Genomic DNA, 88,369 nt, shown 5'->3' with positions numbered 1-88,369 from the left:
GTGTCCCTGATCAACCCGATCGCGATGGAAGACGGGCTGCGCTTTGCGATCCGCGAAGGTGGCCGCACCGTCGGCGCCGGCGTCGTCTCCAAGATTATTGAGTGAACGAGATGGCTAACCAGCGCATTCGAATTCGTCTGAAGGCCTTTGATCATCGACTGATCGACCGCTCCGCGGCCGAGATTGTCGAGACCGCGAAGCGGACCGGCGCCCGGGTCAAAGGGCCGATTCCGCTGCCGACCAAGCGCGAGGCGTACACGGTCCTGGTCTCCCCGCACGTCAACAAGGACGCGCGTGACCAGTACGAGCTGCGTACGCACAAGCGCCTGATGGATATCCTCGATCCGACCGACAAGACCGTGGATGCCCTGATGAAGCTGGATCTGGCCGCGGGCGTCAATGTTCAGATCAGGCTTAACTAACGTTAAATTTTCTGCCATACTATTGGGCTTTCCGTGGCCCGGCGGAATTTTCGCCGGGCCACGGCTTTAGGGCGCTTGATAGCGCCGTCTGATACGGAAGGGGTTTTGTAATGGCTCTTGGACTCATCGGTCGCAAGCTCGGCATGTCGCGCGTCTTTACGGACGACGGCGTCTCCGTGCCGGTCACGGTGCTGCAGGTGGACAACAATCGCGTGGTCCAGATCAAGCGCACTGAAGGCGACGGCTACAACGCGGTCCAGGTGACGGCGGGCTCGCGCAAGCCGTCTCGGGTAAGCAAGCCGGAGGCCGGTCACTTTGCTGCGGCGTCGGTGGAACCGGGTCGTGGTCTGTGGGAATTCCGCGTGGACGAGGCCGATCTGGAAGGCCTGGCCGCCGGTGATGCGATCACCGTTGACCGGTTCGAGGAAGGTCAGATCGTCGACGTGACCGCGCAGAGCAAGGGCAAGGGCTTCCAGGGTGCGGTAAAGCGTCACAACTTCCGCACCCAGGACGCGACCCATGGCAACTCGCTGGCGCACCGTGCCCCGGGTTCCATTGGGCAGAACCAGAGCCCCGGCCGCGTGTTCAAGGGCAAGAAGATGGCCGGCCACATGGGCGCGGAGCGCAAGACCATCCAGAACCTCAAGGTGGTGCGTGTCGACGCCGATCGCAGTCTGGTCCTGGTTCAGGGTGCCGTGCCGGGCGCGCCGAGTTCCGACGTGATGATTCGTCCGGCCGTGAAGGCGAAGGGTTAAGACAATGCAAGTAACGACTGCCGATACCGGGGCCAGCGTCGAGCTGTCCGCCGTCTGCTTCGAGCGGGAATTCAACGTATCCCTGGTGCATCAGAGCGTGGTCGCGCAGCTCGCCGGAGCCCGCAGCGGCACCCGTGCGCAGAAGACGCGCGCCCAGGTGAGCGGCGGCGGCATCAAGCCGTTCCGTCAGAAGGGCACCGGCCGTGCGCGTGCCGGCACCATCCGCAGCCCGCTGTGGACCGGGGGCGGCAAGGTATTCGCGGCGCGCACCCAGGATTTCTCGCAGAAGCTCAACAAGAAGATGTATCGCGCCGCGATGGCGTCGATCCTCTCCGAGCTGCTGCGCCAGGATCGCCTGAAGGTGGTTGCGGGCTTTGCCGTTGAATCCGGCAAGACCCGCGACGGCGTCGCGAAGCTGAAGGAACTGGGCCTGGAGAAGGGTCTGGTGGTCCTGGCCGAAGAGGACGCGATGACCGCCCGCGCCCTCGGCAACGTGCCGCACGTGGACGTGATCGACGTCAACGGCGTCAATCCTGCCAACCTGGTCGGGGCCGAGACGGTCGTGATCACGGAAGGCGCCATCCGCAAGCTCGAGGAGTGGCTGGCATGAATTCGCGTCTGATGCAGATTATTCAGGGTCCGGTGGTGTCCGAGAAATCGACCAACGCCGGGGAAGTCGGGCAGTACGTGTTTCGCGTGCTGCCGGATGCCGACAAGGCCGAGATCAAGGCCGCGATCGAGAAGCTGTTCGAGGTTCGTGTCCAGCAGGTCCGCACGCTGAACCAGCAGGGCAAGAACAAGCGCTTCGGTCGCCAGTTCGGTCGTCGTAACCACTGGAAGAAGGCCTATGTCGCGCTCGCCGAGGGCGAGAGCATCGACATGGGTGAAGGAGAACAGGTCTAGTCATGGCGATTATCAAGACCAATCCGACGTCGGCCGGACGCCGTCACGCGGTTCAGATCCGCGGTGACGGTCTGCACAAGGGCGCCCCGCATGCGGCGCTGGTGGAGAAGCAGACGCGCACGGGCGGCCGAAACAATTCCGGGCGCATCACCACCCGTCACGTGGGTGGTGGGCACAAGCAGCGCTATCGCATCGTCGACTTCAAGCGGAACAAGGACAACGTCCCGGGCAAGGTCGAGCGCCTGGAATATGATCCGAACCGGAGCGCCCATTTGGCACTGGTACTGTACGCGGACGGCGAACGTCGGTACATTATCGCGCCTCGCGGCCTGAAGCAGGGGGACGCGGTGCACAGCGGCTCCCAGGCCCCCATCCGGGTGGGCAACGCGATGCCTCTGCGCTCGATTCCGGTCGGTACGGTGATTCACTGCATCGAGATGAAGCCGGGCAAGGGCGCCCAGATCGCCCGTTCCGCCGGTGCCTCGGCCCAGGTCGTGGCCCGCGAAGGCGCCCACGCCACCATCCGGCTGCGCTCCGGCGAGATGCGTCGCATCCCGTCCGAATGCCGCGCCACGGTGGGCGAGGTCGGGCATACGGAGCACAGCCTGAAGAAGTTCGGGAAGGCCGGTGCCAAGCGCTGGACGGGCGTGCGCCCGACCGTGCGCGGCACCGCGATGAACCCGGTCGACCATCCGCATGGTGGTGGTGAAGGGCGCAACTTCGGGCGTCACCCGGTGACCCCGTGGGGCCGTCCGACCAAGGGTTACAAGACCCGCAACAACAAACGTACCGACGGCATGATCGTGCGTCGGCGCAAGAAGTAACGGAGTGCCAGCATGCCGCGTTCACTGAAAAAAGGCCCGTTCGTCGACCACCACCTGCGCAAGAAGGTGGAAGAGGCGCGCGAGAAGAACGATCGCCGGCCGATCAAGACCTGGTCGCGTCGCTCGATGATTATCCCGCAGATGGTGGGTCTCACCCTCGCGGTTCACAACGGGCGTCAGCATGTTCCGGTGCTGGTCAACGAAAACATGGTCGGCCACAAGCTGGGCGAGTTTGCGTTGACGCGGACCTTCAAGGGTCACATCGCCAACAAGAAGTCGCGCTGAGGACGAACGATGGAGACGATTGCAAAACTGCGCTACGCGCGCATCTCGCCGCAGAAAACGCGGCTGGTCGCCGACCAGGTTCGTGGTATGCGCGTGGAAGAGGCCCTGAACGAGCTGACCTTCAGCCCGAAGAAGCCGGCCGCCATCGTGAAAAAGGTGCTGGAATCCGCGATCGCCAATGCGGAGAACAACGACGGCGCCGACATCGACGAGCTGCGCATCTCGCGCATCCAGGTCGACGAGGGCCCCGTGCTCAAGCGCATGCAGGCGCGTGCCAAGGGCCGCGGCAACCGCATCATGAAGCGCACCAGTCACATCGTGATTGGCGTTAGCGAGAAGGGAGCGAACTAACCATGGGTCAGAAAGTACATCCAACCGGCATCCGGCTGGGCATTTCTCGCCCGTGGTCGGCGACCTGGTACGCCGACGGTCGTGAATTTGGCGAGACGCTGAACAACGACATCAAGCTGCGCGAATTCCTGCAGAAGAAACTCGCGCACGCGTCGGTGAGCCGCATTACTATCGAGCGTCCGGCCAAGGCCGCGCACATCACGATCCATACGGCGCGTCCGGGGATCGTGATCGGCAAGAAGGGCGAGGACATCGAGAAGCTGCGTCGTGAAGTCGCGGCGGAGACGGGCCTGGACCAGGGCAACGTCAAGATCAATATCGAGGAAGTGCGCAAGCCCGAGATCGAGGCCCAGCTGGTGGCGGAAGGGATTGCCCAGCAGCTCGAGCGCCGCATCATGTTCCGCCGTGCGATGAAGCGCGCCGTCGGCAATGCCATGCGCCTGGGTGCCCAGGGGATCAAGGTGCACGTCTCCGGCCGTCTGAACGGCGCCGAGATCGCGCGTTCCGAGTGGTACCGGGAAGGGCGTGTGCCGCTGCACACCCTGCGTGCCGATATCGACTACGGCTTCGCCGAGGCCCGTACGACCTACGGGATCATCGGTGTGAAGGTGTGGATCTTCAAGGGCGAAGTCTTCGGTCTCGAGCCGGTCGAAGGGACGCGCGCTGCGGCCAACGCGAGCTAGGACATAGACCATGTTGCAGCCAAAAAGAACCAAATTCCGCAAGCAGTTCAAGGGCCGGAACCGGGGCATGGCCTCGACCGGTGCCAAGGTCAGCTTCGGCGAGTACGGCCTGCAGGCCGTTGAACGCGGTCGCATTACCGCGCGCCAGATCGAGGCCGCGCGGCGTGCGATGGTGCGTCACATCAAGCGTGGCGGGAAGATCTGGATCCGGGTGTTCCCGGACGTGCCGGTGACCAAGAAGCCGCTTGAAGTGCGTATGGGCAAGGGCAAGGGTGGCGTGGAGTACTGGGTTTGCAAGATCCAGCCCGGCCGCGTGCTCTACGAGATGGAAGGCGTTCACGAGGACGTGGCCCGCGAGGCCATGCGCCTGGCCGCCGCCAAGCTCCCGGTCAAGACGGTCTTCACCCGTCGGCAGGTGATGTAATGAAAGCAGAAGAACTCAGAAAGAAGTCGGATGACGATCTGAACCAGGAGCTGGAAGCGCTCTACAAGGAGCAGTTCGGCCTCCGTATGCAGAAGGCGATCGGACAGCTCGCGCGCCCGGATCGCGTCGGCAAGGTGCGGCGCGAGATCGCGCAGATCAAGACGCTGATGAATGAACGCAGAAGGGCAGGCTAAGAAGATGACCGAAGAAGGTTCCAAGACTCAGCGTTCCGTCGTGGGGCGGGTGATCAGCGACAAGATGGACAAGACCCGGACGGTCCTGGTCGAGCGTCGCGTGCGTCATCCGCTGTACGGCAAGTTCATCCGCCGCAGCACGAAACTGCACGTCCACGACGAGGAGAACGTTTCCCGCATGGGCGATCGGGTTCGTATCCGTGAATGCCGGCCGGTTTCCAAGCAGAAGCGCTTTGCCCTGATCGAAGTGGTCGGGCAGGACGCGCTCTGAATCGGCTGCCAGGAGATAAGTCATGATTCAAATGCAGACCGTGCTCGAGGCCGCCGATAACAGCGGCGCCCGACGCATCCAGTGCATCAAGGTGCTGGGCGGCTCGCACCGCCGGTACGCCCGTGTGGGCGATGTCATCAAGGTGAGCGTCAAGGACGCGATCCCGCGTGGCAAGGTCAAGAAGGGCGATGTGTACGACGCCGTCGTGGTGCGTACCGCCTCCGGCGTGCGGCGCCCGGATGGTTCGATCATCCGCTTCGACCGCAACGCCGCGGTCCTGCTGAACAACCAGCACCAGCCGATCGGCACCCGTATCTTCGGGCCGGTGACGCGTGAACTGCGAGGGGAGAAGTACATGAAGATTATCTCCCTCGCCCCGGAAGTGCTGTGAGGACGTGATGAACAAGATTCGCAAGGGCGACGATGTCGTCGTGATCGCGGGCAAGGACAAGGGTCGCCGCGGGACCATCATCAAGGTCCTGGACGGCAAGGTCCTGGTCCAGAACATCAACATGGTGAAGAAGCATCAGAAGCCGAACCCGCAGCAGGGTGTCGGTGGCGGGATCATCGAGAAGGAAATGCCGATCGATGTCTCGAACGTGATGCTCTTCAACCCGGCAACCGACAAGGGTGATCGCGTGTCGTTCAAGACCCTGGAAGACGGCCGCAAGGTGCGGGTCTTTCGCTCGAACGGCGAGGTCGTGGACGCATAACGCGGGACGGACGGTTTATGGAACGCTTGAGAGAAGAATACGAATCCAACGTGAAGCAGGCCCTGCGCGAGCAGTTCGGCTATGCCAACGTGATGGAGATTCCGCGCATCACCAAAGTGACCCTCAATATGGGTCTCGGCGATGCGGTCGCGGACAAGAAGGTGATCGAACACGCGGTCGGTGATATGACTGCGATCGCCGGGCAGAAGCCGGTGGTCACCAAGGCACGCAAGTCGATTGCGGGCTTCAAGATCCGTGATGATTATCCCATCGGCTGCAAGGTGACCCTGCGGCGCCGGCAGATGTACGAATTCCTGGATCGCCTGATCAATGTGGCGCTGCCCCGGGTACGCGACTTCCGCGGTTTTTCCGCGAAGGCGTTCGACGGCCGCGGCAACTACAGCCTGGGCATCAAGGAACAGATCATCTTTCCGGAGATTGACTACGACCGTGTCGACAAGCTGCGCGGCATGGACATCACCATCACAACCAGCGCAAAGACGGACGCGGAAGCCAAGGCCCTTCTGGAGGCCTTCCGATTCCCGTTCCGGCAGTAAACGAGGTAGGCGCACATGGCGAAGGTATCGATGGTCGAGCGCGAGAAAAAGCGCGAACGACTGGTAAAGAAGTACGCGGCCAAGCGGGCCGAACTCAAGGCAATCCTGGTGGACGACACCAAGTCCTCCGAGGAACGTCTGGCGGCCATGCATGCGCTGCAGAAACTGCCGCGTGATTCGTCGCGCGTGCGTCAGAAGAACCGCTGTGGCGTGACCGGCCGGCCGAAGGGCTATTACCGCCGGTTTGGCCTGGGGCGCAACAAGCTGCGGGAATACGCCATGAAGGGCGAGATTCCGGGCCTGCGCAAGGCGAGCTGGTAAGGAGATTTGAAGCGATGATGACCGATCCGATTTCCGACATGCTCACCCGCGTGCGCAATGCGCAGCGCGCGAACAAGGAGCAGGTCGCCATTCCCTACAGCAAGGCCAAGGAGCGCATCCTGAAGGTCTTCGCGGAAGAGGGTTTCGTGGGCGACATGCAGGTCGAGGGCGAAGCCGCACAGAAGAAGCTTGTGGTGAAGCTGAAGTATTTCGAGGGACGGCCGGTCATCGAGACCGTCGAACGGATTTCCCGCCCGGGTCTGCGGATCTATCGCGGCAAGGACGAACTGCCGCGGATCAACGCGGGCCTTGGTGTCGCGGTGATCTCCACGCCGCAGGGTGTCATGAGTGACCGCGCAGCCCGGGCCGCTGGCCAGGGTGGCGAGGTCCTCTGCAAGATCTACTGAGGAATCAGCCATGTCGCGCATTGCAAATCTGCCGATCCAGCTGCCGAGCGGTGTGTCCGTGGAGCAGACGGACAGCGAGATCAAGATCAAGGGCCCGAAGGGCGAGCTTCAGCTCACCTGCCCCGAGGCGGTGACGGTTACCGTCGAGGACGGCGTGGTGCGTGTGAAGGCCGCCGAGAATGCGAAAAACGTCGCGCTCGCCGGTACCATCCGTGCGCTGCTCGGGAATCATGTCCACGGTGTCAGCCAGGGGTTCGAACGGGCCCTGGAGCTGGTGGGTGTCGGCTACCGCGCGCAGATGCAGGGCGCGAAGCTGAACCTGACCCTCGGGTATTCGCATCCGATCGACTTCGAGATCCCCGAGGGTGTGACGGTGGAAACGCCGACCCCGACCGAGGTCGTGGTCAAGGGGACCGATCGCCAGAAGGTGGGCCAGGTGGCCGCGAATATTCGCGCCTTCCGCCCGCCGGAGCCCTACAAGGGCAAGGGCGTGAAGTACAAAGACGAGCGCATTGTGCGCAAAGAAGCCAAGAAGAAGTAGGTAGGCACCAGTGGACAAGAAAGAGGCCAGAATTAAGAGGGCGCGTCGCGCACGGTTCAAGATCCGTGAGCTGGGGGTGCATCGTCTCTGTATCCACCGGACGCCCCGCCACATGTACGCGCAGATCATCGCCCCGTCCGGCGACGCGGTACTCGCCGCGGCGTCAACGGTGGAGAAGGATCTGAAGAATGCCGGTGGTTCGACCGGGAACGCCGAGGCGGCGGCCCGTGTGGGGCAGGCGATTGCCGAGCGCGCGCGCAAGGCCGGTATTGAACAGGTCGCGTTTGACCGCGCGGGTTTCCGTTATCACGGACGGGTGAAGGCTCTGGCCGACGCCGCACGTGAAAACGGCCTGCAGTTCTAGTCAAACGGGATCGAGCGGAGAGAGATATGGCACGTAACGATGTAAGCGAAGCGCAAGACGGCCTGCAGGAAAAGCTGATTGGCGTGAACCGCGTGGCCAAGGTGGTCAAGGGCGGTCGCCAGTTCCGGTTTGCCGCACTGACGGTGGTGGGCGACGGAGAAGGTCGCGTGGGCTATGGCTATGCCAAGGCGCGCGAGGTTCCGGCCGCGATCCAGAAGGCAATGCAGCAGGCGCGGATGGAGATGCGCAACGTGGCCCTGCACGAAGGGACCCTGCACTACGCGGTCAATGGCCGCCACGGTGCCGCGAACGTCTACATGCAGCCCGCCTCGGAAGGTACCGGGATCATCGCCGGCGGGGCCATGCGGGCCGTGCTGGAAGTGGCCGGGGTGCGTAACGTGCTTGCCAAATGCGTGGGATCGCGCAATCCGATTAACGTCGTGCAGGCCACGATCGACGGGCTCACCACGGTGAGCTCGCCGGAGCGTGTGGCGGCCAAGCGCGGCAAGACCGTTGACGAAGTGACGAGCTAAGCCATGAGCAAGCTGAAACTGACCCTGGTACGCAGCACCGCCGGCCGCATCGCATCGCACAAGGCGTGCGTCCGCGGCTTGGGGCTGCGCAAGACCCACAGCACCTCGACGGTCGAGGCCACCCCGGAAAATCTGGGCATGGTCAAGAAGGTGTCGTACCTGCTGAAGGTAGAGGAAGTCTAACGATGCGACTGAATGAGATTGCAAGCCCCGACGGCGCCCGCAAGCCGGGCAAGCGCGTCGGTCGTGGCATTGGTTCCGGTCTGGGCAAGACTGGCGGCCGTGGCCACAAGGGCCAGAAGTCCCGCTCCGGCGGCTTCACCAAGGTCGGCTTCGAAGGCGGCCAGATGCCGTTGCAGCGGCGCCTGCCGAAGGTGGGCTTCCGCTCCCGCAAGCAGCAGTACGCGGCCGAAGTGCGCCTGAGCGAGCTGGCCAAGGTGGACGGTGACGTGACCCTGGAAAGCCTCAAGGCCGCCGGTGTCGTGCGCAGCGACGCCCAGAGCGCGAAGATCTTCGCCTCCGGTGAAGTCTCCCGTGCCTGCGCCGTGAAGGGCGTGGGTGTGACCAAGGGTGCGCGGGCCGCGATCGAAGCGGCCGGCGGGAGCGTCGAGGCCTAAATAATGGCGCGTGGAGCGACAGCACGTTCCGGTGGCGGACTCACCGGCTTTACTGAGTTACGCCAACGCTTGCTGTTCGTGCTGGGCGCCCTGGTGGTGTACCGCATCGGGACGTTCATCCCCGTGCCGGGCATCAACCCGGTCGCGGTGTCGCAGTTCTTCGAGCAACAAAGCGGCACGATCCTGGACATGTTCAACATGTTCTCGGGCGGGGCGCTGGAACGGCTGTCGATCTTTGCCCTCGGGGTGATGCCCTATATCTCCGCCGCGATCATCATGCAGCTGCTCGCGGCCACCGTGCCGGCCCTGCAGCAGCTGAAGAAGGAAGGCGAGCAGGGGCGGCGCAAGATCACGCAGTACACGCGCTACGGGACCGTGGCGCTGGCGCTGTTTCAGAGTATCGGGATCGGGATTGCGCTGAATGGACAGACCATTCAGGGCATGCCGATGGCGCTGAACCCGGGGCCGATCTTTATCTTTACGGTGGTCGTCTCGCTGGTGACCGGTACCCTGTTCCTGATGTGGCTGGGCGAGCAGATCACCGAGCGCGGCATCGGGAACGGGATCTCGATCATCATTTTCGCGGGGATCGTGGCGGGGCTGCCGGGGGCCATTGGCGGCACCCTGGAGCTGGCGCGTACCGGCGAACTGGCGGCGGCGTTCGTGGTGATCCTGATCGTGCTGGCGCTGGCGGTGACGGCCTTCGTGGTGTTCGTCGAGCGCGGTCAGCGACGCGTGACGATCAATTACGCGAAACGCCAGGTCGGGCGGAAGATGGTGGGCGGGCAGTCCTCCCACCTGCCGCTGAAGCTGAACATGGCCGGGGTGATTCCGCCGATCTTCGCCTCCAGTATCATCCTGTTCCCATCGACGCTGGGGCAGTGGTTCGGGCAGGCCGAAGGGATGGACTGGCTGCGCGAGATCTCGACGACGCTGGCGCCGGGGCAGCCGCTGTACGTGATGTTCTATGCGGCCGCGATTATTTTCTTCTGCTTCTTCTACACCGCGCTGGTGTTCAACTCCCGGGATACCGCGGAGAACCTGAAGAAGCAGGGCGCCTTCATCCCGGGGATTCGTCCCGGGGTGCAGACGGAACGGTTTATTGACGGGGTCATGACCCGGCTGACGGCGGTGGGCGCGGTCTATATCACCGCGGTCTGCCTGCTGCCCGAGTTCCTGATCCTGTACTGGAACGTGCCGTTCTACTTCGGTGGGACGTCGCTGCTGATCATCGTGATCGTGGTGATGGATTTCATGGCCCAGCTGCAGTCGCATCTGGTGTCCCACCAGTACGAAGGGTTGATGAAGAAAGCGAATCTGAAGGGTTTCGGCGGTACCGGGATCCGCTAGACCAGGAGAAAGACCATGAAGGTACGTGCATCTGTAAAGCCGATCTGCCGAAACTGCAAGGTCATTCGGCGTAACGGTGTGGTGCGGGTGATCTGTTCGGATGCCCGCCACAAGCAGCGCCAGGGCTAACGCTTGGCGTAACGGATATTCATTGCTACTATAGCCGGCTTTGCCGGATTTAGATGGAGAGGTTGGATGGCTCGCGTCGCTGGAATCAATATTCCTGACCAGAAGCACACGGTAATCGCGCTGACCGCGATCTATGGCATTGGCCCCACCCGGGCCGGCCTGATCTGCGATGCCGCGGGTGTGCGTCGGGACATCAAGGTGCGGGATCTGACCGATGCCGAAGTCGATGCCCTGCGCGCGCAGATCGACAAGATCCCCGTGGAAGGGGATCTGCGCCGGGAAGTCAGCATGAACATCAAGCGGCTCATGGACCTGGGCTGCTACCGGGGCGTGCGTCACCGCCGCGGCCTCCCGCTGCGGGGTCAGCAGACGCAGACGAATGCACGCACCCGTAAGGGCCCGCGTCGCCCGATTCGCAAGTAATCAGACTGGGATCTCAGGTACATGGCACAAGCGCAGACTCGGACCAAGAAGAAGGTCCGCAAGAATATCGCCGAGGGCGTGGCTCACGTATATGCCACGTTCAATAATACGATCATCACGATCACGGACCGGCAGGGCAATACGATCAGCTGGGCCACCTCCGGTGGCTCCGGTTTCCGTGGTTCCCGCAAATCCACGCCGTTCGCCGCGCAGATCGCGGCCGAACGGGCCGGGACGACCGCGGCCGAGCACGGCGTGAAGAATCTCGACGTGATGGTGCGGGGCCCGGGTCCGGGTCGCGAATCGGCGGTGCGTGCGCTGAACAATGCCGGGTTCAAGATCACGAACATCAGTGATGTGACCCCGATCCCTCACAACGGCTGCCGGCCGCCCAAGAAACGCCGCGTTTAAGGCTGGAGTTCGAGAATGGCTCGTTACATTGGACCGAAGTGCAAGCTCAGCCGCCGCGAAGGCGTGGATCTGGGCCTGAAGAGCGGCGCCCGCGCGCTGGAAACCAAGTGCAAGCTGGACAAGCCGCCGGGTCAGCACGGTGAACGCCGTACCCGCCTGTCCGACTATGCCGTGCAGCTGCGCGAGAAGCAGAAGCTGCGCCGGATCTACGGCGTGCTGGAGAAGCAGTTCCGCAACTATTACAAGAAGGCCGCCCAGCGCAAGGGCTCGACCGGCGAGAACCTGCTGAAGCTGCTAGAAGGTCGTCTGGACAACGTCGTGTACCGCATGGGCTTCGGCGCCACCCGCTCGGAAGCGCGGCAGCTGGTGGCGCATCGCGCGATCATGGTGAATGGCCAGGTGGTGAACATCGCCGCCTATCAGGTTCAGCCGTCGGATGTGGTCACGGTCCGCGAGAAGGCCCGCAAGCAGGTCCGCATCCAGGATGCGATGACCCTGGCCGAGCAGACCGGTTTCCCGAGCTGGGTCGAAGTCGACACCAGCAAGTTCGAAGGGACCTTCAAGGCGATCCCGGACCGTTCGGATCTGCCCGCGGACATCAACGAGTCGCTCGTCGTCGAGCTGTACTCGAAGTAATCGTTTTTCGGCCTGGCGCCAGGAGTCACAATGCAGTCGAACGAACTGGTCAAGAAACAGCAGATCGAGGTCGAGGCCGAGAACCGGAATCAGGCCAAGGTCGCGCTCGAGCCGCTGGAACGCGGTTTCGGGCATACCCTGGGCAATGCCCTGCGGCGTGTGCTGCTGTCGTCCATCCCCGGTGCCGCGATCGTCGAGGCCCGGATCGAGGGCGTGCTGCACGAATACACCACGATCGAAGGGGTGCAGGAGGACGTCGTTGACATCCTGCTGAACCTCAAGGGCGTGGCGCTGCGCATGCACAGCCGTGACGAATCCACCCTGACCCTGAAGAAGAAGGGTCCGTGCGTGGTGACGGCGGGTGACATCCAGGTGGACCATGACGTGGAGGTCGTGAATCCTGAACACGTGATCGCGACCATCACCAAGAACGTCGACCTGGACGTGACGCTGACCGCGCGGGCCGGCCGTGGCTATGAGCCCGTGAGCGCCCGACGCCAGTCCGAGGCGGGCGACGATACGGGCATCGGCCGACTGCTGCTGGATGCCAGCTTCAGCCCGATCCGCCGCGTGTCCTACCGCGTCGAGAGCGCGCGTCTGGCGCAGCGTACCGACATGGACCGCCTGGTGCTGGAACTGGAGACCAACGGTGCGATCGCGCCGGATGACGCGGTGCGTCAGGCAGCGACGATCCTGCAGGGCCAGCTGGCCCCGTTCGTCGACCTCCAGGAAGAGGCCGGCGAGGTGGTCGGGACCGCCGGTGGTGCGATCGACCCGGTCCTGCTGCGTCCGGTGGACGAACTGGAGCTCACGGTGCGTTCGGCGAACTGCCTGAAGGCGGAGAACCTGTACTACATCGGGGACCTGGTTCAGCGCACCGAGGTCGAGCTGCTGCGCGCGCCGAACCTCGGCAAGAAGTCGCTCACCGAGATCAAGGACACGCTGGCGACCCATGGGCTGTCGCTGGGCATGCGTCTCGAGAACTGGCCGCCGCCGGGTCTGCGCGACGACAACGAGTAATCACGGCGCCCTGCGCCCATCGTTTTTCTAGAGGAAGCCTCTCATGCGTCATCGTCATTCCGGCCGTCAGCTGGGCCGTAACAGCTCGCACCGCAAGGCCACGTTTCAGGCCCTGTCCGTGGCCCTGTTCCGGCACGAACTGATCAAGACCACGCTGCCCAAGGCGAAGGAACTGCGCCGGGTCGCCGAGCCGCTGATCACCATGGCCAAGGAAGACAGCGTGCATGGCCGTCGCACGGCCTTTGCGCGTCTGCGCGACAAGGAGATCGTGGGCAAGCTGTTCAGTGAGCTGGGTCCGCGCTATCAGCAGCGCCCGGGTGGCTATCTGCGTATCCTCAAGTGCGGCAATCGTCCGGGTGACAACGCCCCGATGGCCTACGTGGAGCTGGTGGATCGCCCCGAGGGCGATTCCGGGGACGGCGAAGCCGCCTGAGATTTCGCAGTGCAATGAACCGCACCCTCTCGGGGGTGGCGGTCCCAAGAAAGCCGGCCTCGTGCCGGCTTTCTTGCGTCCGGGGCGGGGTGTTTGCGAGCCGGTCGCGGGATGCGCGGCTTCAGTTGGAGACGGCCCGAGGGCGGGCGGCCGGGGCCAGGAGCGGCGCGAGGAACTGGCCGGTGTGGCTGTTGGGGGTGGCGGCGACGGTCTCCGGGGTGCCGGCGACCAGCAGTTCGCCGCCGCCGCTGCCGCCTTCGGGCCCGATGTCGATCAGCCAGTCAGCGGTCTTGATCACGTCGAGGTTGTGCTCGATCACGACGATGGTGTTGCCGTGGTCGCGCAGGCGGTGGAGCACGCGCAGGAGCTGGGCGATGTCTTCGAAATGGAGCCCGGTGGTGGGTTCGTCGAGGATATAGAGGGTGCGTCCGGTGTCGCGCTTGGAGAGCTCGCGCGCCAGCTTGATGCGCTGGGCCTCGCCGCCGGAGAGGGTGGTCGCGTTCTGGCCGAGCTGGATGTAGGACAGCCCGACCTCCATCAGCATCTCCAGCTTGCGGTGGATGACCGGCACGGGCTGGAAGAAGTCGAGGGCCTCTTCCACCGTCATCTCGAGGACCTCGTGGATGTTCTTGCCCTTGTAGCGCACCTCCAGCGTCTCGCGGTTGTAGCGGTGGCCCTTGCAGACGTCACAGGGCACGAAGACATCCGGGAGGAAGTGCATCTCGACCTTGATCACGCCATCCCCCTGGCAGGCCTCGCAGCGCCCGCCACGGACGTTGAAAGAGAAGCGCCCCGGCTTGTAGCCGCGCGAGCGGGCCTCGGCGGTGGCGGCGAACAGCTCGCGGATGGGGGTGAACAGTCCGGTGTAGGTCGCCGGGTTCGAGCGCGGTGTGCGCCCGATCGGGCTCTGGTCGATGTCGACGACCTTGTCGATGCGTTCCAGGCCGTCGATGCGCTCGTGGGCCTCGATGTGGTGGCGGCCCCCATGCAGGGCGGTCGCGACGGCCGGATAAAGGGTGTTGTTGACCAGGGTCGACTTGCCGGATCCGGACACGCCGGTGACGCAGGTGAACAGGCCCGTAGGGAAGGCGAAATCGCCGCCCTTGAGATTGTTGCCGCGCGCGCCGATCACCCGTATTTCGGCTTCCGGATCGGCAGCGTGGCGCTGTTCCGGGACCGGGATAGATCGTGTGCCCCGCAGGTAGGCACCGGTGAGCGATTCAGGATGCGCGGCGACGGCCTCGGGGGTCCCGGAGGCGACGATCTGGCCCCCGTGGCGGCCGGCGCCCGGTCCGATGTCCACTACGTGATCGGCCTGTCGGATGGCGTCTTCGTCATGCTCGACGACAATCACAGTGTTGCCGAGGTCGCGCAGGTGGCTGAGGGTGTTGAGCAGCCGCGCATTGTCGCGCTGGTGCAGGCCGATGGAGGGTTCGTCGAGGATGTACATGACGCCGACCAGGGCCGAGCCGATCTGCGACGCCAGCCGGATGCGCTGGGCTTCCCCGCCGGACAGGGTGTCGGCGGAGCGGTCCAGCGTCAGGTAGTCGAGCCCGACATCGTTGAGGAAGCCGAGGCGCGCGGAGATCTCGCGCACGATCTTCTCCGCGATCTGGGCGAAACGCCCGGGCAGGCGCAGGTCGCTGAAGAAGGTCTGGGCATTGGCCACGCTCATGTGCGTGACCTCCGGCAAGGTCAAGTCATTGACGAACACATGGCGCGCGGCGGAATTCAGGCGCGTGCCGTGGCAGTCGGGGCAGGGCTGCTCCGCCAGGTAGCGGCCCAGCTCCTCGCGCACGGCAGAGGAGTCGGTCTCGCGGTAGCGCCGTTCGAGGTTCGGGATCACGCCCTCGAACACGCGTTCGTCGGTGCGCAGGCGGCCGTTGGCGGCGGGCGTGGCGAGCTTGACCTTCTCCTTGCCGGAGCCGTGCAGGACCACCGCGCGCACCTCCGCGGGCAGCTCCTGCCACGGGGTCTCTACGTCGAAGCCGTAGTGCCGGGCCAGGCTGGTCAGCAGGCTGAAGTACCAGGCGTTGCGTCGGTCCCAGCCGCGCACGGCCCCGCCGGCCAGGCTCAGCTCCGGCTGCGAGACCACGCGCTCGGGATCGAAGAACTGGTGTACGCCCAGGCCGTCGCAGGTGGGGCAGGCCCCGGCCGGGTTGTTGAACGAGAACAGGCGCGGCTCCAGCTCGCGCAGCGCATATCCGCAGACCGGGCAGGCGAAGCGGGCGGAGAAGATCATCGGTTCGCGTTCCGGCTCGTCCATCCAGGCGATCAGGGCCAGGCCGTCGGCGAGCTCGGTGGCCGTCTCGAAGGACTCGGCCAGACGCTGGCGCAGGTCCTCGCGCACGCGGAAGCGGTCGATCACGATCTCGATGTTGTGCTTGCGCTTCGGGTCCAGCGCCGGCAGGGCATCGAGGTCGTGAATCCCGCCATTGATGCGCGCGCGCAGGTACCCCTGGGAACGCATCGCCTCCAGCATCTTGTGATGCTCGCCCTTGCGTCCGCGCACCACGGGCGCGAGCAGCATGACCTTGTCGCCCTCCGGCAGCTCCAGCACCTGGTCCACCATCTGCGAGATGGTCTGTGCGGCCAGGGTCTCGCCATGTTCCGGGCAGCGCGGTTCGCCGGCGCGGGCGAACAGCAGGCGCAGGTAGTCGTAGATCTCGGTAATGGTGCCGACGGTGGAGCGCGGGTTGTGCGAGGTGCTCTTCTGTTCGATGGAGATCGCCGGCGACAGGCCCTCGATCTGGTCGACGTCGGGTTTCTCCATCATCGACAGGAACTGCCGGGCATAGGTGGACAGGCTCTCCACGTAGCGGCGCTGGCCCTCGGCAAACAGGGTGTCGAAGGCCAGCGACGACTTGCCCGAGCCGGAGACGCCGGTGATCACGATCAGCCGCTCGCGTGGCAGATCGAGGTCCACGTTCTTCAGGTTATGGGTGCGGGCGCCGCGAATGCTGATGCTGTCCATGGGGCTGGGTCGACTCCACCGGGTTGCGTCGCGCGGTGTGCCCGGTCATCCGGGGTACCGCAAACCGGCCATCTTAACACCCGGGCGTGCGGCGCCATGGTTTCCGCGCCGGGGTTGCCGGTAAACTCCGCTGCCATGAACACCCCTCCGTCCATGCGCCGGTTCCGGACGCCATGAGCCCGCGGGAGTTGCGCGCCACCACCGGGCTCGCGGCGATCTATGGCGTGCGCATGGCGGGCCTGTTCATGGTCCTGCCCGTCTTCATGCTGCATGCCGACCGTATCCCCGGCGCGACCCCGCTGCTGATGGGGCTGGCGCTGGGGATCTACGGCCTCACCCAGGCGATTCTGCAGATCCCGTTCGGGCTGCTGTCCGACCGCGTGGGGCGCAAGCCGCTGATCCTGGTCGGCCTGCTGCTGTTCGTTGCCGGCAGCCTGGTGGCCGCGCTGGCGGAGACCATCCACGGCATCATCCTCGGGCGTGCCCTGCAGGGGGCCGGCGCGGTGGCCGCGGTGATCCTGGCCCTGACGGCGGACCTGGTCGGCGAGGAGCGTCGGATGCGGGCGCTGGCTGCCATCGGCTTGACCATCGGTCTGACCTTTACCGCCGCGATGGCCCTGGGCCCCTTGGTGGACCGTGCGGCGGGGCTGGAGGGGGTCTTCGGCCTCTCTGCGCTGCTCGGGTTGGTCGCGATCGTGATCCTGTTCCTGTGGGTGCCGAGCCCGGATCGGGTGCGCAGGCATCCGGACATGGTGCCGGTGTGGTCCGCGTTGCCGCGGGTCCTGCGCGCCCCCGACCTGCTGCGCCTGAATCTCGGCATCTTTGTGCTGCACCTGGTGCTGGCCGCGAACTTCCTGGTGATCCCGGTCCTGCTGCTGGAGACCCTGGCGCTGCCCGGGGCGAGTCACTGGAAGTTCTATGTGCCGGTCCTGCTGGCGGGGTTCGTGCTGATGCTGCCGGGGATCATCTTCGGCGAGCGGCGGCGGCGCGTGCACGCCGTGCTGCGCGCGGCGATCCTCCTGCTGGCCGGGGTGCAGGTCCTGCTGGCCCTGCTGGTGCTGGACGGTGGCGGCCTGTGGACGCTGGGCGCCTTGATGATCCTGTTCTTCGCCGCGTTCAATCTGCTGGAGGCCGGATTGCCGTCCCTGGTGGCACGCGTGGCGCCGGTGGCCCACAAGGGCACCGCGATGGGCGGCTTCGCCACCGCGCAGTTCCTCGGGATCTTCGCCGGCGGGATGCTGGGGGGCGCCTTGCTGACGGTCGCCGGGCCGGTCGGCGTGTTCCTCGCCGGGGTGCCTTTGCTGCTGCTGTGGTGGTGGGGGGCGCGCGGGATGCAGCCGCGCTACCGCTCCAACCGCGTGCTGGCGCTGCCCGCCCACTGGTCCGGTCGCGAGGCCGAGCTGCTGCGCCTGATCGCGCACTGGCCGGGGGTGCACGAGGCCGAGCTGTCGCCGGACGCCGGGTCCCTCTACCTGAAGGTGGAGCCCGGCGGTCCGGATACCCCCGAGCTGGCGGCCTGGCTGGCGCGCCCGCCCTCCCGGTAGCGCCGGCAGGACGTGCCCGCTCCGCGTCGTGGACCGGTGCACTGTCGCGGCGGGGGCGGGCTGCTACACTATCGGGTCTGTCTCTCCATGCCCGACTGAAGGAGGCCCCATGGCCCGCGGCGTCAACAAAGTCATCCTGCTCGGCAACCTCGGGGCCGACCCGGAAAAGCGCGAGACCCCCAACGGGGTTACCGTCACCAACCTGCGTCTGGCAACGTCGGAACAGTGGACCGACAAGAATTCCGGCGAGAAGCGCGAGAACACCGAATGGCACCGGGTGGTGATGTTCGGGCGCCTGGCGGATATCGCCGCGCAGTATCTGTCCAAGGGCTCGCAGGTCTATATCGAAGGCAAGATCCAGACGCGCAAGTGGCAGGACCAGTCCGGCAACGACCGCTACAGCACCGAGGTGGTCGCCAACGACATGCAGCTGATCGGCGGTCGCGGGGGCGGCGGCGGTGGCGGGTTCGATCAGGACCCGGGTTATGGCGGCGGCAATGCCTATGGCGGTGGCGGCCAGCAGAGCGGCAATCGCAGCAGTGCACCGGTCTCCGGTGGCGGCTTCGACGATGACGACGTCCCGTTCTAGCCACCGCGATCCCTGAACTCCCCAACCAGCGAAGTACCGAGAGCATGATCCGCAAGGTCTACATCCAGACGCACGGCTGCCAGATGAACGAGTACGACTCCGATCGCATGCTCGACGCGCTGCGCGAGCTGCACGGGGCCGAGCGTACCGACGATCCGGAGCAGGCCGATGTCCTGTTGATGAACACCTGCTCCATCCGCGAGAAGGCGCAGGAGAAGGTCTTCTCGCTGCTGGGGCGCTGGCGCCAGATCAAGGAGCGCCGGCCGGAGGTAATCATCGGCGTGGGGGGCTGTGTCGCCAGCCAGGAGGGTGATGCCCTGCGCGAACGCGCTCCGTACGTGGACCTGGTGTTCGGCCCGCAGACCCTGCACCGGCTGCCGGCCATGATCCAGTCGGTGCGCCGCGAGCGCGCGCCGGTGGTGGATATCTCCTTCCCCGAGATCGAGAAGTTCGACCGCTTGCCGGAGCCGAAGGCCGATGGCCCGACCGCGTTCGTCTCGGTGATGGAGGGCTGTTCCAAGTACTGCAGCTTCTGCGTGGTGCCCTATACCCGCGGTGACGAGATCAGCCGGCCGTTCGACGACGTGATCGCCGAGGTGGTCGCGCTGGCCGCGCAGGGGGTCCGGGAGATCAACCTGCTGGGACAAAACGTGAATGCCTATCAGGGGCCGATGGAGGACGGTGATACCGCCGACCTCGCGCTGCTGATTCACTACGTCGCCGCGGTGGACGGGATCGAACGCATCCGCTTCACCACCTCGCACCCGGTGGAGTTCTCCGATTCGCTGATCCAGGCCTTTGCCGACGAGCCCAAGCTGGTCAGTCACCTGCACCTGCCGGTACAGAGCGGCTCCGACCGCATCCTGGCGCAGATGAAACGCGGCCACACGATTCTGGAATACAAGTCCAAGATCCGCCGCCTGCGCGAGGCGCGCCCGGACCTGGACCTGTCCTCCGACTTCATCGTCGGCTTCCCCGGCGAGACGGATGCCGACCACGCGGCGACCATGAAGCTGATCGAGGAGCTGCACTTCGACTTCTCCTTCAGCTTCATCTACAGCGCCCGTCCGGGCACACCGGCGGCCTCGCTGCCGGACGACGTGCCGCTGGCCACCAAGAAGGCCCGCCTGGCCGAGCTGCAGGCCCTGATCGAGCAGCACGGGCGCGAACGCAACCAGGCCATGGTCGGCAACATCGAGCCCGTACTGGTCGAGGGCCCGGCCAAGCGCAATCCCGGCGAACTGGCCGGACGCACGGCGAACAACCGCATCGTGAACTTCGCCGGCGACCCCGGCCTGATCGGGCAGATGATCCCGGTCGAGATCACCGATGCCCTGGCGCATTCCCTGCGCGGCCGAACCGTGGAGCGGGCCATGTCTGCGGCCGTCGGCGCCTAGGGAAACACTGAACAATGTGCATGTTCGCGTTGGCACCCCATGTTTTCCGAGTCAAGGCGCGGTCCGCAGGCGGTAGTGGTTCTACCGGCAAGGGCCGCAACGCAGGATCGGGGAACATGGGGTGTCAACCCCACAAATCATTTGAAGCCGGGGCTCGGCCGCTTTTGCCCGCGGACGGCGTTGCGGCTCGTTCATGTAGCCAGGCTACACTTCACTCACCGCGCCTGGTCAGCGAGCAAAAGCGACTCGAGCGCGAACATGCACATTGTTCAGTGGTTCCCTAGCGCATGGCCAATCGTCTGGATTTCACCCTGGAACCCGGTGACCAGGAGACGCTCGCGCGGATCTCCGGGCCGCTGGATGCCCATCTGCGCCTGATCGAGTCGCGCCTGGGCGTGGCCGTGCACAACCGCGGCCCGCGCTTTAATCTGACCGGTCCGAAGACCGCGGTGCAGGCCGCCGGGGCGCTGATCCACGACCTCCATCGCATGGCGCAGGAGGAGCCGGTCAGCCTGGAACAGGTGCATACGGCGCTGCAGACGGCGCATGTCGAAGGCCTGGCCGAGCCCGACGGCAATGCGGGCGATCCGTCGCTGCGTCTCAAGCGCGCGGTGATCCGCGGGCGCGGCCCGCGCCAGGCGAAATACCTGGCGGCGATTGCGCAGCACGACCTCAGTTTCGGCATCGGGCCGGCCGGTACCGGCAAGACCTTCCTCGCGGTCGCCGCCGCCGTCGCGGCGCTGGAACAGGACCGCGTGCAGCGCCTGGTGCTGGTGCGCCCGGCGGTGGAGGCCGGCGAGCGTCTGGGTTTCCTGCCCGGCGACCTGGCGCAGAAGATCGACCCCTACCTGCGCCCGATGTACGACGCGCTGTACGAACTGATGGGCTTCGACCAGACCGCGCGCCTGATGGAGCGTCAGGTGATCGAGGTGGCCCCGCTGGCCTACATGCGCGGGCGCACCCTGAATGAGGCCTTCATCATCCTCGACGAGGCGCAGAACACCACGGTTGAGCAGATGAAGATGTTCCTGACCCGCATCGGCTTTGGTTCCACGGCGGTCGTCAACGGCGACATCACCCAGGTCGACCTGCCGCGCGGCCAGCGCTCCGGGCTCAAGCACGCGATGCAGATCCTGAACGACGTGGAGGGTGTACATATCACCCGCTTCCAGGCGGGTGACGTGGTGCGCCATCCGCTGGTGCAGCGCATTGTGGAGGCCTACGACGCCCACGACAGCGCCTCCGGCAAACCGGATGCGGCGCCCGAGTCCGGTGCCGGCGCCGCTGTGGACGGGCAGGACGCCGATGGGGCTTGAGGTTGCGGTGCAGTACGCCGTGCCGCGCGCCGGCCTGCCGGCTGCCACCACCCTGCACCGCGCGGCCCGCGCGGCCTGGCACGGCGCCGGCGAGGCCGCGGTGACGCTGCGCCTGGTGGATGTCGACGAGGGGCGCACCCTGAACCATGCCTTCCGCGGCCGCGACTACGCGACCAATGTACTGTCCTTCCCCGCACCGGAGCTGCCACCCGGTCTGCCGCCCGAGGCGAACGCCTATCTCGGCGACGTCATCCTGTGCGCGCCGGTGCTGGCGCGCGAGGCGGTGGAGCAGGGCAAGCCCCTGGCCGCCCACTACCACCACATGGTGGTGCACGGGATGCTGCACCTGCAGGGGATGGATCACCAGACGCCGGACGAGGCCGCGCGGATGGAGGCCGTTGAGCGCTCCATCCTGGCCGGGTTAGGCTATCCCGACCCCTACGCCGAGCATCCGGTCCGTGCCCTGACGCCGCACCCAGCCGGAAACGCCCCCGATGCCTGAACCCGAACCCGACGAGCAACCGATCTGGCGGCGCTGGCTGGCCCGCGTCGCCGAGACCCTGCGTCCGCGCCGCGAGCCGGCCACCCGCCGCGAGCTGATCGAGACCCTGCGGGGCGCCCACGCCCGCGAACTGGTCGACCCCGAGGCCCTGACCATGTTGGAGGGCGTGCTCAACGTCGCCGACATGCAGGTGCGCGACATCATGATCCCGCGCGCGCAGATGGAAGTGGTCCGCCGGGATGCGGGGCTCTCCGAGTTTCTCCCCGACGTGGTGGCCTCCGCGCACTCGCGGCTGCCGGTGGTCGGGGATCACCGTGACGAGGTCGTTGGCGTCCTGCTGGCCAAGGACCTGCTGCGCTTCTTCGGCGAGCCCGACGATGCTGCCTTCGACATGCAGGAGATCCTGCGCCCGGCGGTGTTCGTGCCGGAGAGCAAGCGTCTGAACGTGCTGCTGAAGGAGTTCCGCCTGAGCCGTAACCACATGGCGATCGTGGTGGACGAGTACGGGGGCGTGGCCGGCCTGGTGACCATCGAGGACGTGCTGGAGCAGATCGTCGGCGAGATCGAGGACGAGCACGATGTCGAGGACTACCTGACCCAGATCATGCAGCACCCCGGCGGGCGCTACACCATCAAGGCGCTGACGCCGATGGAGGAGTTCAACGCCTACTTCCAGACCGCCTACAGCGAGGCCGACTTCGACACCATCGGAGGCCTGGTGCTGTCGCACTTCGGGCATGTGCCGCGGCGCGGCGAACAGATCGTGGTGGATGGCATGCAGTTTCGCGTATTGCGGGCCGACAACCGGCGTCTGCATCTGCTGGAGATGCGCCTGCCCGAGCCGGATGGCCGCGTGACCACCGGCGAGGGGGCGCAGCCATTCGATGGCCCGGCCCCGGAGCCGGGCGACCACCGCGCCCCCTGACGGTCATGCCGATCCGTGTCGCGGACTTGCCGCCCTGGGCCGCGGGGCTGGTGGCCCTGCTGGCCGGGGCGGGGGCGACCCTGGCCTTCGCCCCGGTGGGCTGGTTCCTGGCGGCCCCGCTGGCCCTGGCCGCCTGGTTTGCCCTGCTGCCCGGGGTGACCCCGCGCCGGGCCGCCGGGATCGGCTATGCCTTTGGTCTCGGATTCTTCGGCGTCGGGGTGACCTGGATCTTCAACAGCCTGCTGGTGTTCGGCCAGGCCCCGCTGGTCGTGGCCTCGCTGATTACCGTGCTGTTCGTGCTGGCCATGGCGGTCTATCCGGCGCTGCTGGCCGCGCTGGCGGCGCGCTTCCTGCCGCTGGGGCGTCCGGCCGGGATGCTGGCGCTGGCCGGTGGCCTGGTGCTGATGGAGCTGGCGCGCTCCTGGCTGTTCTCCGGCTTTCCCTGGCTCCTGTTCGGGCACACCGTGCTGGACACACCGCTGCAGCCCTGGCTGCCGCTGGCCGGCGAGCTGGGGGCGGGGCTGGTCGTGGCACTGCTGGCGGTGGCCGTGGTCAGCGTGTTCCGGGCCGGGCAGCGCGGGGCGGGCGCGGGGCTGGTCGGGGTGCTGGTGCTGGCCTCGCTCGTGCTGGGGCTCGCGCGCTGGGCGGAGCCGGGCGGCGAGGCGATCTCGGTGGCCATGGTGCAGGGCAATATCGATCAGGCACGCAAGTGGGATGCCGACGGCATCGAGTATTCGCTGGGGATCTACCAGGAACTGACCCGCGAGGCAGGGGACGTGGATCTGGTGGTCTGGCCGGAGACCGCGATCCCGGCGTTCTATGTGGAAGTGCAGCGCCCGCTGGGGCAGCTCGCGCAGTCGCTGGCGGAGCACGATGCCGAGCTGCTGGTCGGGGTGTTCGACCATGCTTCGGCCGGCCGTCACGTCTACAACTCGGTGATCAACGTGACCACCGGCGCGGGGTACAACAAGCGCCAGCTGGTCCCGTTCGGCGAATATATCCCGCTGCGCGGCCAGCTCGACTGGCTGGACCGGCTGCTGGCGATCCCGATGTCCGACCTGTCCCCGGGGACCGGTGACGGGCGCATGCGGGTGGCCGGCCAGACGGCCGGGGTCAGCATCTGTTACGAGTCTGCGTATTCGCGCCACATCCGGGCCGCGCTGCCGGAGGCGGGATTCCTGGTCAATGTCTCCAACGACGCCTGGTTCGGCGACAGCCTGGCGCCGGCCCAGCATCTGCAGATCGCCCGGGTGCGGGCGGTGGAGACCGGGCGCCCGATGATCCGCGCGACCAATACCGGGATCTCGGCCCTGATCGATGCCGATGGCCGCATTCTGGAGCGTTCGGGCTCCTTTACCCGCGAGGTGGTCACCGGCACCCTGCAGCCGCGTCAGGGCGTGACGCCGGCGACGGCCACCGGGGCGGGCCCGGCCGTGCTTGCCGCGCTGGTGCTGGTGATTGCCGGTGCCGCCGTCGGGCGCCGGCGCGGCGCCCGCGGGGCCGACTGAACCCGTCTACCGGGCGGGTTATTCCGCCTCGGTCCCTCCGGGGCCGCGGCGGAAGGTGGTGTTGTGGCAGTTGGAGCACGGGGGGATGCGGCCGACCCGGGTCATGTGCAGCGGATGGCCGCACTTCTTGCACAGCAGCTCGCCCGGGCCGGTGATCTCGCCGGTGTGCCACTCGCCCATCACCTGGGCGCGCGCGGTCAGTTCGGTGATCTCGATCCGGGTGCGGTCGGCGATCCGCTCCAGGGCGTTCTTGATGCCGGCCTCGATCAGGCCCAGATCGATCTGCAGCCAGCCGCGCCAGTCAGAGCTGCGACTGTCCAGGTAGGCGCCGAGGTCCTGCAGGTCGCGGCGCAGGTAGTCCATCACCTCGTGGGCCTCTTCGCGGGTCAGGTCGCTGGCCTTCTGCACACGGTCGCGGGCGTTCTCCAGGGCCTCGGTGATGGCCTTGCTGGTCTTGTCTTCCAGCTTCTCGAGGTCCTCGGTGACCTCGTTCAGCATGCGGTGATAGGCATCGCTCAGGCGCGATTCGCGCTCCTGATCCTTCTGTTCTTCGCTCATTGGCCTCTCCTTTGCGAGCGTAGATGGTGGCGTGTCCCTAACGTTAGCACGAGCGCGGGCCCCCGGAGCCCGCGCCCCGGGGACGACCGCGCTTGCCTGTCGGAGCTCAGCTTGCCTCGACCATATCCCGGTAGCCATGCCACATGGCGAAGCCCAGCCACGGGAAGATCACGATCAGGGCCAGCAGGGCGGTTGCGATCGACACCATGAACAGGGCCGTGATGATCAGGGCCCACAGAATCAGGGTGCCCGGGTTGTGGTTGAAGGCCTTCAGGCTGACACCAATGGACTCGATCAGGCTCTTTTGCGGGGCATCGGCGCGCACCCGGTGATCCAGGAGGGCCGGGATGGTCGCCAGGCTCAGGGCGAAGACCACCAGCCCGAACACGATGGCGGCCAGCACGACCCCCACCAGCGAGATGATCCCGGCGCCGCTGCCGAGCATCGCACCCACCAGATGGTGCAACTGCCCCATCATGGCGAGTTCGCCGATGTTGAGGACCGCGATCCACATCCACACGAAACTGGCCCAGATCACGAACAGCACGGCCAGGAGCGCGGCAAAGCCCCAGATCGATCCGCCCAGGGTGCCCAGCCAGCCGAGTCCGGCACCGCCCGGCTCGCCGCGTTCCTTCTGCAGCGCCAGGTAGTTCACCCCCACCGCGAGTACAGGGCCGAGCAGCAGGATGCCGGCGAGGAAGGAAAAGGCCATCCACGGCTGGTTCCACGACAGGCCCAACAGGACCAGGCTGGCCAGCGCAATCACCAGGCCGTGTACGAGGGCCACCGGCGTCTTCCAGAGGTCGCGCCAGCCCTTGCCGAGCCAGGTGCCGAGGTCCTCGGGCGCGACTTCACGGATCGCGGGCGAGTCGGTCTCGGGCGTGTGTTCGGGATGGGTCTCGCCCAGATCCTCCGGGTAGGCCCGCTGCACAACGGGGATTTCGTCCTTCTCGTGCATGTCCTTCCTCCTTGGAACGTCAGGTTCAACGTTTCCGGTTGCTTTACCCAGTGAGGCAGTCCGGGCCGGGGGCATGTTCCTGAATTGACGTGACGCGGTTCACAGGCCGCCGGTGATCCGGGTGTCCCTCCGGATCTCTGCCCTGCGCCGCGCGAGGCTGCGGGGCGCTGTTTCCCTTGGAGGGGGTGGGGGGCGCTGGTATTCTGCGCAGTTCTTTGTTTTCGGCGATCAGGACAGGTGAGGCGCATGCAGGAGCACTATTCCCCCGAGGCGGTCGAGGCGCAGGCACAGCGCCAGTGGGAGGAGGCCGACTGCTTCCGCGCGCGCGAGGATGCCCCCGGCGAGCCGTTCTACTGCCTGTCCATGTTCCCCTACCCCTCGGGCAAGCTGCACATGGGGCATGTGCGCAACTACACCATCGGTGACGTGATCGCCCGTTTCCAGCGCATGCAGGGCAAGAGCGTGCTGCAGCCGATGGGCTGGGACGCCTTCGGCCTGCCCGCGGAGAACGCGGCGATGCAGAACCATGTCCCGCCGGCCGCCTGGACGCGCCAGAACATCGAGCAGATGCGCACCCAGCTCAAGCGCCTGGGCTTTGCCTACGACTGGTCGCGCGAGTTCGCGACCTGCGATGCCGACTACTACCGCTGGGAACAGTGGCTGTTCGTGCGCCTGCTGAAGAAGGGCCTGGTCTATCGCAAGAAGGCGACCGTGAACTGGGACCCGGTGGACCAGACCGTACTCGCCAACGAGCAGGTGATCGAGGGCCGTGGCTGGCGTTCCGGCGCGCTGGTCGAACGCCGCGAGATGCCGCAGTGGTTCCTGCGCATCACCGACTACGCCGACGAATTGCTGGAGGCCCTGGACGGGCTGGACGGCTGGCCGGACCAGGTGCGCACCATGCAGCACAACTGGATCGGGCGTTCCGAGGGCGTGGAGCTGGAGTTCGCGGTGGATGGCGGCGAGCCGCTGACCGTCTACACCACGCGCCCGGACACCCTGTTCGGCGTCTCCTACATGGCGCTGGCCCCGGAGCACCCGCGGGTGCAGGCGCTGGCGGAGAACGACGCCGAACTGGCCGCGTTCATCGCCGACTGCGCGCAGGGTGGGGTGGCCGAGGCCGATCTGGCGACCATGGAGAAGAAGGGCCGGTCGCTGGGCTTTACCGCCCGCCATCCGCTGACCGGAGCGGAGGTCCCGGTGTGGGTCGCCAACTTCGTGCTGATGGAATACGGGACCGGCGCGGTGATGGCCGTGCCGGCACACGACGAACGCGACCACGAATTCGCGACGAAATACGACCTGCCGATCCGGCAGGTGATTGCCCCGGCCGACGGTGCCGAGTGCGATGTACAGGCTGCGGCCTTCACCGATCCCGGTGTGCTCGTGAACTCGGGCGACTTCGACGGGCAGGCCTCCGAGGCGGCCAAGGCCGCGATCGCCGAGCACCTCGAACAGGCCGGGCTGGGCCGACGCCGGCGCAACTACCGCCTGCGCGACTGGGGCATCTCGCGCCAGCGCTACTGGGGCTGCCCGATCCCGGTGATCCACTGCGACAACTGCGGGGCGGTGCCGGTGCCGGAAGGCGACCTGCCGGTGCGCCTGCCGGAGGACGTGATCCCGGACGGCGCCGGCTCCCCGCTGGCGCGCATGCCGGAGTTCTTCGAGGCGACCTGCCCGGAATGTGGCAAGCCAGCACGGCGCGAGACCGACACCTTCGACACCTTCTTCGAATCCAGCTGGTACTTTGCCCGCTATGCCTGCGCGGACAACGACACCGCGATGCTGGACACGCGCGCCGACCACTGGCTGCCGGTGGACCAGTACGTGGGCGGCATCGAGCATGCGGTGCTGCATCTGCTGTATGCGCGCTTCTTCCACAAGCTGCTGCGTGACGAGGGCCTGGTGGCCTCCGACGAGCCGTTCACCCGGCTGCTGACCCAGGGGATGGTGATCGCGCCGACCTTCTACCGCGAGCGCGGTGACGGCGGGAAGGACTGGATCAACCCGGCCGATGTCGAGCTGGAACGCGCCGAGGACGGCTCGGTGAAGGCCGCACGCCACCGCGAAGACGGCCAGCCGGTGGTCGTGGGCGGCATGGAGAAGATGTCCAAGTCGAAGAACAACGGCGTGGACCCTCAGGCGCTGATCGAGCGCTTCGGCGCCGACACCGCGCGGCTGTTCACCATGTTCGCCGCGCCGCCGGACCTGTCGCTGGAGTGGTCCGACTCCGGCGTCGAGGGCGCGCAGCGCTTCATCAAGCGCCTGTGGCGGGCGGTGCACGAGCACGTGAATGGTGATGCCCCGGGTGCGCTGGATGTGGACGCGCTGGACGACGCTGGGCGCGAGCTGCGGCGCAAGCTGCACGACACCATCGCCAAGGTCACCGACGACATCGGCCGGCGCCAGACCTTCAACACGGCGGTGGCCGCGAACATGGAGCTGCTGAACGACCTCGGCAAATTCCCGAAGGATGGTGCGCAGGCCGCGGCCGTGCGCCAGGAGGCCCTGGAAGGCATCGTGCGCATGCTGGCGCCGATCATCCCGCACGTGACCGAGACCCTGTGGCGCGCGCTGGGCCATGACGAGCTGGTCGCGACCACCGCCTGGCCGACGGTCGACGAGGCCGCGCGCCAGGCCGCACAGGAGACCCTGGCGGTGCAGGTGAACGGCAAGCGCCGCGCCGAGATCGCGGTCCCGGCCGGCGCTGACAAGGACGCCATCGAGAGTGTTGCCCGCAACGACGAGAACGTACAGCGCCATCTCGAGGGCCACCATGTGGTCAAGGTGATCGTGGTCCCGGGCCGGCTGGTCAACTTCGTGGTGAAGCCGCAATGACCGGCCTGCTGCGTGCGGGGCTGGTGCTGGTGCTGGTGGCCGCGCTGGCTGCCTGTGGATTCCAGCTGCGGGGCAGTGGCGAGTGGCCGGAGGCGCTGCAGCCGGTGCAGATCACCGGCATCAATACGCGTGACTCGCTGTACCGCGAGCTGGCCGTGACCCTGGGCGCCTCCGGCGTGGAGATCGTCCATCAGCGGCCGGAGGGGCAGGGTGCGATCCTCGAGATCCGCTCGGTCAACGATCAGCGGCGCACGCTGTCGGTGACCGAGGCCGCCCGGGTCTCGGAGTACGAACTGGTCCGCACGGTCAACGCCCGCCTGCGCCCGGTGGATGGCGAGGCGGTGGAACTGGGCCCGCTGCGCGCCTCGCGCATCTACCTGTTCGACGGGACGTCGGTGCTCAGCCGCGGCGAGCGCGAGGCGACCCTGCGCGAGGCGATGGACCGTGACATTGTCGGCCAGCTGCAGCGCCGCATTGCGGCGCTGACCGAGACGGACGGTACGCTGCGCGAGGCGGTGGAGGAGCCGGCCCCGTAATGGCGCTGGATGTCGCCCGCCTGGAGCAGGATCTGGCGCGCGGCCTCGCGCCGATCTACCTGCTGCTGGCCGAGGAGCCGCTGCAGGCGATCGAGGCGGCCGACGCGATCCGCGCGGCCGCCCGCGAGCAGGGCTTCCTCGAGCGCACGGTGCTGGACCTGACCGCGCAGTCCGACTGGGGGCCGTTCGAGGCCGCGATCCGCGACCGCTCGCTGTTCGCCGAGCGCACGGTGCTGGACCTGCGCCTGGCCACCGGCAAACCGGGCAAGACCGGTGGCGACCACCTGAAGGCCTATGCCGGCGATCCGCAGGACGACCTGGTGCTGTTGCTCCAGTTGCCGCGTCCGGACCGCGATATGCGCCGGGCGGCCTGGTTCAAGGCCTTGGAAAACCGTGCGGTGGTGATCCATGCGCGGCCGGTGCCGCCGGCCCAGCTGGGCAGCTGGATCCGAGCGCGCCTGCAGAAGAACGGGCTGCGCATCACCGACCCGGCGCTGGCGCTGCTGGTCGCGCGGGTGGAGGGCAACCTGCTGGCCGCGCGCCAGGAGATCGAGAAGCTGGCGCTGGCCGGCGTGACCGAGATCGACGAGACGGTGCTGGCGGAGGCCACCACCGACGCCGCGCGTTTCGAGTTGTTCGCCCTGGCCCCGACCGCGCTGCGCGGCGATGTCCGCCACGCGTTGCGCATGCTGGAGGGCTTGCTGGAGGAGGGCCAGGCGGAGCCGCTGATCCTGTGGGCGCTGGCGCGCGAATGCCGGCTGCTGGTGCAGGCGATGGAGCGCAAGGCCGCCGGCGCGCCCGACAAGGAGGCCTTCCAGGGCAGCTTCGGCGACAGCCAGAAGGCCCTGCGCCAGGCGATGGCGCGACTGAGCCTGACGCAGGCGCGGGGCCTGCTGGCCGAGGCCGCGCGCGTGGATCGCGTGATCAAGGGTCAGGAAAACGGCAATGCCCGGCAGGGGTTGCTAGACTTGGTGGCCCGTATGGCGGGGCGCCCGCTGACCGTGGCCGCACCCGCCCTGAACCCGGAACGAGTCTGACCGCATGAACGCTGCCGTGAACCCCACCGAATCCGTAGCCGACGATGTGATCGCCCAGGTCGAGGCGCTGGGCCGTGCCGCGCGCGTGGCCTCGCGGCGCATGGCCGAGGCCGAGCCGGGCGCGAAGAACGCGGCCCTGCACGCGATCGCCGAGGGCATCGCCGCGCGCCGTGCCGAACTGGCGGAGGCCAACAGCCGCGACCTGGAGGCGGGACGCGAGCGCGGCCTGGACGCCGCGATGCTGGACCGCCTGGCGCTGACCGATGCCCGCATCGACACCATGATCGAGGGCTGCCGCCAGGTGGCGGGCCTGCCCGATCCGGTGGGCACCATCTCCGACATGGCCTATCAGCCAAGCGGCATTCAGGTCGGCCAGATGCGCGTGCCGCTGGGCGTGATCGGCATCATCTACGAGTCGCGCCCGAACGTGACCATCGACGCCGCCGCGCTGTGCCTGAAGTCCGGCAACGCCGCGATCCTGCGCGGCGGCTCCGAGGCCCTGCACTCCAACCAGGCGCTGGCCGCGATCATCCAGGCCGGGCTGGAGCAGGCCGGGCTGCCGCGCGAGGCGGTGCAGGTGGTGCCGACCACCGACCGCGCGGCGGTGGGCGCGCTGCTGCGCATGCCGCAGTACGTGGACGTGATCGTCCCGCGCGGTGGCAAGGGCCTGATCGAACGCGTCAGCAACGAGTCGCAGATCCCGGTGATCAAGCACCTGGACGGCGTCTGCCACGTGTACGTGGACGGCGGGGCCGATCTCGACAAGGCGCTGGCGGTCGCGGTGAACGCCAAGACCCAGCGCTATGGCACCTGCAACACCATGGAGACGCTGCTGGTGCACGCGGATCAGGCCGAGGCCTTCCTGCCGCGCCTGGCGACGGCCCTGGCGGAACATCAGGTGAGCCTGCGAGGCTGCGCGCGCACCCGGGCCATCCTCGCGCACACCGGGACGGACATCGCCGAGGCCACCGAGGACGACTGGGTGGCCGAATACCTGGGGCCGATCCTCGCGATCCGCGTGGTCGACGACCTCGATATGGCGATGGACCACATCAATACCTATGGCTCGCACCATACCGACAGCATCGTGACCGAGGACTACACCCGGGCCCGGCGCTTCCTGCGCGCGGTGGACTCCAGCTCGGTGATGGTGAATGCCTCCACCCGCTTCGCCGACGGCTTCGAGTACGGCCTGGGTGCGGAGATCGGCATCTCCACCGACAAGCTGCACGCGCGCGGCCCGGTGGGCCTGCACGGGCTGACGACCCTCAAGTACGTGGTGTTCGGCGACGGTCATGTGCGTGGCTGAGAAAGACGCGCGATTGGATCAGCGTCTCCCTGGGGCACGCCCGGCGTGATCGGGATCCTCGGCGGCACCTTCGATCCGATCCACTTCGGGCATCTGCGTCCGGCGCTGGAGATCCAGCAGCATCTGGGTCTGGAACGGGTACACTTCATCCCCTGCCACGTGCCGCCGCATCGCGCGAGCCCGGGCACCGGCAGCGACGACCGGCTGGCGATGGTGGAGAGTGCCATCGCGGACGTGCCGGGGTTTGTGGCCGATCGCCGTGAACTGGATCGCGAAGGGCCGTCCTACACCGTCGACACCCTGCTCAGCTTCCGCGAGGAGCTGGGGCCGGAGGCACCGCTGGTGCTGATCATGGGCATGGACGCCTTCGCCGGCCTGCCGTCGTGGAACCGCTGGAAGCAGATCTTCGATCTGGCGCATATCGTGGTCTCGCATCGTCCCGGCAGCCCGGCCTCGCAGGATCTGGGGGGCTGGCTGGGTAATGCCGCAACCCGCGACCCGGCGGTGCTGCGCAATGCCCCGGGCGGGCGGGTCTATTTCCAGCCGGTGACCCAGCTCGATATCTCCGCCACCGCGATCCGGGATGAACTGCAGGCCGGGCGCAGCCCGCGCTTCCTGCTCCCCGGCGCCGTCAATCGCTACATCCACGACCGCGGCCTGTACCGGGCCGTGTCGAACCGCAATCACGGGATATGACCGACAGCATGAACAGTGAACAACTCCTGGAGCTGGTGACTACCGCTCTGGACGACATGAAGGCCCAGAACATCCGCAGCATCGACGTGCGCGGCAAGACCACGCTGGCGGACTACATAGTGATCGCCTCCGGGACCTCCGGGCGTCACGTGCAGTCCACCGCGGAGTCGGTGGCAATGAAGGCCAAGGAGGCCGGCATCCAGCCGCTGGGGGTCGAGGGCCAGGAGAGCCAGGAGTGGGTGCTGGTGGACCTGAACGACGTGATCGTCCACGTGATGCTCCCGGAGACCCGCGACTTCTACAACCTGGAAAAGCTCTGGCTGGCCGAGGAGGCCGCGGATACCGAAAAGGCCGCGCCCGAGGACCCCAGCCTGGAGCGCGTCCGCCGCCTGCGCGGCTGACCGGGGCGCGCCGCCATGCGCCTGGACCTGATTGCGATCGGCAAGCGCATGCCCGACTGGGTGGCGGCCGGGTTCGACGAGTACGCCGGTCGTCTGCCGCGCGAGCTGAACCTGAACCTGCAGGCCCTGGCCGGTCCCTCCGGGGCCAAGTCCATGGATACGGCCACGCTGCTGCGGCGCGAGGGCGAGATCCTGCTGAAGGCCATACCCGAGGGCGCCCGCGTGATCCTGCTGGACGAGCGCGGCAAGGGCGTGGACACCAGGGGCGTCGCGCGGCGCCTGGCGGACTGGCAGCAGGACGGGCGCGATGTCGCGCTGGTGATCGGCGGGGCCGCGGGGCTGGATGAGGCCGTGCGCACCCGTGCGGAATGGGCCTGGTCGCTGTCGCCGCTGACCTTCCCGCACATGCTGGTGCGGGTGCTGGTCGCCGAGCAGCTCTACCGCGCCTGGTCGCTGCTGAACAACCACCCCTACCACCGCGCGTGACGCCCGTGGCTCATCCGCTGCTGCTGGCCTCCGCATCCCCGCGCCGCCGCGAACTGCTGGAGCAGATCCAGCTCGCCTACGAGGTGGCCCCGATGGACGTGGACGAGACCCCGTTACCGGGCGAGTCCCCAGAGGCGCTGGTCGAACGCCTCGCCATCGCCAAGGCCAAGGCGGCCATCGCGTGCGGCATCCCGGGGCAGTGGGTGCTGGCCGCGGATACCGTCGTCGCGGTGGGCGACGAGGCCCTGGGAAAGCCCGCGGATTGCGCCGATGCCGATGCCATGCTGCAACGCCTTTCCGGCGGGGAGCACCGGGTGGTATCCGGCATGGCGCTGGGCCGGCCCGCTGCATCCATGCGGGCGCGTACCGTGACGACCCGCGTGCGCATGCGGCCGCTGACGTCATCCGACATCGCGGCCTACTGGGCGACCGGCGAGCCGCGTGGCAAGGCCGGCGCCTATGCCATCCAGGGACGCGGTGCCGCCTTTGTCGAATGGATCGAGGGGTCCTACACCAATGTGGTCGGTCTGCCCCTGTTCGAGCTGGAGGCCTGGCTGCGCGAGATCCCCGACCCGCCGCCGCGTGTCTGAACCGCCCCCGTCAGCGCCCCTTTACTGGATGTTGTGGTGCTCCAGCGGGTAGCCGCGTTCCTTGAAGTAGCGGTAGCGGGCGCGGCCCGCCTCGCGTTCCGATTCCTCGCCGCCGACGATATCGGCGACGCGCTCGAAGCGCCCGCAGTACTCCGGCACCTCCGGCGCCAGGTTGATCAGCACGTCGCAGCGATCCGACGGGGCATGGGCCTCGTGCAGCGAGACCGAAACGTCCGCATCGCGCACGTCGGTGCTGTGCGGCAGGAACGCGGTGTCCTCGAAGGTCCACAGCCACTCGTCCAGCGTGCGCGTCAGCTCCGGCGAGCCGGTGTGGATGTGCACGCGATGGCCCTGGCCGCTGGCCTTTTTCGCCAGGCGGCAGGTGAAGCGCAGGCGCGCCTCCGGGGCGGGGTCCTGCAGCAGGTAGAAGCTGACGTGGGTCATCCGCGCCCGACCCGGATCAGGCCTGGTCGAGCAGGTAGCGCATCAGCATCGGCACTGGGCGGCCGGTCGCGCCTTTCTCCTTGCCGCTCTTCCAGGCCACGCCGGCGATGTCGACATGCGCCCAGGTGTAGTCCTCGGTATAGCGCGACAGGAAGCATGCGGCGGTGATGGTGCCGGCCGGGCGCCCGCCGATATTGGCCATGTCGGCGAAATTGCTCTTCAGCTGTTCCTGGTACTCCGGCCACAACGGGAGCTGCCAGCCGCGATCGCCGGTCTCCTCGCCGGCGGCCAGAAGACCCTTCGCCAGGCGCTCGTTGTTGCCCAGGATTGCCGCGCCCTGATGGCCCAGCGCGATGATGCAGGCCCCGGTCAGGGTGGCGATGTCGATCACCGCCTTCGGCTTGTAGCGCTCGACCCAGGTCAGCGCATCGGCCAGCACCAGGCGGCCCTCGGCGTCGGTATTCAGGATCTCGACGGTCTGCCCGGACAGGGTGGTGACGATGTCGCCGGGGCGGGTCGCGCGGCCGTCGGGCATGTTCTCGGCACTGGTAACCACGCCGACCACGTTGACCGGCAGCCCCAGCTCGCAGCAGGCCTCGATCACGCCGAACACGCTGGCGGCGCCGCACATGTCGTACTTCATCTCGTCCATCTCGGCGCCGGGCTTCAGCGAGATGCCGCCGGTGTCGAAGGTGATGCCCTTGCCCACCAGCACCACCGGGGCGTCGCCCTTCTTGCCGCCGGAGTACTCCATCGCGATCAGGCGCGGCGGGCGTTCGGAACCCTTGCCTACCGCCAGGATCGCCCCGGCGCCGAGCTTCTCCAGGTCCTTCTCGTCCAGGACCGTGGCCTTCAGCTGCTTGTATTGCTTCGCCATCTCGCGGGCGGTGTCGGCCAGGCTCTCCGGGTAGCAGACATTCGGCGGGGTGTTGCCCAGGTCCTTCGCGCGGTTCACGCCGGTGGCGATCGCCGCGGCCTCGGTGCAGGCCTGCTTCGCGGCCTCGGCGTCCTTGCGCTCCACGCACAGCTGGATCTTGTCCAGCTTAACCGGGGTGGTCTTCTCCTTGCCCTTGAACGGGGTGAAGCGATAGGCGGCCTCCGAGATCGCCGCGACCAGGGTGTGCACCACCCAGGCGATGTCCTTGCCGCGCGGCTGGAAGTCCGCGACCGCGATCGCGGCGCTGGTGGCCGGGCGCTCGACCAGCGCGCCGGCCAGGGCCTGAGCCGCCTTGCGCGCGGCGCGGGCGTCGAAGTCCTTCTTCGCCCCCAGGCCGATCAGGAGTGCGCTACCCTTCCCCTGATTGCCTGGGCTGCCACCGCCGGGCAGCAACAACTGGCTGCCGGCCTCGCCATCCATCTCGCCGGCCTTCAGCAGGGCCGCGATCTCGCCGTCGCGCGCGGCATCCAGGGCGCTGGCGCCCGCGGCCGGCTTGCGCTTGTGATTGATGCCGGCGGCGCGGATGCCGGCGCGGGGTTTGTCGAGGGTCGAGGTGGTGACGGAGAATTGCATGAATGCCTCCCGAAAATGAGTTCCATCATGGTACCAGCGCCACGCGGCGACCGACCACGCGCCGCGCGGGCCGCGGGGTAATGCGCGCATGATTCTGCGCCGTGCCGAACGCTTCATCGCCCGCGAGCTGCTGGTCACCCAGACCGCGGTCACCATCGTCCTGCTGCTGGTCATCATCGGCGGCGTGCTGGCGCGGGTGCTGCGGGACGTCGCCGAGGGCACGATCCCGGTCGATTTTCTGCCGCCGCTGGTGGCCTTCGGTGCCTTCAAGGGCATTGTCTTCCTCTGGCCGGTGGCGCTGTTTCTGGCCTTCATGCTGGTGCTGGGCCGGTTGCAGCGCGACAGCGAACTGGTCGCGTTGCAGGCCAGCGGCATGTCCTTCGCCGCGCTTTATCGCGCGCTTTTGTGGGTGGCCGTGCCCGCGACGCTGCTGCTGCTGGTGCTGATGATGCTGGTGGTGCCGCGTACCGAGGCCCAGATCGATCAGTTCCGCGACCTGGCCGAGCAGCGCTCCGACCTGGTCGGGATTACCCCCGGGCGTTTCCTGCGCTCGCGGGTGGGCGAGCAGGTCTTCTTCGCCGAGCGCCTGAGCGAAGACCGCGAGGCGCTGCTGGAGGTGTTCATCTACCGGGAGGTGGAGGGCGAGGCGCAGGTGACCGTGGCCGAGCGCGCGATCCCCGATCCCGGGGCGGAGGGCAGCGGCTTCCTGATCCTCGAGAACGGCTACCGCCACGTCGGCGTTCCGGGCGAAAGCAGCTTCCGCATGCTCGAGTTCGAGCGCCTGCGGACCCAGATCACCGAACCGGACGCCGGGGCGGGGCGCCGCTCGCTGAACGCGATGTCGACGCTGGATCTCTGGGAGGAGCGGCATCGCCCCGACCACCGCGCGGAGCTGGAATGGCGCCTCGCCATGCCGCTGTCGATCCTGGTGCTGAGCCTGATCGCGCTGCCGCTGGCGCAGGTGCCGCCGCGCACCGGCCGTTATGCGCGTATCCCGGCGGCGATCGGCGTCTACGTGCTGTATGCCAACCTGTTGATCCTGGGGCAGGGCCAGCTGGCGGACGGGCGCACGCCGCTGGCCCTGGGCCTGTGGTGGACGCACGGCTCGATGCTGGTGCTTTGGCTGGTGCTCGCCTGGCGCAAGGGCATGCTGGGCCTCGGCCGGGCCATGGAGCGTGACGAGGTGACGCCATGACGACGGTGCTGGGGCGCTACATCATGCGCCAGGTCCTGATCGGGACCGCGCTGGCCGTGGTCCTGCTGGTGGCGCTGGATGCGGTGTTCGCGCTGATCGACGAGCTGCGCGACACCGGGCGAGGCAACTACGGGCTGACCGAGGCGCTTTTGTACGTGGCGCTGACCCTGCCGCGGCGGATGTACGACATGCTGCCGTCGGCGGCGTTGCTGGGTGGTCTGTTGTGGCTGGGCAATCTGGCCGCGAACAGCGAGCTGACCGCGATGCGCGCGGCCGGGATGACACTGGGCCGCTTTATCGGCTGGGTGATGCAGGCCGGCCTGGTCGTCGTGGTGGCGATGGTGGTGGTGGGCGAGTTCTTCGCCCCGGCCGCCGAGAGCCGGGCGCAGAACCTGAAGGCGACGGCCTTCGACGAACAGCTGAGCGTGAGCCCGATCGGGCTGTGGGCACGCGATGGCCGGCGCATGGTGCAGGCGGATACCGTGTTGCCGGGCAATCGGCTGATCGGGGTGCGCATCATCGAGGTGGACGCGAATCGCGAGCCGCGCGAGATCACGCGCGCCCAGAGCGCACAGTACGAGGGCGGGGCCTGGCGGCTGCAGGACGTAAAACGCTCAAGGCTGTCGCTGGAACGTGTCGAGTCGGAGCGTCTGGAGACCGAAACCATCGAGCGGCTGATCGCGCCGGAATACTTCGACGTGCTGGTGGTCGAGCCGGGCCAGATGGCGGCGCAGAACCTGGCGCGCTATATCGGCTACCTGCAGGAGAATCGCCTGGACTCGGCCCCCTATGAGGTCGCGTTCTGGCAACGCCTGACCCTGCCGGCCAGCACCTTCGTGATGCTGCTGCTGGCCATCCCGTTCCTGTTCGGTTCCCAGCGCGAGGGCGGGGCCGGCCGGCGGTTGTTCATCGGCATTGCGATCGGCGTGTCCTTCGCAATCGTGATGCGCGCGATGACCCACCTGGGGCTGGTCTACAACCTGCCGCCCTTCGTCGCCGCCAGCCTGCCGGTCGTGCTGTTCCTGATCCTGGCACTGGTGGCGCTGTATCGCATGGGGCGCCAGACATGATGGCCTGGCTGCGCGCGGGCTTCCTGCTGGGGCTGGTCGCCATGCTGGTGGCCTGCGGGAGCGGCGTCCCGGGCGACTTCGATCCGCTCCCGCGCCAGGCGACCGTACTGGCCTTCGGCGACAGTGTGACCCACGGGACCGGGGCCGGAGCGGGCGAGGACTACCCGGCGCGCCTGGCGGCGATCACCGGCTGGACGATCGTCAACGACGGGGTGCCCGGGGATCGCGCCAGCAGCGCCCGCGAGCGTCTCGCCCCGAGCCTGCGCGCGCACGAGCCCGATCTGGTGCTGATCTGGCTGGGTGGCAACGATTTCCTGCGCCAGCGCGACCCGGCCGCGGTGCGCGAGGATCTGCGTGTACTGGTGGGGACCGTTCGCGACCATGGGGCCCAGCCCCTGCTGCTGGGGGTGCCGCGGGCCTCGGCCCTGGGCGCGGCCACCGGCCGCCTGCGGGACGACCCGATCTACCGCGAGCTGGCGCACGAGGAACAGGTGCCCCTGATCGAGGGGGTGCTCTCCGGGGTGCTGTCCGAGAGCGATCTGCGCGCGGACCCGGTCCATCCCAATGCCCGCGGCTACCGCCGCATCGCCACCGAGATCGCCGAGGCCCTGGACGACCTCGGCCTCTGGCTCGCCCCCTGATGGTTGTGCACCACGAAGCGCACGAAGAAGGGCCAGGTCAAAAGCGATTGAACCACAGAGAGCACGGAGGACACGGAGAAAATCGGTGTTTGTTTGGCGGCGGGCAGGGTGCCGACGTGCGCAACAGATCGCATCAAGCCTGCGGACCGACCACCCCCGGTAGATTTCGCGTGGCTCGACCCGTCCCGGCGAGGTTCGATCCGAAAGCCTTTCGGTTTTCTCCGTGTCCTCTGTGCTCTCCGTGGTGAATCCGCCCTTTGCCCTTCTTCGTGCCTTCGTGTGCTTCGTGGTGAAACAAACAACCGGATCGAGGTCAGGTCTTGCGGTTCTGTTTCCAGCGGGGTTTGGCGAGGCCGGGGATGCGCACCAGTTCGGTGCCGGTGAGCCAGTCGTGCAGCATCCAGCGCCGCGGATGGAACTGCGACAGGCCGATCGCGAACAGCGCCGCCGCGGTAACCACGGTAACGGCGACCGCGCCGTATTCGCGCACCGCCCAGATGGCCATCAGGATCACCAGCCACTGGGCGACCGCAACCAGATAGCGCAGCGTCGCCTGCCAGGCATTGACGGCGTGCCCGCCCTCGGTGCGCAGCTGGATGTTCCAGGCCTGCATGCCGAGCGTCTGCCCGGTGCGCGTCCAGAACCAGTAGAAGAACCCCCAGGCCACGATCAGGTTGAGCACGAAATGGGCGCGGGGCGAGTACAGCCCGGTGGTGTTGCCGAGGATGACCACCAGCAGGCCGAGGACCATCCAGATCGCCACCAGCAGCAGGGCGTCGTAGACGATGGCGGCCAGGCGGCGCAGCAGGCTGGAGGGCTGGCCGTCGATGGACGAGGCGGCGGTTTCGGTCATGGGCGTTCCGGGTGGTTCTGGATTTGGCCGCGGGTGCGGAGTGGGCGTAGTCTTGCCGCATGGAGCGACGCTTTCAACGTATCCCCCTGGAATTTCCGGCTACCCTGCTCACCGATGGCGGGGGCGGTCCGGTTCGGGTGGAGGATATCTCCCTGAAGGGTGTGCTGCTGGAGGGCGCGGATCTTCCCGGGATAGCCGATGGCGACGAGGTCAGTGTCGACATCCCGCTCAGCGAGGAGGCGCGGATCACCTTCGAGGGCCGGGTGCGCTGGCACGAGGGCCTGTGGCTGGGCGTGGAGATCGAGGCCATGCCGCTGGAATCCGCCTCCCACCTGCGCCGTCTGGTCGAGCTCAACCTCGGTGACGAGGCCCTGCTGGAGCGCGAATTCGCCGCGCTGATCCAGGCCGACTGACTCGGCCTCAGGGGGTCGGAAAGATCTCCCGGAACGGCAGGACCTCCACCCAGTCACCCGCACGGGCCCCGGCGGATTCGCGTGGCAGGACGACGTAGGCGTTGGCCTCGCTCATCGCGCGCAACTGATGTGAACCCTGGCCGCCGGCGGCGCGCACCACCCAGCCGCGTTCGTCGGTCTCCAGCACCGCGCGCTGGAAATCCTTGCGTCCCGGGGTCTTGTGGAGGTCTTCCAGCAGGCGTGCGTTCAGGGTCTGCGGTGCGGTCGCTGCGCGCCCGGCCAGCTGCTGCAGGGCCGGGCGCACCAGCAGGGCGAAGGTGGTCATTACGGCCACCGGGTTGCCCGGCAGACCGAAGAAGTGGGCCTGGCCGAAATGCCCGAAGGCCAGGGGGCGCCCGGGCTTGATGGCCAGCTTCCAGAAGCCGACCTGGCCGGAGGCCTGCAGCACGCGGGTCACATGGTCGGCATCGCCGACCGAGACCCCCCCGGTGGTGATGATCACGTCGGCCGTTGCCCCGGCACGCGTCAGGGCCTCGCGCACCGCATCCTCGGTGTCGCGGATTACGCCGTAGTCCTGCACCTCGACCGGGTAGGCCGCGAGCAGCGCCCACAGGGTGTGGCGGTTGCTGTCATGGATCTGCCCCGGGCCCAGTGGCTGATCCACGGGCACCAGTTCGTCCCCGGTCGAGAAGAAGGCCACGCGCGGCCGGCGCAGTACCTTCACCCGGGCAATGCCCTGGCTCGCCAGCACCCCGATCTCGGCGGCGCCCAGGGTTGTCCCGGCGGCATACAGCGGGGTCCCGGCGGCGGTGTCGCCACCCGGGCCGCGGATGTTGTGGCCCGTGGCGAGGTCACCGTTTTGCAGAAGGATGGTGGCGTCGTCCCGTTCCACCTGCTCCTGCATCACGACCAGTTCGGCCCCTTCCGGTACCACCGCGCCAGTCAGGATGCGCACGCACTGGCCCGGTTGCAGTTCGCCATCCCAGGGGTGCCCGGCCGCCGAGGTGCCCACCAGCGCCAGGCGCGCACCCTTGGCGGCGTCCGTCGCGCGCAGGGCGTAGCCATCCATCGCGGAGACCGCGGCGGGTGGTACGTCGATGCGCGCGGCCAGGGGTTCCGCCAGGGTCCGCCCGAGGGCCTGCTCCAGCGCCACTGTCTCCTGTTCCTCGAGGCTCTGGCAGGCTTCCAGGATCGCGGTACGGGCCTGTTCCAGGGTCTTGGCGTTGGGATCGAACTCGTCGCAGCCGGGGGCAGCCTCGGGCATGGGGGTCTCCGGGTCAGGGGTGGATGTCCAGGTAGTCGATGACGAAGGCCGCCACTGCGTCGGGGTCATTCACCGGCAGCAGCGGGCCGTCGAAGTCCAGTGTGGCGGCATCGGTGGCGACCGCGACCACGCCGGGGATCTCGCGGTACAGCGGGGCCTTGCCCACCGACGGTCGATGCACCTCGATCTTGGGCAGGTCCCATTGCTTGAAACCCTCGACCAGGATCAGGTCGGAGCGGCGCGGGTCCAGGCGCGCGCAGAGCATGTCCAGGTCCGGCACGCGGCCATCGTCGGTCTCCGGGGTCTCCACCATCAGGGCGTAGCGCCGACCGGAGGCCACCAGCATCTGGTCGGCGCCGGCATGGCGCAGCTCATGACTGTCCTTGCCCGGCTTGTCCACGTCGAACTCGTGGTGGGCATGCTTGATCATCGCCGGACGCAGGCCGCGGGCTCGCAGGGCCGGGATCACGCCCTTCAGCAGGGTGGTCTTGCCGCTGCCGCTCCAGGCGGCGAAGCCGATGCGCGGGAGCTTGGAGGTGGACTGGATCATGGTGGCCTGCCTGCGTTAAGCGCGTCCGAGTATAGCGAGATCCGGCCGGGTCGCGAGGGGCGTTCAGCCCATCAGGTCCCCGGGGGTGTTGATGTTGGCGAATGCCTCCGGCTGATCGGAGAAGTCCACCGTGATCGCGCCGATCTCGTGAAACCAGCGTCCCACCGCCAGCGAACCATGCGCGAGATCGCTCTGCAGGCGCGTCGCCACCGCGGGCTCGAGCAGGCCGAACAGGGGCTGCAGGCGGTGGCCGTCGTGGGCAATGGCGGCCGGCGCCGGGTGGGCCTCCAGGGCCTGGCGCAGGCGGTACTCCAGGTCCAGGGGCAGCGCGGGTGCGTCCACCGGCGCGCACAGGATCGCGTGGTCGGGGAAGGCCGCGAAGGCCGCGGCGATCCCGGCCAGCGGGCCGCGATAATCGGCGTGGGAATCGGTCAGGACGGGAAACCCCAGCGCTTGATAACGGTCGATATCGGTATTGCTGCTGATGGCCAGGCGCGGCGCCTGGGGGCGCAGGCGCGCGATGGCGTGTTCGATCAGGGGGCGGCCCCGATACTCGACCCAGCCCTTGTTGCGCCCGCCCATGCGCAGGCCCTGACCGCCGGCCAGTATCACGGCGGCGAGATTCTCGGGCGGGGTCTGCTTTGCCTGCGGGTCCATGCGGGTCTGCGGGTTCGGCGCGGGTCCGGCCTTTGGTTTATCGTGGTGGGCGAGTCGGCTGTCGCGTGTGCGCACGCAGTGTACGACGAATCCACCCTGACGGGAGAGGAAGCCCATGCGGGTTTCATTTGGACGCAAGGCAGGAGCGGGCGGAGGGCGCCGCTGGCGCCACCTGCTGTGGCTGACCCTCCTGGTGCTCGGGGCCGGCTGGCTGGCCGCCTCGAGCCTGGCCCAGACCGCGGATCGCCACGGCCTGTTGCTGACGGTGAATGACGCGATCGGCCCGGCCACCGGCGACTACATCCGCCGGGGGATCGAGCGGGCCGAGGCCGAGGACGCCGAGATCCTGGTCCTGATGCTGGATACCCCGGGCGGTCTGGATTCCAGCATGCGCAGCATCATCAAGAACATCCTGCAATCGGATGTGCCGGTGGTCACGTATGTCCACCCGGCGGGTTCCCGCGCGGCCAGCGCCGGCACCTACATGCTTTACGGGTCGCATGTCTCGGCCATGACCCCGGCCACCAATCTGGGATCGGCCACCCCGGTGCAGATGGGCGGCGGCGGGCTCCCGGGCATGGACCCGCCGGAGCCGGACGAGGACGCGCGCGACGATACGGAAACCGACGAGGCCAATGGCGAGGCGCGCGACGACGAAACCGACGCGGCGGATGAGCCTGCGGATGAGAATGGAGCCGCCAACGGCGAGGTCGAACCCGCCAGCGAGGAGGAACTGCTGGAGGACGACCCGGCCCCGCGCCGCGGCGGCGACGCGATGGAGCGCAAGGTGCTGGAGGACGCGGTGTCCTATATCCGCGGCCTGGCGGAACGCTATGGGCGTAATGCCGACTGGGCGGAGGAGACCGTACGTGACGGCTCCAACCTGACGGCGACCGCCGCGCTGGAGCAAAACGTCATCGACTTTGTGGCGGACAACCTGGACGACCTGCTTGCCCAGATCGACGGGCATACCGTGCGCATGCACGACGGCGAACGCACGCTGGCCACCGAAGGGCTGGAGATCGTGCGGATGGATCCGGACTGGCGCACCCAGTTGCTGTCGGTGATCACCAACCCGAACATCGCCTATATCCTGATGCTGCTGGGGATCTACGGCATCATTTTCGAACTGGCCAACCCGGGCGCGGTCTACCCCGGCGTGATCGGTTCGATCGCGCTGATCCTCGCGTTCTTCGCGCTGCAGGTGATGCCGGTGAACTATGCGGGCCTGGCACTGATGCTGCTGGGCATGATCTTCATGATTGCGGAGGCCTTTGTGCCCAGTTTCGGGGCGCTGGGCATAGGAGGCATCGTGGCATTCACGACCGGTTCCATCATCTTGTGGGACGACCCGCAGCTGAATGTGGCAATTCCGCTGGTGATCGGCACCGCCATTGCCATCGGCATCCTGTCGGTCTGGGTGCTGGGCCGGCTGTTCAGTCTGCGCGGCAAGAAGCCCGCCACTGGCTATGAAGAGATGATCGGGATGATCGGCGAGGCGCGTGAGGACTTCGATCGCAGCGGACGGGTCTGGGTCCACAGCGAGCAATGGAACGCCGAGACCTCGGCGCCGGTACGCGAGGGACAGAAGGTCCGCGTGACCGCCATCGACGGCCTGAAGCTGCGGGTCGAACCCGTGACTGAAGAAGACACCCCGGGCACTGCCACGACCGGCTGACCGGTCGCCGCCGAGCCCATAACGCAGAAGGAGCAGGACATGAACGATCTCGGTTTCTTTGTCGTCCCGCTAGTCATCCTGGTCGCCATCATCGTGATGTCGATCAAGGTGCTGCGCGAGTACGAGCGCGGCGTCATCTTCTTCCTCGGCCGTTTTCAGTCGGTGAAGGGTCCGGGTCTGATCATCGTGATCCCGGGCATCCAGCAGATGGTGCGGATCGACCTGCGCATCATCACGCTCGACGTGCCCAGCCAGGACGTGATCTCGCAGGACAACGTGACGGTACGCGTGAACGCGGTGCTGTACTTCCGCGTGGTGGATTCCGCCAAGTCGGTGATCCAGGTCGAGGACTACTACGCCGCCACCAGCCAGCTCGCGCAGACCACGCTGCGCTCGGTGCTCGGCAAGCATGATCTGGACGAGATGCTCTCCGAGCGCGACAAGCTGAACAACGACATCCAGGAGATCCTCGATGCCCAGACCGACGCCTGGGGCATCAAGGTCACCAATGTCGAGATCAAGCATGTCGACCTGGACGACTCCATGATCCGCGCGATCGCGCGCCAGGCCGAGGCCGAGCGCGAACGCCGCGCCAAGGTCATCCACGCCGAGGGCGAACTGCAGGCGGCCGAAAAGCTGGTGCAGGCGGCGCAGCAGATGGAGGCCAGCCCCTCTTCGCTGCAACTGCGCTACATGCAGACGATGTCCGACATGTCGACCAACGGCAACGCCAACACCATCTTCTTCCCGCTGCCGCTGGAACTGACCAAGGTCTTCGAGAACCTGGCCGGCAAGTTCCGCGCGGAGAACCCGGACGCCCCGGGCAATGCCGGGAAACCTGGTGGCCAGTAACGCGTGAGCGTCGCCACGGCGGCATCTCCGGCCCTCGACCGTTTCCTGGACGAGCTCTGGGCGGTCGAGGGTCTGTCCGACCACACCCTGTCGGCCTACCGGCGCGACCTGGAGGGTCTGGCGCACTGGCTGGAACCCAGGGGGGCAAGCCTGGAATCCGCCCGTGCGGCCGATCTCCTGGGCTATGTCAGCGCCCGCATGCAGGCCGGGGCACGGCCGAAGTCCATCACCCGGGCACTGTCCAGCATCCGGCGTTTTTATCGCTATCTGGTCCACCAGGGCGAGCGCGAGGATGATCCGAGCGCCGGGATCGAGTCCCCCCGGGCCGGGCGCCCGTTGCCGGACAGCCTGTCCGAGGCCCAGGTGGAGGCCCTGCTGCGGGCCCCCGATATCGACGATGCGGTCGGGTTGCGGGATCGCGCGATGCTGGAACTAATGTATGCCACCGGACTGCGGGTCTCCGAACTGGTGGGGCTGGAGCAGTCGGAGGTGAACAGTCGGCAGGGCGTGGTGCGCATTACCGGCAAGGGCGACAAGGAACGCCTGATCCCGCTGGGCGAGGAGGCGGCCCACTGGCTGGCCCGCTATCAGCGCGAGGCACGGCCGGACCTGATGGACGGTCACCCGCCCTGCGAGGCGGTGTTCGTCACCCGGCGTGGCGGCGGGCTCACGCGTCAGGCCTTCTGGTACCGCATCAAGGCTCACGCGCGCCGTGCCGGCATCGAGTCGCCACTGTCGCCGCACACCCTGCGCCATGCATTTGCCACGCATCTGCTGGACCACGGGGCGGACCTGCGCGTGGTGCAGATGCTGCTGGGCCACAGCAGTCTGTCGACCACACAAATCTATACCCACGTCGCACGCGCCCGCCTGCAGAGCCTGCATGCGGAACATCATCCCCGCGGCTGACGTCTATTACCGGACTCCGCCAGATGGCCCGGGGATACCCCCGCGAGGCTGGTAAACTGGCGCCGCTTTTTTGTACCGACACGAGAGAATCCATGTCCCTGAAACGCGCTCTTCCCCTTGCCGCGGCCCTGGCCGTCATCAGTACCCCGCTCATGGCCACCGAGGCCATCGAGGAATACATGGCCCGGGTCATCCCGGATACCGAGATCGACAGCATCCGTGAGACGCCGATGGAAGGTGTCTTTGAGGTCCGTTACGGCACCGATATCCTCTATGTCTCCGAGGACGGGCGCTATCTGATCCAGGGCAACATGGTCGACCTGGAGACCCGCGAAAACCTGACCCAGTCCGCGCTCAGCGGCGTGCGCGCGGACATGTTCGCCGCCATCGACGACAGCGAGCTGGTGACCTACTCGCCGAACGGAGAGACCCGGGGCGTGCTGAACATCTTCACCGATCCGAACTGCCCCTACTGCCGCGAGATCCATCAGGACCTGCCGGAATATCTGTCCGCCGGGATCAAGGTGCGTTACCTGATGTTCCCGGTGCTGGGACGTGATTCCCCGGAGATCATGGACCGTATCTGGTGCGCGGAGGATCGCGAAGAGGCGATGGACCGGGCCAAGGAAGGCGACAAGCTGAACGATATCGACGGCAGCTGCGCCACGCCGCAGGATCAGCACATGGCCATGGGGCAGCAGCTCGGCCTGCGCGGCACCCCGGCGCTGATCACCGAGGGTGGCCAGCAGCTCTCCGGTTACCAGGAACCGCAGGCCGTGATCGAGCGCATCCTCGGCAGCAACTGATCCGGACGTCGACCGGGCCGCAGCCAGCGGCCCGGCTCGACCCACCCGGGAAGGGCCCCTTTGTGGGAGCGAGCCTGCTCGCGAATCCCCGCCCGCGCTTGCCCTGCACACCGTGGTTCCCGTCGCGGGTGCAGCTCGGATCGATGGTGGTTGATCAACGCCAATCGCCGAGGGGGCTCGGCTCCTACGGGGGGCTTGCCGCGTGCTGCAGGAGGCCAGCCCTCTGGCCGACGGGGCGACTTCGAAGTCGTAGCCGTCTGCAAGGATGCTGTGACGGCAACCGGAGCCCGGTCAGTACAGCAGCGAGGCCATCTGCCGGCGGAACTGACCGACCAGCGGGTGATCGTTGCCGAGGACCTCGAACGCGGCCAGCAGGCCCTTCTGGCCGGCCCCGTCGTTGTAGGAGCGGTGCTGTTTCATCAGTTGCAGGTACAGCCCCAGCGCCTCCTCGGCACGGCCGGACAGCATCGCGTAGGCGGCCATCTGCTCCAGTGCCTCGGGGCGCGGATCGCCTTCCTGCAGCTCCTTTGCCAGCGCCTGCGGGTCGATGCCGGCGGCCGTCTTGGCGAATACCAGGCGGGCACGCAGGGCCTTCGCCTCTTCCTTTTCGCTCTGGTCCAGCGGGAGCTTGCCGAGCTCGGCCTCGGCGGCTTCCGGGTCGCCGGCCTGGGCGAGCGCGCGGGCCAGCTCGATGCGCAGGTCGCCGTTGTCCGGGTCCTCTTCCAGCGCCGCGCGCAGCGTGGCGAGGGCGGCGTCTGTGTCTCCGGCCTGGGCCTGTTCGCGGGCCTTCTCGATCAGCTTGTCGGAGGGCTTCTCCAGGTACTGGTCGATCATCGCGCGGATGTTCGGCTCCGGCTGCACGCCCATGAACTGGTCCACCGGCTTGCCGTGACGGAAGATCATCACCGTGGGCAGGCTGCGCACACCGTACTGCTGCGCCAGGGCCTGCTGCTCGTCGCTGTTGACCTTGGCCAGGCGGAACTTGCCGGCGTACTGCGCGGCCAGTTGCTGCAGCAGCGGCATCAGCTGCTGGCAGGGCCCGCACCAGGCGGCCCAGAAATCCACCACGACCGGGCGCTTGTGGGATTCGTCCAGCACGGCCTGCTGGAAATCCTCCTGGGTCACGTCGAGGATGTCGTTGCCAGTGATGCTCGCGGCTTCTTCCATCGGAAACCTCCTGTGAAGACGGGGATACGGAATCTGTCCTGCATTGTTGGGATCGGCCCCGGGATTGCAAGCAGCCTTTCCCCCGCGGGCTTTGGTACGCTGCGCACAGTCCGGGACGAGGGGGCACGCCGGTAACGAAACCCGCCACCCTCGTCATCGCGAGGCGCGCAGCGCTGTGGCGATCCATGCGTGTGGCCCCGGCGCCGGCAGGCGCGGACGTCGGGGCTTGCGTTGAGGGGTTCCTTCGTCGCCTTTGGTTCCTCGCAAGGACGAGGTAAAGGCACCGTCATCGCGAGCGCCGCAGGCGCCTGGCGATCTCCGTGGACGGTCCCGGCGCTGGCCCGGACCAACGCCGGGGGGTTCGTTGGGAGGTTGCTTCGTCGCTTCGCTCCTCGCAATGACGGTGCATGATGGCCGAGGCGGTGCCCGGCGCGGGGCACGGTCCATATCAATAAAGGGGTTCCTGTGTGAGCTATTCCGCATCCGATATCGAGGTCCTCGAGGGGCTGGACCCGGTGCGCAAGCGCCCGGGCATGTATACCGACACCACTCGCCCGAACCACCTCGCCCAGGAGGTGATCGATAACTCGGTGGACGAGGCGATCAGCGGCCACGCGAAGCGGATCGACGTGGTCCTGCACAAGGACGACTCGGTCTCCGTGTCGGATGACGGCCGCGGCATGCCGGTGGATCTGCACCCGCGCGAGAACCGCCCGGGGGTCGAGGTGATCCTCTCCACGCTGCATGCGGGCGGGAAGTTTTCCGACAAGAACTACCAGTTCTCCGGGGGTCTGCACGGGGTGGGCGTCTCGGTGGTCAATGCGCTGTCGCAGCAGCTCGAGGTGCAGATCAAGCGCGACGGGCGCGAGTACCGTATGGCCTTCGCCGGCGGCCACAAGACCCAGGACCTGGAGGCGGTGGGGGAGGTCGGCAAGCGCAATACCGGCACCACACTGCATTTCTGGCCGGACCCGCAGTACTTCGATTCGGCGAAGTTCTCGGTGCCGAAGCTCAAGCACATCCTGCGCGCCAAGGCCGTGCTTTGCCCGGGCCTGACGGTCACGTTCCGCGACGAGACCACCGGCGAGGCCTGCGAGTGGTGCTATCAGGCGGGGCTGCGCGACTATCTGGTGGAGGCCCTGGATGGCCTCGATCGTGTGCCGGAGGAGCCATTCATGGGCTCGGTCTCCGGGGCCACCGAGGCTGCCGACTGGGCCGTCACCTGGCTGCCGGAGGGCGGCGAGGTGGTCAGCGAGAGCTACGTGAACCTGATCCCGACGACTCAGGGTGGCACGCACGTGAACGGCCTGCGCACCGGTCTGACGGATGCCGTGCGCGAGTTCTGCGAGTTCCGCAGCCTGCTGCCGCGCGGGATCAAGCTGGCGCCGGAGGATGTCTGGGAGCGGGTCTCCAGCGTGCTGTCGTTCAAGATGCAGGACCCGCAGTTTGCCGGGCAGACCAAGGAACGCCTGTCCTCGCGCCAGGCCGCGCCGTTTGTCTCCGGCGTGGTCAAGGATGCCTTCAGCCTGTGGCTGAACCAGCACCCGCAGCAGGGCGAGCGCATTGCCGAGCTGGCGATCCAGAACGCGCAGAAGCGCAGCCGTGCCGGGCGCAAGGTGGTGCGCAAGAAGGTCACTCAGGGGCCGACCCTGCCGGGCAAGCTGGCCGACTGCGCCAGCCAGGACCTGGAGCGCACCGAGCTGTTCCTGGTCGAGGGCGACTCGGCCGGCGGCTCCGCCAAGCAGGCGCGTGACCGCGACTTTCAGGCGATCATGCCGCTGCGTGGCAAGATCCTGAATGCCTGGGAGGTCGATCCCGACCAGGTGCTGGGTTCCCAGGAGATCCATGACATCTCCGTGGCCCTGGGCGTGGATCCGGGGCAGACCAGCCTCGACGGGCTGCGCTACGGCAAGGTCTGCATCCTGGCCGACGCCGACTCCGACGGCGCGCACATTGCCACCCTCCTGTGCGCGCTGTTCCTGAAGCACTTCCGCCCGCTGGTGGAGCGCGGGCATATCTACATCGCGATGCCGCCGCTTTATCGCGTGGACGTCGGCAAGCAGACCTTTTACGCGCTGGACGACGACGAGAAGGCTGGCGTGCTGGAACGCATCGAGGCGGAGAAGATGAAGGGCAAGGTCTCCGTGACCCGCTTCAAGGGCCTGGGCGAGATGAACCCGCTACAGCTGCGCGAGACCACCATGAACCCGGACACCCGGCGCCTGGTGCAACTCACCCTGGACGCCGCCGACGACACCCAGCAGCTGATGGACATGCTGCTCGGCAAGAAGCGCGCCTCCGAACGCCGCGCCTGGCTGGAAGGCAAGGGCCACCTGGCCGACGTCGCCGTCTAGGAAGCACGGAGCAAGGTACACGCTCGCGCTCGCGCTCGAGTCGGACGCAGCGTGGATCCGAATTTCCCGGGCCGCCTGGGCTATGATTCCCGGGGCATCGATCGAGCGGGGTTCGGATATGGCGGGTTGGCGGGGGGTAACGGCACGCGGCCTGGCCGTGCTCGGGCTGCTGGGTTTCGGGGTCTTGTTAGGCGGCTGCGCGACGGTGGAATCTCGGGTGGTCGTGGCGCAGGCGGAACGGCCTGATGTCCCCACGACGAGTCCGCTGCGTGAGGGGATTGGGTACGTGGGGGTGCGCAACGAGGTGTCGCGCTCGCGGTTAACGCCGGGGTTCCTCCAGGGGCGCGTCGAGTCCTACTTGCGCCAGGCTGGCGTGTTCGACCCGTCCGATGACAGCCCTTATTTCCTGCAGATGGACGTTTTGGAGCATGACGAGCCCTGGGTTGGTCGCGACATGACCGTGACCCAGCGTGTGCGCTACACGTTGAGCGAGCGCGAGACCGGCGAGGTCGTGTATTCGCAGGAACAGGAGAACGCGCATACCGCCCAGGCCGGCGAGGCCTGGCAGGCCAGCGACCGCATCCGGATTGCCCGCGAGGGTGCGCTGCAGGCCAGTGTGGACGAACTCATCGAGCGACTCCTGCAGCAGGCCTGGGCGCAGCCGGTACCCGAGCCGGGGGGCGAGGTCGTCGCGGAGACCCGGGCGGAGCCTGCCGAAGAAGTGGCCGAGTCGCGACTGCCGGCGTCGCCAGTCCGGGGGCGGGTGCGCGAACCGGCGCCGGTTGCGCCTGTCGAGTCGGCGGCGGCCCCGAGGCCGGCCCCCGAGGTTGTCGAGCCCGCACCGGCCCCGGCGAGCCCGCCCGCAGCGTCCCCGATGGATTCCACGGATGATCCCCTACTGGACGGCATGTGGCGGTTCGCCAATCCGCTCCATGGCTACGAGCTGCGCTTCGACATGAAATTCATGACCGCGCAAACGGCCCCGGAGGGCGGGACCGGGGTCTGGGCCACCAACTCGGGTGCCGACGGCCGTGTCTGGTATGTGCGCAGCCACGTCCAGTACAACGTTGCGGGTGACGGGATCCGCGAAATGGCGACCGGTCTGCGGGACTGGTGGCGCGAGGGGGACACGGTGAAGGTCGGCGTGATCGCCCGCAACCAGGTCGAATGGGAGATTTCCCAGGGTGACCTCAGCCGCATCCATGTCGGGTTGCAGAGTCCGCGGCCTGCGGTTTATACGCTGGAGGCGGTGGACGGCCTCGCCTATCCGCCACACCGGACGCTGCGCGCCTTCGAGGCGGATCGCTACCGCCTGGTGCAGTCCATGCGCTGATGCGACGCCCGGTTTACCCGGCCGCGCAGTTGTCTGGTTTTCTGGCGCGCAGGCGCCCCCGCCGACGGCGGGGGTAATGGTGGACTCCGGGGTTACCCGGCTTTCGGGTCACGCCGGCGCATCACGATGCCGAGTGCCAGCAAACCGATGGCCATCAGGGCGATGGCTTCAGGTTCCGGGACCGGGGTGGGATCCCCGCGCAGGAACTGGATGGAGTTGACGACCAGTTGCGCTCCCGCGCCGGTATCGGCATAGGCGTCGAACAGCGGCCCCAGGAGCAGGCTCTGGCCATTGTTGCCGAGGACCGCCGCGGATCCGCCGGCCAGGCTGCCGAGACCGGTTGCGCCCGCGCCGGCCGTCCAGCCGCTGGACCAGACGCCCCAGCCCGGATTCTGCAGGTCGATCAGGTCCGGGAGATCCAGGAAGATCGGATGGCCGTCGATTTCGAGGGTCGCGTCGTTTGTGCCGGTGCGGTTGTCGGCACCCATGAAATCGGAGAAGCCGGAGCCGGTGTTCCAGGTGGTGCCCAGCACCAGCCCGTCGCCTGCCAGATAGCCGGAAAGACTGGTCTGGACGTCGGAGAACCTAAAACCACCCTGCTCGCCGAAGATCACCATGTCGTACTGGTTGTTGGTGATCAGGCTGTTGAAGGTGGTGGTGCTGTTCGTGAACGTGGTTGTGCCACTCAATCCCAGGCTGTCGAGCGCACTGGGTACCACGCTCGTGCCCGCCGTTGCGTCCTCGAAGTGCAGGATCGCGAAGGCGTGGGCGGCAGAGATATTCATTGCCAGGACAAGACCACCCAGAACGGTGGCAAGCGACTTCTTGTTCATCTTTCTTCCTTGTCGACAGGTGACCCGAGGCCGAGGGTCTCGCGTCATGTTCCTTTATGCGGTTCGGGGCGGGTGCCCCGGAGCAAAAATCGTAGCCCGGCGGTCTGCAAGCAATTCAGGGGCCATATCAACAAGATATTGATTTATTGATCGTAAAAGTTCGGGCTTGGGCGGTGCTGGTTGGAATGTGTAAAAAATACTGACGCCGCAGCCGCGTGCCAGGGGCAGTGGGTGTCGAGTGGCCCCTTGTCGCGCCTCAGCGGAGCGAAGGGGTTACCCGACGCCGACTCTTGCGCGCTGCATGGCGAGCACGAGGTGACTCAATCCGGGGTGGGGTGAATGCCCTGCAACCCGGGTCTCGCACCTGCGGATCAGGTCAGTGCAGGGTAGTCCGTGTAGCCTTGTGCGTCGCCGCCGTAGAAGGTGGCTTCGTCCCACTCGTTGAGCGGGGCGCCCCGGCGGAAGCGTTCGGGCAGGTCCGGGTTGGCGATGAACGGGCGGCCGAAGGTGACCAGGTCGCAGCGCCCGGCTGCGATGCGCTGGCGGGCCTCGTCAGCGGTGTAGGCGCCGTTGCCGATGTAGGTGCGGCTGAAGCGCGAGCGGATCGCGTCGATGATGGATTCCGGACGGCCCGTCTCGTGGTTGCCCTGGAACGAGTCCTCCACCACCTCGATGTAGGCGATGCCGGTGGCGTCCAGGGCCTGGGCGAAGGCGCCGTAGGTGACCAGCGGGTCGTCGTCGTGCATGCCGTTGAAGCTGCCGGTGGGGCTTACGCGGATGCCGACCCGATCCGGGCCCCAGACCTCGATCACCGCCCGCACGACCTCCAGCGGCAGGCGGATGCGGTTTTCCACCGGGCCGCCGTAGGCATCGCTGCGGTGGTTGCTGCCGCTACGGAGGAACTGGTCCAGCAGGTAGCCGTTGGCCGCATGGATCTGTACGCCGTCGAAGCCGGCGGCCTTCGCATTCTGCGCACCCTGGCGGTACTGCTCCACGATCCCGGGTAGTTCGTCCAGCTCCAGCGCGCGCGGCTCCTGCACCTCGACCATGCCGGAGTCGGCACTGATGAAGGTATAGGCACCCTCGGGCCGGATCGCGGAGGGCGCGACCGGCAGCGCGCCATCGGGCTGGAGCTCCGGGCGCGAGATGCGGCCGACATGCCACAGCTGCGCCTGGATGCGCCCGCCGGCGTTGTGCACGGCCGTGGTCACCTTGCGCCAGCCCTCCACCTGTTCCGCCGAGTGGATGCCGGGGGTGAAGGCGTAGCCCTTGCCCTGTGGCGAGACCTGGGTGGCCTCGCTGATGATCAAGCCGGCACCGGCGCGCTGCGCGTAGTATTCGGCGTTGAGGTCCGTGGGTACGTCTCCCGGCTGGGCCGCGCGCGAGCGCGTGAGCGGCGACATCAGCACCCGGTTCGGCAGTTCCAGCGGGCCCAGGGTATAGGGGCGAAAGAGCGCGTCATCCTGCTCGGTCATGGGTCATTCCTTGGTGGGTGTTTTGGCGTCCGGGCCATCGGACCGGATCTGCCCTCGCGCGTTCCGTGGGGTGATGTTCAGCCCGGTGCGGACGGCGAGTTCGCCGACTGACGGGCCTCGACCAGGGCGCGGGTGCGCTCGGCGATGTAGCGCGCGGGGTGGGCCAGGGCCTCGTCCAGGGTAATGCTCCCATCGCACAGGGCGCGGGCGTCGCTCAGGCCAAAGGCGGCCAGTTCGGCCGGGTCGCAGGCGATGGAGCCGGCCACCGCCACGACCGGCACCTGCTGCTCGCGGGCGCGGCGTACCACCTCGGCGACGACCTTGCCGTGCGAGGTCTGGCCGTCGAGCTGGCCCTCGCCAGTGATGACCAGGTCGGCCTCCCGCAGCGCGGCATCCAGTCCGATCAGCTCGGCCAGGTAGCCGGCCCCCATGCGAGCGCGACCGCCGAGGACGCAGTCCAGCGCGAATCCAAGCCCGCCGGCGGCGCCGGCCCCCGGGGTGTCGACGGGCCGCTGCAACTGCCCCGCGGCCTCGATGGCGGCGGCCAGGCGCTCCATGTGGGCATCCATGGCCGGGATGTCCGCGGTCTTCAGGCCCTTTTGCGGTCCGAACACGGCCGCCGCGCCATGCGGCCCGGTCAGCGGGTTGTCGACGTCGTTCAGGACGGTGATGTCGACGCGGGCCAGGCGCGGGTCCAGTGTGTCGAAGTCCACCCGTTGTAGATCCGCGAGGCCTGCGGGGTGGGGCGGGAGGTGCTGCCCTTGCGCATCGAGGAAACGCACGCCCAGCGCGGCCAGCATGCCCGCGCCGCCGTCCACCGTGCCGCTGCCGCCGAGACCGATCAGCAGGTGTTCGGCGCCCGCGTCCAGCGCGGCCAGCATCAACTCGCCGACCCCGAAGCTGTGGAGCTGCCAGGGGTCGTGGCGATCGTCGGGGATCCGGTCCAGGCCGCAGGCGGAGGCGACATCGATCACCGCGCGCCGCTCGTGATGATCGCAGCCCCAGCCGGCGCTCAGGTGGGTGCCGGTGGGGCTGGTCACGTCGGACAGGTGCCAGGCCCAGCCGAGGGTGTGGCTGACCAGGCGGGCCGTGCCCTCGCCACCGTCGGCCATGGGCAGGGCGCGTACCCGGGCAGCCGGGCGGGCCGCGTGCACGCCCCGGGCCATGGCGGCCGCCACGTCCTCGGCCTCGAGGCTTCCCTTGTAGCTGTCCGGGCAGACGACGACCCGGAGGTGACCAGGGGGACGCTGACTAATCGGCACGTTCGCGCTCGAGTCGACTCTGCGCGCTGACAAGGCGCGGTGAGTGAAGTGTAGCCGAGCTACATGAGCGAACTGCAACGTCGGCAGCGCGCAGAATCGGCCGAGCCCCTTCGGGGTTGGTGCCCCCTGTTCCCCGATGCTGCGTTGCGCCGCTTGCGGGTAGGACCGCTAACTGCTGCACGACGCGCCTTGTCTCGGAAAACAGGGGGCACCAACGCGAGCGTGTCGATTGGTCAGCGTCCCCCTAGACAAAGATGAGCCCCAGGATGTAGATGGTGATCATTGCGCTGATGCCCTGCAGCAGCGTGGCGGTGGTGAACGCCTTGTACGCGGTGGACACCTTCATGCGGCTGAACTGGGTGACCACCCAGAAGAAGCTGTCATTCGCGTGCGAGACGGTCATCGCGCCGGCACCCACGGCCATCACCGCCAGGACCATGCCCATGGTGGAATCCAGGCCCAGCGAGGCCAGCATCGGCGCGATCATGCTGGACGCGGTGACCAGTGCCACGGTGGACGAGCCCTGTGCGGATTTCAGAGCAGCCGCGATCAGGAATGGCACCAGCAGGCCCAGGCCCAGCCCGCTCAGCAGGTCGCCAAGCTGATCGCCGATCGGGGTCTCGCGCAGCACGTTGCCGAAGGCGCCGCCCGCGCCGGTGATCAGGATGATCGGCGCGGCCAGCAGGATCGCGTCCACCGTCATCTGGTGGAAGCGGTCCTTGATGCCGGCCCCCTTGATCAGCAGCAGCGCGAAGATCACGCCGATCGCCAGCGCCACCACCGGGGTGCCGAGGAAGATCAGGGCCGCGGCGAGCATGCCGGGGTCGGTATCGCGGGTGGCCAGCGCGGCCACCGAGCCGATGGAGATCAGTACGATCGGCGCCAGGATGGGCATGAAGGCGCCCAGGGTCGTCGGGCGATGATCCAGCTTGATCTCTTCCTTCTCGATCTCCTGGCCAGTCGCTTCGCTGATCGGGTCCGGTTCCAGCAGCTCGTCGTCGTTGGCCTTCGCGTAGCGGCTGGCCCACAGCCAGCCGACGGCGGCCGCCACCGCGGAGACGAACAGGCCGACCAGGATCACCAGGCCCAGCGCATCGGCGATGCCGACATTGCTGGCGGCCGCGATCGGCCCGGGGGTGGGCGGCACGAAGTTGTGGGTGGCGAACAGGCCGGTGGCCAGCGCGACACTCATGGCGACCACCGAGATGCCGGCAGTCTTGGCCAGGGCGTTCTTCAGCGAGTTCAGGATCACGTAGCCCGAGTCGCAGAACACCGGGATGGACACGATGTAGCCGATGATCGATACCGTCAGGGTGGGGAAGCGGTCGGACAGCGTGCGGATGATTGCCTCCGCCATCACCACGGCCGCACCGGTGCGGTCGAGGATGACCCCGATGATCGTGCCCAGCGCGATCACGATGCCGATATAGCCCAGGGTGCTGCCGAAGCCGTCGTTGATGACGCTGATGGCCTCGCGCGGGGCGATGCCGCCGATGATCGCCATCACAAAGGCGGCGATCAGCAGGGCCAGGAACGGGTGCACGCGCAGTTTCGCCGTGGCGAACACCAGCGCGGCAACGACCACAATCAGTCCGATAATCAGCATGTCGCGTCCTTTCTGTTTTGGTTGTTCTGGGTGCCGCTCTGGAGTCTAGACGTCCCGTAGTGATCCCGCGCCCCGAGATCGCCCGTGATCTACAATGCGAAAACTTTTCACCGTCGAGGGTTCCATCATGCATCGTATGTTCCGCTTTTCCGGGTGGCTGGTTGTGGGGCTTGCTCTGGCCGTTGCGGCGCCGGCTGCGGCCAATCCGTACTCCGAATTGCAGGCACGCGAGATCAAGGCACTCTCCGCGCAGGAGATCGAGGATTTGCTGGAAGGGCGGGGTATGGGCATGGCGCTGCCGGCCGAACTGCATGGCTATCCGGGGCCGATGCATGTGCTGGAGGTGGCCGACTCGCTGGAACTGACGCCCGAGCAGCGGCGCGAGACCGAGCGCCTGTTCGCGGCGATGCGGGAGCAGGCGCGTGATCTCGGCCGGCGCATCGTGGAGCGGGAGCGGGAGCTGGATGCGCGCTTCGCGGAAGGCGGGATCAGCAGCGCGACCATCGAGTCGCTGACCGTCGAGATCGGCGAGCTGCGTGGCCGCCTGCGCCACGTGCATCTGTCCTACCACCTGGAGATGGACGCGCTGCTCGACGCGGAGCAGAAGGCGCGCTATCGAGAGGCCCGTGGCTATCAGGGCGAGTCCGGTGGCTCGCCAGGGGCGCATTCCGGGGGCGGCCATCACGACCATCATGGTCATCATCCGGGGCGCGAAGGGCACCACCACTGAGGGCCTGCTCTCCCTGTCCAGGAACTAACAGCGGGTCTCGTGTTCGACTGGGGAGGTGAACGGAGCGCGCGATGGAAGCCCTGAATCTGGATCTGCAGCAGCCGGTGGTGGTGGAGACGGCCGCCATGTCGTGGAGCGGCAGCCGCGCCGAAGGCGTGGTGCGCAAGCCGCTGGAACGCGAGCTGGCGGAAGCGGGCCGTGCGACCAGTGTCGTGCAGTTCCAGCCGGGTGCCCGCTTCCCGCCGCACACCCATGCACTGGGCGAAGAGATACTGGTTCTGGACGGCGTGTTCTCCGACGAGGCCGGGGACTATCCCGCCGGGACCTACCTGCGCAACCCGCCGGGTTCCCGCCACGCGCCGCATTCGGACCCCGGCTGCACATTGTTCGTGAAGCTTGAGCAGTTCGCCCCGGAGGACCGCGACAAGGTGGTGGTGGATACCCTTTCGGCGCCCTTCCAGCCGGGCATCGGCGGGTTGCGGGTCCTGCATCTGCACAGCTTCGGGACCGAGCACACCGCTCTGGTGCACTGGCCGACTGGCGAGCACTTCCAGCCCCATCGGCACTGGGGCGGGGAGGAGATCCTGGTGCTGTCCGGTGAATTCATCGACGAGCACGGGCGTTACCCCGCCGGCACGTGGATTCGCAACCCGCACCTGAGCCAGCACAATCCCTGGGTGGAACAGGAGACCCTGATCTACGTGAAGACGGGGCACCTGTGACCCTTAGGCCCCGAGGACCCCGGACGCGCCCGTCTATGCTTCCAGTCAGAGGCCGGCGCCCGGTCGAGCCAACCCCGGCACCGCAGGAGCAGGCCGATGACGCAGCCCCACACCCGCCCGCACCCGACACGCGACCCGGCGTCCGATCCCCACCGCGCCCGCATCCGTGAGGCCTACATGGCCGACGAGGCGGCCGTACTGCGGGAGTTGCGCGGCGGCATCCGGCTGGATGCCGAGGCCCGCGCCCGCATCGCGGCGGAGGCCGCGCGCATCGTCGAGCGGGTACGCGCCGAGACCACGCCGTCGATGATGGAGAGCTTCCTGGCCGAGTACGGCCTGTCCACCGAGGAGGGAGTCGGCCTGATGTGCCTGGCGGAGGCGCTGCTGCGGGTGCCGGATGCCGAGACCATCGATGAGCTGATCCAGGACAAGATCGAGCCCTCCGACTGGGCAGCCCACCTCGGGCACTCGTCGTCCCCGCTGGTGAATACCTCGACCTGGGCGCTGATGCTGACCGGCAAGGTGCTGAACGACGATCCGCAGCGCCCGGCCGCCGCCCTGCGCGGCCTGATCCGGCGTGTCGGCGAGCCGCTGGTGCGCACGGCCGTCGCGCAGTCGATGAAGCTGCTCGGTCGCCAGTTCGTGCTTGGCGAGACCATCGCCCAGGGCATGCGCAATGCCCGCGAGAGGGAACACGAGGGCTACACCTATTCCTACGACATGCTGGGCGAGGCCGCGCGCACCGATGCCGACGCCCGGCGCTATCACCAGGCCTATGCCTCGGCGATCGCCGAGATCGCGAGGCAGGCGCAGGGCGACGTTCGCTCCAGCCCCGGCATCTCGGTCAAGCTCTCTGCCCTGCATCCGCGCTACGAGTACACCCACCGCGAGACGGTGATGGCGGAACTGGTTCCGCGGGCGCGGGAACTCGCCCGGCAGGCCGCGCGCGCCGGGATTGGCTTCAACATCGACGCCGAGGAGCAGGATCGCCTGGACCTGTCGCTGGACGTGATCGAGGCCCTGCTGGCCGATCCGGAGCTGGCTGGCTGGGAGGGCTTTGGCGTGGTCGTGCAGGCCTACGGCCGCCGCGCGGCGCCGGTGATCGAGGCGCTGTACGCGCTGGCGGAACGCCTGGACCGGCGGATCATGGTGCGCCTGGTCAAGGGCGCCTACTGGGATACCGAGATCAAGCTGGCGCAGGAGCTGGGCGTGGAACACTTCCCGGTATTCACCCGCAAGGTCAACACGGATGTCAGCTACATCGCCTGTGCGCAGATGCTGCTGGACCGGCGCGACCGTATCTACCCGCAGTTCGCCACCCACAACGCGCACACCTGTGCAGCGATCCTGGCGATGGCCGGGGACGACCGCGACAGCTTCGAGTTCCAGCGCCTGCACGGCATGGGCGAGTCGGTGCACGCCATCGTCAAGGCCACGGCCGGCACCCGTTGCCGTATCTACGCCCCGGTAGGCGCGCATCGCGATCTGCTGGCCTATCTCGTGCGCCGCCTGCTGGAGAACGGCGCCAACAGCTCCTTCGTCAACCAGGTGGTGGACAGCGCGATCCCGCCGGCGGAGATCGCCCGCGATCCGCTCGCCGATCTGGATGCCCTGGGCGACGCCATTCCCAACCCGGCCATCCGCGACCCGGCCGATCTCTACCGGCCGCAGCGGCAGAACTCGCGCGGCTACCGCGTCAACGAGCCCGCCTCCATCCTGCCGCTGCTGGAGGCGCGCGAGGCCTTCGTGCAGACGCGCTGGAGCGCGGCACCGATGCTGGCGGCCGGCCACGCGGCGCAGGGCGAGCCCCGTGACGCGGTCGCGCCCGCGGATCCGGACGACGTGGTGGGTGAGGTGCGCGAGGCCACGGTGGAGGAGGTTGAACAGGCGCTGGGAACGGCGCTGTCCGGATTCGTCGACTGGTCGGCGCACTCGGTCGCGGCGCGGGCGGACCTGCTGCGCGCCATCGCGGATCGCTACGAGGCGCATGCGCCCGAGCTGATCGCGCTGGCCAATCGCGAGGCCGGGAAGACCGTCTGGGACGGCATTGCCGAGGTGCGCGAGGCGGCCGATTTCCTGCGCTACTACGCGGGCGAGGCCGAACGCCTAAGGCAGGAGGCGGAGCTGGAGCCACGCGGCGTGTTCGTCTGCATCAGTCCCTGGAATTTCCCCCTGGCGATCTTCACCGGGCAGGTCGCCGCGGCCCTGGCCATGGGCAATACCGTGGTCGCCAAGCCGGCCGAGCAGACCCCGCTGATCGCCGCCCGCGCGGTCGAGCTGATGCGTGCGGCCGGTCTCCCGCAGTCGGCCCTGCAGCTGCTGCCGGGCGATGGCCCGACGGTGGGCGGGCCGCTGACCGCCGACCCGCGCATTGCCGGGGTCTGCTTTACCGGTTCCACCGAGGTCGCGCAGCGGATTCACCGCAGCCTGGCGGACAACGCCGGGCCGGATGCGGTCCTGATCGCGGAGACGGGCGGGTTGAACGCGATGATCGTGGACAGCTCGGCGCTGACCGAGCAGGCGGTGCGCGACATCCTGGCCTCCGCCTTCCAGTCCGCCGGGCAGCGCTGCTCGGCGCTGCGCATGCTCTACGTGCAGGACGAGGCCTACGACCGCCTGCTGGAGATGCTGCAGGGCGCGATGGACGCGCTGAGCATCGGCGATCCCTGGCAGCTGGCGACCGACGTCTCGCCGGTGATCGATGCCGAGGCGCAGGCGGATATCCGCGACTACCTGCGGACACAGGAGGAGCAGGGGCGGCTGCTGAAGTCCCTCCCGGTACCGGAGCACGGCCGCTTTGTCGCACCGTCCATCGTCCGGTTGTCCGGGATCGGCGAGCTGGAGCGCGAAGTGTTCGGGCCGGTGCTGCACGTGGCGCGCTTTCGGGCCCGCGAGCTGGATGCGGTGGTGGATGCCATCAACGCCCGCGGCTATGGTCTGACCTTCGGTCTACATACCCGCATCGACGACCGCGTGCAGCAGGTGGTGGAACGCCTGCGCGTGGGCAACCAGTACGTCAATCGCAACCAGATCGGCGCCATCGTCGGCTCGCAGCCGTTCGGCGGAGAGGGGCTCTCCGGCACCGGGCCGAAGGCGGGCGGGCCGCTGTACCTGACGCGCTTTGCCCGTCGCACGTCCATTGCCGCGGAGCGGCCGGACCCGCCGGAGGCGGGCGCGCAGGCGGAATGGGTGGCCCCGCAGCGCCTGCAGCAGGCCCTGGATGCCCTGGACGGGAGCGATTGGGCCAAGCGCACCGACCGCATGCACCTGCTGCGCGAGGCGCTGCCCGAGCGCACGGGTCTGCTACGCAAGGCCCTGGCGGAGACCGCGGCCTTCGACACCAGTCCGCAGACGCTGCCGGGTCCGACCGGCGAGAGCAATCGTCTGCGCCTGTATCCGCGCGGTCCGGTGCTCTGCCTGGGCCAGGGTGCGGAGATCGCGCTGGCGCAGGCGGTGCAGGCGCTGGGGGCGGGCTGCCCGGTGATCATGCTGGCGCCGGGGGCCGAGCGCGCGGCGCGCGCGCTGCACGGGAAGGGCGTGCCGCTGGTCGGGATCGACGGCGCGCTGGAACCGGACGCACTGGCCGCGCTGGAGGGGCTGGTCGCGGTGGCCGCAGCCGGCGTGAGCGACTGGACCCGAGCGCTGCGTCAGGCGCTGGCACAGCGGGACGGGCCGATCGTTGCGCTGGAAACCGCCCTGATCGCGCCCGAACGCTTTGTGGTGGAGCGCCACCTGTGCATCGATACGACGGCCGCCGGCGGCAACGCCAGCCTGCTGGCGGCGGCCGACTGAGCAGAGCGTGAGGATCACGCCGCACTGACGACGCGAGGCCGCCGGGCGGCACGGCGTCCTCTACACTTGATCGAGACGCGACCGAGTACCACAACAACAAGGGCCATCGGCCTGATACGAGGAGACGCTCCATGGAGATCAACATGCCGATGCCAACCCTGGTGACCTTTGCCGCCTATCTGGCGGCGATGCTGATCCTCGGGATCGCGGCCTACCGCACGACCACCACGCTGTCGGACTATGTGCTCGGCGGGCGCCGCCTGGGACCGGGGGTGGCCGCGCTGAGTGCCGGGGCCTCGGACATGAGCGGCTGGCTGCTGCTGGGGCTGCCCGGTGCGGTGTATGTCTCCGGGCTTTCCGAGTTGTGGATCGGGGTCGGGCTGGTGGTCGGTGCGCTGCTGAACTGGCTGTTCGTGGCCGGGCGTCTGCGCCGCTTCACCGCGCTGGCGAAGGACTCCCTGACCATCCCGGACTTCCTCGAGAACCGCTTCGAGGACCGCACGCGTATCCTGCGCGTGGTCTCCGCGATCGTGATCCTGGTGTTCTTCACCCTGTATATCTCGGCCGGGCTGGTCGGGGGCGGGCTGCTGTTCCAGAGCTCGTTCGGCATGGATTACGAGACCGCCGTGTGGGTCGGCGCCATCGTGATCATCAGCTACACCTTCCTGGGTGGCTTCCTGGCGGTCAGCTGGACCGACTTCCTGCAGGGCATCCTGATGTTCCTGACGCTCCTGGTGGTGCCGATGTTCGCGGTGGTGCTGGTCGGTGGCTGGGGCAGTGTGCAGAGCGAGGTCGCCGCCGTGGATCCGACGCATGTGCAGGTGCTGCAGGGCATGACCTTCCTCGGCATGATCTCGCTGCTGGCCTGGGGGCTGGGCTATTTCGGCCAGCCGCATATCCTGGCGCGCTTCATGGCGCTGCGCTCCGAGCGCGACGTGCCGCGCGCCACGCTGATCGGCATGACCTGGATGGTCCTGGCCCTGATTGGCGCGGTGGCCACGGGCTACATGGGGATCGCCTACTTTGCCGACGCGCCGCTGGCGGACGGCGAGACCGTGCTGATTGAGCTGATCCGCGCGCTGTTCAACCCGTGGGTGGCGGGCATCCTGATGGCGGCGATCCTCGCCGCGATCATGAGCACCATCGACTCGCAGCTGATCGTCTCCGCCAGTGCGATCACCAACGATTTCTACCGCGGCATCCTGCGCACCGAGGCGGGGGCGACCGAGCTGGTGTGGATCAGCCGTGCCGCCGTCCTGGGCGTGTCGCTGGTGGCCCTGCTGCTGGCAATGGCGCCGGAGGCCGGGGTGCTGGACCTGGTGGCCTACGCCTGGGGTGGCTTTGGCGCGGCCTTTGGCCCGGTGATCATCCTCGCGCTGTACTGGTCGCGGATGACGCGCAACGGGGCGCTGGCCGGCATGGTGGTCGGCGCGGTTACCGTGATCCTCTGGAACCAGGCCGAGGGCGGGCTGTTCGACGTCTACGAGTTGCTGCCCGGCTTTATCTTCGCGACCGTGGCCATCGTCGTGGTGAGCCTGCTGACCGGCAAGCCTTCCGCCTCGGTGCAGGAGCAGTTCCGGCACTCGCGCCAGCAGCCGCTGGAGTAGTCACGTCGCCGAGGGCAGCCGGCAGATGCTGGCGGCGTGTGCCCAGTCGCGGGCGAGGGCCCGTTTTGCGGCGGGGCTGTAGCGCTTGATGCGCAGCTCCATGCGCAGCGCCTCGCCACGAGAGGCAAAAGGCCGCGCGGCGAGCAGCTGCCTGGGCCGGTGCATCCGGGTGAAACGGGCACCGCGGCCGCTGCCATGGGCCGCCATGCGGGCGGCCAGGCGCGGTGTCACCCCGGTGTAGATGCGCCCACCCGCGCATTCCAGCAGGTAGACGAACCAGGCCCCGGCGTGCTGGCCGGTCTCCTCGGGTGTGGGAGCGGGCGCGGGCGCGCAAGCCACGGGCACGGATTCGGTCAGCGCCGCTTCTTGCGGCGCTTGCGGCCTACCTTGATGCGCTGCAGGGCGTGCTGCAGTTCGGATCTGGCCTCTCGGGGTATCGAGGCCGATCCGCGCAGTTGCAGCCCCTGCTGGCGGCGCACGGCGGTCAGGCGGCCCTGCTGGATGCCGTAGCGGCGAACCACGTCCCGTACCGTGTGCTGGAACGACTTTGGCGGGTCGCCACGGCGGACCCGCGGCTGTCCGTCCTCGATCTCGATGCTGAAGATGATGCTGACCTGCCAGATCAGCACGGCACCGGCTGCCAGCAGCAGCGCGATCATCAGTAGCAGGGCCAGCAGCATGCAGGTGTCTCCTTCCTTTGCCTAAGCGGGCCGCGCGGTACGCGGTTTGCAGTCCTCGCGGCCGTCTGCCGCGTGCCCATAGTGTCGGTCCCGGGCCGCCGGAACACCACCCCCGCCTGGGCAGCATGCCGGCAACACGCAGCATGCCGATCGGGTAGAGCCGGCGATGGCACCGTGGCTGCTGGGGCAGGATGGCCCAAGCGGCGGGCGATGGGTCGCCCTGGCCGATGGCCGGGGGAGCCGGGCATGGCCCCTGCGTTTTCACTCATCCGAGCCGCGAGCCGGATCCTGGAACAGCACATCGCCGCGCCGCAGTGCCGGACCGAGGAGGTTAGCGGAGTCTAATCGTGCTTGACGGAACCGGCGCCAGCCCGGCGTTCAAGGGAGCCCATTGATCGGAAGCGTGGCCGCAAGCCGGTGCGGCGTTATCCCGTCGCCCGCATGCCGCCGCCACCGCCGCCGCCCGGCGGGGGTGTCCAGACGTTGCGAAAGGCCTGGTGTGTCTTCTTTGGGAGATCGCGGGAGAAACGCAGCTGCACGCCGGCGTCGGTGCGCACGGCGGTGATCCGGCCGCGCTGCAGCCGGAACTGGCGCGCGACCTCCTCGCAGCCGCGCAGGAAAGCGGTCGGCGGTTTGCCGCGCCGCACGCGGGCCGCACCATCGCGCAGTTCCACCGCAAACACCTGCCGTGCATGCCAGAGCATCAGCGCCAGGCCAAGGCCCAGCAGGGCGAACATAATGAGCAGGGTGAGCAGCATCACGAGTAATGGCGTCGGACGAAAGGTGAACGGGGGTTCAGTGTAGCGCACGCCATTCATGCCCCTGCCGCGTGTCGTTTCAAATGGGCGCGGGCGGGCGCTGCCCTCAGCGTTTCAGCATCTCGTCCAGCGGGCGTCGCGGCGTGGGGTGGGGCGTGCCGTCCGGACGGCCGAGCGCGAACAGCAGTTGTGGCTGGCCCCCGCCCAGCAGTTCGGCGAGTTTCGGGCGCCATTCGGCCAGCTGGATCGGCTGATTCAGATAACGGGCGCAGAGCCCGTGCCGCGCGGCCTCGAGCAGTACGCGCTGCAGGGCCTGCCCGGCCGTCAGCCACTGCATCGGGCCCTCGATCCCGGTGCCCAGTGCCAGCAGCACCGGGGCGGCCCGGGCCGCGCGGGCCTCGTCTCGGGCCATCGCCCGGGCGGATACCAGGTGGCGCACGCTCCAGCGGGTCAGACCACCGCTCAGGCGCCCGACTGGCAGCCCGTCGCCATGGGAGGGCGCGCGCATCCAGTGCGTCAGCTCGCGCCGCCAGGCCGGGTTCTTCCACTGCGCCGCTGTTGCGGCCTGGACCAGATCAGCGACCTCCCTGCGGGATTCCGGGTCCGTGACCGGGCGCAGCCAGGCCCCTTCCTGGCGGGCGGTCTGCACGAGGGTGGTGATGATGTCTGGGGTGTGTTCGTACGGGCGAAACCGGCCGCGCCAGGAGTGGCGTGCGCCAATACAGTCCCGCAGGGGTGCCAGCTCCTGCCGGTCCGGCCCGCCGTGGTGCCCGGTCAGCAGGCGTACGAACGGGCCGTCGCCCGCCTGTTCCGGGCGCACGTTCAGGCCCTGGCCGTCCGCGGCGGCGGCCACGCGCAGGTTCAGCACCGCGCAGCCACAGCTGATGATGCGCTCGCGCCCGGTCGGGTCGTTCACGGGCAGCGAGCGCGCCGGATCGGTCCAGACCTCGATTCCCGCGCGATCCACGCGGAACCGCCAGGGCTGGGTGTTGTGCGAGGAGGGCGCCTGCCCGGCCAGGCGCAGCCACTCGCGGATGACGGGGTCGATCTCCATGCCGCCAACATACCCCCGCCCTGCGCAGCTGGCGACTGCTGCCGGGGCAGCCGCAAGCAGATCACGACGTTGTTCCTGTCCCGCTCGGGCTGCCGGCGGTTATGGGCCGGGCGTCAGGGGTTACAGCGTGTGGCCGGTCAGGTGCTGGTAGAGGGCGAAGCCGGCGTCGCGATCCTGGCAGCGCAGGATGGCGGCGCGGCCCGGGGTGGACGGGTCCGGCTGCAGATTCACGCCGGCTGCCTCGGCGGCTCGGAAGTCGGCGTCCCGCAGTTCGATCTCGCCGAATACCGAGATGACGAAGCCGCCGGGGATCGGCGGGGGCGGGGTGAACGGTTCGCCGTCTGCCAGCGCCACCCAGGCCGGGATGAAGGCCGGGCCGTAGAAGTCAAAGAAGCCGTTGGAGCCGCGCAGGTGGGCCTCGATCGGTCGCTCGCCAATCAGCTCGATGTTGCAGATGCCGCTGTATCCGGTCAGGTTGTGCCGCACCCAGTCGGCGATCCACGGCTCAACCTCGGGCACGGCGGCGCCGATCTCCCAGTAGATCGGACGTGCGGCGTCCTTCTCGTCCGAGCCGCGGGTGTGGGCGAACCAGCGCACCTCGCCGTTCTCCACCAGGCAGTCGGTGCTGGTGTGGGCGCCCTCCAGGCGCTGGCACCAGAAGCTGCCGGGCTCGGCCGGCACCTCGCCAGCGGGCAGGGCACGCGCATCCAGCCCCATGCCGGCGAGGTTGGTGATCGGCTTCACGAACACCGTGTCCGCCGTGTCCAGCCCCAGGTCCGTGGGCGCGACCCCGCAGGGCGCGGCGGTCAGGCCCGCATCCAGGGCCAGGCGCAGCTTGTCGTAGACATGCCGATGCGCGGGGTTCAAGCGCCAGGCGGCGGCATCCGACACCGCCACCTCGCGACGCGGCTGCGGCCGGAAGAGGTGCCGGCGCTCGGGCAGAACACCAACGAAGGGCACGGTCAGCCCGCCTCCGGCAGGCGTTGCTCGTGCCCGGCGTGCAGGCGTTCCACCTCGCACAGCAGCGACTTGAACGCGGGGAAGCCGCTGATCGGGTCGAGGTTGCGGTCGTCGGTCAGCTCGTTGACGTTGGCGTGGTTCCAGCCGTGCTGGCAGTGCGCCACACCGGGCTTGATGCGGTCGGTGACCTTCGCCACGAAGGCGACCCGCCCGCGCGGCGAGCGCACCTCCACGGTGTCGCCATCAGCGATGCCGCGCGCCGCGGCATCCTCTGGGTGCAGCTCCACCAGCGGCTCCGGCATTGCCCGGCGCATGCGCTCCAGGTACTGGTGCTGCGAATGGGTAGCGTGCTTGTGGCGCGCGCCGCTGGTCAGCACCAGCGGATAGTCGCGCGCCAGCTCCGGCGTGGAAACCGGGCTCTCGGCCGGCTCACGCCAGACCGGCAGCCCGTCGTGCCCGGCCTCGCGCAGCTCGGCGGCGTCGAACTCCACCTTGCCGCTGACCGTGCGGAAGCCGTGCAGGCGGTACTGGCGGTCGCCCTCCTCGAAGCCGTGCTCGACCATGTCGTCCAGCGCCTTGGCGAATACGGTGACCCCGTCCGGGTCGTTGTACACCTGCTCGCGGATGGTCTCGGGGATACCCTCGGCGGCCTCGGCCCAGCTGGCCTCCAGATCGCCGTTCCAGAACTGCTCCGCCATCCCCAGGCGCACGCCCAGCTCGAGGAACACCTCGGCGTCGGCGCGTGCCTCGCCACGCGGGGCCACCGCCTGATGCCGGTAGCGCAGCTCGCCGCGGAAGTTGCAGCCGGGATAGGCGATCAGCGCCGGGCGCTCGAGGCTGGTGGCGGCCGGCAGCACGATGTCCGCCATGCGCGTGGCCGGGTTGTGGAAGAAGTCCGACACGGCGAAGAAATCCAGCGCCCCCAGCGCCTGTTCCATGCGCTTCGAGTTCGGCCACATCGCGGTGTTGATGCCCATCGCCAGTAGCGCGCGCACCGGCTGCGGCTGGCCGTCGAGGATCGCGTCCGGCAGCAGCATGCTTTGCGCCGCCGGCCAGTGGGCCGTCCACACCGGGAAGCTCTCGTCGCCGATGCGCGGCGGCAGGTTTTCCTTGCAGTGGTCGAACAGGTCGATCGGCTTCGGCGTGACCTTGTCGTTGAAGAAGCGGTTGCCACCCTCGCGGTCGATGTTGCCGGTGACCGCCGCCAGCAGGGTCACCGCGCGGTGATTCTGGAAGCCGTTGGAATGCTGCACGGTGGCGGTGGGCGAGAGCATGATCTGCGCCGGGGCGCGGCTCGCGTAGAGCTCGGCGGCGCGCCTCAGATCGTCCTCCTCGATGCCGCAGATCGCCGCCACCCGCTGCGGCGGGAATCCGGCCACGTATTCGCGAAAGGCCTCCACCCCGTTGCCCCATTCGTCGAGGAAGGCCTGATCCTGCCAGCCGTTCTCGAAGATCAGGTGGTGCATGCCCAGCGCCAGCGCCCCGTCGGTGCCCGGACGGATCTGCAGATGCACCTCGGCCTGCTCCGCCAGCGGGGTCACGCGCGGGTCGACCACCACCGTGGCGCAGCCGGGGCGCGCCGCGGCCAGCGCATGCTGATGGAACGGCGGGATGGACCCGCGCGGGTTGGTGGACCACACCAGCAGGCAGCGCGTCGCATCCGAGGCCACGGTGGAGGAGGTCTTGATCCTGGTGCCGAAGGTCACCTCCTCCGCCACCTTGGTGGCCGAGAAGCAGCAGCCGCTCTCGGTCAGGTAGTTGGGCGAGCCGAAGGCATGCGCCAGGCGCTGCAGCTGCGGCCGCGCCTCCTTGGTATAGCCGGCGAAGAACGCGGCCGCCGGGGCGCCGTGCTCCTCGCGGGTCGCGCGCAGGCGCTCGGCGATGGTGTCCAGTCCCTCGTCCCAGGAGATGCGCTCGAACTCGCCGCTGCCGCGCGGTCCGGTGCGCCGCAGCGGGTACAGCAGACGTTCGGGATGGTTGCGGCGATCGAGCTGGACGTAGCAGCGCGGACAGTCGGGGCCGTCGATCTTCACCGGCTCGCCGTTCGTGTCGAGGTGCACGTCGATCGCGCAGTTCGCATCGCACTCGTAGCAGGTACTTTTTACGCTCGCCATCGCGTGACTTTCCTTGGTCTGCCGGCAGTCCCGTTCGCTGGACCGCGATTATGCCGGTAGTCCCCAGCCCTCTCGAGCAACGCCTGAAATCATGGGACTTCCGGTCTGCCGAGCGGGCGGTTCAGCGTGCCGCCGAAGGCCGGCATGGTTCAGTTTCCCGGGAATAGCCCGGAACAACTTTAGGCGGTCTGGCCGCGGGCGGAGCGCAGCGCGCGGCAGATCCAGCCTTCGGGGCTGTCCTCGCCGGTCAATAGATAGCGCAGGGCATGCTCGTCGCGCAGAGTGTGGGAGATTGCCAGCGCGCTGGCGAAGCGGCCGCAGAACAGCATGTGGTCGCCGGGCTGCAGGGGTGTATCGTCGTCCGGTGCGGGGATCTCCGGTGTGCCGCCTTCGCGCCGCAGCAGCAGGACGATGCAGGCATGGCGCTGGCGTTCCGGGTGATCGGCGCGCAGCAACTGGCCCAGGGTGACTGGTTCGTGCTTCAAGTGTTGCAGGAGTGCCGGGGCCGATGCCTCGTCCAGTTGTTCGGTCCAGATGGCTGGTACACGGTCACCCACCACCGCCGTGATGGCGCTGACCCGTTCGTTGGCCCACTCGGTGGACTGCTCGCGACTCAGTTCCAGGAAACGCGGTAACAGCGGCGAGGTCAGGTGCGCCAGAATGGCCTCGGCAATGACCCGGTCGTGGCGCATCACCATTGGCAGGTCCGCAGCTCCGAACAGCAGCGAATTACGCTCGTGGTTCTGCCGCCCCACCATGAAGAGGTCCGGGTTTAGTTCGCGCGCGGTCATCACGATGGACAGGTTGTAGTCGTCGCGCTCGGTGCCGGCCACGATGCCCGAGGCGCTCTCGATGCCGGCCTGTTGCAGGGTGTCCGCCTCGGTGCCACGCCCCTTGATGCAGTCCGGCGGGCAGTCCGCACCCTCGGGATCGGTGTCGATCAGAGTCACCTCCACGCCTTCCTGCGTGAGCCCGGCATGGACGGCCTTGCCGAAGCGGCCGAAGCCGCACAGGATCCAGCGACCGCAGGGCGGATCGATCGGCATCGGCAGCGGGCTCCCGGGGATGCTGCCCAGCCACTCGTGAAGCAGGTGGTGCGCGGGGGAGTGCAGCGCCAGGGTCAGCCGTTGGCCGAAGATGTCGAAGGGGTTGATGATCTGGTCGGTCCCGAACGAGGCCATGTTCTTCTCCGTGTCATGGCTCTCGGCACGGCAGATCACGGGCCGGTCCGGGTTCAGGAGTTTGGCGGCAATCGCGATACGCAGGTTCACCGAATCGTCGCTGGTGAGTGCCACCACTCCCTGGCAGTGGGGGTTGAGCAGCCCGGCTTCCAGCAGACGGTTGGCCACACTGGCATCCGCGCACAGGCCGGGGATCTGCAGCGGATAATCCTCCAGTACCAGCTCGTTGATACGGTCCGGATTCTGGTCGATGACCACCGTGAAGCCATTGCGCCCGAGCAGCGAACGCACCACCAGAGCGCCGGTGTCGCCATACCCGCAGATGATATGAAACGGTCGCTGCAGCTTGCGGATGGTGCGGTCGAACGCATGCTGACTGACCGCCAGACGGAAGGCCGGGTCCTGAATCAGCGCGAGGATCTTGCCGATCGCGTAGAGCCAGGCCACCACCGACAGGTAGACGGCGAACACCGTCCACATCCGCTGCGCCTCGGAAAAGGCGTGGGGGATCTCGCCGAAGCCGATGGTCGTGGCCATGTAGGTGACGAAGTAGAACGCATGAAAGAAATCCATGCGCCAGGGCTCGCCCTGGTCGTCTACGCCGGGTATCAGCACCAGGCCGAGAACCGATATCGCATAGGCCGCCGTCAGCGCGAGCAGGGGCGCCCGCATGCGTCGGAGGAACAGGAACAGCACCTTGTTGATCGTGGGGGCCACGGCTTCGTTTCTAGCGGCGCAGGGCCACCGTATCCGCGATGAGCAGCAGCACCGAGATCAGGTTCGCCACCATGGCCCCGCCCGCCAGTGAAACGATGCTGGCCATGAACATCGCATCCATGCCTCCGGCATGCACGTGACTGGCGTAGCCCCAAACTACCGCGGCCGCGAACAGCTGCAGCACCGCCACCAGCGAACTGGCCAGCAGCAGTGCACCGGTTTGCGTCCGGTCGCCCAGTTTCAGGGCGGTGGCCACGACGTTCACCACGATGGCCGCGAACAACTCGTATACGTTGTGATGCGCCGGATTGTCGATCTCGCCGAGAAAGAACCCGAAGTTCAGGGTGAACGCCAGGATGATGAAAAAGCCGAAGATCACCTTCTCCAGGTTCATGCCAAGCTCCTTTTCGTTCGAGGGCGCGGCGCCCGACCGGTCGCTGGGGACCTGTCATTGGCAAGTCGCAGCCTGCAGCATGGCCCAACAAAACCCGGATGGCGAGGGTGGGACGTGAATCGTCGGCGGTTGCAATCGCCAGGGCCGCGTGGCCGTGATTACTGGAGCATGCGGGCCTTGTGTACGATGCAGGCATGCCCAAGGGTCGATACCACGGGGAGACGATGAAAGGGTATTCGCAAGGAGCGCAGGGGCTGGAAGAGTTGATCGTGCAGCTGGAGGCATTCGTCGAGGAGCGCGGTCGGGTGCAGTTCAATTCGCCGAAGAACCTGTCGATGGCACTGGTGGGTGAAGTCGGCGAACTGATTGAACCCTTCCAGTGGCTTACCCAGGAGCAGTCGCGGCACCTGTCCGCCGAGACCCATGAGGCCGTGCGCCAGGAGATCGCCGATGTGCAGATCTACCTCCTGCTGCTGGCCCGCAAGCTCGATATCGACCTGCTGCAGGCGGCCTGCGACAGGCTGCAAAGCAGTTCCCGCCTATACCCCGATTGGTAGTGCTAATCCCTCCAGCCGGGGTGACGATCTGTCCCGGATCGCGGCTGGCTTTGGCGGGAGCTTCGCCTGCAAGCAGGCTCCTGCAAAAGGGGGCCTGCCTTATTGTCTTTCACGGGATGGGGCCACGGCGTTTCGCGGGTGTGGGTGGCGGTATCCTCGGGGTGGGTACAGGCATCCGGGCAGGAGGTGATCGCGATGGGCTGGAACCAGTGGTGGCCGTTCGGGCGAGAGCCGGAGATCTGTCCCGAGGATCTGGCGCGGGCGCTGGAGAAGGCCGAGGTCCAGGTGCTGGATGTGCGCACCGCGGTCGAACATCGCCGCAGCCGCATCCCCGGTGCGCGGCATCTTCCCATCACGCGCTTCTCCGACGAGGCGCTGTCCGGACTGGCGCTGGATCGTGATCGCCCTGTGGTGGCGATCTGTCTCAGTGCACACCGCAGCATCCCCGCCGTACGCCGGCTGCGCGCCCACGGCTACGAGGCCCTTCAGCTTCGTGGCGGGATGCTGGCCTGGTGGCGGGCGGGCCTGCCGTGCGCGCGCGGCAGCAGTGGTGCCAGCGGCTGAAGGCGCGAGGATGCCCCCGTACGGGTCCGGGTTGGCGGTGCGGCGCAAGCAGCTGGGGGCTCGGCCGCTGCATGCGGGCCTGGCAGGAGGACTGGCATCCGACAATCGGGGTGCCCTGGCGGCGGCGCCTTTCCGGTTACCCGTTGCCTGTCACGTCCAATCGTCGCCGAACGCGGGTGACGGTTCCCGACTCACTCGGTGTCGTGATTCTGCTTGCCGCCGGGGGTGACGGCACGCCCCGGCGCGCCCACGGCCTTGCCGGTTGCCTGCACGGTGCCGGTGGTGGCGCTGACGGCGGCGTTTATGGTGGCACCCGCCACCGTCACCGCGGTGCAACCGGTCGCCAGTGGCAGGATCAGTGCGAGCAGCAGGAGGGGGCGAGTACGAGCAAGCATCGGGAGGGGACCTTCTTGGTATACGGGCACGAAGGTGCGCGTCACGCAGCCGCCAGGCCAGGGCGCGGAATTCCGGGGCTGCCCCCCATATCGGGGCGAACCCGGCGGGACCCCGGCCCCGTCCGTCGTGGCCGAGCGAAGAAAGAACCCCGTGCGGTCGTGATGGTCAGAAGCTCACGCCCCTGTGGAGATCCGCCATGTCCCGTTTTGCGCGCCTGTTTGCTTCCCTGTTGCTGGTGTTGCCGGTGGCCGTCGCGAGCGCCGCCGAACCGGACCGGGAGGCCCTGTTCCAGCACGAGCTGGGGCGGCTGCATTCCTCGGAGGTCGTGAACCTGCAGGAGCGTTTCCAGGGGCAGCCGCTGCTGATCATCAACACGGCCAGCCATTGCGGTTACACCGACCAGTTCGGCGGTCTGGAACAGTTGCACCGGGACTACCGGGACCGGGGGCTGAAGGTGGTCGGATTCCCTTCCCATGACTTCAATCAGGAGGCCGACGACGAGGCCGAGACCGCCCGGGTGTGCTTCGAGAACTTTGGCGTCACCTTCGACATGTTCAGGCCGATTGGCGTGCGCGGCGCGGATGCCCATCCGATCTTCCGCGAGCTGGCGCGCCAGGCCGACGCCCCGCGCTGGAACTTCTACAAGTACGTGGTGGACCGGGAGGGTCGGGTGGTCGCGCATTTCCCCAGCCAGGCGGGCCCCGGCTCCGCCGATCTACGCCGCGCGATCGAGAGCATCCTGTAACCGCACGCGCTGTGCACTCGCCCGTGGAGCGATAGTGACGGGCTATCCCGATCATGGTGAATCTCAACTGGCACCAATGACTCGGGCGGCCTACCATCAGGGATACACAAACAGCACGCCGTTCTCCGGCTGCAGCCGGGAAGAGACGGAGAAGGCGTGCGGTCCCTCACGGAAGCCGGCCATCACGAAAGGATAGTGGCTTCCCGAACACGAACACGCTCTACGCAGCGAACAAGGAGAAGGATATGGGTGAGCATCAGAACATGGGCAAATGCCCGGTCATGCACGGCGGCGAGACGGCCGCTGGTCACTCGGTGATGGACTGGTGGCCGGAATCGCTGAATCTGGACATCCTGCATCAGCATGACCGCAAGACGAACCCGATGGGCGAGGACTTCGACTACCGGGAAGAGGTGAAGAAGCTCGACTTCGAGGCCCTGAAAAAGGACATGCACGCGCTGCTGACCGAGAGCCAGGCGTGGTGGCCGGCCGACTGGGGACACTACGGCGGGCTGATGATCCGCATGTCCTGGCACGCGGCGGGTACCTACCGGATCGCCGATGGCCGGGGTGGCGGCGGCACCGGCAACCAGCGCTTCGCGCCGATCAACAGCTGGCCGGACAACGCCAGCCTGGACAAGGCGCGCCGCCTGCTGTGGCCGCTCAAGAAGAAGTACGGCAACAAGATCAGCTGGGCCGACCTGATCATCCTGGCCGGTAATGTGGCCTACGAGAACATGGGCCTGAAGACCTTCGGCTTTTCCTTCGGCCGCGAGGATATCTGGCACCCCGAGAAGGACACCTACTGGGGCGCGGAGAAGGAGTGGCTGGCGCCTTCCGACGAGCGCTACGGCGACGTCGAAAAGCCCGACACCATGGAGAACCCGCTGGCGGCCGTCCAGATGGGTCTGATCTATGTGAACCCGGAAGGCGTCAACGGCAAGCCCGATCCGCTCAAGACCGGCGAACAGGTACGCGAGACCTTCGCCCGCATGGCGATGAACGACGAGGAGACCGCGGCGCTGACCGCCGGCGGTCACACCGTGGGCAAGTGCCACGGCAACGGCGATGCCGGCGCGCTGGGGCCGGAACCCGAAGGCGCCGATGTCGAGGAGCAGGGCTTCGGCTGGAAGAACCCCAATATGCAGGGCAAGGCCACCAACGCCATCACCTCCGGTATCGAAGGCGCCTGGACCAAGAACCCGACCCAGTTCGACATGGGCTATTTCGAGGCCCTGCTCGACCACGAGTGGGAGCTCAAGAAGAGCCCCGCCGGCGCCTGGCAGTGGGAACCGGTGGACATGAAGGACGAGGACAAGCCGGTCGACGCCACGGACCCCTCCATCCGCCATAACCCGATCATGACTGACGCGGACATGGCGATGAAGATGGACCCTGTCTACCGCAAGTATATGGACGCCTTCCGCAAGGACGCCGAGTACTTCAAGGACTGCTTCGCCCGCGCCTGGTTCAAGCTGATCCACCGCGATATGGGCCCGAAGACCCGTTACATCGGGCCGGACGCCCCGCAGGAGGATCTGATCTGGCAGGATCCGGTGCCGGCCGGCAACACGGACTATTCCGTGGAGGCCACCAAGCAGAAGATTGCCGAGAGCGGTCTCGGCATTGCCGAGATGGTCGCGACCGCCTGGGACAGCGCCCGTACCTTCCGTGGCTCCGACATGCGCGGTGGCGCCAACGGCGCCCGCATCCGCCTGGCGCCGCAGAAGGACTGGGAAGGCAACGAGCCCGAGCGCCTGGCCCGCGTGCTCAAGGTCTACGAGCAGCTCTCCGCCGAGACCGGCGCCAGCGTGGCCGACCTGATCGTGCTGGGCGGCAGCGTGGGCATCGAGCAGGCGGCCCGGGCGGCCGGTCACGATGTCCTGGTGCCGTTCATCCCGGGCCGGGGTGACGCCAGCGCCGAGATGACCGACGCCGACTCCTTCGAACCGCTGGAGCCGCTGGCCGATGGCTTCCGCAACTGGCTGAAGAAGGACTACGTGGTCAAGCCGGAAGAGATGCTGCTCGACCGCGCCCAGCTGATGGGCCTGACCGCGCCGGAGATGACCGTGCTGATTGGCGGTATGCGCGTGCTGGGTACCAACCATGGTGGTAGCAAGCATGGCGTGTTCACCGACCGTGAGGGCCAGTTGACGAACGACTTCTTCGTCAACCTGACCGACATGGCCTACGCCTGGCAGCCCGCGGGCAACGGCGTGTACGAGGTGCGCGATCGCCAGGGCGATCAGGTGAAGTGGACCGCCAGCCGCATCGACCTGGTGTTCGGCTCCAACTCCATCCTGCGCAGCTACGCCGAGGTCTACGCCCAGGACGACAACCAGGAGAAGTTCGTGAAGGACTTCATCACGGCCTGGACCAAGGTGATGAACGCCGACCGCTTCGACCTGGAGTAGTTCCAGCAGTAAGCACGGCCCGAGCCGGGCGGTTCGCCCGGTTCAGATCCATAGGCGCCCGGGGTTTTCCCCGGGCGCTTTTTTTGTTGCGCAGGGTGGAACCTCTCGGCGTAGGCCCTGACGCCCGCCGGATCCGGCGCCCGGGCTGTCCCGGGAGATCGCCACGTCGCTGCGCTCCTCGCGATCACGGTGCTTCACTGGCCGTCATCGCGAGCTCCCGCGGGGGCTGCGGCCATCCGCAGGTCGTCCCGGGCTCCGGCCGGCATGATCGAGGGTTTGCTGCGGAAGGCGGCCTGCAGAAGAAACTCCGGTCAGCGGCCCACTCTGGCGGACGCGTGATCTCGTGCTCCAGAACGGCGGTGTAGCGTCCTGACCGGGTCGTTCCAGCCCATGTGTCGTTTTGCGTCATTGCGGGTGGATGGCGTGTCCGCGCCTGCGCGAGAAGTGGATCACGGCGTTTGGCAGAAACGAGACCTTCGTTGCCGGATGTCGTTCTGGCATTCCGCTTGCTGTTCCTTCAGTGCAGTCAATTGAACGCCAGTACGGCCCTGATCGATTGACTGCGATTCGATTCAATCCTGAAGGAGAAACGCATGATGTCGACTTTCCAGAAAACTGCGATCGCGATGGTCCTGGGTTCCATGTTTGCGCTGGGCGGCCTCGGTGCCGCGCAGGCCCAGACGGGTGGAGATGCCGGCGCGGGCGCCGATACCGGAGCCCCTGAAGCCGGTGCTGGCGCTGAAGGCGGTGCGGGTGCGCCCGAAGGTGGCGCGGGCGCCGGCGGCGGTGCGCCGCAAGGCGGAGCCGGCGCGGGTGGTGGCGGCAGCATGGGCGGAGGTGCCGAGGCGGGCGCCGGCCCCATGGATGATGACGACGACGAAGACGAAGATGACGACGAAGGGGCCCCTGACTGGTAAGCCCCACTCCCTCGCCAAGCCGGGCACCCCGCCCGGCTGGCTTCTTTCACGTTCGAACACCCGGCTTGAAACCCGTTCTGGTCGGAGTCCGCAAGCGATCGGGTCTGGCTCACCGCAGGGCCCGCATTCCGAAGGTCTGTGCCCACCCCGGCTTTGCTGAAATCAAGAGAACCGTGGAGGCTCCTGCCAGGGAGATGCTTTCCGCGATCTGAAATGGATCGTTGGCCCGGCCTGTGGATTACAGGTCCGAGTATTTGCGGGCGTTGCCGCGGGCCTTGTGCACCGGGTATTTGCGGATGTTGATCTCCAGCTTGTCGCGGGCCGCTTGCAGCAGGTCGATATCGAGCTTGCGGGCCAGCAGCAGGAGGTAGATCTGGACGTCCGCGATCTCCTGGCGTACCGCCTCGTGGGTCTCGGGGGACAGGTGTCGCGACTGTTCCTGGGTCAGCCACTGGAAGTGTTCGATCAGTTCGCCGACCTCGCCCGCCAGCGCCATCGACAGATTCTTGGGCGAGTGGAACTGGGCCCAGTCACGTTCCGCGACGAAGGCCTCCACCCGGGCGGTCAGTTCGTCCAGTTCCGGTGTGCCGCTCGATGGGACGTCCATGGATCCTCCGTTCGGTCGGTGCCGCTGCGTTGCCGGCATCGTAACGGAGTCGGCGGCTGGACGTAATCGCGGCTGCGCGGTGCTCGGGGCGACGCGTGGAGGCTGTGGATCGAGGGTGGCGCGGACATGCTTGCCGGGGCAGGCACGGGCGAGGGCTTCGTCTGCCAGCAGACCCCTGCGGGGCTTCCGGCGGAACGAACAAAGATCCCGTCCTGTCCTTCCGACCTTCGTGTCTTCCTGTGAATCGCTTTTGGCAGTTCGCGCGTCGGGGTTTCGGTCTGGAGATCGCCACGGCCGCTTTGCGGCCTCGCGTTGACGGGAAGGGGGGAGCGGCGCCGCGATGTTGGGGGCGGGGACGTTATAGCCAGCCGCGGCGTCGGAAGAGGTAGAGCATGCCGAGGACGACGGCGAGCATAAAGCCGAGCAGTACGGGGTAGCCGTAGTAGGTGTAGAGCTCGGGCATGGACCAGGGGCTGTCCGGGTGGTCGAAGTTCATGCCGTAGATGCCGACCAGGAAGGTCAGCGGGATGAAGATGGTGGCGATGATGGTGAGTACGCGCATCACGTCGTTGGAGCGCTGGTTGATCGCGGACATATAGGCCTCGATCAGGGTGGCGGCCATCTCGCGGTAGGACTCCAGTAGATCCATGATCTGGATGGTGTGGTCGTGGGCATCGCGCAGGTACGGGAAGAGCTCCGGGGTGAAAGGCTCCATGTCGTCGCGCATCAGACGGGCGATTACGTCGCGCGTAGGCCAGAGCTGGCGGCGCAGCACGAGGAGTTCGCGGCGCAGGATATGGATCTCGTTGAGGGTTTGGCGGTCGGGTTGTTCGAGGACGGTTTCCTCCAGCGTTTCCAGGCGTTCGCTGATGTGCTCCAGTACCGGGAAGGCCTGGTCGATGACGGTGTCCATCAGGGCATAGGCGAGGTAGGCGGCCCCCAGGCGATTGAAGTTGCGGTTGGCGCCGCGCATGCGTTCGCGGACCGGGCCGAAGGGGTCATGCTCGCCGCTGTGAATACTGATGACCAGGTGGGTATTCACCACGAACACATTGACCTGGTCGAGTTCGATGTTGCCGTTGTGATGGCGCGGCTGGCGCAGGATGGCGACCAACTGCTCCTCGAAGAAGTCCACCTTGGGGCGCTGTCCCTGGTGGCGCACATCTTCCAGCGCCAGCGGGTGCAGGTCGAAGGCCTCGCCCAGATCGTGCAGCTGACGCGGACTGGGCGCGCCCTGCAGGTGCAGCCAGACCAGGCCACCCTCGTGCGGTTGTGCGCCCTCGCGCAGGGTGCGCTGCGGGTCGAGTTCGACGAGCTGTTCGCGGTGGTAGTGCCAGGCGGAGACGACCGCGTCGCCCGTGTGCGGGTGTTCGGTGGCGTGGACCCCGTGGCCGGGGGCGGCGCCGGGCTTGAGGTAGGTCTTTTCGAACAGGCGGGTCATCGCGGATTCCGGGCGGATTGTTGTCCCCAGTATAGGGGGCTGGAATGGGGTGCGCGCGGGGGGCGAGTCTGGCAGTCTGGTCGGCGACTGAACGGCCCGGAGCGGGCCGGGTCCCACGGGGGAGAAGCGCAAGTGTGTACCTTAATCAGTGTTTCCCTGGCGGCGTTTCCAAGGAGTGCGGTATGGAATTGAAGACCATGTTGGTGCCAGTGGATGGTTCTGCCAATGCGTGGCGCGCGGTGGAGGTGGCCGCGGACCTGGCGGCCAAGTATCACGCCCGAGTGGTGCTGGTCAGCGTGCTGCTGCAGGGCGAGGTGCCGCCGCATATCCGAAAACTCTCCGATCTTCCGGACCCGGATGATCCGCCCCTGGCGATGGGCGGCGCGGCGGTCGGCTCCGCGGTGCCGCCAAAGGTGCTGCGGGATATCGCCAGGAAGCTGGTGGAGCAGGCGCACGAATACTTCACCGAACTGGGCGTGACCGACATCGAGCACCATATCGAGGATGGCTCTCCGGCGAAGGTGATCCTGCAGCAGGCCGAGTACCACGACGTGGACATGGTGGTGATGGGTTCGCGCGGGCTGGGTGGCCTGCAGGGGCTGCTGTCCGGCAGCGTGTCGCACAAGGTGCAGCAGCTTGCCCGCTGCATCGTGGTGACGGTGAACTGAGCCCGGCTTTGTTGCGATGTCGCGGTTATCGGTCGATCTGCACGAGTGCTTTCGCAATGGCCGCCGGATCGACGCCGAGCTCAACGGTGCGATCGAGCAGGCCTGCGATAAGCGCATCAAGACGGTAGAGATTATCCACGGCAAGGGCAGCGGGCAGTTGAAGAAGCGCGTGCTGCGTTTCCTGCAGCAGCCGGAGATCAAGGCCCGCTACCACCGTGTGGAGAAGGACTCGAAGAACCACGGCCGGCTGTTCGTGCATTTCAAGCACTGAGCAGGCCGTTCCCTCTTTTCCGCTGTAGGAGGCCAGCCCTCTGGCCGATGGGTTGTGCCGGCGCTGGATCGGCCAGAGGGCTGGCCTCCTACAGGGGGTAGGGGCTTACGGCTTTTTGTCGCCCAGCTTGCGCTCGGCGAGTGCGTAGCCGAGGTCGATCATCTCGGCGGCGCGGTGGAAGTCGAACACGCCGCAGGCGTTGACCGGGACCTCGATCAGGTGCTCCGGGTTGTAGGCGGCGATACGAAAGCGCGCGATGGTGCCCTGCATGGCCTCGATGGAGTGGGAGACGATGTCGATCAGCCCCAGTGCGCGGGCCTCCTGTTCGCGGCTCAGACTGGGGTCGGTCTCGCCCAGGCCCAGCTTGTCCTGCCAGTCCTGCAGCCAGGTGCCGACCCGGTCGGGCAGGGCCTCGGCCAGGCGGTGATTCAGCAGGCCCCGGCTATCTGGTGCGCCCACGTGCGAGTCGGAAGTCCCGGTGCGTTCGGGGCGGATCAGTTCTTCGCCGACGCGGCCATTCAGGCTGACCGCCAGGGTGATGTCGGTGTCGTCGTTCAGGGTCGGGGCGATCGGGACCGGGTTCAGCAGGCCACCATCCACCAGCAGCCGCCCCTTGTGGCGCACCGGGGTGAACACGGTGGGGATGGCAATGGACGCCCGGATGGCGTCGAACAGGGAACCGGTATTCAGCCAGACCTCGCGTTCGCGCTCGATGTCGGTGGCCACGGCGGTAAACGAGATCGGCAGCTGTTCGATGTCGGTGTCGCCGAGCATGTCGCGCAGCTTTTCGATCAGGCGCTCGCCGCGAATCAGCCCGGCGCCGCGAAAGGAGAAATCCAGCAGCCGCCAGACATCCTGGCGGCGCAAGGTCTTCATCCAGTCCTCGTAGGCGTCCAGCTGGCCGGCCGCGTAGATGCCGCCGACGACCGCGCCCATGGAAGCGCCCGCGATGGAGCGGATCTGGTAGTCCGAGTGTTCCTCCAGCCAGCGGATCACGCCGATCTGCGCCAAGCCGCGGGCGCCGCCGCTGCCAAGGACCAGGGAGATGGACTGGGGCTTTCGCGTCATGGTGGCCGCCCTGCCTGTCTGGGGTGTTGGGGGGAACGCGCCGATCGCTTCGCGGAGCTGCTGTTACCGGTTTTCCTTGAGGATATGTTGGGGGTGTGACGGGATTTTTCCAGCGTAGAGGCCTGGTTCCAACGAATGGGTCTCACGGCAGGGGGTTCGCCTGCAAGCAGGCTCCTATAGGGGGTGGTGTGCGGCGATGGGGGCTATTCGGGGGCGCGGTTCGGGTCCAGGAGGTGATCGTGCAGGGCCTGGGCGGCTTCGCCGGCAGGTTCTTCCACCCGCAGCTGCCAGACGTGGGCCGGGTGATCCGGTGACCATTCGCTGAAGACTACCAGCCCGGTGTACGGGCCGCGCCCGCGGATGGTGCCCAGCGTCAGGCGGCCTTCGGTATCGCCGAACAGGTGCACCTCGAACTCGGGGGCGGGCGGCGGCAGCCTCCAGTGTCCATCGCGGCCGGTCTCGCGGAAGGCTTCGTCGGAGGGTTCGGCATCGTCGCCGAAGTGGCGGCGCAGCAGCGGTACCGACAGCCGGTGCGGGAGGCCCAGTACGGTCTCGATGCCGCTGCGGCCGTGGTCCACCGCCTGGGCGGCGGACTCCAGCGGGTCGCGTGGGGCCAGCCATTTCTGCAGAAGTTTGCGCATGCCGGGATGATCCGCATGCCGGCGCCGGTCTGCAAGCGGAGATGGTCGCGTGACGGCTTGGAGGGGTGCGGCTGTAGGCGTTACCGTGCGGGCAGGTTACTCAAAAGGAGCCAGTCATGGGTTTTGCACTGTCCGAGATGCAGCTGTCGAGTTCCGCGTTCGGCCCCGGCCAGCCGATCCCCAAACGCCATAGCGGGGAGGGCGAGGACACCTCGCCGGCGCTGCAGTGGCACGGCGTGCCGCAGGGTACCCAGTCGCTGGCGGTGATCTGCCACGACCCGGATGCGCCGCTGATCCAGCCGGGCACTTATGGCTTTGTGCACTGGGTGCTGTATAACCTGCCGCCGGATCTGGATGGCCTGTCCGAGGCAACCGATCTGGGCGCGACGGGCCAGACGGATTTTGGTCGCACCGGCTATGGCGGGCCGATGCCGCCCGAGGGCCACGGCAAGCATCACTACTTCTTCTGGCTGCTGGCGTTGGATGCCGACCTGCAGCTACCGCCGGGGTTGACCCTGTGGCAGTTCCTGGAACACGCCGAGCCCCACGTGATCGGCATGAATCGCCTGGTGGGTACCTATCAGCGGGGCTGAGGCCTTGTAGGAATGTCTTGTGGGAGCCGGCTCGCCGGCGAAGCCCCTGCCAGAGTCGGACGCGGGCAGGGGCATTCGCGTGCAAGCACGCTCCCACAGGGGCCCTATCCTGCTTGTGACGGTTCGGTCTTGACCGGGTGGGGCGGCGGGCGCACGATATGTACCACTTTATGTACGTTTCGGGTAACTGGCGATGACGACGCTGACCGCTACCGAGGCCCGCAAGGGTCTGTTTGACCTGATCAAGGGCGTGAACGAACAGCACGCGATCTACCACATCCGGCATCGCAACGGCGATGCGGTGCTGATGTCGGAAGACGAGTACGCCAGCCTGATCGAGACCCTGGAACTGCTCTCGGAACCCGGCTTTCGGCAGGAATTCGAGCAGGGCCGCCGCGAGGCGGATGAGGGCGATACGCTGGGATTCGAGGAGGTGTTCGGGGAGAAGCAGTGACCTGGACTATTCGGTTCACCCGTCAAGCCGAGAAGGACTTGCGGCGTCTGACGCCGAAGCTGCGTGACAAGGTGAAGCAGATCCTGCGCAACCGGGTGGCGGTCGACCCGTACTGTGGCAAGGCGCTGGTTGGTGATCTGCGCGGATACTACTCCCTGAGGATCAGCTACAAGGACAGTCTGCTGTACACGATTCGGGACGAGCAGTTATTGGTGATCGTGATCCGGGCGCGTACGCATTACGGCGAATAGCCTTGTAGGAATTTCTTGTGGGAGCCGGCTCGGCGGCGAAGCCCTGCCAGAGTCGGGCGCGGGCAAGGGCATTCGCGTGCAAGCACGCTCCCACGGGGGCAGGGGAGCTGAAGTCGTCCACAAAAAAGCCCGGGCCGAGCGAACTCGGACCGGGCCTTTTGCGTTCCCGGGCGGGTGCCCGGGGCGGCGTGAGGTCGCTTAGTAGCGGTAGCCGAAGGCCTTTTCGAACTTGTCGGCGAACTCGTCGGCGGTGAAGTGGTGGTTCTGGGTGCCGGAGTGGGCGATCTTGATCGAGCCGATCAGCGAGGCGATGCGGCCGGTGGTCTCCCAGTCGTAGCCCTTTTCCAGGCCGAACAGGATGCCGGCGCGGTAGGAGTCGCCACAGCCGGTCGGGTCCTTGATTGCGGCCGGCTCGACCGACGGGATGGTGATCTTCTTGCCGCCGGTGTAGATGTCGGAGCCGTCGCCGCCACGGGTGACGATCATCGCGTCCACCATCTCCGCCAGCTGCTCCATGCTCATGCCGGTGCGATCGGCGGTCAGCTGCGCCTCGTAGTCATTGAACGCGGCATAGGTGGCGTTCTCCATGAAGCGCTTCAGGTCGTCGCCGTCGAACATCGGCAGACCCTGGCCCGGGTCAAACATGAACGGGATGCCGGCGTCGGCGAACTGCTGGGCGTGCTCGATCATGCCGTCACGGCCGTCCGGGGAGACGATACCGACCTTGATGCCGTCGGCGTCGGTGACCTTCTGCTGGTGCGAGAAGCCCATCGCGCCCGGGTGGAAGGCGGTGATCTGGTTGTCGTCCTGGTCGGTGGTGATGAAGGCCTGACCGGTGTAGGTGTCCCGCAGCTCCTTCACGAACTTGCGCGAGATACCGTGCTTGTCCATCCAGTCGGCGTAGGGGGCGAAGTCGCCACCCACGGTGGCCATCACGGTCGGGTCCGCGCCCAGCAGCTTCATGTTATAGGCGATGTTGCCGGCGCAGCCGCCGAACTCGCGACGCATGTCCGGGACCAGGAAGGACACGTTCAGCATGTGCACCTTGTCCGGGAGGATGTGGTTCTTGAAGCGGTCGGGGAACACCATGATGGTGTCGTAGGCCATGGACCCACAGATCAGAGCGGACATGTTGACTCCTTGCGTTGTTGAAACGGGTTGGCGTGGCGTCCGAAAAAGACGGCACAGCGGCCTGGCGGCGCGCGATTTCGGGGTTCGCTGCGCGCCCGCAACAGGCCGGACGGTGCGCATAGGGTAAATATTTGGGCGCAAAACAACAAATCGGGGGGGATGGAAGCAGGGGTCGCGCTGGCTTTGTGCTCGATTTCAGCGATTGCCACGTCGCCTTCGGTTCCTCGCAATGACGTTGCTTTTGCCCCCGTCATTGCGAGGAGCGCAGCGACGAAGCAATCTCCAAAAGCTGGCAGGGCGTCCACGATTCGCCTTCGGGGGCAGCGTCAGGAGATTCCTCGCTTTGTTCTCCCTGCGGGCCGACCTGCGGCCGTTCAACGCGCTGCGCGCTTTTGTGCCACGGCCCCTGAAGGGGGCCTCGCAATGACGGGACGGTAAACAACGTCATCGCGAGGAGCCGAAGGCGACGTGGCGATCTCCGGACGTAACCCCGACGTTGGCCCGGCCGGGGCGGCGGCACAGCTTCTGGCGACGTGATGCGGGGGCTTTGTGGCAGCATGGAGCTATTCCCGCGACTGAGGGCAAGGCCGATGAATCCGCGCGTATTGATCCCGATCCTGATCATCCTGCTGTTGCTGCTGAGTCTGTGGTCCATGAGCCTGGACGGGGACGGCGGCATCCTGCCCGGTGCGCCGGATACCGGGGCGGCACCGTCCGGCGAGCGGCCGGTCCTGCTGGCGGGCCCGCTCACTCCGATGGCATGAGCCCAGCCGTGGCTCGAGCCCCGGACGCCGGTGCGGCCACGCGGGAGGTGATCTTTCGCGCGGCGGGGGTGACCAAGGTCTACCGCATGGGCGAGGTGACCATTCACGCCCTGCGCGGGGTGGACCTGGAGCTGTATACCGGCGAGCTGGTGGTGATGCTGGGGGCCTCGGGCTCCGGCAAGTCGACGCTGCTGAACATCATGGGCGGGCTGGATACCGCGACCGAGGGCGAGGTGCGCTACCGCGACCAGGATCTGGCGCAGGCCTCCGAGCGCACGCTGACGGCCTTTCGCCGTGACCATGTCGGCTTCGTGTTCCAGTTCTACAACCTGATCGCCAGCCTGACCGCGCGCGAGAACGTGGCGATCGTCACCGAGATCTCGCGCGACCCCATGCCGCCGGAGGAGGCGTTGGCGCTGGTCGGGCTGGAGGACCGCATGGACCACTTCCCCTCGCAGCTCTCCGGCGGCGAGCAGCAGCGGGTGGCCATTGCCCGCGCGATCGCCAAGCAGCCGGCCGTGCTGCTGTGCGACGAGCCGACCGGTGCGCTGGACTCGAAGACCGGCATCCGCGTGCTGGAGGCCTTGCAGCACATCAACGAGCGCTTGGACACGACGGTGGCGATCATCACCCACAACGCGGTGATCGGCGAGATGGCGGACCGGGTGATCCACCTGAGCGATGGGCGCGTGAGCGAGATCCACGAAAATGCCACGCGCCAGTCCCCGGCCGAGCTCCACTGGTAGCGACCGCGGCCGACCATGCGCGCCCTGAACCGCAAGATCCTGCGTGATCTCGGTCACCTGAAGGGACAGGCGGCGGCGATCGCGCTGGTGATCGCCAGCGGCGTGATGACGCTGGTGATCGCCGTGACCAGCCTCGATGCTCTCACGATCACCAAGGACCGCTTCTACTCGGAATACCAGTTCGCCGACGTGTTCGCGGAGATCAAGCGCGCGCCGGAGAGCGCGGTGGAACGCTTTCGGGATACGCCGGGGATCAACCAGATCGAGACCCGGGTGCGGGCCCCGGTGCGCCTGGAGGTCGCCGATTTTGACGATCCCATCCGGGGCACCGTGCTCTCCATACCCGACGGAGGCGAGCCACTGCTGAACCGGCTCTACCTGCGCGAGGGGCGGCTGCCGGAGGCCGGTCGCGAGCGCGAGGCGGTCGTCAGCGAGGCCTTCGCGGAGGCCCACGAGCTGCGGGCCGGCGACTCCCTGCGCGCGATTATCGACGGGCGCCTGACCGATCTGCAGATCAGCGGCATCGCGCTGTCGCCGGAGTTTGTCTATCAGATCAGCCCCACCGACCTGCTGCCGGACTACGAGCGCTACGGCATCCTGTGGATGAACCGCCGCGCGCTGGCCGCCGCCTACGGGATGGAGGGGGCGTTCAACTCGGTGGCCGTGAGCCTGGAGGCAGGCGCGGATCCGGCCCCCGTGATCGAGGCAATGGACCGGGAACTGGCGCGCTACGGCGGCATGGGGGCCTATGGCCGCGACGACCAGTTCTCGCATCGCTTTCTGTCCGAGGAGCTGACCCAGCTGCGGGCGCAGGCGGCGATCCTGCCGACCATCTTCCTGGCTGTCGCGGCCTTCCTGCTGAATGTTGTCGTCGGCCGCATCATCCGCTCCCAGCGCGAGCCGATCGCCGTGCTCAAGGCCTTCGGCTATGGCAATGGCGTCATCGCCGGGCACTATGCCCTGCTGACCGGCGGCATCGTGCTGGTGGGCTGCGCGCTGGGGCTCGCGTTCGGGGCCTGGGCGGCACAGGGACTGGCCGGCATCTACGCGGAGTACTTCCGCTTCCCGGAGATGAGCTTTCGCCTGCAGGGCTGGGTGATGGTGCTGGCCGTGGGCGTGGCCATGGGCGCGGCCATGCTCGGCACCTTCCGCGCGGTCTGGCAGGCGGTGCGCATGCAACCGGCCGAGGCCATGCGCCCGCCGGCCCCGGAGCGTTTTCACCGCGGCTGGCTGGAGCGCTCGGCGGCCTGGGGCGCGTTCGACCAGCCGACCCGGATCATCCTGCGCAACCTCGCGCGCCACCGGCTCAAGTCCGTGCTGTCGGTGATCGGCATCGGCCTGTCCGGCGGTCTGCTGCTGATGGGCGCCTACCAGCTGAACGCGGTGACCCAGATGCTGGACACCCAGTACGGCCAGGTGCTGCAGATGGATATCGACCTGCAGTTCACCGACCCGGTGCCGGCGCGCGCGGCCGGCGAGCTGCGTCACGAGCCGGGCGTACTGGCGGTGGAGACCTTCCGCGCGGTACCGGTGCGGCTGATCGGAGTGAACCGCGAGGAGCGCGTGCGCCTGCTGGGCCTGGATGCCGAGCCGCGCCTGCGTCAGTTGCCGATGGGCGGCGGGCGCGGCCGACTACCGGACGAGGGCATCCTGCTGACGGATTATCTGGCCGAACAGCTCGGGCTGCGCGTGGGTGACCCGGTGGAGGTGGAGATCCTCGAGGGCCGCCGCCGCACGGTCGCGGTGCCGCTGGCCGGTGTGGTGGAGGAGCCGATCGGTGTCGGCGCCTATATGTATCGCCCGGCGCTGAACCGCCTGATCGGCGAGGGCCCTGCGGTCTCCGGCGCCTGGTTGCTGACCGACCGCGCACAGGAGGAGGCGCTGTTCCGCAGCCTGTCCGACCGCCCCCGGGTCGCCAGCGTCGGCCTGATCGCGGAGGCCGAGCGCAACATCCGCGAGTACATCGGCGAGACGATTATCGTGTTCGCAATGGTATTCGTCGCCCTGGCCGTGTCCATCGCCTTTGCCGTGACCTACAACAACGCCCGCATCACCTATGCCGAGCGCGCCCGCGACCTCGCCACGCTGGAGGTGCTGGGCTACTCGCGCGGCCAGGTCAGCTGGATCCTGCTCGGCGAGATCGCGGTGCTGACCCTCGCCGCGATCCCGGTCGCCTGGCTGACCGGCACGGGCTTCGCCTGGCTGCTGAACCAGGCTTTTGCGATGGATCTGTTCCGCGTGCCGCTGGTGATCACGCCGCAGGCCTACGGTTTCGCCGCCCTCGGCATCCTGGTCGCGGCCAGTCTGACCGCCTTCCTTGCGTGGCGGCGCCTGCAGCAGCTCGACCGCGTACAGGCCCTGAAGGCGGCGGAGTAGCGGTCGCTATTGCCCGCCTCTTTGTGGCTGGCCCTGGTTCGGCATCCGGTGTTTACGTGGCTTCGGTCCACATACTGCCCGGCGCTGACTCGCCAGCGCGCCCCGAGGCACTTTCTTGCTTGCCCAAGAAAGTGCCCAAAGAAGGGCACCCGGATTTCGCCCGGGATGAACCGTACCGACTTTTCCGGAGGCTCTGATCCTTGGGAGGATAGAGCGATGAGTGAGACGACACGGTATAGCCCGGAGGTCCGGGAACGGGCGGTGCGACTGGTGTGGGAACATCAGGAGGAGTATTCGTCGCAGCATGCGGCGATCCAGTCGATTGCACCGAAGATTGGCTGCACGGGCGAGACGCTGCGGCTGTGGGTCCGCCGCGCGGAGCGCGAGCGGGACGATGCCTCGGCGTTGTCGGATAACGAACGGGCACGCCTGAAGGCGCTGGAGCGGGAGAAC

Annotated in this window: 99 protein-coding genes and 1 pseudogene; 72 read left to right on the top strand and 28 right to left on the bottom strand. The window is 67.6% G+C overall.

Annotation, left to right across the window (positions count from 1 at the left end; translation table 11 throughout):
- The 29 genes and pseudogenes from F627_RS16540 to rplQ all read left to right on the top strand — a co-directional run.
- A pseudogene (locus F627_RS16540) lies at positions 1-105 on the top strand (elongation factor Tu); the annotation flags it as partial.
- A 5-nt stretch (positions 106-110) separates the two neighbouring features.
- Positions 111-422, top strand: a complete 312-nt coding sequence (gene rpsJ / locus F627_RS0110935) for a 30S ribosomal protein S10 (RefSeq protein WP_018865670.1) — start codon at positions 111-113, stop codon at positions 420-422.
- Between the two features lie 110 nt (positions 423-532).
- Positions 533-1,177: a 50S ribosomal protein L3 gene (gene rplC, locus F627_RS0110930; RefSeq protein WP_018878096.1), complete on the top strand. Its 645-nt coding sequence runs from the start codon at positions 533-535 to the stop codon at positions 1,175-1,177.
- Positions 1,178-1,181: 4 nt separating this feature from the next.
- Entirely contained in the window at positions 1,182-1,787 is a 606-nt protein-coding gene (gene rplD / locus F627_RS0110925) for a 50S ribosomal protein L4 (RefSeq protein WP_019584042.1), read from the top strand.
- Positions 1,784-2,080 (top strand): 50S ribosomal protein L23, encoded by a 297-nt coding sequence (gene rplW / locus F627_RS0110920; protein WP_017941073.1) that lies wholly within the window; start codon positions 1,784-1,786, stop codon positions 2,078-2,080. The genes rplD and rplW overlap by 4 nt, the downstream gene beginning before the upstream one ends.
- Positions 2,081-2,082: 2 nt before the next feature.
- The gene (rplB, locus tag F627_RS0110915; RefSeq protein WP_018865673.1) at positions 2,083-2,904 is read left to right on the top strand and encodes a 50S ribosomal protein L2; all 822 of its coding nucleotides are present in this window, start codon (positions 2,083-2,085) and stop codon (positions 2,902-2,904) included.
- 12 nt (positions 2,905-2,916) lie between these two features.
- The gene (rpsS, locus tag F627_RS0110910) at positions 2,917-3,189 is read left to right on the top strand and encodes a 30S ribosomal protein S19 (RefSeq protein WP_018139876.1); all 273 of its coding nucleotides are present in this window, start codon (positions 2,917-2,919) and stop codon (positions 3,187-3,189) included.
- 9 nt (positions 3,190-3,198) lie between these two features.
- Positions 3,199-3,540: a 50S ribosomal protein L22 gene (rplV, locus tag F627_RS0110905; protein WP_018865674.1), complete on the top strand. Its 342-nt coding sequence runs from the start codon at positions 3,199-3,201 to the stop codon at positions 3,538-3,540.
- A gap of 2 nt (positions 3,541-3,542) precedes the next feature.
- Positions 3,543-4,223, top strand: a complete 681-nt coding sequence (rpsC, locus tag F627_RS0110900; protein ID WP_018865675.1) for a 30S ribosomal protein S3 — start codon at positions 3,543-3,545, stop codon at positions 4,221-4,223.
- 10 nt (positions 4,224-4,233) lie between these two features.
- A complete protein-coding gene (gene rplP, locus F627_RS0110895) occupies positions 4,234-4,647 on the top strand; it encodes a 50S ribosomal protein L16 (protein ID WP_017941078.1) in 414 nt (137 codons plus the stop codon).
- Positions 4,647-4,841: a 50S ribosomal protein L29 gene (rpmC, locus tag F627_RS0110890; protein ID WP_018865676.1), complete on the top strand. Its 195-nt coding sequence runs from the start codon at positions 4,647-4,649 to the stop codon at positions 4,839-4,841. Before rplP ends, rpmC begins: the two co-directional genes overlap by 1 nt.
- A 4-nt stretch (positions 4,842-4,845) precedes the next feature.
- The gene (gene rpsQ, locus F627_RS0110885) at positions 4,846-5,112 is read left to right on the top strand and encodes a 30S ribosomal protein S17 (RefSeq protein ID WP_018865677.1); all 267 of its coding nucleotides are present in this window, start codon (positions 4,846-4,848) and stop codon (positions 5,110-5,112) included.
- Between the two features lie 22 nt (positions 5,113-5,134).
- The gene (rplN, locus tag F627_RS0110880; RefSeq protein ID WP_017941081.1) at positions 5,135-5,503 is read left to right on the top strand and encodes a 50S ribosomal protein L14; all 369 of its coding nucleotides are present in this window, start codon (positions 5,135-5,137) and stop codon (positions 5,501-5,503) included.
- 7 nt (positions 5,504-5,510) lie between these two features.
- Positions 5,511-5,825 carry a 50S ribosomal protein L24 gene (rplX, locus tag F627_RS0110875; RefSeq protein ID WP_018865678.1) on the top strand — a complete coding sequence of 105 codons (315 nt, stop codon included), beginning with the start codon at positions 5,511-5,513 and terminating at the stop codon, positions 5,823-5,825.
- Between the two features lie 17 nt (positions 5,826-5,842).
- Entirely contained in the window at positions 5,843-6,382 is a 540-nt protein-coding gene (gene rplE, locus F627_RS0110870; protein WP_018865679.1) for a 50S ribosomal protein L5, read from the top strand.
- 15 nt (positions 6,383-6,397) lie between these two features.
- Positions 6,398-6,703: a 30S ribosomal protein S14 gene (rpsN, locus tag F627_RS0110865; RefSeq protein ID WP_018865680.1), complete on the top strand. Its 306-nt coding sequence runs from the start codon at positions 6,398-6,400 to the stop codon at positions 6,701-6,703.
- A 14-nt stretch (positions 6,704-6,717) separates the two neighbouring features.
- Positions 6,718-7,110, top strand: a complete 393-nt coding sequence (gene rpsH, locus F627_RS0110860; RefSeq protein ID WP_017941085.1) for a 30S ribosomal protein S8 — start codon at positions 6,718-6,720, stop codon at positions 7,108-7,110.
- A gap of 10 nt (positions 7,111-7,120) precedes the next feature.
- Positions 7,121-7,651, top strand: a complete 531-nt coding sequence (gene rplF, locus F627_RS0110855) for a 50S ribosomal protein L6 (protein WP_018865681.1) — start codon at positions 7,121-7,123, stop codon at positions 7,649-7,651.
- Between the two features lie 10 nt (positions 7,652-7,661).
- Positions 7,662-8,015: a 50S ribosomal protein L18 gene (gene rplR / locus F627_RS0110850; protein WP_019584041.1), complete on the top strand. Its 354-nt coding sequence runs from the start codon at positions 7,662-7,664 to the stop codon at positions 8,013-8,015.
- A gap of 26 nt (positions 8,016-8,041) precedes the next feature.
- Positions 8,042-8,548 carry a 30S ribosomal protein S5 gene (gene rpsE / locus F627_RS0110845; protein ID WP_018865682.1) on the top strand — a complete coding sequence of 169 codons (507 nt, stop codon included), beginning with the start codon at positions 8,042-8,044 and terminating at the stop codon, positions 8,546-8,548.
- Positions 8,549-8,551: 3 nt separating this feature from the next.
- Positions 8,552-8,731 carry a 50S ribosomal protein L30 gene (rpmD, locus tag F627_RS0110840; RefSeq protein ID WP_017941089.1) on the top strand — a complete coding sequence of 60 codons (180 nt, stop codon included), beginning with the start codon at positions 8,552-8,554 and terminating at the stop codon, positions 8,729-8,731.
- Between the two features lie 2 nt (positions 8,732-8,733).
- Positions 8,734-9,165: a 50S ribosomal protein L15 gene (rplO, locus tag F627_RS0110835; protein ID WP_018865683.1), complete on the top strand. Its 432-nt coding sequence runs from the start codon at positions 8,734-8,736 to the stop codon at positions 9,163-9,165.
- 3 nt (positions 9,166-9,168) lie between these two features.
- Entirely contained in the window at positions 9,169-10,515 is a 1,347-nt protein-coding gene (gene secY / locus F627_RS0110830) for a preprotein translocase subunit SecY (RefSeq protein ID WP_018146441.1), read from the top strand.
- 15 nt (positions 10,516-10,530) lie between these two features.
- A complete protein-coding gene (gene rpmJ / locus F627_RS0110825) occupies positions 10,531-10,644 on the top strand; it encodes a 50S ribosomal protein L36 (protein WP_018881305.1) in 114 nt (37 codons plus the stop codon).
- A 66-nt stretch (positions 10,645-10,710) separates the two neighbouring features.
- Entirely contained in the window at positions 10,711-11,067 is a 357-nt protein-coding gene (gene rpsM / locus F627_RS0110820) for a 30S ribosomal protein S13 (protein WP_017941092.1), read from the top strand.
- Between the two features lie 21 nt (positions 11,068-11,088).
- A complete protein-coding gene (gene rpsK / locus F627_RS0110815) occupies positions 11,089-11,478 on the top strand; it encodes a 30S ribosomal protein S11 (protein ID WP_017941093.1) in 390 nt (129 codons plus the stop codon).
- A 15-nt stretch (positions 11,479-11,493) separates the two neighbouring features.
- Positions 11,494-12,114, top strand: coding sequence for a 30S ribosomal protein S4 (gene rpsD, locus F627_RS0110810; protein ID WP_018865685.1), 621 nt, complete (start codon positions 11,494-11,496; stop codon positions 12,112-12,114).
- A gap of 30 nt (positions 12,115-12,144) precedes the next feature.
- The gene (gene rpoA / locus F627_RS0110805; protein WP_018865686.1) at positions 12,145-13,134 is read left to right on the top strand and encodes a DNA-directed RNA polymerase subunit alpha; all 990 of its coding nucleotides are present in this window, start codon (positions 12,145-12,147) and stop codon (positions 13,132-13,134) included.
- Between the two features lie 43 nt (positions 13,135-13,177).
- Positions 13,178-13,567 carry a 50S ribosomal protein L17 gene (rplQ, locus tag F627_RS0110800; RefSeq protein WP_018865687.1) on the top strand — a complete coding sequence of 130 codons (390 nt, stop codon included), beginning with the start codon at positions 13,178-13,180 and terminating at the stop codon, positions 13,565-13,567.
- Between the two features lie 121 nt (positions 13,568-13,688).
- On the opposite strand, the gene uvrA is transcribed toward rplQ, so the two are convergent.
- Positions 13,689-16,541 (bottom strand): excinuclease ABC subunit UvrA, encoded by a 2,853-nt coding sequence (gene uvrA / locus F627_RS0110795; RefSeq protein ID WP_019584040.1) that lies wholly within the window; start codon positions 16,539-16,541, stop codon positions 13,689-13,691.
- A 173-nt stretch (positions 16,542-16,714) separates the two neighbouring features.
- On the opposite strand from uvrA, the gene F627_RS0110790 reads away from it, so the two are divergent.
- From F627_RS0110790 to lnt, 7 genes are all read left to right on the top strand, one after another.
- A complete protein-coding gene (locus F627_RS0110790; protein WP_019584039.1) occupies positions 16,715-18,085 on the top strand; it encodes an MFS transporter in 1,371 nt (456 codons plus the stop codon).
- A 109-nt stretch (positions 18,086-18,194) separates the two neighbouring features.
- The gene (gene ssb / locus F627_RS0110785; protein ID WP_019584038.1) at positions 18,195-18,674 is read left to right on the top strand and encodes a single-stranded DNA-binding protein; all 480 of its coding nucleotides are present in this window, start codon (positions 18,195-18,197) and stop codon (positions 18,672-18,674) included.
- Between the two features lie 44 nt (positions 18,675-18,718).
- Positions 18,719-20,071, top strand: coding sequence for a tRNA (N6-isopentenyl adenosine(37)-C2)-methylthiotransferase MiaB (gene miaB / locus F627_RS0110780; RefSeq protein WP_018865691.1), 1,353 nt, complete (start codon positions 18,719-18,721; stop codon positions 20,069-20,071).
- Between the two features lie 287 nt (positions 20,072-20,358).
- Positions 20,359-21,387, top strand: coding sequence for a PhoH family protein (locus F627_RS0110775; protein WP_018865692.1), 1,029 nt, complete (start codon positions 20,359-20,361; stop codon positions 21,385-21,387).
- Entirely contained in the window at positions 21,377-21,889 is a 513-nt protein-coding gene (ybeY, locus tag F627_RS0110770) for an rRNA maturation RNase YbeY (RefSeq protein ID WP_018865693.1), read from the top strand. The genes F627_RS0110775 and ybeY overlap by 11 nt, the downstream gene beginning before the upstream one ends.
- Positions 21,882-22,814 (top strand): HlyC/CorC family transporter, encoded by a 933-nt coding sequence (locus tag F627_RS0110765; RefSeq protein WP_018865694.1) that lies wholly within the window; start codon positions 21,882-21,884, stop codon positions 22,812-22,814. The genes ybeY and F627_RS0110765 overlap by 8 nt, the downstream gene beginning before the upstream one ends.
- A 5-nt stretch (positions 22,815-22,819) precedes the next feature.
- Positions 22,820-24,322 (top strand): apolipoprotein N-acyltransferase, encoded by a 1,503-nt coding sequence (gene lnt / locus F627_RS0110760; RefSeq protein ID WP_019584037.1) that lies wholly within the window; start codon positions 22,820-22,822, stop codon positions 24,320-24,322.
- Between the two features lie 18 nt (positions 24,323-24,340).
- On the opposite strand, the gene F627_RS0110755 is transcribed toward lnt, so the two are convergent.
- Positions 24,341-24,880, bottom strand: coding sequence for a zinc ribbon-containing protein (locus F627_RS0110755; protein WP_018865696.1), 540 nt, complete (start codon positions 24,878-24,880; stop codon positions 24,341-24,343).
- 106 nt (positions 24,881-24,986) lie between these two features.
- Positions 24,987-25,838 (bottom strand): DUF2189 domain-containing protein, encoded by an 852-nt coding sequence (locus F627_RS0110750; RefSeq protein ID WP_019558762.1) that lies wholly within the window; start codon positions 25,836-25,838, stop codon positions 24,987-24,989.
- Positions 25,839-26,084: 246 nt separating this feature from the next.
- Between F627_RS0110750 and leuS the strand changes: the two genes are divergently transcribed.
- From leuS to F627_RS0110710, 8 genes are read left to right on the top strand one after another with little or no spacing between them, the layout of a single operon-like run.
- On the top strand, positions 26,085-28,676 hold the full coding sequence (leuS, locus tag F627_RS0110745; RefSeq protein ID WP_019584036.1) for a leucine--tRNA ligase: 2,592 nt from the start codon (positions 26,085-26,087) through the stop codon (positions 28,674-28,676).
- Positions 28,673-29,212 carry an LPS assembly lipoprotein LptE gene (lptE, locus tag F627_RS0110740; protein WP_019584035.1) on the top strand — a complete coding sequence of 180 codons (540 nt, stop codon included), beginning with the start codon at positions 28,673-28,675 and terminating at the stop codon, positions 29,210-29,212. The genes leuS and lptE overlap by 4 nt, the downstream gene beginning before the upstream one ends.
- Entirely contained in the window at positions 29,212-30,249 is a 1,038-nt protein-coding gene (holA, locus tag F627_RS0110735; RefSeq protein WP_019584034.1) for a DNA polymerase III subunit delta, read from the top strand. The genes lptE and holA overlap by 1 nt, the downstream gene beginning before the upstream one ends.
- Positions 30,250-30,253: 4 nt before the next feature.
- On the top strand, positions 30,254-31,558 hold the full coding sequence (locus F627_RS0110730; RefSeq protein WP_018865701.1) for a glutamate-5-semialdehyde dehydrogenase: 1,305 nt from the start codon (positions 30,254-30,256) through the stop codon (positions 31,556-31,558).
- Positions 31,559-31,603: 45 nt separating this feature from the next.
- Positions 31,604-32,254, top strand: coding sequence for a nicotinate-nucleotide adenylyltransferase (nadD, locus tag F627_RS0110725; RefSeq protein WP_018865702.1), 651 nt, complete (start codon positions 31,604-31,606; stop codon positions 32,252-32,254).
- An 8-nt stretch (positions 32,255-32,262) separates the two neighbouring features.
- The gene (rsfS, locus tag F627_RS0110720) at positions 32,263-32,655 is read left to right on the top strand and encodes a ribosome silencing factor (RefSeq protein WP_026332089.1); all 393 of its coding nucleotides are present in this window, start codon (positions 32,263-32,265) and stop codon (positions 32,653-32,655) included.
- 15 nt (positions 32,656-32,670) lie between these two features.
- Positions 32,671-33,141, top strand: a complete 471-nt coding sequence (gene rlmH / locus F627_RS0110715) for a 23S rRNA (pseudouridine(1915)-N(3))-methyltransferase RlmH (RefSeq protein WP_018865704.1) — start codon at positions 32,671-32,673, stop codon at positions 33,139-33,141.
- Entirely contained in the window at positions 33,138-33,731 is a 594-nt protein-coding gene (locus F627_RS0110710; protein ID WP_196799896.1) for a nucleoside triphosphate pyrophosphatase, read from the top strand. Before rlmH ends, F627_RS0110710 begins: the two co-directional genes overlap by 4 nt.
- A 21-nt stretch (positions 33,732-33,752) precedes the next feature.
- Here the strand turns inward: F627_RS0110710 and F627_RS0110705 are convergent, their stop codons facing one another.
- Complete coding sequence (locus F627_RS0110705; RefSeq protein ID WP_018881296.1) at positions 33,753-34,175, bottom strand: DNA polymerase III subunit chi; 423 nt, start codon at positions 34,173-34,175, stop codon at positions 33,753-33,755.
- A 16-nt stretch (positions 34,176-34,191) separates the two neighbouring features.
- Entirely contained in the window at positions 34,192-35,685 is a 1,494-nt protein-coding gene (locus F627_RS0110700; RefSeq protein ID WP_019584032.1) for a leucyl aminopeptidase, read from the bottom strand.
- An 88-nt stretch (positions 35,686-35,773) separates the two neighbouring features.
- On the opposite strand from F627_RS0110700, the gene lptF reads away from it, so the two are divergent.
- From lptF to F627_RS0110685, 3 genes are read left to right on the top strand one after another with little or no spacing between them, the layout of a single operon-like run.
- On the top strand, positions 35,774-36,880 hold the full coding sequence (lptF, locus tag F627_RS0110695) for an LPS export ABC transporter permease LptF (protein WP_018865708.1): 1,107 nt from the start codon (positions 35,774-35,776) through the stop codon (positions 36,878-36,880).
- Complete coding sequence (lptG, locus tag F627_RS0110690; RefSeq protein WP_018878080.1) at positions 36,877-37,950, top strand: LPS export ABC transporter permease LptG; 1,074 nt, start codon at positions 36,877-36,879, stop codon at positions 37,948-37,950. The genes lptF and lptG overlap by 4 nt, the downstream gene beginning before the upstream one ends.
- Complete coding sequence (locus tag F627_RS0110685; RefSeq protein WP_019584031.1) at positions 37,947-38,591, top strand: GDSL-type esterase/lipase family protein; 645 nt, start codon at positions 37,947-37,949, stop codon at positions 38,589-38,591. The genes lptG and F627_RS0110685 overlap by 4 nt, the downstream gene beginning before the upstream one ends.
- A gap of 313 nt (positions 38,592-38,904) precedes the next feature.
- Here the strand turns inward: F627_RS0110685 and F627_RS0110680 are convergent, their stop codons facing one another.
- Positions 38,905-39,444: an RDD family protein gene (locus tag F627_RS0110680; protein ID WP_018865711.1), complete on the bottom strand. Its 540-nt coding sequence runs from the start codon at positions 39,442-39,444 to the stop codon at positions 38,905-38,907.
- 59 nt (positions 39,445-39,503) lie between these two features.
- Here F627_RS0110680 and F627_RS0110675 point away from each other — a divergent pair, with 59 nt between their 5' ends.
- The gene (locus F627_RS0110675) at positions 39,504-39,857 is read left to right on the top strand and encodes a PilZ domain-containing protein (RefSeq protein WP_019584030.1); all 354 of its coding nucleotides are present in this window, start codon (positions 39,504-39,506) and stop codon (positions 39,855-39,857) included.
- A 7-nt stretch (positions 39,858-39,864) separates the two neighbouring features.
- On the opposite strand, the gene glp is transcribed toward F627_RS0110675, so the two are convergent.
- The 3 genes from glp to mobA form a co-directional block, all read right to left on the bottom strand.
- A complete protein-coding gene (gene glp / locus F627_RS0110670) occupies positions 39,865-41,121 on the bottom strand; it encodes a gephyrin-like molybdotransferase Glp (RefSeq protein WP_019584029.1) in 1,257 nt (418 codons plus the stop codon).
- Positions 41,122-41,134: 13 nt separating this feature from the next.
- Positions 41,135-41,671: a molybdopterin-guanine dinucleotide biosynthesis protein B gene (gene mobB / locus F627_RS0110665; protein WP_019584028.1), complete on the bottom strand. Its 537-nt coding sequence runs from the start codon at positions 41,669-41,671 to the stop codon at positions 41,135-41,137.
- A gap of 63 nt (positions 41,672-41,734) precedes the next feature.
- Complete coding sequence (gene mobA, locus F627_RS0110660; RefSeq protein ID WP_019584027.1) at positions 41,735-42,445, bottom strand: molybdenum cofactor guanylyltransferase MobA; 711 nt, start codon at positions 42,443-42,445, stop codon at positions 41,735-41,737.
- Between mobA and F627_RS0110655 the strand changes: the two genes are divergently transcribed.
- From F627_RS0110655 to F627_RS0110640, 4 genes are all read left to right on the top strand, one after another.
- Positions 42,444-44,006: a nodulation protein NfeD gene (locus F627_RS0110655; RefSeq protein ID WP_019584026.1), complete on the top strand. Its 1,563-nt coding sequence runs from the start codon at positions 42,444-42,446 to the stop codon at positions 44,004-44,006. The two genes, mobA and F627_RS0110655, sit on opposite strands and share 2 nt — an antisense overlap.
- A 39-nt stretch (positions 44,007-44,045) precedes the next feature.
- Positions 44,046-44,858, top strand: coding sequence for a slipin family protein (locus F627_RS0110650; RefSeq protein ID WP_018865717.1), 813 nt, complete (start codon positions 44,046-44,048; stop codon positions 44,856-44,858).
- 3 nt (positions 44,859-44,861) lie between these two features.
- The gene (xerD, locus tag F627_RS0110645) at positions 44,862-45,767 is read left to right on the top strand and encodes a site-specific tyrosine recombinase XerD (protein WP_018876448.1); all 906 of its coding nucleotides are present in this window, start codon (positions 44,862-44,864) and stop codon (positions 45,765-45,767) included.
- A gap of 92 nt (positions 45,768-45,859) precedes the next feature.
- Complete coding sequence (locus F627_RS0110640; RefSeq protein WP_018876447.1) at positions 45,860-46,573, top strand: DsbC family protein; 714 nt, start codon at positions 45,860-45,862, stop codon at positions 46,571-46,573.
- Positions 46,574-46,864: 291 nt separating this feature from the next.
- Here the strand turns inward: F627_RS0110640 and trxA are convergent, their stop codons facing one another.
- Complete coding sequence (trxA, locus tag F627_RS0110635) at positions 46,865-47,740, bottom strand: thioredoxin (protein WP_019584025.1); 876 nt, start codon at positions 47,738-47,740, stop codon at positions 46,865-46,867.
- A gap of 467 nt (positions 47,741-48,207) precedes the next feature.
- On the opposite strand from trxA, the gene parE reads away from it, so the two are divergent.
- Both parE and F627_RS0110625 read left to right on the top strand, forming a co-directional pair.
- Positions 48,208-50,094 carry a DNA topoisomerase IV subunit B gene (gene parE, locus F627_RS0110630; protein WP_018865721.1) on the top strand — a complete coding sequence of 629 codons (1,887 nt, stop codon included), beginning with the start codon at positions 48,208-48,210 and terminating at the stop codon, positions 50,092-50,094.
- Positions 50,095-50,212: 118 nt separating this feature from the next.
- A complete protein-coding gene (locus F627_RS0110625) occupies positions 50,213-51,427 on the top strand; it encodes a hypothetical protein (RefSeq protein ID WP_231370150.1) in 1,215 nt (404 codons plus the stop codon).
- A gap of 92 nt (positions 51,428-51,519) precedes the next feature.
- Here the strand turns inward: F627_RS0110625 and F627_RS0110620 are convergent, their stop codons facing one another.
- The 4 genes from F627_RS0110620 to F627_RS0110605 form a co-directional block, all read right to left on the bottom strand.
- Positions 51,520-52,260: a PEP-CTERM sorting domain-containing protein gene (locus tag F627_RS0110620; RefSeq protein WP_019558773.1), complete on the bottom strand. Its 741-nt coding sequence runs from the start codon at positions 52,258-52,260 to the stop codon at positions 51,520-51,522.
- 371 nt (positions 52,261-52,631) lie between these two features.
- A complete protein-coding gene (locus F627_RS0110615) occupies positions 52,632-53,735 on the bottom strand; it encodes an alkene reductase (RefSeq protein WP_019584024.1) in 1,104 nt (367 codons plus the stop codon).
- 77 nt (positions 53,736-53,812) lie between these two features.
- Positions 53,813-54,991, bottom strand: a complete 1,179-nt coding sequence (locus tag F627_RS0110610; protein WP_026332087.1) for a glycerate kinase — start codon at positions 54,989-54,991, stop codon at positions 53,813-53,815.
- Positions 54,992-55,241: 250 nt separating this feature from the next.
- Positions 55,242-56,603 (bottom strand): GntP family permease, encoded by a 1,362-nt coding sequence (locus tag F627_RS0110605; protein ID WP_019584022.1) that lies wholly within the window; start codon positions 56,601-56,603, stop codon positions 55,242-55,244.
- A gap of 94 nt (positions 56,604-56,697) precedes the next feature.
- On the opposite strand from F627_RS0110605, the gene F627_RS0110600 reads away from it, so the two are divergent.
- The 4 genes from F627_RS0110600 to putP all read left to right on the top strand — a co-directional run bounded on the left by F627_RS0110600 (position 56,698) and on the right by putP (position 63,454).
- Entirely contained in the window at positions 56,698-57,333 is a 636-nt protein-coding gene (locus F627_RS0110600) for a Spy/CpxP family protein refolding chaperone (protein WP_019584021.1), read from the top strand.
- 71 nt (positions 57,334-57,404) lie between these two features.
- The gene (locus F627_RS0110595) at positions 57,405-58,055 is read left to right on the top strand and encodes a cupin domain-containing protein (protein WP_019584020.1); all 651 of its coding nucleotides are present in this window, start codon (positions 57,405-57,407) and stop codon (positions 58,053-58,055) included.
- A 96-nt stretch (positions 58,056-58,151) separates the two neighbouring features.
- Positions 58,152-61,847 (top strand): bifunctional proline dehydrogenase/L-glutamate gamma-semialdehyde dehydrogenase PutA, encoded by a 3,696-nt coding sequence (putA, locus tag F627_RS0110590; protein ID WP_019584019.1) that lies wholly within the window; start codon positions 58,152-58,154, stop codon positions 61,845-61,847.
- Positions 61,848-61,978: 131 nt separating this feature from the next.
- Positions 61,979-63,454 carry a sodium/proline symporter PutP gene (putP, locus tag F627_RS0110585; RefSeq protein ID WP_018879772.1) on the top strand — a complete coding sequence of 492 codons (1,476 nt, stop codon included), beginning with the start codon at positions 61,979-61,981 and terminating at the stop codon, positions 63,452-63,454.
- On the opposite strand, the gene F627_RS0110580 is transcribed toward putP, so the two are convergent.
- The 8 genes from F627_RS0110580 to F627_RS0110545 form a co-directional block, all read right to left on the bottom strand.
- A complete protein-coding gene (locus F627_RS0110580; RefSeq protein ID WP_018865731.1) occupies positions 63,455-63,793 on the bottom strand; it encodes a GIY-YIG nuclease family protein in 339 nt (112 codons plus the stop codon).
- A 14-nt stretch (positions 63,794-63,807) separates the two neighbouring features.
- Entirely contained in the window at positions 63,808-64,134 is a 327-nt protein-coding gene (locus F627_RS0110575; RefSeq protein ID WP_018876437.1) for a DUF3634 family protein, read from the bottom strand.
- A 425-nt stretch (positions 64,135-64,559) separates the two neighbouring features.
- Positions 64,560-64,892: a DUF3634 family protein gene (locus F627_RS0110570; RefSeq protein ID WP_026332086.1), complete on the bottom strand. Its 333-nt coding sequence runs from the start codon at positions 64,890-64,892 to the stop codon at positions 64,560-64,562.
- Between the two features lie 106 nt (positions 64,893-64,998).
- Positions 64,999-65,946 (bottom strand): hypothetical protein, encoded by a 948-nt coding sequence (locus tag F627_RS0110565; protein WP_019584017.1) that lies wholly within the window; start codon positions 65,944-65,946, stop codon positions 64,999-65,001.
- 120 nt (positions 65,947-66,066) lie between these two features.
- Positions 66,067-66,906, bottom strand: a complete 840-nt coding sequence (locus F627_RS0110560) for a hypothetical protein (RefSeq protein ID WP_019584016.1) — start codon at positions 66,904-66,906, stop codon at positions 66,067-66,069.
- A gap of 2 nt (positions 66,907-66,908) precedes the next feature.
- Positions 66,909-69,020: a molybdopterin-dependent oxidoreductase gene (locus F627_RS0110555; RefSeq protein WP_019584015.1), complete on the bottom strand. Its 2,112-nt coding sequence runs from the start codon at positions 69,018-69,020 to the stop codon at positions 66,909-66,911.
- Positions 69,021-69,199: 179 nt separating this feature from the next.
- The gene (locus F627_RS0110550; protein ID WP_018876430.1) at positions 69,200-70,918 is read right to left on the bottom strand and encodes a TrkA family potassium uptake protein; all 1,719 of its coding nucleotides are present in this window, start codon (positions 70,916-70,918) and stop codon (positions 69,200-69,202) included.
- Positions 70,919-70,928: 10 nt separating this feature from the next.
- Entirely contained in the window at positions 70,929-71,312 is a 384-nt protein-coding gene (locus F627_RS0110545) for a DUF6394 family protein (protein ID WP_018876429.1), read from the bottom strand.
- A gap of 224 nt (positions 71,313-71,536) precedes the next feature.
- On the opposite strand from F627_RS0110545, the gene F627_RS0110540 reads away from it, so the two are divergent.
- Both F627_RS0110540 and F627_RS0110535 read left to right on the top strand, forming a co-directional pair.
- Positions 71,537-71,869: a nucleotide pyrophosphohydrolase gene (locus F627_RS0110540; RefSeq protein ID WP_026332085.1), complete on the top strand. Its 333-nt coding sequence runs from the start codon at positions 71,537-71,539 to the stop codon at positions 71,867-71,869.
- Between the two features lie 195 nt (positions 71,870-72,064).
- Entirely contained in the window at positions 72,065-72,433 is a 369-nt protein-coding gene (locus F627_RS0110535; RefSeq protein ID WP_019584013.1) for a rhodanese-like domain-containing protein, read from the top strand.
- A gap of 191 nt (positions 72,434-72,624) precedes the next feature.
- Here the strand turns inward: F627_RS0110535 and F627_RS0110530 are convergent, their stop codons facing one another.
- Positions 72,625-72,828, bottom strand: coding sequence for a hypothetical protein (locus F627_RS0110530; RefSeq protein ID WP_026332084.1), 204 nt, complete (start codon positions 72,826-72,828; stop codon positions 72,625-72,627).
- A gap of 197 nt (positions 72,829-73,025) precedes the next feature.
- On the opposite strand from F627_RS0110530, the gene F627_RS0110525 reads away from it, so the two are divergent.
- From F627_RS0110525 to F627_RS17345, 3 genes are all read left to right on the top strand, one after another.
- Positions 73,026-73,574 carry a glutathione peroxidase gene (locus tag F627_RS0110525; protein WP_019584011.1) on the top strand — a complete coding sequence of 183 codons (549 nt, stop codon included), beginning with the start codon at positions 73,026-73,028 and terminating at the stop codon, positions 73,572-73,574.
- A 245-nt stretch (positions 73,575-73,819) separates the two neighbouring features.
- Complete coding sequence (gene katG / locus F627_RS0110515) at positions 73,820-75,988, top strand: catalase/peroxidase HPI (protein ID WP_019584010.1); 2,169 nt, start codon at positions 73,820-73,822, stop codon at positions 75,986-75,988.
- Between the two features lie 593 nt (positions 75,989-76,581).
- Positions 76,582-76,905 (top strand): hypothetical protein, encoded by a 324-nt coding sequence (locus tag F627_RS17345; RefSeq protein ID WP_018867940.1) that lies wholly within the window; start codon positions 76,582-76,584, stop codon positions 76,903-76,905.
- A gap of 238 nt (positions 76,906-77,143) precedes the next feature.
- Here F627_RS17345 and F627_RS0110505 read toward each other — a convergent pair whose 3' ends face one another.
- Both F627_RS0110505 and corA read right to left on the bottom strand, forming a co-directional pair.
- Positions 77,144-77,512 (bottom strand): nucleotide pyrophosphohydrolase, encoded by a 369-nt coding sequence (locus F627_RS0110505; protein ID WP_018867941.1) that lies wholly within the window; start codon positions 77,510-77,512, stop codon positions 77,144-77,146.
- 358 nt (positions 77,513-77,870) lie between these two features.
- Entirely contained in the window at positions 77,871-78,953 is a 1,083-nt protein-coding gene (gene corA, locus F627_RS0110500) for a magnesium/cobalt transporter CorA (protein ID WP_019584009.1), read from the bottom strand.
- Between the two features lie 182 nt (positions 78,954-79,135).
- Between corA and F627_RS0110495 the strand changes: the two genes are divergently transcribed.
- Together F627_RS0110495 and F627_RS0110490 are read left to right on the top strand one after the other, a co-directional pair.
- Complete coding sequence (locus F627_RS0110495; RefSeq protein WP_018867943.1) at positions 79,136-79,621, top strand: universal stress protein; 486 nt, start codon at positions 79,136-79,138, stop codon at positions 79,619-79,621.
- 16 nt (positions 79,622-79,637) lie between these two features.
- Positions 79,638-79,892: a Smr/MutS family protein gene (locus F627_RS0110490; RefSeq protein ID WP_018867944.1), complete on the top strand. Its 255-nt coding sequence runs from the start codon at positions 79,638-79,640 to the stop codon at positions 79,890-79,892.
- A gap of 105 nt (positions 79,893-79,997) precedes the next feature.
- On the opposite strand, the gene F627_RS0110485 is transcribed toward F627_RS0110490, so the two are convergent.
- Together F627_RS0110485 and F627_RS0110480 are read right to left on the bottom strand one after the other, a co-directional pair.
- Entirely contained in the window at positions 79,998-80,960 is a 963-nt protein-coding gene (locus F627_RS0110485; RefSeq protein WP_019584008.1) for a patatin-like phospholipase family protein, read from the bottom strand.
- Positions 80,961-81,163: 203 nt separating this feature from the next.
- Complete coding sequence (locus tag F627_RS0110480) at positions 81,164-81,601, bottom strand: hypothetical protein (protein ID WP_018881272.1); 438 nt, start codon at positions 81,599-81,601, stop codon at positions 81,164-81,166.
- Between the two features lie 116 nt (positions 81,602-81,717).
- Between F627_RS0110480 and F627_RS0110475 the strand changes: the two genes are divergently transcribed.
- From F627_RS0110475 to F627_RS0110465, 3 genes are all read left to right on the top strand, one after another.
- Complete coding sequence (locus F627_RS0110475) at positions 81,718-82,194, top strand: YbhB/YbcL family Raf kinase inhibitor-like protein (protein WP_018878052.1); 477 nt, start codon at positions 81,718-81,720, stop codon at positions 82,192-82,194.
- Between the two features lie 193 nt (positions 82,195-82,387).
- Positions 82,388-82,648, top strand: coding sequence for a type II toxin-antitoxin system Phd/YefM family antitoxin (locus tag F627_RS0110470; RefSeq protein ID WP_018146344.1), 261 nt, complete (start codon positions 82,388-82,390; stop codon positions 82,646-82,648).
- The gene (locus F627_RS0110465) at positions 82,645-82,899 is read left to right on the top strand and encodes a type II toxin-antitoxin system mRNA interferase toxin, RelE/StbE family (RefSeq protein WP_019584007.1); all 255 of its coding nucleotides are present in this window, start codon (positions 82,645-82,647) and stop codon (positions 82,897-82,899) included. The genes F627_RS0110470 and F627_RS0110465 overlap by 4 nt, the downstream gene beginning before the upstream one ends.
- Positions 82,900-83,097: 198 nt before the next feature.
- On the opposite strand, the gene F627_RS0110460 is transcribed toward F627_RS0110465, so the two are convergent.
- Complete coding sequence (locus tag F627_RS0110460) at positions 83,098-84,030, bottom strand: carbohydrate kinase family protein (protein WP_018878051.1); 933 nt, start codon at positions 84,028-84,030, stop codon at positions 83,098-83,100.
- 590 nt (positions 84,031-84,620) lie between these two features.
- Here F627_RS0110460 and F627_RS17140 point away from each other — a divergent pair.
- The 4 genes from F627_RS17140 to F627_RS0110440 all read left to right on the top strand — a co-directional run.
- A complete protein-coding gene (locus F627_RS17140) occupies positions 84,621-84,794 on the top strand; it encodes a hypothetical protein (protein WP_018876420.1) in 174 nt (57 codons plus the stop codon).
- Positions 84,791-85,540: an ABC transporter ATP-binding protein gene (locus tag F627_RS0110450; protein WP_051074665.1), complete on the top strand. Its 750-nt coding sequence runs from the start codon at positions 84,791-84,793 to the stop codon at positions 85,538-85,540. Before F627_RS17140 ends, F627_RS0110450 begins: the two co-directional genes overlap by 4 nt.
- A 15-nt stretch (positions 85,541-85,555) precedes the next feature.
- Positions 85,556-87,916 carry an ABC transporter permease gene (locus F627_RS0110445; RefSeq protein WP_019584006.1) on the top strand — a complete coding sequence of 787 codons (2,361 nt, stop codon included), beginning with the start codon at positions 85,556-85,558 and terminating at the stop codon, positions 87,914-87,916.
- A gap of 216 nt (positions 87,917-88,132) precedes the next feature.
- The coding region (locus F627_RS0110440) for a transposase (protein ID WP_026332083.1) at positions 88,133-88,369 on the top strand (237 nt) is incomplete at its 3' end.

Origin of the sequence: Thioalkalivibrio sp. ALE16 (assembly GCF_000381305.1) — a bacterium.
Lineage (GTDB): Bacteria > Pseudomonadota > Gammaproteobacteria > Ectothiorhodospirales > Ectothiorhodospiraceae > Thioalkalivibrio.
The sequence above is the reverse complement of the archived record's forward strand: the minus strand, read 5'-3'. Positions and strand labels throughout refer to the sequence as shown.

Bases quoted from the DNA above. Each gene is read 5' to 3' on its own strand.
- rpsJ (WP_018865670.1), top strand. From the start codon at position 111: ATGGCTAACCAGCGCATTCGAATTCGTCTGAAGGCCTTTGATCATCGA.
- rplC (WP_018878096.1), top strand. From the start codon at position 533: ATGGCTCTTGGACTCATCGGTCGCAAGCTCGGCATGTCGCGCGTCTTT.
- rplD (WP_019584042.1), top strand. From the start codon at position 1,182: ATGCAAGTAACGACTGCCGATACCGGGGCCAGCGTCGAGCTGTCCGCC.
- rplW (WP_017941073.1), top strand. From the start codon at position 1,784: ATGAATTCGCGTCTGATGCAGATTATTCAGGGTCCGGTGGTGTCCGAG.
- rplB (WP_018865673.1), top strand. From the start codon at position 2,083: ATGGCGATTATCAAGACCAATCCGACGTCGGCCGGACGCCGTCACGCG.
- rpsS (WP_018139876.1), top strand. From the start codon at position 2,917: ATGCCGCGTTCACTGAAAAAAGGCCCGTTCGTCGACCACCACCTGCGC.
- rplV (WP_018865674.1), top strand. From the start codon at position 3,199: ATGGAGACGATTGCAAAACTGCGCTACGCGCGCATCTCGCCGCAGAAA.
- rpsC (WP_018865675.1), top strand. From the start codon at position 3,543: ATGGGTCAGAAAGTACATCCAACCGGCATCCGGCTGGGCATTTCTCGC.
- rplP (WP_017941078.1), top strand. From the start codon at position 4,234: ATGTTGCAGCCAAAAAGAACCAAATTCCGCAAGCAGTTCAAGGGCCGG.
- rpmC (WP_018865676.1), top strand. From the start codon at position 4,647: ATGAAAGCAGAAGAACTCAGAAAGAAGTCGGATGACGATCTGAACCAG.
- rpsQ (WP_018865677.1), top strand. From the start codon at position 4,846: ATGACCGAAGAAGGTTCCAAGACTCAGCGTTCCGTCGTGGGGCGGGTG.
- rplN (WP_017941081.1), top strand. From the start codon at position 5,135: ATGATTCAAATGCAGACCGTGCTCGAGGCCGCCGATAACAGCGGCGCC.
- rplX (WP_018865678.1), top strand. From the start codon at position 5,511: ATGAACAAGATTCGCAAGGGCGACGATGTCGTCGTGATCGCGGGCAAG.
- rplE (WP_018865679.1), top strand. From the start codon at position 5,843: ATGGAACGCTTGAGAGAAGAATACGAATCCAACGTGAAGCAGGCCCTG.
- rpsN (WP_018865680.1), top strand. From the start codon at position 6,398: ATGGCGAAGGTATCGATGGTCGAGCGCGAGAAAAAGCGCGAACGACTG.
- rpsH (WP_017941085.1), top strand. From the start codon at position 6,718: ATGATGACCGATCCGATTTCCGACATGCTCACCCGCGTGCGCAATGCG.
- rplF (WP_018865681.1), top strand. From the start codon at position 7,121: ATGTCGCGCATTGCAAATCTGCCGATCCAGCTGCCGAGCGGTGTGTCC.
- rpsE (WP_018865682.1), top strand. From the start codon at position 8,042: ATGGCACGTAACGATGTAAGCGAAGCGCAAGACGGCCTGCAGGAAAAG.
- rpmD (WP_017941089.1), top strand. From the start codon at position 8,552: ATGAGCAAGCTGAAACTGACCCTGGTACGCAGCACCGCCGGCCGCATC.
- rplO (WP_018865683.1), top strand. From the start codon at position 8,734: ATGCGACTGAATGAGATTGCAAGCCCCGACGGCGCCCGCAAGCCGGGC.
- secY (WP_018146441.1), top strand. From the start codon at position 9,169: ATGGCGCGTGGAGCGACAGCACGTTCCGGTGGCGGACTCACCGGCTTT.
- rpmJ (WP_018881305.1), top strand. From the start codon at position 10,531: ATGAAGGTACGTGCATCTGTAAAGCCGATCTGCCGAAACTGCAAGGTC.
- rpsM (WP_017941092.1), top strand. From the start codon at position 10,711: ATGGCTCGCGTCGCTGGAATCAATATTCCTGACCAGAAGCACACGGTA.
- rpsK (WP_017941093.1), top strand. From the start codon at position 11,089: ATGGCACAAGCGCAGACTCGGACCAAGAAGAAGGTCCGCAAGAATATC.
- rpsD (WP_018865685.1), top strand. From the start codon at position 11,494: ATGGCTCGTTACATTGGACCGAAGTGCAAGCTCAGCCGCCGCGAAGGC.
- rpoA (WP_018865686.1), top strand. From the start codon at position 12,145: ATGCAGTCGAACGAACTGGTCAAGAAACAGCAGATCGAGGTCGAGGCC.
- rplQ (WP_018865687.1), top strand. From the start codon at position 13,178: ATGCGTCATCGTCATTCCGGCCGTCAGCTGGGCCGTAACAGCTCGCAC.
- uvrA (WP_019584040.1), bottom strand. From the start codon at position 16,541: ATGGACAGCATCAGCATTCGCGGCGCCCGCACCCATAACCTGAAGAAC.
- F627_RS0110790 (WP_019584039.1), top strand. From the start codon at position 16,715: ATGAGCCCGCGGGAGTTGCGCGCCACCACCGGGCTCGCGGCGATCTAT.
- ssb (WP_019584038.1), top strand. From the start codon at position 18,195: ATGGCCCGCGGCGTCAACAAAGTCATCCTGCTCGGCAACCTCGGGGCC.
- miaB (WP_018865691.1), top strand. From the start codon at position 18,719: ATGATCCGCAAGGTCTACATCCAGACGCACGGCTGCCAGATGAACGAG.
- F627_RS0110775 (WP_018865692.1), top strand. From the start codon at position 20,359: ATGGCCAATCGTCTGGATTTCACCCTGGAACCCGGTGACCAGGAGACG.
- ybeY (WP_018865693.1), top strand. From the start codon at position 21,377: ATGGGGCTTGAGGTTGCGGTGCAGTACGCCGTGCCGCGCGCCGGCCTG.
- F627_RS0110765 (WP_018865694.1), top strand. From the start codon at position 21,882: ATGCCTGAACCCGAACCCGACGAGCAACCGATCTGGCGGCGCTGGCTG.
- lnt (WP_019584037.1), top strand. From the start codon at position 22,820: ATGCCGATCCGTGTCGCGGACTTGCCGCCCTGGGCCGCGGGGCTGGTG.
- F627_RS0110755 (WP_018865696.1), bottom strand. From the start codon at position 24,880: ATGAGCGAAGAACAGAAGGATCAGGAGCGCGAATCGCGCCTGAGCGAT.
- F627_RS0110750 (WP_019558762.1), bottom strand. From the start codon at position 25,838: ATGCACGAGAAGGACGAAATCCCCGTTGTGCAGCGGGCCTACCCGGAG.
- leuS (WP_019584036.1), top strand. From the start codon at position 26,085: ATGCAGGAGCACTATTCCCCCGAGGCGGTCGAGGCGCAGGCACAGCGC.
- lptE (WP_019584035.1), top strand. From the start codon at position 28,673: ATGACCGGCCTGCTGCGTGCGGGGCTGGTGCTGGTGCTGGTGGCCGCG.
- holA (WP_019584034.1), top strand. From the start codon at position 29,212: ATGGCGCTGGATGTCGCCCGCCTGGAGCAGGATCTGGCGCGCGGCCTC.
- F627_RS0110730 (WP_018865701.1), top strand. From the start codon at position 30,254: ATGAACGCTGCCGTGAACCCCACCGAATCCGTAGCCGACGATGTGATC.
- rsfS (WP_026332089.1), top strand. From the start codon at position 32,263: ATGAACAGTGAACAACTCCTGGAGCTGGTGACTACCGCTCTGGACGAC.
- rlmH (WP_018865704.1), top strand. From the start codon at position 32,671: ATGCGCCTGGACCTGATTGCGATCGGCAAGCGCATGCCCGACTGGGTG.
- F627_RS0110705 (WP_018881296.1), bottom strand. From the start codon at position 34,175: ATGACCCACGTCAGCTTCTACCTGCTGCAGGACCCCGCCCCGGAGGCG.
- F627_RS0110700 (WP_019584032.1), bottom strand. From the start codon at position 35,685: ATGCAATTCTCCGTCACCACCTCGACCCTCGACAAACCCCGCGCCGGC.
- lptF (WP_018865708.1), top strand. From the start codon at position 35,774: ATGATTCTGCGCCGTGCCGAACGCTTCATCGCCCGCGAGCTGCTGGTC.
- lptG (WP_018878080.1), top strand. From the start codon at position 36,877: ATGACGACGGTGCTGGGGCGCTACATCATGCGCCAGGTCCTGATCGGG.
- F627_RS0110685 (WP_019584031.1), top strand. From the start codon at position 37,947: ATGATGGCCTGGCTGCGCGCGGGCTTCCTGCTGGGGCTGGTCGCCATG.
- F627_RS0110680 (WP_018865711.1), bottom strand. From the start codon at position 39,444: ATGACCGAAACCGCCGCCTCGTCCATCGACGGCCAGCCCTCCAGCCTG.
- F627_RS0110675 (WP_019584030.1), top strand. From the start codon at position 39,504: ATGGAGCGACGCTTTCAACGTATCCCCCTGGAATTTCCGGCTACCCTG.
- glp (WP_019584029.1), bottom strand. From the start codon at position 41,121: ATGCCCGAGGCTGCCCCCGGCTGCGACGAGTTCGATCCCAACGCCAAG.
- mobB (WP_019584028.1), bottom strand. From the start codon at position 41,671: ATGATCCAGTCCACCTCCAAGCTCCCGCGCATCGGCTTCGCCGCCTGG.
- F627_RS0110655 (WP_019584026.1), top strand. From the start codon at position 42,444: ATGCGGGTTTCATTTGGACGCAAGGCAGGAGCGGGCGGAGGGCGCCGC.
- mobA (WP_019584027.1), bottom strand. From the start codon at position 42,445: ATGGGCTTCCTCTCCCGTCAGGGTGGATTCGTCGTACACTGCGTGCGC.
- F627_RS0110650 (WP_018865717.1), top strand. From the start codon at position 44,046: ATGAACGATCTCGGTTTCTTTGTCGTCCCGCTAGTCATCCTGGTCGCC.
- F627_RS0110640 (WP_018876447.1), top strand. From the start codon at position 45,860: ATGTCCCTGAAACGCGCTCTTCCCCTTGCCGCGGCCCTGGCCGTCATC.
- trxA (WP_019584025.1), bottom strand. From the start codon at position 47,740: ATGGAAGAAGCCGCGAGCATCACTGGCAACGACATCCTCGACGTGACC.
- F627_RS0110625 (WP_231370150.1), top strand. From the start codon at position 50,213: ATGGCGGGTTGGCGGGGGGTAACGGCACGCGGCCTGGCCGTGCTCGGG.
- F627_RS0110620 (WP_019558773.1), bottom strand. From the start codon at position 52,260: ATGAACAAGAAGTCGCTTGCCACCGTTCTGGGTGGTCTTGTCCTGGCA.
- F627_RS0110615 (WP_019584024.1), bottom strand. From the start codon at position 53,735: ATGACCGAGCAGGATGACGCGCTCTTTCGCCCCTATACCCTGGGCCCG.
- F627_RS0110605 (WP_019584022.1), bottom strand. From the start codon at position 56,603: ATGCTGATTATCGGACTGATTGTGGTCGTTGCCGCGCTGGTGTTCGCC.
- F627_RS0110600 (WP_019584021.1), top strand. From the start codon at position 56,698: ATGCGAAAACTTTTCACCGTCGAGGGTTCCATCATGCATCGTATGTTC.
- F627_RS0110595 (WP_019584020.1), top strand. From the start codon at position 57,405: ATGGAAGCCCTGAATCTGGATCTGCAGCAGCCGGTGGTGGTGGAGACG.
- putA (WP_019584019.1), top strand. From the start codon at position 58,152: ATGACGCAGCCCCACACCCGCCCGCACCCGACACGCGACCCGGCGTCC.
- putP (WP_018879772.1), top strand. From the start codon at position 61,979: ATGGAGATCAACATGCCGATGCCAACCCTGGTGACCTTTGCCGCCTAT.
- F627_RS0110575 (WP_018876437.1), bottom strand. From the start codon at position 64,134: ATGCTGCTGGCCCTGCTACTGATGATCGCGCTGCTGCTGGCAGCCGGT.
- F627_RS0110570 (WP_026332086.1), bottom strand. From the start codon at position 64,892: ATGCTGCTCACCCTGCTCATTATGTTCGCCCTGCTGGGCCTTGGCCTG.
- F627_RS0110565 (WP_019584017.1), bottom strand. From the start codon at position 65,946: ATGGAGATCGACCCCGTCATCCGCGAGTGGCTGCGCCTGGCCGGGCAG.
- F627_RS0110555 (WP_019584015.1), bottom strand. From the start codon at position 69,020: ATGGCGAGCGTAAAAAGTACCTGCTACGAGTGCGATGCGAACTGCGCG.
- F627_RS0110545 (WP_018876429.1), bottom strand. From the start codon at position 71,312: ATGAACCTGGAGAAGGTGATCTTCGGCTTTTTCATCATCCTGGCGTTC.
- F627_RS0110540 (WP_026332085.1), top strand. From the start codon at position 71,537: ATGAAAGGGTATTCGCAAGGAGCGCAGGGGCTGGAAGAGTTGATCGTG.
- F627_RS0110535 (WP_019584013.1), top strand. From the start codon at position 72,065: ATGGGCTGGAACCAGTGGTGGCCGTTCGGGCGAGAGCCGGAGATCTGT.
- F627_RS0110530 (WP_026332084.1), bottom strand. From the start codon at position 72,828: ATGCTTGCTCGTACTCGCCCCCTCCTGCTGCTCGCACTGATCCTGCCA.
- F627_RS0110525 (WP_019584011.1), top strand. From the start codon at position 73,026: ATGTCCCGTTTTGCGCGCCTGTTTGCTTCCCTGTTGCTGGTGTTGCCG.
- katG (WP_019584010.1), top strand. From the start codon at position 73,820: ATGGGTGAGCATCAGAACATGGGCAAATGCCCGGTCATGCACGGCGGC.
- F627_RS17345 (WP_018867940.1), top strand. From the start codon at position 76,582: ATGATGTCGACTTTCCAGAAAACTGCGATCGCGATGGTCCTGGGTTCC.
- F627_RS0110505 (WP_018867941.1), bottom strand. From the start codon at position 77,512: ATGGACGTCCCATCGAGCGGCACACCGGAACTGGACGAACTGACCGCC.
- corA (WP_019584009.1), bottom strand. From the start codon at position 78,953: ATGACCCGCCTGTTCGAAAAGACCTACCTCAAGCCCGGCGCCGCCCCC.
- F627_RS0110495 (WP_018867943.1), top strand. From the start codon at position 79,136: ATGGAATTGAAGACCATGTTGGTGCCAGTGGATGGTTCTGCCAATGCG.
- F627_RS0110490 (WP_018867944.1), top strand. From the start codon at position 79,638: ATGTCGCGGTTATCGGTCGATCTGCACGAGTGCTTTCGCAATGGCCGC.
- F627_RS0110485 (WP_019584008.1), bottom strand. From the start codon at position 80,960: ATGACGCGAAAGCCCCAGTCCATCTCCCTGGTCCTTGGCAGCGGCGGC.
- F627_RS0110480 (WP_018881272.1), bottom strand. From the start codon at position 81,601: ATGCGCAAACTTCTGCAGAAATGGCTGGCCCCACGCGACCCGCTGGAG.
- F627_RS0110475 (WP_018878052.1), top strand. From the start codon at position 81,718: ATGGGTTTTGCACTGTCCGAGATGCAGCTGTCGAGTTCCGCGTTCGGC.
- F627_RS0110470 (WP_018146344.1), top strand. From the start codon at position 82,388: ATGACGACGCTGACCGCTACCGAGGCCCGCAAGGGTCTGTTTGACCTG.
- F627_RS0110460 (WP_018878051.1), bottom strand. From the start codon at position 84,030: ATGTCCGCTCTGATCTGTGGGTCCATGGCCTACGACACCATCATGGTG.
- F627_RS17140 (WP_018876420.1), top strand. From the start codon at position 84,621: ATGAATCCGCGCGTATTGATCCCGATCCTGATCATCCTGCTGTTGCTG.
- F627_RS0110450 (WP_051074665.1), top strand. From the start codon at position 84,791: ATGAGCCCAGCCGTGGCTCGAGCCCCGGACGCCGGTGCGGCCACGCGG.
- F627_RS0110445 (WP_019584006.1), top strand. From the start codon at position 85,556: ATGCGCGCCCTGAACCGCAAGATCCTGCGTGATCTCGGTCACCTGAAG.